Annotated in this window: 99 protein-coding genes and 1 pseudogene; 48 read left to right on the top strand and 52 right to left on the bottom strand. The window is 71.5% G+C overall.

Annotated features, from left to right (window positions below; translation table 11 throughout):
• Positions 1 to 269: 269 nt before the first annotated feature.
• Entirely contained in the window at positions 270 to 1,760 is a 1,491-nt protein-coding gene (locus ACGFYV_RS28975; RefSeq protein WP_393881444.1) for a hypothetical protein, read from the top strand.
• A 118-nt stretch (positions 1,761 to 1,878) separates the two neighbouring features.
• Here ACGFYV_RS28975 and ACGFYV_RS28970 read toward each other — a convergent pair whose 3' ends face one another.
• Complete coding sequence (locus tag ACGFYV_RS28970) at positions 1,879 to 3,348, bottom strand: PP2C family protein-serine/threonine phosphatase (protein WP_393881443.1); 1,470 nt, start codon at positions 3,346 to 3,348, stop codon at positions 1,879 to 1,881.
• A 349-nt stretch (positions 3,349 to 3,697) separates the two neighbouring features.
• Between ACGFYV_RS28970 and ACGFYV_RS28965 the strand changes: the two genes are divergently transcribed.
• Together ACGFYV_RS28965 and ACGFYV_RS28960 are read left to right on the top strand one after the other, a co-directional pair.
• A complete protein-coding gene (locus ACGFYV_RS28965; protein WP_393881442.1) occupies positions 3,698 to 4,111 on the top strand; it encodes an SsgA family sporulation/cell division regulator in 414 nt (137 codons plus the stop codon).
• Between the two features lie 149 nt (positions 4,112 to 4,260).
• The gene (locus tag ACGFYV_RS28960; RefSeq protein WP_393881441.1) at positions 4,261 to 6,285 is read left to right on the top strand and encodes a phosphocholine-specific phospholipase C; all 2,025 of its coding nucleotides are present in this window, start codon (positions 4,261 to 4,263) and stop codon (positions 6,283 to 6,285) included.
• On the opposite strand, the gene ACGFYV_RS28955 is transcribed toward ACGFYV_RS28960, so the two are convergent.
• Positions 6,275 to 7,300: a Gfo/Idh/MocA family protein gene (locus ACGFYV_RS28955; RefSeq protein WP_393881440.1), complete on the bottom strand. Its 1,026-nt coding sequence runs from the start codon at positions 7,298 to 7,300 to the stop codon at positions 6,275 to 6,277. The two genes, ACGFYV_RS28960 and ACGFYV_RS28955, sit on opposite strands and share 11 nt — an antisense overlap.
• Positions 7,301 to 7,471: 171 nt before the next feature.
• Here ACGFYV_RS28955 and ACGFYV_RS28950 point away from each other — a divergent pair, with 171 nt between their 5' ends.
• Together ACGFYV_RS28950 and asnB are read left to right on the top strand one after the other, a co-directional pair.
• Positions 7,472 to 8,251, top strand: coding sequence for an alpha/beta fold hydrolase (locus tag ACGFYV_RS28950; RefSeq protein WP_393881439.1), 780 nt, complete (start codon positions 7,472 to 7,474; stop codon positions 8,249 to 8,251).
• Between the two features lie 409 nt (positions 8,252 to 8,660).
• Positions 8,661 to 10,502, top strand: a complete 1,842-nt coding sequence (gene asnB, locus ACGFYV_RS28945) for an asparagine synthase (glutamine-hydrolyzing) (RefSeq protein ID WP_393881438.1) — start codon at positions 8,661 to 8,663, stop codon at positions 10,500 to 10,502.
• A 72-nt stretch (positions 10,503 to 10,574) separates the two neighbouring features.
• Here the strand turns inward: asnB and ACGFYV_RS28940 are convergent, their stop codons facing one another.
• Both ACGFYV_RS28940 and ACGFYV_RS28935 read right to left on the bottom strand, forming a co-directional pair.
• Positions 10,575 to 11,093: a DUF4232 domain-containing protein gene (locus ACGFYV_RS28940; protein WP_393881437.1), complete on the bottom strand. Its 519-nt coding sequence runs from the start codon at positions 11,091 to 11,093 to the stop codon at positions 10,575 to 10,577.
• A gap of 127 nt (positions 11,094 to 11,220) precedes the next feature.
• Positions 11,221 to 12,897: an alpha/beta hydrolase gene (locus ACGFYV_RS28935; RefSeq protein ID WP_393881436.1), complete on the bottom strand. Its 1,677-nt coding sequence runs from the start codon at positions 12,895 to 12,897 to the stop codon at positions 11,221 to 11,223.
• Between the two features lie 332 nt (positions 12,898 to 13,229).
• On the opposite strand from ACGFYV_RS28935, the gene ACGFYV_RS28930 reads away from it, so the two are divergent.
• Positions 13,230 to 13,889: a chaplin gene (locus tag ACGFYV_RS28930; RefSeq protein WP_393881435.1), complete on the top strand. Its 660-nt coding sequence runs from the start codon at positions 13,230 to 13,232 to the stop codon at positions 13,887 to 13,889.
• A gap of 241 nt (positions 13,890 to 14,130) precedes the next feature.
• Here the strand turns inward: ACGFYV_RS28930 and ACGFYV_RS28925 are convergent, their stop codons facing one another.
• Positions 14,131 to 14,613 carry a nucleoside deaminase gene (locus ACGFYV_RS28925; protein ID WP_393881434.1) on the bottom strand — a complete coding sequence of 161 codons (483 nt, stop codon included), beginning with the start codon at positions 14,611 to 14,613 and terminating at the stop codon, positions 14,131 to 14,133.
• Positions 14,614 to 14,745: 132 nt separating this feature from the next.
• Here ACGFYV_RS28925 and ACGFYV_RS28920 point away from each other — a divergent pair, with 132 nt between their 5' ends.
• On the top strand, positions 14,746 to 15,522 hold the full coding sequence (locus ACGFYV_RS28920; RefSeq protein ID WP_393881433.1) for a GNAT family N-acetyltransferase: 777 nt from the start codon (positions 14,746 to 14,748) through the stop codon (positions 15,520 to 15,522).
• 187 nt (positions 15,523 to 15,709) lie between these two features.
• Complete coding sequence (locus ACGFYV_RS28915) at positions 15,710 to 17,161, top strand: hydrolase (RefSeq protein ID WP_393881432.1); 1,452 nt, start codon at positions 15,710 to 15,712, stop codon at positions 17,159 to 17,161.
• 89 nt (positions 17,162 to 17,250) lie between these two features.
• Here ACGFYV_RS28915 and ACGFYV_RS28910 read toward each other — a convergent pair whose 3' ends face one another.
• Both ACGFYV_RS28910 and ACGFYV_RS28905 read right to left on the bottom strand, forming a co-directional pair.
• The gene (locus tag ACGFYV_RS28910) at positions 17,251 to 19,998 is read right to left on the bottom strand and encodes a sugar-binding domain-containing protein (protein WP_393881431.1); all 2,748 of its coding nucleotides are present in this window, start codon (positions 19,996 to 19,998) and stop codon (positions 17,251 to 17,253) included.
• A 443-nt stretch (positions 19,999 to 20,441) separates the two neighbouring features.
• A complete protein-coding gene (locus ACGFYV_RS28905; protein ID WP_393881430.1) occupies positions 20,442 to 21,626 on the bottom strand; it encodes an ROK family protein in 1,185 nt (394 codons plus the stop codon).
• A 135-nt stretch (positions 21,627 to 21,761) separates the two neighbouring features.
• Between ACGFYV_RS28905 and ACGFYV_RS28900 the strand changes: the two genes are divergently transcribed.
• Positions 21,762 to 23,219: an APC family permease gene (locus tag ACGFYV_RS28900; protein ID WP_393881429.1), complete on the top strand. Its 1,458-nt coding sequence runs from the start codon at positions 21,762 to 21,764 to the stop codon at positions 23,217 to 23,219.
• Positions 23,220 to 23,500: 281 nt separating this feature from the next.
• On the opposite strand, the gene ACGFYV_RS28895 is transcribed toward ACGFYV_RS28900, so the two are convergent.
• From ACGFYV_RS28895 to ACGFYV_RS28885, 3 genes are all read right to left on the bottom strand, one after another.
• A complete protein-coding gene (locus ACGFYV_RS28895; protein ID WP_393881428.1) occupies positions 23,501 to 23,938 on the bottom strand; it encodes an SPW repeat protein in 438 nt (145 codons plus the stop codon).
• Between the two features lie 168 nt (positions 23,939 to 24,106).
• On the bottom strand, positions 24,107 to 25,507 hold the full coding sequence (locus ACGFYV_RS28890) for a cryptochrome/photolyase family protein (RefSeq protein ID WP_393881427.1): 1,401 nt from the start codon (positions 25,505 to 25,507) through the stop codon (positions 24,107 to 24,109).
• A 198-nt stretch (positions 25,508 to 25,705) separates the two neighbouring features.
• The gene (locus ACGFYV_RS28885; RefSeq protein ID WP_393881426.1) at positions 25,706 to 26,770 is read right to left on the bottom strand and encodes an acyl-CoA dehydrogenase family protein; all 1,065 of its coding nucleotides are present in this window, start codon (positions 26,768 to 26,770) and stop codon (positions 25,706 to 25,708) included.
• A 285-nt stretch (positions 26,771 to 27,055) separates the two neighbouring features.
• Between ACGFYV_RS28885 and ACGFYV_RS28880 the strand changes: the two genes are divergently transcribed.
• Positions 27,056 to 27,406 carry a YciI family protein gene (locus ACGFYV_RS28880; RefSeq protein WP_393881425.1) on the top strand — a complete coding sequence of 117 codons (351 nt, stop codon included), beginning with the start codon at positions 27,056 to 27,058 and terminating at the stop codon, positions 27,404 to 27,406.
• Between the two features lie 138 nt (positions 27,407 to 27,544).
• On the opposite strand, the gene ACGFYV_RS28875 is transcribed toward ACGFYV_RS28880, so the two are convergent.
• Complete coding sequence (locus tag ACGFYV_RS28875; RefSeq protein ID WP_393881424.1) at positions 27,545 to 27,976, bottom strand: tetratricopeptide repeat protein; 432 nt, start codon at positions 27,974 to 27,976, stop codon at positions 27,545 to 27,547.
• Between the two features lie 135 nt (positions 27,977 to 28,111).
• Complete coding sequence (locus ACGFYV_RS28870; protein WP_393881423.1) at positions 28,112 to 29,215, bottom strand: LLM class flavin-dependent oxidoreductase; 1,104 nt, start codon at positions 29,213 to 29,215, stop codon at positions 28,112 to 28,114.
• A 188-nt stretch (positions 29,216 to 29,403) separates the two neighbouring features.
• Between ACGFYV_RS28870 and ACGFYV_RS28865 the strand changes: the two genes are divergently transcribed.
• Entirely contained in the window at positions 29,404 to 29,775 is a 372-nt protein-coding gene (locus ACGFYV_RS28865) for a DoxX family protein (RefSeq protein ID WP_393881422.1), read from the top strand.
• An 86-nt stretch (positions 29,776 to 29,861) separates the two neighbouring features.
• Here the strand turns inward: ACGFYV_RS28865 and ACGFYV_RS28860 are convergent, their stop codons facing one another.
• The gene (locus ACGFYV_RS28860; protein WP_393881421.1) at positions 29,862 to 30,329 is read right to left on the bottom strand and encodes a MarR family winged helix-turn-helix transcriptional regulator; all 468 of its coding nucleotides are present in this window, start codon (positions 30,327 to 30,329) and stop codon (positions 29,862 to 29,864) included.
• A 624-nt stretch (positions 30,330 to 30,953) separates the two neighbouring features.
• On the opposite strand from ACGFYV_RS28860, the gene ACGFYV_RS28855 reads away from it, so the two are divergent.
• The 5 genes from ACGFYV_RS28855 to ACGFYV_RS28835 all read left to right on the top strand — a co-directional run bounded on the left by ACGFYV_RS28855 (position 30,954) and on the right by ACGFYV_RS28835 (position 34,770).
• Positions 30,954 to 31,610, top strand: coding sequence for a hydrolase (locus tag ACGFYV_RS28855; RefSeq protein ID WP_393881420.1), 657 nt, complete (start codon positions 30,954 to 30,956; stop codon positions 31,608 to 31,610).
• 1 nt (position 31,611) lies between these two features.
• The gene (locus ACGFYV_RS28850) at positions 31,612 to 32,805 is read left to right on the top strand and encodes an amino acid ABC transporter substrate-binding protein (protein WP_393881419.1); all 1,194 of its coding nucleotides are present in this window, start codon (positions 31,612 to 31,614) and stop codon (positions 32,803 to 32,805) included.
• Between the two features lie 236 nt (positions 32,806 to 33,041).
• Positions 33,042 to 33,350 carry a GNAT family N-acetyltransferase gene (locus ACGFYV_RS28845; RefSeq protein ID WP_393881418.1) on the top strand — a complete coding sequence of 103 codons (309 nt, stop codon included), beginning with the start codon at positions 33,042 to 33,044 and terminating at the stop codon, positions 33,348 to 33,350.
• Between the two features lie 31 nt (positions 33,351 to 33,381).
• Positions 33,382 to 33,792, top strand: coding sequence for a (4Fe-4S)-binding protein (locus tag ACGFYV_RS28840; protein ID WP_393881417.1), 411 nt, complete (start codon positions 33,382 to 33,384; stop codon positions 33,790 to 33,792).
• Positions 33,793 to 33,849: 57 nt separating this feature from the next.
• Complete coding sequence (locus ACGFYV_RS28835) at positions 33,850 to 34,770, top strand: NADP-dependent oxidoreductase (protein WP_393881416.1); 921 nt, start codon at positions 33,850 to 33,852, stop codon at positions 34,768 to 34,770.
• 81 nt (positions 34,771 to 34,851) lie between these two features.
• Here the strand turns inward: ACGFYV_RS28835 and ACGFYV_RS28830 are convergent, their stop codons facing one another.
• Both ACGFYV_RS28830 and ACGFYV_RS28825 read right to left on the bottom strand, forming a co-directional pair.
• Positions 34,852 to 37,305, bottom strand: a complete 2,454-nt coding sequence (locus tag ACGFYV_RS28830; RefSeq protein ID WP_393881415.1) for an excinuclease ABC subunit UvrA — start codon at positions 37,303 to 37,305, stop codon at positions 34,852 to 34,854.
• Positions 37,302 to 38,384 carry an LLM class flavin-dependent oxidoreductase gene (locus ACGFYV_RS28825; RefSeq protein ID WP_393881414.1) on the bottom strand — a complete coding sequence of 361 codons (1,083 nt, stop codon included), beginning with the start codon at positions 38,382 to 38,384 and terminating at the stop codon, positions 37,302 to 37,304. Before ACGFYV_RS28825 ends, ACGFYV_RS28830 begins: the two co-directional genes overlap by 4 nt.
• Positions 38,385 to 38,765: 381 nt before the next feature.
• On the opposite strand from ACGFYV_RS28825, the gene ACGFYV_RS28820 reads away from it, so the two are divergent.
• The 4 genes from ACGFYV_RS28820 to ACGFYV_RS28805 all read left to right on the top strand — a co-directional run bounded on the left by ACGFYV_RS28820 (position 38,766) and on the right by ACGFYV_RS28805 (position 42,406).
• On the top strand, positions 38,766 to 39,728 hold the full coding sequence (locus ACGFYV_RS28820) for a pirin family protein (protein WP_393881413.1): 963 nt from the start codon (positions 38,766 to 38,768) through the stop codon (positions 39,726 to 39,728).
• Positions 39,729 to 40,094: 366 nt separating this feature from the next.
• Positions 40,095 to 41,039, top strand: coding sequence for an NmrA/HSCARG family protein (locus ACGFYV_RS28815; protein ID WP_393881412.1), 945 nt, complete (start codon positions 40,095 to 40,097; stop codon positions 41,037 to 41,039).
• Positions 41,040 to 41,110: 71 nt separating this feature from the next.
• The gene (gene wrbA, locus ACGFYV_RS28810) at positions 41,111 to 41,728 is read left to right on the top strand and encodes an NAD(P)H:quinone oxidoreductase (protein WP_393881411.1); all 618 of its coding nucleotides are present in this window, start codon (positions 41,111 to 41,113) and stop codon (positions 41,726 to 41,728) included.
• Between the two features lie 315 nt (positions 41,729 to 42,043).
• Complete coding sequence (locus tag ACGFYV_RS28805; protein WP_393881451.1) at positions 42,044 to 42,406, top strand: hypothetical protein; 363 nt, start codon at positions 42,044 to 42,046, stop codon at positions 42,404 to 42,406.
• 287 nt (positions 42,407 to 42,693) lie between these two features.
• On the opposite strand, the pseudogene ACGFYV_RS28800 reads toward ACGFYV_RS28805, so the two are convergent.
• A pseudogene (locus ACGFYV_RS28800) lies at positions 42,694 to 42,973 on the bottom strand (site-specific integrase); the annotation flags it as partial.
• Between the two features lie 165 nt (positions 42,974 to 43,138).
• On the opposite strand from ACGFYV_RS28800, the gene ACGFYV_RS28795 reads away from it, so the two are divergent.
• The 5 genes from ACGFYV_RS28795 (at position 43,139) to ACGFYV_RS28775 (ending at position 47,506) form a co-directional block, all read left to right on the top strand.
• Positions 43,139 to 44,092 (top strand): aldo/keto reductase, encoded by a 954-nt coding sequence (locus ACGFYV_RS28795; RefSeq protein ID WP_393881410.1) that lies wholly within the window; start codon positions 43,139 to 43,141, stop codon positions 44,090 to 44,092.
• 322 nt (positions 44,093 to 44,414) lie between these two features.
• Positions 44,415 to 44,786, top strand: a complete 372-nt coding sequence (locus tag ACGFYV_RS28790) for a BlaI/MecI/CopY family transcriptional regulator (RefSeq protein ID WP_393881409.1) — start codon at positions 44,415 to 44,417, stop codon at positions 44,784 to 44,786.
• Positions 44,783 to 45,709: a M48 family metalloprotease gene (locus tag ACGFYV_RS28785; RefSeq protein WP_393881408.1), complete on the top strand. Its 927-nt coding sequence runs from the start codon at positions 44,783 to 44,785 to the stop codon at positions 45,707 to 45,709. The genes ACGFYV_RS28790 and ACGFYV_RS28785 overlap by 4 nt, the downstream gene beginning before the upstream one ends.
• Positions 45,710 to 45,885: 176 nt before the next feature.
• Positions 45,886 to 46,281, top strand: coding sequence for a VOC family protein (locus ACGFYV_RS28780; protein WP_393881407.1), 396 nt, complete (start codon positions 45,886 to 45,888; stop codon positions 46,279 to 46,281).
• 145 nt (positions 46,282 to 46,426) lie between these two features.
• Positions 46,427 to 47,506 carry an adenosine deaminase gene (locus ACGFYV_RS28775; protein WP_393881406.1) on the top strand — a complete coding sequence of 360 codons (1,080 nt, stop codon included), beginning with the start codon at positions 46,427 to 46,429 and terminating at the stop codon, positions 47,504 to 47,506.
• A gap of 21 nt (positions 47,507 to 47,527) precedes the next feature.
• Here the strand turns inward: ACGFYV_RS28775 and ACGFYV_RS28770 are convergent, their stop codons facing one another.
• The 3 genes from ACGFYV_RS28770 to ACGFYV_RS28760 form a co-directional block, all read right to left on the bottom strand.
• Positions 47,528 to 48,043, bottom strand: a complete 516-nt coding sequence (locus ACGFYV_RS28770) for a DUF664 domain-containing protein (protein ID WP_393881405.1) — start codon at positions 48,041 to 48,043, stop codon at positions 47,528 to 47,530.
• Between the two features lie 28 nt (positions 48,044 to 48,071).
• Positions 48,072 to 49,646: a carotenoid oxygenase family protein gene (locus ACGFYV_RS28765; protein WP_393881404.1), complete on the bottom strand. Its 1,575-nt coding sequence runs from the start codon at positions 49,644 to 49,646 to the stop codon at positions 48,072 to 48,074.
• Positions 49,647 to 49,729: 83 nt separating this feature from the next.
• Positions 49,730 to 50,644 carry a LysR family transcriptional regulator gene (locus ACGFYV_RS28760; protein ID WP_393881403.1) on the bottom strand — a complete coding sequence of 305 codons (915 nt, stop codon included), beginning with the start codon at positions 50,642 to 50,644 and terminating at the stop codon, positions 49,730 to 49,732.
• A gap of 170 nt (positions 50,645 to 50,814) precedes the next feature.
• Between ACGFYV_RS28760 and ACGFYV_RS28755 the strand changes: the two genes are divergently transcribed.
• Complete coding sequence (locus ACGFYV_RS28755) at positions 50,815 to 51,807, top strand: aldo/keto reductase (protein ID WP_393881402.1); 993 nt, start codon at positions 50,815 to 50,817, stop codon at positions 51,805 to 51,807.
• Positions 51,808 to 52,019: 212 nt separating this feature from the next.
• Here the strand turns inward: ACGFYV_RS28755 and ACGFYV_RS28750 are convergent, their stop codons facing one another.
• Positions 52,020 to 52,403 (bottom strand): nuclear transport factor 2 family protein, encoded by a 384-nt coding sequence (locus ACGFYV_RS28750; RefSeq protein WP_393881401.1) that lies wholly within the window; start codon positions 52,401 to 52,403, stop codon positions 52,020 to 52,022.
• Between the two features lie 313 nt (positions 52,404 to 52,716).
• Between ACGFYV_RS28750 and ACGFYV_RS28745 the strand changes: the two genes are divergently transcribed.
• Positions 52,717 to 53,127: a hypothetical protein gene (locus ACGFYV_RS28745; RefSeq protein WP_393881400.1), complete on the top strand. Its 411-nt coding sequence runs from the start codon at positions 52,717 to 52,719 to the stop codon at positions 53,125 to 53,127.
• Positions 53,128 to 53,251: 124 nt separating this feature from the next.
• Here ACGFYV_RS28745 and ACGFYV_RS28740 read toward each other — a convergent pair whose 3' ends face one another.
• Genes ACGFYV_RS28740 through ACGFYV_RS28730 form a run of 3 tightly spaced genes read right to left on the bottom strand, consistent with a single transcriptional unit; the run spans position 53,252 to position 55,619 of the window.
• Positions 53,252 to 54,349 (bottom strand): APC family permease, encoded by a 1,098-nt coding sequence (locus ACGFYV_RS28740; protein WP_393881449.1) that lies wholly within the window; start codon positions 54,347 to 54,349, stop codon positions 53,252 to 53,254.
• Positions 54,349 to 54,627, bottom strand: coding sequence for a hypothetical protein (locus tag ACGFYV_RS28735; RefSeq protein WP_393881450.1), 279 nt, complete (start codon positions 54,625 to 54,627; stop codon positions 54,349 to 54,351). Before ACGFYV_RS28735 ends, ACGFYV_RS28740 begins: the two co-directional genes overlap by 1 nt.
• Complete coding sequence (locus ACGFYV_RS28730; protein WP_393881399.1) at positions 54,624 to 55,619, bottom strand: carbon-nitrogen hydrolase family protein; 996 nt, start codon at positions 55,617 to 55,619, stop codon at positions 54,624 to 54,626. Before ACGFYV_RS28730 ends, ACGFYV_RS28735 begins: the two co-directional genes overlap by 4 nt.
• Before the next feature lie 226 nt (positions 55,620 to 55,845).
• On the opposite strand from ACGFYV_RS28730, the gene ACGFYV_RS28725 reads away from it, so the two are divergent.
• Positions 55,846 to 56,598 (top strand): TetR/AcrR family transcriptional regulator, encoded by a 753-nt coding sequence (locus ACGFYV_RS28725; protein ID WP_393881398.1) that lies wholly within the window; start codon positions 55,846 to 55,848, stop codon positions 56,596 to 56,598.
• 115 nt (positions 56,599 to 56,713) lie between these two features.
• The gene (locus ACGFYV_RS28720; protein WP_393881397.1) at positions 56,714 to 57,166 is read left to right on the top strand and encodes an ATP-binding protein; all 453 of its coding nucleotides are present in this window, start codon (positions 56,714 to 56,716) and stop codon (positions 57,164 to 57,166) included.
• A gap of 196 nt (positions 57,167 to 57,362) precedes the next feature.
• On the opposite strand, the gene ACGFYV_RS28715 is transcribed toward ACGFYV_RS28720, so the two are convergent.
• Complete coding sequence (locus ACGFYV_RS28715) at positions 57,363 to 58,253, bottom strand: RNA polymerase sigma factor SigF (RefSeq protein WP_393881448.1); 891 nt, start codon at positions 58,251 to 58,253, stop codon at positions 57,363 to 57,365.
• A gap of 310 nt (positions 58,254 to 58,563) precedes the next feature.
• On the opposite strand from ACGFYV_RS28715, the gene ACGFYV_RS28710 reads away from it, so the two are divergent.
• Positions 58,564 to 58,959 (top strand): helix-turn-helix domain-containing protein, encoded by a 396-nt coding sequence (locus ACGFYV_RS28710; protein WP_393881447.1) that lies wholly within the window; start codon positions 58,564 to 58,566, stop codon positions 58,957 to 58,959.
• 108 nt (positions 58,960 to 59,067) lie between these two features.
• The gene (locus ACGFYV_RS28705) at positions 59,068 to 59,550 is read left to right on the top strand and encodes a VOC family protein (protein WP_393881396.1); all 483 of its coding nucleotides are present in this window, start codon (positions 59,068 to 59,070) and stop codon (positions 59,548 to 59,550) included.
• A gap of 155 nt (positions 59,551 to 59,705) precedes the next feature.
• On the opposite strand, the gene ACGFYV_RS28700 is transcribed toward ACGFYV_RS28705, so the two are convergent.
• The 4 genes from ACGFYV_RS28700 to ACGFYV_RS28685 all read right to left on the bottom strand — a co-directional run bounded on the left by ACGFYV_RS28700 (position 59,706) and on the right by ACGFYV_RS28685 (position 64,402).
• A complete protein-coding gene (locus tag ACGFYV_RS28700) occupies positions 59,706 to 60,584 on the bottom strand; it encodes a geranyl diphosphate 2-C-methyltransferase (RefSeq protein ID WP_393881395.1) in 879 nt (292 codons plus the stop codon).
• Positions 60,585 to 60,649: 65 nt separating this feature from the next.
• On the bottom strand, positions 60,650 to 61,702 hold the full coding sequence (locus ACGFYV_RS28695; RefSeq protein WP_393881394.1) for a family 2 encapsulin nanocompartment cargo protein terpene cyclase: 1,053 nt from the start codon (positions 61,700 to 61,702) through the stop codon (positions 60,650 to 60,652).
• Positions 61,703 to 61,718: 16 nt separating this feature from the next.
• Entirely contained in the window at positions 61,719 to 63,161 is a 1,443-nt protein-coding gene (locus ACGFYV_RS28690) for a family 2B encapsulin nanocompartment shell protein (RefSeq protein ID WP_393881393.1), read from the bottom strand.
• A gap of 233 nt (positions 63,162 to 63,394) precedes the next feature.
• A complete protein-coding gene (locus tag ACGFYV_RS28685) occupies positions 63,395 to 64,402 on the bottom strand; it encodes a zinc-binding alcohol dehydrogenase family protein (RefSeq protein ID WP_393881446.1) in 1,008 nt (335 codons plus the stop codon).
• A gap of 232 nt (positions 64,403 to 64,634) precedes the next feature.
• Here ACGFYV_RS28685 and ACGFYV_RS28680 point away from each other — a divergent pair, with 232 nt between their 5' ends.
• The 5 genes from ACGFYV_RS28680 (at position 64,635) to ACGFYV_RS28660 (ending at position 69,764) form a co-directional block, all read left to right on the top strand.
• Positions 64,635 to 65,429, top strand: coding sequence for a VOC family protein (locus ACGFYV_RS28680; RefSeq protein WP_393881392.1), 795 nt, complete (start codon positions 64,635 to 64,637; stop codon positions 65,427 to 65,429).
• Positions 65,430 to 65,474: 45 nt separating this feature from the next.
• Entirely contained in the window at positions 65,475 to 66,158 is a 684-nt protein-coding gene (locus ACGFYV_RS28675) for a ribonuclease H (protein ID WP_393881391.1), read from the top strand.
• 147 nt (positions 66,159 to 66,305) lie between these two features.
• Positions 66,306 to 67,517 carry an FAD-dependent monooxygenase gene (locus ACGFYV_RS28670; protein WP_393881390.1) on the top strand — a complete coding sequence of 404 codons (1,212 nt, stop codon included), beginning with the start codon at positions 66,306 to 66,308 and terminating at the stop codon, positions 67,515 to 67,517.
• A gap of 118 nt (positions 67,518 to 67,635) precedes the next feature.
• Complete coding sequence (locus ACGFYV_RS28665; protein ID WP_393881389.1) at positions 67,636 to 69,129, top strand: MFS transporter; 1,494 nt, start codon at positions 67,636 to 67,638, stop codon at positions 69,127 to 69,129.
• Entirely contained in the window at positions 69,126 to 69,764 is a 639-nt protein-coding gene (locus tag ACGFYV_RS28660) for a TetR family transcriptional regulator (protein ID WP_393881388.1), read from the top strand. Before ACGFYV_RS28665 ends, ACGFYV_RS28660 begins: the two co-directional genes overlap by 4 nt.
• Positions 69,765 to 69,842: 78 nt before the next feature.
• Here the strand turns inward: ACGFYV_RS28660 and ACGFYV_RS28655 are convergent, their stop codons facing one another.
• Both ACGFYV_RS28655 and ACGFYV_RS28650 read right to left on the bottom strand, forming a co-directional pair.
• Positions 69,843 to 70,769 carry a LysR family transcriptional regulator gene (locus ACGFYV_RS28655; RefSeq protein WP_393881387.1) on the bottom strand — a complete coding sequence of 309 codons (927 nt, stop codon included), beginning with the start codon at positions 70,767 to 70,769 and terminating at the stop codon, positions 69,843 to 69,845.
• Between the two features lie 105 nt (positions 70,770 to 70,874).
• The gene (locus ACGFYV_RS28650) at positions 70,875 to 72,578 is read right to left on the bottom strand and encodes an NAD-dependent malic enzyme (RefSeq protein ID WP_393881386.1); all 1,704 of its coding nucleotides are present in this window, start codon (positions 72,576 to 72,578) and stop codon (positions 70,875 to 70,877) included.
• A 244-nt stretch (positions 72,579 to 72,822) separates the two neighbouring features.
• On the opposite strand from ACGFYV_RS28650, the gene ACGFYV_RS28645 reads away from it, so the two are divergent.
• The 4 genes from ACGFYV_RS28645 to ACGFYV_RS28630 all read left to right on the top strand — a co-directional run bounded on the left by ACGFYV_RS28645 (position 72,823) and on the right by ACGFYV_RS28630 (position 75,937).
• Positions 72,823 to 74,223, top strand: a complete 1,401-nt coding sequence (locus tag ACGFYV_RS28645; protein WP_393881385.1) for a class II fumarate hydratase — start codon at positions 72,823 to 72,825, stop codon at positions 74,221 to 74,223.
• Between the two features lie 258 nt (positions 74,224 to 74,481).
• Complete coding sequence (locus ACGFYV_RS28640; RefSeq protein ID WP_393881384.1) at positions 74,482 to 74,997, top strand: DUF6328 family protein; 516 nt, start codon at positions 74,482 to 74,484, stop codon at positions 74,995 to 74,997.
• A gap of 177 nt (positions 74,998 to 75,174) precedes the next feature.
• Positions 75,175 to 75,744, top strand: coding sequence for a GNAT family N-acetyltransferase (locus tag ACGFYV_RS28635; protein WP_393881383.1), 570 nt, complete (start codon positions 75,175 to 75,177; stop codon positions 75,742 to 75,744).
• 49 nt (positions 75,745 to 75,793) lie between these two features.
• Positions 75,794 to 75,937: a hypothetical protein gene (locus ACGFYV_RS28630; RefSeq protein ID WP_393881382.1), complete on the top strand. Its 144-nt coding sequence runs from the start codon at positions 75,794 to 75,796 to the stop codon at positions 75,935 to 75,937.
• Between the two features lie 197 nt (positions 75,938 to 76,134).
• Here ACGFYV_RS28630 and ACGFYV_RS28625 read toward each other — a convergent pair whose 3' ends face one another.
• The 6 genes from ACGFYV_RS28625 to ACGFYV_RS28600 all read right to left on the bottom strand — a co-directional run bounded on the left by ACGFYV_RS28625 (position 76,135) and on the right by ACGFYV_RS28600 (position 81,844).
• Positions 76,135 to 76,812, bottom strand: coding sequence for a DUF2238 domain-containing protein (locus ACGFYV_RS28625; RefSeq protein ID WP_393881381.1), 678 nt, complete (start codon positions 76,810 to 76,812; stop codon positions 76,135 to 76,137).
• A 119-nt stretch (positions 76,813 to 76,931) separates the two neighbouring features.
• Positions 76,932 to 77,972 carry a hypothetical protein gene (locus ACGFYV_RS28620; protein WP_393881380.1) on the bottom strand — a complete coding sequence of 347 codons (1,041 nt, stop codon included), beginning with the start codon at positions 77,970 to 77,972 and terminating at the stop codon, positions 76,932 to 76,934.
• 190 nt (positions 77,973 to 78,162) lie between these two features.
• The gene (locus ACGFYV_RS28615) at positions 78,163 to 78,483 is read right to left on the bottom strand and encodes a serine/threonine protein kinase (RefSeq protein ID WP_393881379.1); all 321 of its coding nucleotides are present in this window, start codon (positions 78,481 to 78,483) and stop codon (positions 78,163 to 78,165) included.
• On the bottom strand, positions 78,480 to 79,691 hold the full coding sequence (locus tag ACGFYV_RS28610) for a protein kinase (protein WP_393881378.1): 1,212 nt from the start codon (positions 79,689 to 79,691) through the stop codon (positions 78,480 to 78,482). The genes ACGFYV_RS28615 and ACGFYV_RS28610 overlap by 4 nt, the downstream gene beginning before the upstream one ends.
• A 186-nt stretch (positions 79,692 to 79,877) precedes the next feature.
• Entirely contained in the window at positions 79,878 to 80,552 is a 675-nt protein-coding gene (locus tag ACGFYV_RS28605) for an AIM24 family protein (protein WP_393881377.1), read from the bottom strand.
• Positions 80,553 to 80,629: 77 nt separating this feature from the next.
• A complete protein-coding gene (locus ACGFYV_RS28600; protein WP_393881376.1) occupies positions 80,630 to 81,844 on the bottom strand; it encodes a serine hydrolase domain-containing protein in 1,215 nt (404 codons plus the stop codon).
• A 331-nt stretch (positions 81,845 to 82,175) separates the two neighbouring features.
• Here ACGFYV_RS28600 and ACGFYV_RS28595 point away from each other — a divergent pair, with 331 nt between their 5' ends.
• On the top strand, positions 82,176 to 83,933 hold the full coding sequence (locus ACGFYV_RS28595) for a M4 family metallopeptidase (RefSeq protein ID WP_393881375.1): 1,758 nt from the start codon (positions 82,176 to 82,178) through the stop codon (positions 83,931 to 83,933).
• 212 nt (positions 83,934 to 84,145) lie between these two features.
• Positions 84,146 to 85,381 carry an SGNH/GDSL hydrolase family protein gene (locus tag ACGFYV_RS28590; RefSeq protein WP_393881374.1) on the top strand — a complete coding sequence of 412 codons (1,236 nt, stop codon included), beginning with the start codon at positions 84,146 to 84,148 and terminating at the stop codon, positions 85,379 to 85,381.
• 31 nt (positions 85,382 to 85,412) lie between these two features.
• On the opposite strand, the gene ACGFYV_RS28585 is transcribed toward ACGFYV_RS28590, so the two are convergent.
• Genes ACGFYV_RS28585 through ACGFYV_RS28575 form a run of 3 tightly spaced genes read right to left on the bottom strand, consistent with a single transcriptional unit; the run spans position 85,413 to position 88,965 of the window.
• Positions 85,413 to 85,763, bottom strand: coding sequence for a UBP-type zinc finger domain-containing protein (locus tag ACGFYV_RS28585; protein WP_393881373.1), 351 nt, complete (start codon positions 85,761 to 85,763; stop codon positions 85,413 to 85,415).
• Complete coding sequence (locus ACGFYV_RS28580; RefSeq protein ID WP_393881372.1) at positions 85,760 to 87,292, bottom strand: ATP-binding protein; 1,533 nt, start codon at positions 87,290 to 87,292, stop codon at positions 85,760 to 85,762. The genes ACGFYV_RS28585 and ACGFYV_RS28580 overlap by 4 nt, the downstream gene beginning before the upstream one ends.
• Positions 87,289 to 88,965, bottom strand: a complete 1,677-nt coding sequence (locus tag ACGFYV_RS28575; RefSeq protein WP_393881371.1) for an FAD-dependent oxidoreductase — start codon at positions 88,963 to 88,965, stop codon at positions 87,289 to 87,291. The genes ACGFYV_RS28580 and ACGFYV_RS28575 overlap by 4 nt, the downstream gene beginning before the upstream one ends.
• Before the next feature lie 215 nt (positions 88,966 to 89,180).
• Between ACGFYV_RS28575 and ACGFYV_RS28570 the strand changes: the two genes are divergently transcribed.
• Positions 89,181 to 90,062, top strand: a complete 882-nt coding sequence (locus ACGFYV_RS28570; protein ID WP_393881370.1) for a universal stress protein — start codon at positions 89,181 to 89,183, stop codon at positions 90,060 to 90,062.
• A 101-nt stretch (positions 90,063 to 90,163) separates the two neighbouring features.
• Here ACGFYV_RS28570 and ACGFYV_RS28565 read toward each other — a convergent pair whose 3' ends face one another.
• Together ACGFYV_RS28565 and ACGFYV_RS28560 are read right to left on the bottom strand one after the other, a co-directional pair.
• Entirely contained in the window at positions 90,164 to 90,910 is a 747-nt protein-coding gene (locus ACGFYV_RS28565) for an MBL fold metallo-hydrolase (RefSeq protein ID WP_393881369.1), read from the bottom strand.
• 111 nt (positions 90,911 to 91,021) lie between these two features.
• On the bottom strand, positions 91,022 to 91,651 hold the full coding sequence (locus ACGFYV_RS28560) for an alpha-ketoglutarate-dependent dioxygenase AlkB (protein ID WP_393881368.1): 630 nt from the start codon (positions 91,649 to 91,651) through the stop codon (positions 91,022 to 91,024).
• Between the two features lie 136 nt (positions 91,652 to 91,787).
• Here ACGFYV_RS28560 and ACGFYV_RS28555 point away from each other — a divergent pair, with 136 nt between their 5' ends.
• Positions 91,788 to 92,429, top strand: coding sequence for a TetR/AcrR family transcriptional regulator (locus ACGFYV_RS28555; RefSeq protein ID WP_393881367.1), 642 nt, complete (start codon positions 91,788 to 91,790; stop codon positions 92,427 to 92,429).
• 97 nt (positions 92,430 to 92,526) lie between these two features.
• Positions 92,527 to 94,200 carry an FAD-binding dehydrogenase gene (locus ACGFYV_RS28550; protein ID WP_393881445.1) on the top strand — a complete coding sequence of 558 codons (1,674 nt, stop codon included), beginning with the start codon at positions 92,527 to 92,529 and terminating at the stop codon, positions 94,198 to 94,200.
• 21 nt (positions 94,201 to 94,221) lie between these two features.
• Here ACGFYV_RS28550 and ACGFYV_RS28545 read toward each other — a convergent pair whose 3' ends face one another.
• A complete protein-coding gene (locus ACGFYV_RS28545; RefSeq protein ID WP_393881366.1) occupies positions 94,222 to 94,572 on the bottom strand; it encodes a DUF488 domain-containing protein in 351 nt (116 codons plus the stop codon).
• A 289-nt stretch (positions 94,573 to 94,861) separates the two neighbouring features.
• On the opposite strand from ACGFYV_RS28545, the gene ACGFYV_RS28540 reads away from it, so the two are divergent.
• Positions 94,862 to 96,289, top strand: coding sequence for a M1 family metallopeptidase (locus tag ACGFYV_RS28540; protein WP_393881365.1), 1,428 nt, complete (start codon positions 94,862 to 94,864; stop codon positions 96,287 to 96,289).
• Between the two features lie 78 nt (positions 96,290 to 96,367).
• Here the strand turns inward: ACGFYV_RS28540 and ACGFYV_RS28535 are convergent, their stop codons facing one another.
• Complete coding sequence (locus ACGFYV_RS28535; protein ID WP_393881364.1) at positions 96,368 to 97,252, bottom strand: LysR family transcriptional regulator ArgP; 885 nt, start codon at positions 97,250 to 97,252, stop codon at positions 96,368 to 96,370.
• Positions 97,253 to 97,318: 66 nt separating this feature from the next.
• On the opposite strand from ACGFYV_RS28535, the gene ACGFYV_RS28530 reads away from it, so the two are divergent.
• Both ACGFYV_RS28530 and ACGFYV_RS28525 read left to right on the top strand, forming a co-directional pair.
• Positions 97,319 to 97,933 carry a LysE/ArgO family amino acid transporter gene (locus ACGFYV_RS28530; protein ID WP_393881363.1) on the top strand — a complete coding sequence of 205 codons (615 nt, stop codon included), beginning with the start codon at positions 97,319 to 97,321 and terminating at the stop codon, positions 97,931 to 97,933.
• A gap of 97 nt (positions 97,934 to 98,030) precedes the next feature.
• Complete coding sequence (locus ACGFYV_RS28525; protein WP_393881362.1) at positions 98,031 to 99,398, top strand: MFS transporter; 1,368 nt, start codon at positions 98,031 to 98,033, stop codon at positions 99,396 to 99,398.
• Between the two features lie 32 nt (positions 99,399 to 99,430).
• Here the strand turns inward: ACGFYV_RS28525 and ACGFYV_RS28520 are convergent, their stop codons facing one another.
• The 9 genes from ACGFYV_RS28520 to ACGFYV_RS28480 all read right to left on the bottom strand — a co-directional run.
• Positions 99,431 to 99,886: a cyclic nucleotide-binding domain-containing protein gene (locus ACGFYV_RS28520; protein ID WP_393881361.1), complete on the bottom strand. Its 456-nt coding sequence runs from the start codon at positions 99,884 to 99,886 to the stop codon at positions 99,431 to 99,433.
• 343 nt (positions 99,887 to 100,229) lie between these two features.
• Positions 100,230 to 102,467, bottom strand: coding sequence for an FUSC family protein (locus ACGFYV_RS28515; protein ID WP_393881360.1), 2,238 nt, complete (start codon positions 102,465 to 102,467; stop codon positions 100,230 to 100,232).
• Positions 102,468 to 102,583: 116 nt separating this feature from the next.
• Entirely contained in the window at positions 102,584 to 103,960 is a 1,377-nt protein-coding gene (locus tag ACGFYV_RS28510; RefSeq protein ID WP_393881359.1) for an NAD(P)/FAD-dependent oxidoreductase, read from the bottom strand.
• A 247-nt stretch (positions 103,961 to 104,207) separates the two neighbouring features.
• Positions 104,208 to 104,645 carry an ATP-binding protein gene (locus ACGFYV_RS28505; RefSeq protein ID WP_393881358.1) on the bottom strand — a complete coding sequence of 146 codons (438 nt, stop codon included), beginning with the start codon at positions 104,643 to 104,645 and terminating at the stop codon, positions 104,208 to 104,210.
• A gap of 155 nt (positions 104,646 to 104,800) precedes the next feature.
• Positions 104,801 to 106,705: an AMP-dependent synthetase/ligase gene (locus ACGFYV_RS28500; RefSeq protein WP_393881357.1), complete on the bottom strand. Its 1,905-nt coding sequence runs from the start codon at positions 106,703 to 106,705 to the stop codon at positions 104,801 to 104,803.
• A gap of 201 nt (positions 106,706 to 106,906) precedes the next feature.
• Positions 106,907 to 109,114: a 1,4-alpha-glucan branching enzyme gene (gene glgB, locus ACGFYV_RS28495; RefSeq protein WP_393881356.1), complete on the bottom strand. Its 2,208-nt coding sequence runs from the start codon at positions 109,112 to 109,114 to the stop codon at positions 106,907 to 106,909.
• A 3-nt stretch (positions 109,115 to 109,117) separates the two neighbouring features.
• Positions 109,118 to 110,482 carry a maltokinase gene (locus ACGFYV_RS28490; protein ID WP_393881355.1) on the bottom strand — a complete coding sequence of 455 codons (1,365 nt, stop codon included), beginning with the start codon at positions 110,480 to 110,482 and terminating at the stop codon, positions 109,118 to 109,120.
• Positions 110,483 to 110,513: 31 nt separating this feature from the next.
• A complete protein-coding gene (treS, locus tag ACGFYV_RS28485; protein ID WP_393881354.1) occupies positions 110,514 to 112,232 on the bottom strand; it encodes a maltose alpha-D-glucosyltransferase in 1,719 nt (572 codons plus the stop codon).
• The coding region (locus ACGFYV_RS28480) for a DUF3459 domain-containing protein (RefSeq protein WP_393881353.1) at positions 112,229 to 112,660 on the bottom strand (432 nt) is incomplete at its 5' end. The genes treS and ACGFYV_RS28480, both read right to left, overlap by 4 nt.

Below are 112,660 nucleotides of genomic sequence, written 5' to 3'. Positions count from 1 at the left end.
CGGGGGTGGGGCCGCCCGGGGCCCCCCGGGCGCGCCCCCCCCCCCCCCCGCGGGGGGGGGCGCCCCGGCCCCCCCCCCCCCCCCCCCCCCCCCCGGGGCCCCCGGGGGGGGGGCCCCCGGGGCCCCCCGGGCCGGGGTGGCTCGTTCCTACCTGACACCCGGTGGTCACTGGCACACCATCTGGCGCACCCTGGCGAACCGTGGCGAATAGTCGCCCGGCAACCTTCACGGGGCTAGTGTCAACTCAGCCGAGAACCTGGGGGCTTGACGTGAGCGGACAACCCAACACCCGCCTCTGCGACCTGTTCGGCCTGGCCGGCTGGTCGAAGGGTGAGCTCGCGAGGCTGGTCAACAAGCAGGCGGCGGCCATGGGCCACCCCCAGCTGTCGACCGACACCTCGCGGGTGCGGCGTTGGATCGACATGGGAGAGATCCCGCGCGATCCCGTGCCACGGGTATTGGCGGCTCTGTTCACCGAGCGTCTCGGCCGTGTCGTGACCATCGAGGACCTCGGTCTGGGACGACACGGGCGCACGGGGAAACGGCAGCGCGACGGGAATGCGGAACATCCCGAAGGAGTGCCGTGGGCGCCCGAGCGGACCGCCGCGGTCCTCACCGAATTCACGGGAATGGACCTCATGCTCAACCGACGCGGCTTGGTGGGTGCGGGCGCCGCGCTCGCCGCGGGATCCACACTCAGCAGCGCCATGCACGACTGGTTGCACACCGACCCGACCCTGAAGGCCGACGCCCCTGTCGTCGGCGATCCCCTGCACGCCGACCCCGCCGGGTTCGACCGCTACGAGGCCGCCCCCATCGGGTCGCAGGAGATCGAGGAACTGGAGCGCTCGGTCGAGGTGTTCCGCGCCTGGGACGCGGCCCGCGGCGGCGGGCTCCAGCGCAAGGCGGTCGTGGGCCAGCTCAACGAGGTGGGCGGCATGCTCGCCTACCGCCACCCACTCCATCTCCAGCGGCGCCTGTGGGGCGTCGCCGCCAACCTCGCCGTCCTCGCGGGCTGGATGTCGCACGACGTCGGCCTGGAGCCCACGGCCCAGAAGTACTTCGTCATCGCGGCCCACGCCGCCCGGGAGGGCGGTGACCGGCCACGCGCCGGTGAAGCCCTGTCGAGGGCGGCCCGGCAGATGGTGCACCTCGGCCGGCCCGACGACGCGCTGGACCTGATGAAGCTCGCCCAGACCGGTTCGGGGGAACGCCTCCAGCCGCGGACGAAGGCGATGTTCCACACCATCGAGGCCTGGGCGCAGGCGTCCATGGGCAAGGGCCAGGCGATGCGCCGCACCCTCGGGCACGCGGAGGACCTCTTCGTCTCCGACCGCGAGGACATCGAGACGCCGGGCTGGATGCAGACCTTCAAGGACGAGGATCTGTACGGCATGCAGGCGCTCGCCTACCGCACCCTCGCCGAGTTCGATCCGACGGCGGCGGCCCACGCCCAGTACTACGCGGAGAAGGCCCTGTCCCTGCGTGTCGACGGGCGGGAGCGGTCGAAGATCTTCGACCATCTGTCCATGGCCTCGGCCTGCTTCATCGCCGACGACCCCGAGCAGGCGGACCGCTACGCACGGCTCGCGCTGATGTCGATGGGGTCCAACTCGTCCCGTCGTACCTGGGACCGGCTGCGGCAGATGTACCGGCTCACCGCGGAGCACGCCGGCTACCCGAAGATCCAGGAACTGCGGGAGGAGATCAAGCTCGCCCTGCCGAGGACGAGGAAGAGTGACGACAGCGCACAGGCATAGAAGGCCTGTGCGCCATGTGCGCCACGTGTTCCACCGGTGACCACCGGCAAGAGGGCCGGACTTCGGAAGTCCAGCCCACTCGCTGATCCACTCGGTGGCCCTTTCGGCTCAGGTCAGTTCACGCGGTGACCTTGGCGACGAGTACACAGGCGTCGTCCACACGCTCGGCTCCGCCGAACTCCTCGACCACCGTCCGGACGCAGTCCTGCGCGGTGCGCGCCTCGCCGAAACGCGGGGCGAGGTCGAGCAGGCGGTCCCCTGCCGTGCTCCGGTCGTGTGCCGGCACCAGGCCGTCGGTGTGCAGCAGGAGCAGGTCGCCGGGCTCCAGGGTCACTTCGGCCTGCCCGTAGACGGCACCCGAGGTGGCGCCGAGCAGGATCCCGTCGGGTGCGCTCAGGACACGCCCCGTCCCGTTGCGATACAGCAGAGGGGCGGGGTGTCCTGCCTGCGCCCAGACCAGTGTGCGGGTCTCGGGCCGGTACTGGCAGCAGACGGTGCTGCACAGGGCGGGCTGGACGGCGGCGTCGAGTAACTGGTTGAGCATGGAGAGGAGTTGACCGGGTTCGGTGCCGGCCATCGCCATACCGCGTGCGGCGCCCAGCAGCATCGCCATGCCCGAAGCGACGGTCACGCCCTGCCCGGTGAGGTCGCCGACGGTCAGCAGCGTGGCACCGTCGGACAGTTCGAGGGCGTCGTACCAGTCGCCGCCGATCGGCGGGACGGCCGCCGGGGGCAGGTAGTGGGCGGCCAGATCGAGGGTCTGGGGTCCCCGGCGCGGGAGGCGCAGGGAGCCGCGCCATGGCGGCAGCACGGCTTCCTGCAGCTCGACCGCGAGCCGGTGCTCGGTCTGCTGCGCCTGCTTGCGGTGGTACCGCAAGGAGTCACGGGACTCGTGCACCGTCCGCCGGTGCCGGCGCAGCTCGCTGACGTCACGCAGCACCGCCCACATCGAGACGGTGCCGCCGTCGGCGCCCAGCACGGGTTCGCCCATCATGTGCACGGTCCGCACGGAGCCGTCGGGCCGCACGACACGGAACTCGCCGTCGATCGGCTTGGCGTCCACCAGGCAGTCCGTGACCATCGAGGTGAGTGTGCGCCGGTCCTCGTCGAGGACCAGGGCCGGGAGTTCGTCGAGGGTGAGCGCGGGCGCGGCCGGATCGAGGCCCAGGATCTGGTACAGCTCCCCGGACCAACTCGCCTCGTCGGTGAGCAGGTCCCACTCCGCACTCCCGACCCGGCTGAGCAGCGAGCCGGACGCAGGTGCCGCGCGCTCGGGCCGTGCGAGGGGGACCTCGGCGTACGCGGCCGGCTCGGAGAGCGCGGTGGAACCGGTGGGCTCCGTCCGCATGGGCTCCAGGCCGTCCCTCAGCTGCGCCAAGTGGGCGTCCAGGTCGTTGAGTTGGTGTAGCGCGAGGTCGTACAGCGCCCGCTGCCAGCGTTCCTCGGGGTCCGAATCGTCGCTCCGCGCGTCCCGTCGTACCGCGTCCACGTCCCCCTTGAGCCTGCGCGCCTGCGTTATCAGCGCCTCGACCGAGCCGCGTCCGGGCGGCTGGGCGGCTGGGCGGTCCGCGGAGACAGGGGACGGCATGACGTACTCCGATGGGGGAACGGTACGGCCACGGGGACGGAGGGACCGGTTACGACTGTCGCACAGCCCGCGACGCCCCGTAAGGGATTTGGCAACACACGATACGGTGGTGCTTTGGGCATATGCCAGAGGCTCCCGGGCGTGCTCTGTCCGGACGTTTCGCCTAGGTGTTGGGGGGCGTAAGTCGTAGAAGATCTACGGGAGTTGACGGACCCTCGCATATTCCGTGAGGAAACTCAAGCACGTGTTCGACGTGCATGTGTTCCCTGGTGATGCCTGCCGGTCGATACGCGCCAATTCTGTCCGGATCCGACGCCCTGGGAACCGCCGCTTCCGCCTCCTTAAAGACATGGACACCTTCGTCGAGCAATCCGCACAGGCCCGTCTGATCACCGCCGAGGACCGGGAGGTCCCGGTGTCGGCCGTCCTGCGGTACACCGCGGACGATCCACTGGCCGTCTTCGTGGACTTCCCGCCCGAGGCCACCCTGGAGGGCGGCGACGTCACCTGGACCTTCGCGCGCTCGCTGCTGGACCAGGGGATGCGCGCCCCGGCCGGGCGCGGGGACGTACAGATCTGGCCGCACGGCCGCACCCGGACGGTAGTGGAGTTCCACTCGCCGCACGGCCTCGCGATGCTCCAGTTCCCGACCTCCGCCCTGCGCCGCTTCCTGCTGCGCACCTACGCCGTGGTCGCCGCGGGCCAGGAGGACGTCGCCGGGGTCGTCGAGCGGGGGCTCGATGCCCTGTTCGGCGGCGTCTGAGGTCCCGACGGGACCAACGGGGCCGACGGCCGCCGTATTTGAATATTGTTCACTTTCGCCTCCCGCAAGGGTATGGCCTCTGACGATCGCCGCGGGCACCCTGACCCGCGGTGTGCCGCAGGGGCACTCCGCTGACGAGGACGGGGCGAATGACACCGATCAGCCGACGAGGCTTCGTGGGACTCGGCGCTTCCGTGGCGGCGGGCCTGGCGCTGGGCGCCGGCTCACGGACCGCGGCCGCGGCCGGGACCGCGACGACCGGCACGATCAAGGACGTGCAGCACGTGGTGATCCTCATGCAGGAGAACCGCAGCTTCGACCACTACTTCGGCCGTCTCAAAGGTGTGCGCGGTTTCGACGACCGCAGCGGCATCACGCTCGGCGCCGCGAACTCGGTCTTCAACCAGCCGAACGGCACGGGCCGGCAGTACCCCTGGAAGCTCAGCGCGACGCCCGCGGCGGGCGGCAAGGACGGCGAGACCCTCGCGCAGTGCAACGGCGACCTGCCGCACTCCTGGTCCTCGCAGCACTCCGCGTGGAACAAGGGGCGCCTGGACAACTGGGTGGCGGGCGTCGGGAACGTCCGCTCGCTCGGCTACCTGGACCGCTCCGACATCCCCTTCCACTACGCGCTCGCCGACAACTACACGATCTGCGACGCCTACTTCTGCTCCACGCTGAGCGCGACCGGCCCCAACCGCACCTTCCTGTGGAGCGGCAAGGTCGACTCCACCAGCTACGACGGCGGCGACGAGTCCGGCCTGACCTGGCAGACCTACGCGGAGGCGCTCCAGGCCGCCGGGGTCAGCTGGAAGGTCTACCAGAACGCCGCCGACAACTACGGCGACAACGGCTGCGCCTACTTCAAGAACTTCGCGAACGCCAAGCCCGGCGACCCGCTGTACGACCGGGGCATGTCCTCCGTCCCGAAGGTCACCGGCTCGAACCCGGACGACATCGCCGCCGCCATCAAGGCGGACGTCGTCGCGGGCACCCTCCCGCAGGTCTCCTGGATCGTGCCCAACCAGGCCTTCTCCGAGCACCCGTACGCCCCGCCCGGCGACGGCGCCCACTTCGTCAGCCTCGTCTACCAGGCCCTGGCCGCCGACAGCGCCGTGTTCGACTCGACCGTCCTGTTCCTCAACTACGACGAGAACGACGGCTTCTTCGACCACGTCCCGCCGCCGGCGCCGCCCGCCGGGACCGCCGGCGAGTTCCTGGGCGGGGTGCCGTACGGCTTCGGGTTCCGTGTCCCGATGATCGTCGTCTCGCCCTGGACGCGCGGCGGCTGGGTGTCCTCGGAGGTCTTCGAGCACACCTCGGTCCTGCGGTTCCTGGAGACCTGGACCACGGCCCTCGGCAAGCCCGTCGCCTGCCCCAACATCAGCGACTGGCGGCGCAAGGTGAGCGGCGACCTGACCGGCGTCTTCGACTTCGCCAACCCCGTCCACGGCCCGGTCGCGCTGCCCGCGACCAGTGTCATCGGCCTCAGCACCTGCGGGCCGCTGCCCAACCCGGTGCCGACGAACAACGCCCTGCCCGCCCAGGAGGCGGGCACCCGCCCGGCCCGCGCGCTGCCGTACCAGCCGGGCGGCTACCTGGACCACCTGGAGTTCGGGGCGGCCGGGAAGATCCTGGCCTGGTTCACCATGACCAACCAGGGCGCCCCCGCCACCCGGGCCGCCCACTTCTCCCTGCACCCCAACGCCTACCGCGACACCACGCCCTGGCAGTACACCGTGGACGCGGGCGGCACCGCCACCGACTCCTTCAACATCGGCACGGGCTTCGGCGCCGGCAAGTACGACGTGACGATGGTCGGCCCCAACCGGTTCCTGTGCCGCTTCCAGGGCGACGCGACCAAGGCGGGCAAGTCGGCCGAGGTGCGCCCCCGTTACGCGGTCGAGCCCGGCACCGGCAAACCGGCCGTCTACTTCAAGATGACCAACTCGGGCCCCTCGCCGGTGAAGTTCACCATCACTTCCAACCACTACCGCGGCGACGGCCCCTGGACCTACACCGTCGCCGCGGGCGCCTCGACGGAGGACTTCTTCAACGCCGTCGCCTACCAGAACGGCTGGTACGACTTCACGGTGACCGTCGACTCCGACGCGACCTGGTCGCGCCGGTTCACCGGCCACCTGGAGACCGGCGCCGCGAGCGTCAGCGGCTGATCTCGGCGTACAGGTCCGGGCGCGGGGCCAGGTCGACGGCCGTCCGGCCGCCGGTCTCCAGCGCCCGGACCCCCGCCTCGGCGACGACCGAGGCGGCATAGCCGTCCCACGCGCTCGGGCCGGTCACCTCGCCACGCCGGGTGGCGTCCACCCAGGCCTGCACCTCGCGGTCGTAGGCGTCGGCGAAGCGCACCAGATAGTCCTGGGCCACCTCCTCGGCCGCGCCGCCCCGGGTCGTGACCACCATGGTGTGCTGTTCGCCGATCCGGGCGCTGCCCGCCTCGCACACCGCCTCGCAGCGCACCTGGTAGCCGAAGCCGCTGTTGACGAAGACCTCCACGTCGACGAGGGCCCCGCGCTCCGTCTCGAACACCACGAACTGCGGGTCGGCCAGGCCGTCCGGCGCGCCGGACGAGGACGCCGGCCGCAGCACGGTGACCGCCGTCAGCTCCTGTCCGAGCAGCCAGCGGGCGGCGTCGATCTCGTGCGAGACGGAGCTGTCGATCAGCATGGCGCTGGTGAAGCCGGGCGGGGAGGAGACGTTGCGGTGGGTGCAGTGCAGCATCAGAGGACGGCCCAGGCCGCCCCCGTCCAGCAGGGACTTCAGACGCCGGTACTCCGTGTCGTAGCGGCGCATGAAGCCGATCTGCGCCAGCCGGCGGCCGAGTCCGGCCTCCGCCTCCACGATCCTCAGCGCGCCGGTGGGGTCCGGCACCATGGGTTTCTCGCACAGCACGGGCAGACCGCGCTCGAAGGCCGCGAGCAGTGCCTCCTCGTGCGCGGGGCCGGGGGAGGCGATCAGCACGGCCGCCACGCCGGGTGCGTCGAGCGCGGCCACCGGGTCCGCGTGGACGCCGACCCCGTCCAGTCCGGCCACGGCCGCCTTCGCCCGCCCGACATCGGGATCGGCTACGGCCGCCACCCTGGCACCACTCACCACCTTCTCAAGGCGCCTTATGTGGTCGGCTCCCATGTGTCCCGCACCCAGTACGGCCACACCCAGCAGGTCACCCATGCACGTGCTCCCTCTCTGCCTCCGCCGGTGGACAGGCCGTAGCGTACGCAGGGGGTCAAAGACCGGGCGCCGGTGAGAAATCCCCGGTCGGCCCCGGTGACGGACCGCGTCCCCGCCCATTACCGTACCGGTCGGTAACCAAACCCCGCCGCACCCGCCCAGGAGGCCCCCATGCCGCAGCTCGACGTCGACGGCGCCGCACTGACGTACGACGATGAGGGCCCGCGCGACGCGGCGGACGTGCCGGTGGTGTTCGTCCACGGCTGGACCGCGAACCGGCACCGCTGGGACCACCAGATGACGCACTTCGCCGAGCGGCGCCGGGTGATCCGGCTGGACCTGCGCGGGCACGGGGAGAGCACCGGGGCCGGCGTACGAACGATCGCGGAGCTGGCGAGCGACGTCCTCACCCTCCTCGACCACCTGGAGATCGAGCGCTTCGTCCTGGTCGGCCACTCCATGGGCGGAATGATCTCCCAGACCATCACCCTCGCCCACCCCGACCGGGTGGAGCGGATGGTGCTGGTCGACTCGATCGCCCGGATGACGTACAGCCGGGGCCGGGGCCTGCTCATGGCGGCCTCCACCCTGGTCCCGTTCAAGCTGTTCGTCGCCACCAACATCCGGCGGGCGTTCAAGCCCGGATACCCGCGCGAGGAGATCCGGCGGCACATCCGCGACTCGGCGCAGACCTCGCGCGAGGTCGTCATGACGCTGTACGGCGCCATGCGCGCCTTCGACGTCCTCGACCGTGTCGGCGAGATCCGCACGCCCACCCTGATGGTGCACGGCTACGACGACATCCAGCTGCCGGTGCGGCAGATGCTCCGGATGGCCAAGGCCTACCCGGACGCGGAGGTCCGCATCATCGACGCCGGGCACGAGCTGCCGGTCGAGAAGCCGGCCGAACTGACCGAGACGCTGGACCGGTTCCTGACCAGGGCGTCCTGACCGCGGCACTCGGTCGCGGCATGGCTGCGTTCCATGCGGTGAAGGCCGTGCCGTGAAGTCCGCCCGTGAGGGCCGCACTATGAAGGCCGTGCGATGAAGTCCGCACCGTGAAGGCCGTGCGGTGAAGGCCGCGTCGGCAGGTCGCTTGGGGAAGTTTTTGCCCGCGGCCGATTACCGGTGCCCCTGGCCCGGCGTTGCGGCCGTCCCCGGATCTCGTACGGGCAAAACCTGGCCGAAACCGTCGGGGCGGGGAGCCGGACGGGCGACGCCCGCGTTGACCGCGGCGCCTGCCTGACGGAGGCTCGTTCTATAGGTGCTCAATACAACCGGTTTGACAGCCATCCCCGCCCACCCTGGAAAGGCGCAGGTGAGCGGGGGGGGACTGCGGGCCGGAGGCAGGAGATAGCGCATGTGCGGCATTACTGGATGGGTCTCCTTCGACCGCGACCTCGGCACCGAGGCCGCTGTACTGGATGCGATGACCGAGACGATGGCCTGTCGCGGCCCGGACGACCGCGGCACCTGGACGCAGGGCCCCGCCGCCCTCGGACACCGCCGGCTCGCCATCATCGACCTCCCCGGCGGCCGTCAGCCGATGTCGGTCGGCACACCGCAGGGAGACGTCGCCCTGGTCTATTCCGGGGAGGCGTACAACTTCACCGAACTGCGCCGTGAACTCGCGGACCGCGGCCACCGGTTCATCACCGACTCCGACACCGAGGTCGTCCTGCACGGCTACCTCGAATGGGGCGACGCCGTCGCCGAGCGGATCAACGGCATGTACGCCTTCGCCGTCTGGGACGCCCGCCACCAGCGGCTCGTGATGATCCGCGACCGTATGGGCATCAAGCCGCTCTACTATTCCCCGACTCCCGACGGCGTCCTGTTCGGTTCCGAGCCCAAGGCGATCCTCGCCCACCCGATGGTCCGCCCCCGCGTCGCCCTGGACGGCCTGCGCGAGCTGTTCACGCTGATCAAGACGCCCGGCCACGCGATCTGGGACGGCATGCGCGAGGTCGAACCCGGCACGGTCGTCACCGTCGACCGCGAGGGGATCACCACCCGCGTCTACTGGCAGCTGGAGACCCGCCCGCACCTCGACGACCGGGACACCACCATCGCCACCGTGCGCACGCTCCTCGACGACATCGTGCGCCGCCAGCTCATCGCCGACGTCCCGCGCTGCACGCTGCTCTCCGGCGGCCTCGACTCCTCCGCCATGACGGCACTCGCCGCCCGGCAGCTCGCCGCAGAGGGTGAGAAGGTGCGCAGCTTCTCCGTCGACTTCGTCGGCCAGACCGCCAACTTCGTCGCCGACGAACTGCGCGCCACGCCCGACACCCCGTTCGTGCACGACGTGGCCCGGCTCGCCGGAACCGCACACCAGGACATCATCCTGGACGCCCAGTCCCTCGCCGCCCCCGAGGTCCGCGCGAAGGTGATCCGCGCCCGCGACCTGCCGGCCGGGTTCGGCGACATGGACGCCTCGCTCCTGCTGCTCTTCCGTGCCATCCGCGACGAGTCCACCGTCGCCCTGTCCGGTGAGTCCGCGGACGAGGTCTTCGGCGGCTACCAGCAGTTCTTCGACGAGGACGCCCGCGGCGCCGACACCTTCCCCTGGCTGGTGAGTCTCGGCCGCGCCTTCGGCGACGACGCGGGCATCCTGCGCCCCGACCTGACGAAGGCACTGGACCTCGGGGGATACGTCGCCGACGGCTACCGCACGGCCGTCGCCGGCATCCGGCGCCTGGACGGCGAGAGCGACTTCGAGTACCGCATGCGGCAGATGTCCCACCTGCACCTGACGCGTTTCGTCCGCGCCCTGCTCGACCGCAAGGACCGCATGAGCATGGCCGTCGGCCTGGAGGTCCGGGTGCCGTTCTGCGACCACCGGCTCGTGGAGTACGTGTACAACACGCCCTGGTCGCTGAAGTCCTTCGACGGCCGCGAGAAGAGCCTGCTGCGGGAGGCCACCGCGGACCTGCTGCCGCGCTCGGTCTACCAGCGGGTGAAGAGCCCGTACCCGTCCACACAGGACCCGCAGTACGCCAGCGCCCTGCGGGATCAGGTCCAGGACCTCGTCGCCCGGCCCTCCCACCGCGTCTTCGAGCTGGTGGACCGCGAGAAGGTCCGGGCGATCGCCGAACGCGAGGCACCAGCCGGCACCCAGGCAGCCCGTCGCGGCCTGGAACGCACCCTGGACCTCGCCGTGTGGCTGGACCTGTACTCCCCGGAGCTGACCGTGAGCTGAGGCGTGTGACCTGGCTCCGGGGCCGACCCTGAACCGTGGTGTGTGGCGGGGCCTGCGGTCCGGGGCCGGTCTTCAGCCGAGGCCGATGGCCCGGTCCGCCCGTGCCGCCGTGGGCTGCCACCACGTCGTCACCGGCTCCCACACCCGGATGTCCCGTCCGGTGCCGAGCCGTGCGGCGGTGAAGGTGCGGCCCCAGTGGGACGCGGACGCCGCCACGGTGAGCGTGCCCGTCCGGCGGGTCTCGGGGTCCGCCGGATCGACGATGGTACGGACGGCCGCGTACGCCGTCACGCCCGCCCCGAGCCGGTAGGTACCGCTGCCTGCGTCCGGCACCGGCAGCGCGGCCCCGTCCAGGCCACCGAAGGTGATCGTGGGCACCCGGTCGACGACACAGGCGCGCGTCCCCTGATTGGTGACGCCGAAACGGATCACCGACGGGTCGGCGGGCACGGCCCTCGCGTCCACGGCCAGCACCTTCTCCGCGCAGCGGGCGGGCGCGGCCCGTACCGAGGAGGCCTGGCTCTGCGGCGCGGTGACCAGCAGGGCCGCGGCGCAGACGACAGGTACGGCGAGTGCGGCACGGACGAGCATGGTGGATTCCCCCTGTCGCGGTCGGGTTCGGGTCCGGTGGGCCGAGGCACACCTGCCCCGTGTGACGCCGGGGACGACCGGAAGGTTGTGCCGAAATCGGCGCTGTCACCCGTTTGCGCCCGGCCTGTCACGAGCCGGAGCCGTCCGCGGTGGAACGCCAGCCGTTGCGGTCCGCCGGGCACGAACTGCCGCTCGCGGGCAGGTCGCCGTACAGCAGGAAGTCGTCGACCTTGCGGTGCACGCACTTGGACGAGGCGTAGCCGGTGTGTCCGTCGCCCTTGTTGTCGAGCACGACGGCCGCCGGGCCGAGCCGCCGGGCCGTCTCCACGGTCCAGCGGTACGGCGTCGCGGGATCGCCTCGTGTGCCCACGAGCAGGATGCTCGCCGAGGGGACGTCCTTGACCCGGTCGCGGATGAAGTCCGTGCCCTTGGGGCGGCCGTAGCACATCAGCAGCTGGGTGAGCCGGTAGCGGCCGAACACCGGTGACGCCTCGTCGTACACGGCCCGCAGGGTCCCCAGGTCCTTGGTGATCCGGGCGGCGCTCGGACGGTCGGGGTCGTCCGCGCAGTTGATCGCCAGCAGTGCGGCCGAGAGGTTGTCCGCGGGGATGTTCTGGGCGTCGACCAGTCCGCCGTTCTTCGGGCCGGGTTTCTTGGGGCCGGGTTTCTTCGGGCCGGGCTTTTTCGGGGCGGGTTTCGTCGGGCCGGGCCGCTCGGCCCGCGGCGGGAGGCCGATCCCGCCGGCGGCGAAGTTCAGCACCGCCCGGGTGTCCCCGTCCTCGACGAGGGAGGACAGCGCCCGCTGCAGAGAGGGCCACAGGTCCTTGCTGTAGAGGGCCTGCCCGATGGCGCCCACCAGGTCCTGGCCGTTGAACACGCCGCCGAAGTCCGTCGGCACCGGGTTCTCGTCGAGCGAGCGCACGAGCCGCGTCACCTGGGCGTCGGCCATGCGCCGGTCCTGCCCGAACGGACAGGCGATGTCCGTCGCGCACCAGTCCAGGAAGTCGTCCAGCGCCGTCTGCTGCCCCTCGGCGGTCGCCGCCCCCTGCTCGGCCAGCGACTCGGTGAGGGTGTCCACGCCGTCCAGGGTCATCCGGCCGACCTTGTGCGGGAACTGCGCCGCGTACACAGCGCCGAGCCGGGTCCCGTACGAGAAGCCCAGGTAGTTGAGCTTCTTGTCGCCGAGGGCCTGGCGTATGACGTCCAGGTCGCGTGCCGCGTCGACCGTCCCCATGTGCTTCAGGACCGGGCCGGAGCTCTTGGCACACTCCTCGGCGGACTGCCGCAGCTGCTTGAGCAGAACCTGCGGACGGTCGATGTCGCTCTGCTCGTCGGTCACGGCCGGCGGGAGCGCCTCGCCCTGTCCGCAACTGACCGGCGAGGAGCGGCCCACGCCGCGCGGATCGAACGTGACCACGTCGTAGCCGTTGGTCAGGTCCATGAAGTCCTTGCCGCCGGCGGCGAGCTGACCGACGCCCGGGACGCCCGGTCCGCCGAAGTTCAGCAGCACCGATCCGCGGGACGGCCCCGTCGCCCGGTAGCGGGCCAGAGCCAGGTCCAGCGTGCCGTCGGCGGGACGCGCGTAGTCGAGCGGGACGGTCACCTTCCCGCACTGGAGGTCCCGGGGCATGTCCGGGCCCTTGCAGGCCGCCCACACCGCCTTCTGCCGGTAGAACCGCGACAGGTCGGGCTCGGACCGGGCGGCGGCGGCCGTGGGCAGCCCGGCCCCGAGCAGCGCCAGCGTGAGGACCCCCGCACCCGCGCCGCGTCGCAGGGCGGGCCGTGAGGACAGCTTGGCCAGCATCGATCGCCTCCCGGGGCGCACCCGCTGCGGTCCCGGGCTACGCCCTCCTCACGATAGGCGGGCCCTGTCGGGCACGCCTCCCGGCGAGCGGACGGACGGGCCGTGACGTACCCTTCGCCCCCTCTGTGTTGATCAACGGCAAATCGATCGCTTTACAAGGAGTTCGAATGATCGATCCACTCATGAGAGTGAAGGTGCGTTTAGCCATAACTCGAATGGTTCTCCAGCGTTTTATGTGGTGCGGGTGAGTGCCCGCGACGAACTCTGGAAGGCAGGGAACTATGAGACGGGCTACCCGATACGGTGTCCTCGCTGTCGCCGCCTCTGGGGCGATGGCCGTGGCGATGCCGGTGTCCGCCGCCTTCGCCGGTGATGGTGCCTCCGCCGACGGCTCAGCGGCCGGATCGCCCGGTGTGATCTCCGGCAACAGCGTGCAGCTCCCCGTGCACGTGCCGGTGAACGTGTGTGGCAACACGGTTGACGTGGTGGGACTCCTCAACCCCTCCATGGGCAACACGTGTACGAACGGCGGCGGCGACGCGGGCGCGGGTGCGTCCTCGACGTCCGGCGGCGCCACGGCGCAGGGGGGTACGAAGGACTCGCCCGGCGTGGTCTCCGGCAACGAGATCCAGCTCCCCGTCCACCTGCCGGTGAACATCAGCGGGAACAGCGTGGATGTGGTCGGAGTGGCCAACCCGGTCTTCGGCAACCACTCGTCCAACACCGGCGGTCACACCACCACCACCACCACCCCGCCGCCTCCGACGACGCCACCGACGGTGACGACCCCGCCGAGGTCGACGCCGACCAAGCCGAAGCCCGCGGCGCCCGTCAAGTCCCGCCCGGCACCGCGCGCGGTCCCGGAGCAGGCCGTGGGCGCCCTCGCCCACACCGGAACGGACCTGACGGCCCCCGCGGTCGCCGGCAGCATCGCGCTGGTCGTGACGGGCGCGACCCTGTACCGGCGCTGCCGACCGGGCCGCACCCGCTGACCCGTCCCTCGGCACAGCCCCACCGGACGCCGGCCCGGTGGGGCTTTTCGTCGCGGCCGGCAAGACCGGACCGAGCGCAAAAACGGCGAAGCACACCGACGACGTCACCGGCCCCCAGGACCTCGTCGTCACGCAGGCCACCCTCGCCGACTGGTCGGTGGCCAGCGGGTGTTCTGTGTCTCCGCGCTCGAACTCGGCTGACCCGGCACGGCATTTGGCGGCGCCGAGGTGCCGGTACGGTTCAGTCCGTGGCGCCCTGGCGCCTGCGGTGCAGTTGGCGCACCTGCTCGACCAGTTCCGGTACCGGCCCCTCGACGCTCACGCCTGGGGCCACCTCGTTCACCGGCAGCGCCCGTACCGGCGCCTGAGGTACACCCAACTCACCCAGCCAGGCGGCGAGTTGTGCGGAAGAGGCGACGTACACGATGCGGCCGAGACCCACCCAGGCGTGCGCGGCCGCGCACATCGGGCAGTGCTCGCCCGAGGTGTAGACGGTCGCCGCGGCGCGCTCCGCGGGCGACATGTGGGCGGCCGACCAGCGGGCCAGCTCGAACTCCGGATGCCGGGTGTGGTCCCCGGAAGCCACCCGGTTGCGGTCCTCGGCCAGCACCGTGCCGTCACCGGCGACGAGCACCGACCCGAAGGGTTCGTCACCCGCCTCCAGCGCCTCACGGGCCAGATCCACACAGCGGCGCAGATACCGCAGCTCAGTGTCCTTCACCATCGACTCCCGGCCTCCTCGCGGCAAGATCTCCGGCTGTGCAGGCTACGGGCACCGGGAGCGGGCCGGGCACTTCCACGCCGACCGAGCCGAAATCCCGTTGCCCCGCCGGGAGGCGGATGCTGGAGTGAGGCCATGGATCACTCCACGGTTCTCGCCCTCTACGACCGGGACATGCGCGAGGGCGCGCGTCCCGACGGACCCGGTGCGCGCATCGAGCGGACCGGCGCCGTGGTGCGCCAGGTGGCCGACGCGCAAGGATGGAACGGCGTCCTGTGGTCCCGTCTGGACCCGGCGGACGCGGACCGCGCGATCGGTGAGCAGATCGCCCACTTCACCGCCCTGGGCCGGGACTTCGAGTGGAAGCTCTACGCCCATGACGAGCCGCACGACCTCGGCGCCCGCCTCACCGCCGCCGGCTTCCGGGCCGAGCCCGAGGAGACCCTGATGATCGGGGAGACCGCCCAGCTGGCCGTGGACACCGGACCGCCCACGGGCGTCAGCCTCGTCCAGGTCACCGACACGGCCGGGATCGGCCTCGTCGTGGACGTGCACGACCAGGCCTTCGGCACCGACGGGACCCGGCTGCGCCACCAGCTGCTCGCCCAGCTCGCCGCGAACCCCGGCGCCGCCGTGGCCGTGCTCGCACTGGCCGGTGACGAACCGGTCGGCGCCGCCCGCATCGAGCTGACCCCCGGCACCCGCTTCGCCGGCCTGTGGGGCGGCGGCATCGTCGAGTCCTGGCGCGGCCGGGGCATCTACCGGGCCCTGGTCGCCCACCGCGCCCGGGTGGCCGCCGAGCACGGTTACCGCTACCTCCAGGTGGACGCCTCGGCCATGAGCCGGCCGATCCTGGCCCGCCTGGGCCTGCACGCGCTGAGCACCACGACGCCGTATCTGTACGGGGACTGACGGGCCCGCAGGCGGCGGCGCGCGGGGTGGTGGCTCCCTCCGGTTATTGCCGGGACTTTCTGTTCATCGGGGAGTCATGCCATGTACCTTTCAATCGGTTGACGCGTGGAGAAACCTCAAGCGGGTTCTACGCGCGCAGATTTGGCGCCCCCACCGATTGTCCCCACCCCTCAGGGAGGTTCGCCGGATGCTCGGATCCCGGAGATCCCGCCGCAGGTTCACCACGGCCCTGGCCGGTTTCGGGCTGCTGCTCACCGGAGCGGCCGTCCAGCTCGGCACCAGTGCCACCCCCGCCCACGCGGCCACCCCACACCGCGTCCTGTTCGACAACGCCCACGCGGAGACGGCCGGCAACGCCGACTGGATCATCTCCACCAGCCAGCCCGACCCGCTCGGCCAGGACGCCACCCCGTCCGCCGAGACCGACTGGACCGGCGCCCTGTCCTCCTGGGGCGTGGCGCTCCAGAAGACCGGCGAATACAGCCTGAAGACGCTGCCCACGGGGTCCAGCCTCAGCTACGGCGGCTCCTCCTCGACGGACCTCTCGAACTTCGACACGCTGGTCCTGCCGGAGCCGAACACGCTGTTCACAGCCGCCGAGAAGACGGCGATCATGAACTTCGTGAAGAACGGCGGCGGTCTGTTCATGATCTCCGACCACAACGGATCCGACCGCAACAACGACGGCTCCGACTCGGTCAAGATCCTCAACGACCTGATGACGAACAACAGCGTCGACTCCACCGACCCGTTCGGCTTCTCCATCGACGTGCTGAACATCACCAAGGACTACCCGTCCGCCATCAGCGACAGCACGAACCCCGTCCTGCACGGCTCGTTCGGCACCGTCAGCAAGAGCCTGATCGCCAACGGCACCACCGCCACCCTCAAGCCTGCCGACAACCCCGCGGTCAAGGGCCTTGTCTACCGCACCGGTTACTCGGGCAACACCGGCGCCTTCTTCCTGACCAGCAGCTTCGGCAGCGGCCGGGTCGCCTACTGGGGCGACAGCTCGCCCATCGACGACGGCACCGGCCAGAGCGGGAACACGCTGTACGACGGCTGGAACGACACCGGCGCCACCAACGCGGCCCTCGCCCTCAACGCCACCGCCTGGCTGGCCGGTTCGGGCACCACGGGTGGCGGGGGCGGCGGGGGCGGCACCTGCACCGCCGCCCAGCTGCTGGCCAACCCCGGCTTCGAGTCCGGCGCCACCTCCTGGACCGCCACCAGCGGTGTCATCACCAACGACACCGGCGAGGCCGCCCACGCCGGCTCCTACAAGGCCTGGCTCAACGGCTACGGCACGGCTCACACCGACACCCTCGCGCAGACGGTGACCATCCCCGCCGGCTGCACGAGCGCGTCCCTGAGCTTCTACCTCCACGTCGACACCGCCGAGACCACCACCTCGACGGCGTACGACACCCTGAAGGCGCAGGTCGTGGACAGCAGTGGAACGGTGCTGTCGACCCTCGCGACCTACTCGAACCTGAACGCGGCCGGCGGCTACACCAAGCGCAGCTTCAACCTCGCGAGCTACGCGGGCCAGACGGTCACGATCAAGTTCACCGGCACCGAGGGCACCCAGCTCGCCACGTCGTTCGTCGTGGACGACACCGCGCTCGACGTCTCCTGAAGCGAACGGGGGCGGGCCGTCAGGGCCCGCCCCCTTCTGCTGTGCCCCCGTCGCTGCTGTGCCCCCGTCGCCGCTGTGTCCCCGTCGGCTCAGGAGGCCGGGACCGTCCGCTCCGGAGTGTTCCATCCGGAGATCCGCACACCCGGTGCCGAGCCGTGCAGATCGGCGGTCCGGTAGGTGGCGGTCAGCGTCACGGCCTCGTCCGGCCACAGGCTGACCTCGTTGTCCGACCACTGCACGGGCAGCACCGGCCTGCCCTGGGCGTCGACCAGGTGCACGTCCGTGAAGAGCGCCGGCGTCGCGCCGCTGCCCGTGTTGCGCAGGGTGACCGTCGTGGTCGACGTTCCGCCGGTGGAGGCGGTGGAGGCGGTGGAGGCGGTGGAGGCGGTCGCCGTCACCGGCACCCGCGCCATCGAGGACAGCCCCTTGAGATCGGCGAAGCCGGTCGTCGGCGTGTAGTACCAGTCCGTCTTCGCCCAGTCGAGCGTGTCGGGTTTCGTGGAGAGCCAGTACACGTTCCGGCTCACCTCTCTGCCGTCCGCGTCCGTCAGGGTCAGCCGCAGCAGGTGCGTGGCCGACAGACCGCTGACCGTCGAGGGCAGGGTGAGCACGGTGCCGTGCGCGCCGTCGCCGGCCACCGTCACCCCGGGCACGGACGTGTCGTACTTCTGGCTGCCGTCGGGGTTGAACAGCGTGGCCCGCGCGGTGAGTCCGCCCGCCGAAGCGTGCCGGTTGTTCACGACGACGACCGACCGGTTGTCGTAGGAGTACTGGACGTGCAGCGGCTCGTTGGCCTTCTTGGCGCCGAAGTAGGCGCCGCCCTGGTCGAGATAGCGGTCCAGCAACTGCCAGTGCAGGGACGTCCAGCCGCTGTTGAACATCCAGTAGATCACCCCGGTGGCGGGCTTGCTCGCGTCCGTGGCGTTGCGCCCGTAGGCCTCGTACTGGGCGCGGACGGCCTCGTACTGGGCCAGTTGCGCCTTGCGGACGTAGTCGGCGAGGCCGGTCGGGGCGCCGTAACGCCCGGCGAGGGCGGCGTTGTAGAGCTTCAGGGTGCCGAACGTGGCGGACGGCGAGCGATGATACTGCTTCGCGGAGGGGTTCTTCCAGAGCGCGTCGAGTTCCGCGGGGGTCATCATCCGGCGGAGCGTGTCGAGGGTGGGGATGTCGGGGCCCGCGCTGGTCTCGGAGTTGAATCCGGTGGCGCCGCCCTCACGCTTGGCGTACCAGTAGTCAGGCGGCACCCAGTCGTACGGGCCGGTCATCTTCATGCCCGAACTTCCCAGCTGGGGCGAGGACTTGTCGGAGGCGGCGGGGATCACCGGGGTCGGCCAGTCGGCGGCCTTCAGGGCGTCCAGGTAGGTCTTCTCGATCGTGGCGTCCGGTGCGAAGTCGCTGCCGATCAGGAACGAGATCACGCTCGGGTGGCCGCGCAGCCGGGCGGCCTCGGCGGCCATGGACGCCTTCGCGACCGGGTAGTCGGCGGCCGTCCACTTCTCCCCGGCCTCGCTGCCGTTGACCTGCCCCTCCCACTTGTCGCAGCACTCCCAGCCCGGCAACGTGAGCACGCCGAGGCGGTCGGCGGTGTCGAAGAACTCGTCCGGCTCCAGGTGGCCTTCGAGGCGGATGGTGTTCAGGCCCAGGTCGAGGGCGTACTTCAGCCGGTCCTCCACATACCTGGGGTCCCAGCGCAGGAACTCGTCCGGGGACCAACCGCCGCCCTTGATCAGCAGCTTGCGGCCGTTGATCCGGTACTGGCGGGCGCCGTCGGAGTTCAGCGGCGCCTGGACGTCGCGGATGCCGAAGGTCTCGTGGGCGGTGTCCGAGGCGGTGCCGGCGACGGAGGCGGTGAGGTCGAGGCCGTACAGCGGCTGCTCGCCCATGCCGGCGGGCCACCACACCTTCGGCGAGGTCAGACGCAGGCCGGGAACCTCGGCGGGGGAGAAGGTGACGGTCTTCGTCTCGTGCGCGGCGAGCGGTACGGACCTGGTGAAGCGCGTCCCCGCCACGCTGCCGGAGACCTCGGCCGTGACCGCCGAGTCGCTGTCGTTGCGGGCCTGTGCCGTGACCGTCAGGTCGACCGTGGCGAGGGACGGCACGGCGAGCCGGGTCACCACGTGCGCGTCCCGCAGGGTCACCGGGCCGTCGCGGCGGACCAGGACGTCACGGACGAGGCCCATGTTCCGGTCCGGCGGCGGCTGGAGCCAGTCCAGCCAGCCCATGGTGAGGTTCTTGGTGGGCTCGTTGGGCTGGATCCGGAAGGCGACCGTGTTGGTGCCGGGCCTCACCAGCGAGGTGACGTCCAGCTCGTGGCGCGGGTAGACGCCCGTCACGTCGGCGGCCTTCGCCACCTGGTGGCCGTTGACGTAGACGTCCGCCGCCGAGACGACACCGCTGAAGTCGAGGCGGGTGCGCCGGGCGGAGTCGTCGACGGTGAAGTCGGAGCGGTACCACCAGGGAACCTGGAAGTCGGCCCGCGGGATCCTGTCCAGGTTGGTGGAGAAGAAGGGGTCTGCGTACACGCCGTCGGCCAACAGGGCTGCCAGGACGGTGGATCGGGGGCCCGCCGGGTACCAGCCCTTCGCCGGATAGCCGGGGGAGGAGACGGCCGCCGCCGAGTCGGTGACCTTCGCCGAGGACTGGATCGTGTACCCCGCCAGCGGGGTGGCGGAATCGGCGGCCGACGGAACGTGTGTCACCCTGGCCCGGACGGCAGGCGCCGGGTGAGGGCCCTGGTGCCGGGGCACCGCCCAGGCGGTGGTGGTGAGGGCGCCGATCAGGCCGAGGAGCGCGGCGCCCGTGGCGAGCCGGCGTCCGGGGGCGGGACGAGGGAACACCTTGGTCTCCAGCTTCGTAAAGTTAGGAAACTTTACTAACTCGGGTCAACGTAGGGGGCCGTACGAACCGTGTCAACGACCTCGGCCGCGCGGCCCCCAGGGGACCGGCGTGAACCGGTCAGTCGCCCGCGAAGCCCGCCAGCCGGTCGTCAGGCTCAAGTCCCTCCGCCCGTCAGTCGGGTCGTCAAGTTCAAGCCCGTCAGCCGCCCGCGAAGGCCGTCAGCCGGTCGTCAGGCTCAACCCCGTCACCCCGTCACCCCGTCACCCCGCCACCCCGCCGCGAAGCCCGCCAGTCGGCCGTCCACCTCAAGCCCGCCGGCCGGCCGTCCACCTCAAGCCCGCCGGCCGGCCGTCCACCTCAAGCCCGTCAATCGGTCGTCAGGCTCAAGCCCGCCAGCCGGGCGTCACGTTCCGGCCGGCCGGCCGGCCGGGCCGTGAAGCCGTCAGCCGAGGCCCGCCCGGCGTTCGAAGACCAGTTCCCTGGCCGTACCCAGGGCCGTGGCCACCGCGCCCATGAGCACCGCGTCCTCGCCCAGCCGGCCCGGGGCGATCCTCGGCCGCAACGGCGTGAACGTGCGCAGGTGTTCACGGACCGGGCCCAGCAGCAGGTCCACGCTGTGGCCCACGCCGCCGCCGAGCACCACGAGGTCCGGGTCGAGCACGGCGGCGGTCGCCGCCACGGTGTGCGCGATCCGCTCACCCTCCAGCTCCACCGCCCGCATCGCGGCCGAACTGCCCTGCCGGGCCGCGTCGAACACGGCCTTGGCGGTGAGCTGCCCGCTCATCCCGAAGCGCCGGGCGGCCTCCACCACGGCCTCCCCGGACACCGCGTCCTCCAGCCGCTCCGGCTTCTGCCGGCCGGTCCAGGGCAGGAAGCCGATCTCGCCGGCCAGCCCGTGCGCCCCCGTGAACAGCCGCCCCTCGCTGACCACTCCCATGCCGAGACCGGTGCCGATCATGATGTACGCGAAGAGCCGGCTGCCCGCGCCGACGCCGTACGTGTACTCGCCCAGCGCGGCCAGGTTGGCGTCGTTGTGCACCTCCAGCGGCACGCCCAGCTCCTCACGCATCCGGTCGAGCAGGCCGGCCCGGCCCCAGCCCGGCAGATGCATCGCGAACCGCACCCGGCGCTGCTTCTCGTCGTACACGCCCGGGGTGCCGACCACTCCGTGCACCACCTGCGTCGGGTCGACGCCCGAATTGCCGATCACCTGCCGGGCGGTGCCCACGACCAGGTCGGCCAGGGCGGCCGAGGCGCGGGCGCGGTTGCGCACGTCGGTGCGGGCGATCACCGTGCCGTCCAGATCGACCACGGCGACCCGCAGCCACCCGCGCCCGATGTCCACGCCCAGCACATGACCGGCGGCCGGATCGGGCGCGTACAGCACGGCGGTGCGTCCACGCTCGGGGGCGTGGGTGCCCACCTCGCGCACCAGCCCGGCCGCCTCAAGCGAGGCCAGCGCGCTGGACACCGTCGGCTTCGACAGGCCGGTCTCGCGGGCCAGTTGGGCGCGCGACGCGGCACCGAGGTCGCGCAGCCGGGCGAGGAGCAGCCGCTCGTTGGAGCTGCGCAGGTGCCGGCGGCTCCAGGGCCGCTCCTGCGGATCTATGGCGTCACCAGCGGGCATCGCACCATTCTCGTTCATTTCTGACGCATACTTGACGCCTCTAGTAAGGCTCCTTAACTTTATCGCCCAGTCGGTCCGGCCGGGCGAGCCGCCGCCCCGTACGCGGTCCGTGCGCCCGTCGCGTCAGGAGTCCCCATGTCCGGAAGCCCGCCACCCACGGGTGGTTTCGTCCGCCGTGTCGGCCTGTTCCAGGCCACGGCCATCAACATGAGCCAGATGTGCGGCATCGGTCCGTTCGTGACCATCCCGCTCATGGTCGCCGCGTTCGGCGGCCCCCAGGCGGTCATCGGGTTCGTCGCGGGTGCCGTGCTGGCGCTCTGCGACGGACTGGTCTGGGCCGAACTCGGCGCCGCCCTGCCCGGCTCGGGCGGCAGTTACGTCTACCTCCGCCAGGCCTTCCAGTACCGCACCGGCCGGATGATGCCGTTCCTGTTCGTGTGGACGGCGATGCTCTTCATCCCGCTGATCATGTCCACCGGCGTGGTCGGGTTCGTCCAGTACCTCGGCTATCTGGCCCCCGGCCTGGGGCAGACGTCCGGCGATCTGATCGGTCTCGGCGTGATCGCGCTGGTCGTCCTGCTGCTGTGGCGCGGGATCGAGCACATCGCGCGCATTACGACGGTCATGTGGGTCGTCATGATCGCCTCGGTCCTGATGGTGATCGTCGCCGCGGCCTCCGACTTCAGCCCCCACCTGGCCTTCACCTACCCGTCAGGCGCCTTCGACCTGACGAGCGGCCACTTCTGGGCCGGCTTCGCCGCGGGCCTGACCATCGGCATCTACGACTACCTCGGCTACAACACGACCGCCTACATGGGCGCCGAGATCAAGGACCCCGGACGGAGCCTGCCGCGCTCCGTCATCTTCTCGATCCTCGGCATCATGGCGATCTACCTGCTGCTCCAGATCGGCACGCTCGGCGTCGTCGACTGGGGGCGCATGACCGACCCGCACGACATCGCCTCCAGTTCCGTGGCCTCCGCCGTGCTGGAGGAGACCTGGGGCAGGGGCGCCGCCGACACGGTCACCGTGCTGATCCTGATCACCGCGTTCGCCTCCGTCTTCACCGGCCTGCTGGGCGGTTCGCGGGTGCCGTACGACGCGGCCCGGGACCGGGTCTTCTTCCGCCCGTACGGGAAGCTGCACCCCAGGCACCGCTTCCCGATGCTGGGGCTGGCCACGATGGGGGTGATCACCGCGATCGGCTTCCTGATCGGCCGGCACACCGACCTGGCCACACTGATCCAGCTGCTCACCACGGTCATGGTGATCGTCCAGGCGCTCGCCCAGATCGTCGCGCTCACCGTCCTGCGCAAACGGCAGCCGGGGCTGAACCGCCCGTACCGCATGTGGCTGTACCCGCTGCCCAGCGTTGTCGCCTTCGTCGGCTGGTGCGTGATCTACGGCTACGCCGACAAGAACTCCCCGGGCCGCCACCCCATCGAGTGGTCCCTGGCCTGGGTCGCCCTCGGCTGCGTGGCCTTCCTGGTCTGGGCGCGGCGGGAGAAGGTGTGGCCGTTCGGACCGAAGGAGATCCACGAGGAGTACATGAGCGGCCGGGAGGACCCGGACACCCAGCCGGCCGCGACCTGAGCCGCGGCCTCCAGGCGCCGGCGGACGACACCCGCGGGCGGCTTCCCGGCCGGCCGCACGAGGCCGTCGTCCGGCTCACCGTGACCCGCGAGGACCTCGCCGACGAGGCTGGAGACCGGCCGCACCCTGCCGCAGGTGCCGTGGGAGATGCCCGCCCGTTGAGGTGCGGGTGCACAGGAGGCCGGTCCGCCCGGGCGGACCGGCCCCGCGTTGTCGTGGCCTTCACTTCCTTCGACGGAGTCCTCCTTCCCTCGTGTCCTGGCTGTGTGGCTCGGGGATCTCTATGGCTTGGGGGCGCTCTTCGCCGCCGTACCGGCGCAGACCAGTCCGAGGACGATGGCCAGCGCACCGATGATGACGTTGTTGATGATCACGCCGGTGTCCGGGCTGCGGCCCACGACCCATGGCGCGATGATCATCCAGATTCCCATGGCGCACATGGCCCAGCTGAGCCCGTACATCCGTTCGGGGGCCCTGGTGAACCCCAGTGCCAGCAGCCCTATCGCGATCCCTATGATCAGATTGTGGGTCACGAGTGCCGGCTGGCTCGTCGTGTAGTGCAGGATCCACGGAGATGCCGCGCAGTACAGGCCGAGCAGGAACACCGGCCCGTCCACAAGCGCCACATCGCGACCGCCGAGCATGCGGGCATACCTATCCCGCATTTCGGATACATCGGGGTGAGTCGTCATGTCACCCCTGTGCGAGACGTTGGCCATGTTCGTCTCCTTCGTGACTCTCGGGCCTGACCGCGTCTTCTTGGCGTGGTGTGCGGTAAGCGCCGCGTTCCCATTTTGCCCTTATCGAACCTTTATGTGTAGATGTCGTGCGGGGTGAGGTGTGCGCGGTGGCGCGCCGGGGGAGCGGACGGTCTTCAGCCGCGGGCCTCAGTCGTGGTCGTGGTCGTGGGCGTGGGCGCGGTCGCGGGCGCGCCGGAAGCGGTCCAGCCCGTCGGCCAGCGCGACGATCGGGTCCGGATACCCGCGGGCGGCCTCCCGCTCCGGCCCCTTCAGCCGCCACGGCTCGTGGACCGCGCGGCCCTCGACGTTCCTCAGCTCCGGCACCCATCGGCGGACGTACGTGCCGTCGGGGTCGTACCGCCTGCCCTGCGCGACCGGGTTGAGGACACGGTTCGGCCGGGTGTCGGTGCCCGTACCGGCCACCCACTGCCAGTTCAGCTGGTTGTTGGCCACATCGCCGTCGACCAGCAGGTCCAGGAAGTGCCGGGCGCCCACCCGCCAGTCGACGTACAGCGTCTTGGCGAGGAAGCTCGCGGTCAGCAGACGGCCGCGGTTGTGCATCCACCCCTCGTGCCGCAGCTGGCGCATCGCGGCGTCGATCACCGGATACCCGGTACGGCCCTCCCGCCAGGCCTCGATGTCCTCCCGGGCCGTCTCCTCGGAGCGCCAACGATCGTGCCGGGTGCGGTAGTCGGCGTGGGCCGCGGCCGGCCGTGCCGCCAGCACCTGGCGGTGGAAGTCGCGCCACGCGAGCTGCCGTACGAACGCCTCCGCACCCGGGCCGCCGCGCCCGCGCGCCCGGTGGACCAGCTCGACGGGGGACAGCGTGCCGAAGTGCAGGTGCGGGGAGAGCCGCGAGGTCGCGTCGGCGGCCAGGTCGTCGTGACCGTCCGCGTACCCGGCGACGCCGGTGCGCAGCCAGGTCGTGAGGCGCCGGCGGCCCGCCGACTCGCCCCCGGCGGCCAGTCCGGGCGACACGTCCCGCACCGAGGAACGGGACGCGATCTCCTCCGACGCGATGCCCTCCGGCACGCGCACCGAGCGTGGAGCGCTGCGGACGTCCCGGAGCCCCTGCGCCGACCACCTGCGGAAATACGGTGTGAACACGGCGAAGTGGTCCGAGGCCGCCGGGGTCACCGTGCCGGGAGCCACGGCATCGGTGACCGTGTCGTGCACGTGCAGCCGCCTGCCGTCCGCCTCCAGCGCCTGCCGCAGCCGCCTTTCCCGCTCCCGCGCGTAGGCGCTCACGTCGGCCGCCAGATGCACCTCGTCGGCGTCGGCCTCCGCCGCGACCGCGCACACCTGCGCGACGACGTCACCGGAGCGCACGACGAGGCGCCCGCCGCGCTCGCGCAGCCCCTCGTCCAGGTCCCGCAGACAGTCCGCGAGGAACGCCAGCCGGTTGGGCACCGCGAAGCCCGCGTCGCCGACACCCCGGTCATGGACGAACAGGGGGACGACCTCCCGGGCCCGGTGCAGTGCGGCTCGCAGCGGCGGGTGGTCGTGCAGACGCAGATCGGCGGTGAACAGGACGACCGGGACGGGCATGGCGCGGCTCCAAGGTGCGGGGCGTGCAGTGCGGGGCGCGGGGTGCGGACGCATGCTCCAACGAGGCAGCACCGCGGTCCGCTCCGTACGTCACCGAAACGGGGCGTGAGCCGCGGGTCGGCAGGTGCCGTTCGCGCCCCGAGGGACGGGTGCGCGCCGAGCCGGGGACGGTCGCCGGTTCCGGCGGCCGGCCTGTGCTCAGTCCCGGCCCGGACCCCCGATCTCGCCCGGCGTCCCGGCCAGAGCCCGCAGGTGGGCCTGGCGAGTCTCTGCCGTCTGGCCCTGGACCAGCAGGAACATTCCCTCGCGGGCCAGGCGCTGCGCACGGCTGGTCAGCGACATCGCCCGGCCGCCGCCCGCGACGATCGCGGCGGTGGTGGCCGTGCCCAGCAGCTCGTACGCCTCGGCTCGTACGGCCAGCAGTTCCCCGGCTTGCCCGTGCGGATCCGGACGGTCGGCCAGGGCGTAGGCGCGGTCGCGGACGTCGGTGAGGCGGGCGCGCAGGGGTACGGCCGTGTCCTCGTCCAGCAAGGACAGCGCCGACGCGGTGATGCCGAAGACCGACGGGTTGGTGATCAGCCGCTTCGCGCGGTCGCCGATCGCCCACCGCTCCAGGGGCGTTCGCAGAGCCACCGCTTCCTCGGGCACCCACAGGCCGTCCAGCTCCAGCGACACCGTACGCGCGGCCGTGAGCGCGGCGAGCCGCATCGGCGGCGAGGGGCGCAGCCCCGGCTGGGCACGCGCCTCCACGAAGGCGAACAGGGCCTCGCCCTCCTCGGTCACCCCGGCCAGCAGCATCACGTCGTTCAGGCCCCACCCGGTGTACCAGGGCACCACCCCGTCGAACCGCCGGCCGCCGCCCTCCCGCCGGACCCGCACCGGGACGCGCGGATACGCGCGCAGATGCGCGTATGCCACCCCCGACAGCAGTTCCCCGCGCGCCAGCGGCCCCAACAGGCTTTCCCGCACCGGTAGTTCCCCGCGTGCGGCGGTCTGCACCGGGGTGTGGTGCTGTGTCTGCACGAACCACGTCGAACAGCAGGCCCCGGCGAGGATCTCCGTGGTCTCCCGCACCACGGCCGGCGGCGCCCCGGAGCCTCCGTACGCGATCGGCGCCGCCACTCCGAGCAGCCCGGACTTCTTCAGCGCCTCGATGTGGCTCGCGGGTACGCCCTCCTGGTCCACCCGCTCGGCCTCGGGGACGAGCAGATCTGCGGCGAGCCGCCGGGCGCGGACGACGAGCGGATGTGCGGTGTCGGTCATGCCGATGATTCTTTCGAAGACCGAGGGCGACTTCTTCTTCCGAAGGCCGAGCGCGACATCCCGCGGGCGACACCCCGCGGGCGACACCCCGCGGGCGACAGACCGCTGGTGACCATGGCCGTCGACCTTTTCGTCGGGACGTGCGGCGCGCGGTGTCGATCCGCGCCCTGCCGTTCGTGTAGGAGGTGACAGGCACCCCGGCACCGGGAACCCGCCCGGAAGGACGCCGGGACGACGCCAATACGACGCCAATACGACGCCAATACGACGCCAAGGAGAATCCCCATGAAGCACTACCTGCTCAGCGTGGTCACGCCGGCCGACGGACAGCCGCCCACCCCAGAGGCGCTCGCCGGGATCATGCGCAACGTCGAGGCCTTCAACGACGAACTGCGTGCGGCCGGCGCCTGGGTCTTCTCCGGCGGCCTGCACGGCCCGGAGACCACCACCATGCTGCGCCCCGAGGACGGCGACGTCCTCGTCACCGACGGGCCCTTCGCCGAGGGCAGGGAGTACCTGGGCGGACTCACCCTGATCCGGGCCGCCGACCGGGACGAGGCCCTGGAGTGGGGGCGCAAGGCGGCCCTCGCGACCACCCTGCCCATCGAGGTGCGGCCGTTCGTGGACCAGCCCTGATGGGCAGAGCCCCGGCGTCGAGGCCGTCTTCCGCGCCGAGTACGGGCGCGGGCGTGCGCCGATGCGCTGTGTGCCGGCTCCGATCGACCGAGGGCGCTCCCGTCGGCGGCTATACGTCTGGCGGGATACGGCTGATGCTCAGTCGTGTTCCGCGAGTTCGCCGGAGAAGGCGGCGGCCATGCGCAGCCAGGGTGCGGCCTCGTCGTTGCGCCCTTGGCGTTGCAGCGTGCGCCCCAGCATGAGGTGGGCGTAGTCCTCGACCGGGTCGCGGTCGAGCACCCGGCGCAACTGCTCCTCGGCCCGCTTCAGTTGCGCGGAGTGGTAGTAGGCGCGGGCCAGCAGCAGCCGGGGGCCGGTCTGTTCCGGGACCTCATCGACCACAGCGGTGAGCAGCCGCGCGGCTCCCGCGTAGTCCCTGGCCCCGAAGAGCGCCTGAGCCCGCTCCCAGCGCTCGAGGGTGGTCTCCTCATGCGGTGTGCCGACGCCGTTGTCGAAGATGTGCAGGGCACTCGCCCAGCGGTCCGCCGCGGGCTCGCCGTTGGGCTGGTAGTCGTTGAAGTTGTCGATCACGAGAGCTCCTCTCCCGGTGTCGTGTGCGGCATACGTCCGGCGTTCGGGTGCCCTTTGGCTCGCCGGGCCCGTATTCGACCTCTCCCGTCTGGGCCATGTGGATGAACGGGTCCCGCAGGTGGTCGTCGACGTGACTCAGCCGGTCGCTGTCGCGGAGGTGTCCTCGGCGTCACGAGCGGCGAGCAGTGAGGCATGTGTGGGCGCCTCGGGCACGTCGGCCGGCCGGTTCTTGGCGAATTCCTTCCGCAGGACGGGCAGAACCTCTTCGCCGAGCATGTCGAGCTGTTCCAGTACGGACTTCAGCGGCACGCCCACGCCATCCACGTTGAACAGCTGGCGCTGGTAGTCGCCGAAGTTCTCGCGGAAGGTCAGGGTCTTCTCGATGACCTCCTGAGGGCTGCCGACCGTCAGCGGTGTCTCGTCCATGTACTGCTCCAGCGACGGCCCGCCGCCCATGATCGGTGAGCGGTCGAAGTAGGGGCGGAACTCCCGCACGGCATCCTGGGAGTTCTTCCGCATGAAGATGTGGCCGCCGAGCCCGACGATCGCCTGCTCGGGCGTGCCGTGCCCGTAGTGCGCGTACCGCTCGCGGTAGAGGCTGATCAGCTTCTGGAAGTGCTCCTTGGGCCAGAAGATGTGGTTGGCGAAGAAGCCGTCGCCGTAGTAGGCGGCTTGTTCGGCGATCTCCGGGGAGCGGATGGAGCCGTGCCAGACGAAGGGGGGTATGCCGTCGAGTGGGCGGGGGGTGGAGGTGAAGGATTGCAGGGGTGTGCGGAAGCGGCCCTGCCAGTCGACGACGTCTTCGCGCCAGAGCTTGTGCAGGAGGGCGTAGTTCTCGATGGCGAGGTTGATGCCCTGCCGGATGTCCTTGCCGAACCAGGGGTAGACGGGTCCGGTGTTGCCACGGCCCATCATGAGGTCGACGCGTCCGTCGGCCAGGTGCTGGAGCATGGCGTAGTCCTCGGCGATCTTCACCGGGTCGTTGGTGGTGATGAGAGTCGTGGAGGTGGACAGAATGATCCGCTCGGTGCGCGCCGCTATGTAGCCGAGCATCGTGGTCGGGGACGAGGGCACGAAGGGCAGGTTGTGGTGCTCGCCGGTCGCGAAGACGTCAAGCCCGACCTCCTCGGCCTTCAGGGCGATGGCGACCATGGCCTTGATCCGCTCACGCTCGGTCGGTGTCCGGCCGGTGGTGGGGTCCTGTGTCACGTCACCGACGGTGAAGATCCCGAACTGCATCGCACCCAACTCCATGTTGTTGATGTATCAACTGCCATGTGAACGGCATGTCTCGTGCGGCTATTCCCGCTGCGGTCCCACTGTCACCCGGTTGACGGGTCAACGATATCGCTCTAGGGTTCCGGTTGATAGATCAACTAGACCTGCGCCCTTTGCGTTTTGGCGTGGGAAGAGTGGAGGGAACTCCCGTGTACATCGCCGCCGCCATCCTCAGCGTGATCCTCGCCCTAGTGAGCCTGGCCGCGGGTGCGCCCAAGGCGCTGCTCAAAGGCGATGTCCCCGCGGGACTGCAGTCCCATATGGGGCTGAGTGCCGGGTTCGTCCGGTTCATCGGGCTGGCCGAGGTCGCCGCCGCCGTGGGCCTGGTCATCGGGCTCTTCTGGCAGCCCCTGGGTATCGCCGCGGCTGCCGGCATGACCGTCACGCTGATCGGTGCGGTCGTCTTCCACGCCAAGGCGGGGGACTACGCCAACCCTGAGACCAAGGGGAACGCGATGGCGCCCATCGTCCTGGCCCTTGTCTCGGCCGCGACCGTAGTGACCTTGTTCCTGGCCATGTGAACCGGCCCTGGCCGGCCGTCTGCATCCGCCGCTTGGGTATGTAGTCGCCGCGGGGCACTTCGAGCCGCTGACCCTGACCCGTCCGGTCAGTCCGGATGCTTCTTCATGTGGTCCGAGACGCGCTTGGAGAGCCGGGCGAATGTGCTGAGCTGGTTCGGGGTCAGGGCGTCGATGAACAGGCGGCGGACGTGCTCGACGTGCATCGGCGCGGCGTCCTCGATCGCCTTGTAGCCGGCCGGAGTGGCGACGATGAACGCTCCGCGTCCGTCGTCGGAGCATTCCTCCCTGGTCACGAGTCCGCGTTTCGCCATCCGCGTGATCTGGTGGGACATCCGGCTCTTCTCCCACTCCACGAGTTTGGCCAGGTCCAGGAAGCGCATCCGCCCGCCGCCCGTCTCGGTGAGATTGGCGAGCACGATGTAGTCGGAGGCGGACATCCCGGAGTCGGCCTGGACGCGGCGGGACAGTCGTCCGATGAGTGTCTCCTGCATGCGGATGAAGCTGTCCCAGGCGGCCTTCTCTTCCGGATTGAGCCAGCGTGGCGTCGCGTTCATGACCGCAGTCTATCGAAGTCGTTGACACCTCATCTACTCGCGGGGGAGGTGACGGCTGGAAGCGGCAGCTGTGTGACCCTCGGCGAGACCGAGCAGGCAGGCCCGTGTGAGGCTCTTGATCGTGTGACCCAGGCGATGGGCGTAGTCCTCGGCGCGGCGGGTGGTGCCGTACGAGCGTTCGGGCGAGGTCGTGGCCTACGCCCAGGGTCCGGGCGAGCCGCTCGACCGGCTGATCATCACCCATGCCCACCCCAGGGGCCGAGGTCGTCGACGGCGTGCCGTTCCTCTTCGGGGCCCTTACTGGCGGCGAGGCCGCCGACGGACTGGTATCAGACTCTCCGAGCGCCGGTCACCACGGAGATGATCTGGTTGACACATCAAATATCGGCACTAATGTAGGTGTCACATCACCTACTTAAGTCGGGCGGTCCGCTGCTGATGTGACGGACCGTCAGTGATGCGGAGGCCGCGCCGGTTCGCGGAGCCGTATCGATCGACTCGGCGTGATGTTTGGCCGGCTCGGCCTCAGGGCGCCGGTGAGGACACGTGCGGCCGTATCGGCGGCGTCGAGATCGGCGGTGTCCCGTCCGAGCTCGCAGACATGAACATTTGGAGAGGGATCCCATGAACACCGCAGCGAAGTCCGGACTTCAGGCACTGCTGACGCCCGAGGAGAGCGTCGTCGTCCTGATCGACCACCAGGCGTTCCAGTTCGCCAACCTGCACAGCCACGATCCGTCGATGATCGTGAACAACGCCATCGCCCTTGCCGAGTCCGCCAAGGTGTTCGACGTCCCGACCATCCTGACGACCGTGCTGGAGGAGCGTGGCGGCCACCTCATCAAGGGTCTGCAGGACGTGTTCCCGGAGCAGAAGCCGATCGACCGGACGTTCATCAACGCCTGGCAGGACGAGCGCGTCGTCGACGCCGTCAAGGCGACCGGACGCAAGAAGCTGATCATCGCCGGTCTCTGGACGGAGATCTGTGTCGCGATGCCGGCGATACAGGCGCTGGGTGAGGGCTTCGAGGTCTTCGTCGTCACCGACGCCTCTGGTGGCGCCTCGAAGGAGGCCCACGACATGGCCGTGCAGCGCATGGTCCAGGCGGGCGTGGTTCCGATCACCTGGCTGGCCGTGCAGGGTGAGTGGCAGCGCGACTGGGCCCGCGAGAAGACCGTCCCGGGCATCTCCGAGGTTCTGTTCCAGCACGGTGGTGGCGTCGGCGTCGCCCTCAACTGGGAGATGCAGCTGCTCGCGGCCCGCGCTGGAAGCGACGCCTGACATGGCCGCGGAACAGGCTCCCGTTCGCATTGGGTACTGCCTGTCACTGACCGGTCCCCTCGCGGGCAACAGCCGGTCGGCCCGCCTCGCCCACGAGATCTGGCGCGAGGACGTCAACGCTCGCGGTGGACTGCTCGGCCGTCCGGTCGAGTTCGTCCGCTACGACGACCAGGGGGACGCCTCCCTGGTTCCCGGGATCTACGAACGGCTGATCGACGAGGACAGGGTTGACCTCGTCATCGGTGGATACGGCACCAACACCGTGCTGCCGGCCATGCCGTTGATGGTGGAGCGGGAGCGCTTCTTCGTCGGGCTCATGGGCCTCGGCATCAACAACGCGCTCGCCTATCCGAACTACTTCGCCATGATCCCGACCGGGCCGGATCCGAACGCCGCGCTCACCGAGGGGTTCTTCGAACTCGCCGCGCGGCAGGATCCGCGGCCGACGACCGTGGCGCTCGTCTCCGCGGATGCCGAGTTCTCCCGCAATCCCGTTCTCGGTGCGAAGGCCAATGCCGAGAAGTACGGGATCAAGGTGGTTCACGAGGCCACCTATCCGCTGTCGACCGAGGACTTCACGCCCGTCGTCGACGCCGTCGCGGAAAGCGGCGGTGATCTGCTGTTCCTGTGTTCCTACCTGGCCGACTCGATCGGCCTGGCGCGGACCATCCGGTCTCACCACTACCGGCCGAAGATGGTCGGCGGTGCCATGATCGGACCGCAGAACACAGCGGTGAAGACGACGCTCGGACCGTTGCTCAACGGCTTCGTGAACTACGAATACTGGGCTCCGGTCCCCAAGATGATGTTCCCGGGTGTTCAGGAACTGCTGAACACCTACCAGGCGCGGGCCGGCGAAGCCGGTGTCGACCTGCTGGGGCATTACATGGTGCCGCTCGCCTACGCCCAGTTGCAGGTGGTCGCCCAAGCCGTCGAGGCGACCGGCGGGTTCGACGACGAGAGCCTCTCGGCGTACGCGCGGGAGGAAACCTTCCCGACCGTCATGGGCGATGTCCGGTTCGGCGTGAAGGGCGAGTGGTCACAGCCGCGGGTCCTGCAGGTCCAGTTCCAGGGAATCTCCGGCCATGAGGTCGGTCAGTTCCAGAACGGGTCGCGGCAGATCGTGGTGTCGCCACCGGAATCGTCCTCCGGAGAGTTCGTCTTTCCCTACGCGCAGGCTCTGACTGCCGAGTGAAGGAGGCCGACCGCGGCCTTTCGGGACGGGGCGCCGGATTTTCCGGCGCCCCGTCCCCGCTTGACCCCGGCATGGAGGGCGACCGTGACGGAGTCCGCGACCGGTGTGCCCGGCGCGGCCCCGTGTCTCTCCGTCCGCCGGGCGAGTAAGTTGATGCGTCAACCCTGTGCAGTTAGTGTGGTGGCCGGATCAGCCAGACTCCCGCAGTTGATCGGGAGCTGCCAGGAGGAGGACACATGGCGGTCGAAGTGAGCGACGTCCCCGAGGCGAAGCGCTACGAGGCCCGCGTCGACGGAGAGCCCAAGGTCGCGGGCATCGCGGAGTACATCCGTACGACGGAACTCATCGCGTTCGTGCACACCGAGGTCGAGCCGGAGTACGAGGGTAAGGGAGTCGGGTCCGCGCTGGTCCGCACCTCCCTTGACGAGGCGCGCGCCGCGCATCTGAGGGTGCTGGCGACCTGCCCCTTCTACGCGGGCTGGATCGCCCGTCACCCCGAGTACGAGGACCTGCTGTACCAGTCCCGCAGCAGGGTCAGCGACTGAACATCCGCACATGGCAGTGAAGGAGGCCGGTATGAGCGGTGGATCCGAGAAGAAGGCGTACGAGGGGCAGTCGATCACGGTCACGTTCGAGGCCGGGCGCTGCCTGCATGCCGCTGAATGCGTCCATGGCCTGCCCGAGGTCTTCGACACGGCCAGGCGCCCGTGGATCCGGCCGGACGGTGCCACCGCCGACCGGCTGGCCGAAGTGGTGCGGCGCTGCCCCTCGGGCGCGCTGCAGTACCGGCTCGCGGAGGGCGGGGCGGAGCGCCCGGACCGGCCCACCCGGATCACGCGCAGCTCCACCGGACAGCTGACCGTACGGGGCGAGTTGAGCGTGGACACGCAGGAAGGCCCGCGCGCCGAGACCAGGGTCGTGCTGTGCGGCTGTGGGCAGAGCCGCCTTCAGCCGTACTGCGACCACGCGGGGCCCTGCGGTCAGTGACGCCGCCGTGCCCATTTCTTCATACAACTATCCCCACGAGAGCTTGGAGCCGAGCGGATGTCCCTTGCAGTGCAGTTCTCCGAGTACGGCAGGACCGATGTCCTGCGTGTCGTCGATGTTCCGCCGCCCACCGCGGGCCCCGGGCAGGTACGGCTCGCGGTACGGGCGGCCGGTGTCAACCCGATCGACTGGAAGATCCTGCACGGCTACATGCGCCAGGTGATGCCCCTGGACCTTCCGGGCGGTCTCGGCTCCGACGTGGCCGGTGTGGTCGACCAGGTCGGCGAGGGGGTGAGCGCCTTCAGCGTCGGTGACGAGGTGCTGGGAGCCTCCCTCACCCCCTCCTACGCGCAGTCCGCGCTCGCCGACCCCGCCGCACTGGTCGCCAAGCCCGCCTCCGTCCCGTGGGAGGTTGCCGGGACCCTGGCCGGTACGGGCATCACCGCCTGGGAGGTCCTCAACAAGCTGAAGGTCGCCAAGGGCGAGACCCTGCTGGTCCATGCCGCGGCCGGCGGCGTGGGAACGTTCGCCGTGCAGCTGGCCGTCGCCCGCGGTGCACGCGTCATCGGCACCGCGAGCGAACGCAACCACGGACAGCTCCGCTCCCTCGGCGCGGAACCGGTCACCTACGGCCAGGGTCTGGTCGAGCGCGTACGGGCGATCGCCCCCCAGGGAGTCGACGCCGTCCTCGACGCCTCCGGCCGCGGTGAGATCCTGGACTCCATCGAACTCGCGGGCGGTCCGAGCCGCGTCCTGTCCCTCGTGGCCTTCGACGCCGCCGGGACGGGAATCCAGATCCACATGACCGAGCCGGGAGCGGGCGGTCCGCAGGCGCTGGGCGACATCCTCGCCCTCATCGAGGCGGGACGGCTGTGGGTGCCGATCGCGGGGATGTACCCCCTCGACGAGGCGGCGGCCGCGCTGGAGGTGAGCCGGTCCGGGCACCTGGGCGGCAAGCTCGTCCTGCTCCCGGAGTAACGGCACGACCTCCTGCGGCGAACGGCGAACGGCGAATGGCCAACGGCGGGCGCAGCGGCCCCGCGGCCTCGCGGACCGGATTCAGTCTCCCGGGGGCCGGACGTCCATGGTCTTGGCGAGGTGGCGGCCGGTCAGGCTGTCGGATGACGCCGCGACCCGTCGCGGGGTTCCGGTGGCGACGATGCGGCCGCCGTCCGGTCCGCCTCCGGGGCCCATGTCGATGATGTGGTCGGCGTTGGCGATGAGGTCGAGGTCATGGTCGACGGCCACGACTGTCGCGCCCGCGGTGATCAGCCGGTCCAGGACACCGAGCAGGGTCGCGACGTCGCGCGGGTGGAGACCGACGGTGGGTTCGTCGAAGACGTAGAGGCTGTGGGCCTGGCGGGAGTGCAGGCCCCCGGCCAGGCGCATGCGCTGTGCTTCGCCGCCGGACAGCGTCGGCGTGGGTTCGCCGAGGCGCAGGTAGCCCAGCCCCACCTCGACCAGGGAACGCAGGTTGGGCGAGGGGAAGCGTTCGGCGGCTTCCGTCACCGTCAGACGCAGCACGTCGGCGATGGTCAGTCCGTCGACGGTGACTTCGAGGGTTTCGGGGTTGTAGCGGGCGCCGTCGCAGTCGGGACAGGTCAGGGTCATGTCGGGCAGGTACTGCACGTCCAGGGACGTCTCTCCCAGACCCTCGCAGGCCGGGCACTGTCCCGATCGGAGGTTGTAGGAGAAGCGTCCGGCGTCCCAGTTCCTGGCGCGCGCCTGCGGCGAGGCGGCGTAGAGGTCGCGGATGCCGTCGAAGGCTCCCGAGTACGTTGCCGGTGTGGAGCGGGAGTTGCGGCCGATGGGCGTGGCGTCCACCTGGACGACCCGGCGGATGCCGCCCCGTTCGAAGTGCGTGACATGCGGCGGGTGTTCACCGGTCAGCGCGGGCACCAGGCTGTCGAGGAGCAGGGTGGTCTTGCCCGATCCGGAGACCCCGGTGACGAGGGTGAGCCTGCCGACGGGGAAGCGCGCCGTCACCTCGTGCAGAGTACGGAGGCCGTCCACGGTGATCTCCAGGTGCGGATCGTCCGGGCCGACGGGGAGGGCCTTGCGCACCCGGACGTCGGCTGCCCCTGACAGGTACGGGCCGGTGACCGAGGCCGGATCCGCCGCGAGGTCCTCGGCGCTGCCCTGGCGCACCACCGTGCCGCCGGCGCGCCCGGCGCCCGGTCCCATTTCGATGAGCTGGTCGACGTGACGCAGCAAGGCCACGTCGTGGTCGACCATGACGACGGAGTTGCCGCTGTCGACGAGGGCCCGGATGACGTCGCGCAGCCCCTCGACGTTGGCGGGGTGCAGACCCACGGTGGGTTCGTCCAGCACGTAGAGCATGCCCGTGGACCGGTTGCGGAGGATGGAGGTGAGCTGGATGCGCTGGCGTTCCCCGGTGGACAGCGTGGTTCCGGCACGGTCGAGCGTCAGGTAGTCCAGGCCGAGGCGCAGCAGCGGATCCACGGACTGCGCCAGCTCGACGCCGAGTTGCCTGCCCAGGCCGGCCATCAGGTCGGGCAGGGGGCCGGGCAGCGCCGTCGCGAGGTCGGACAGGGGCAGTGCGCTGGTCTCCGCGATGGTCCGGCCGTCGACCAGCGTGGTCAGCGCCTGCGGCCGCAGCCGCGTGCCGTGGCAGGCCGGGCAGGTGCGGACCGTGAGGAACTTCCGCAGCCGCTCCCGGCCGCTCTCGCTCGCGGAGGCCAGCGAGTTGCCCACCGCGACCCGGGCGTTCTCGTACAGTGCGTTCAGCTCGGTGGCGCGGCCGGTCCTGCTGACCGGGAAGATCTGCTGCCGGACGGCGGGGCCGTCCATGACGATCTCCCGCTCGTGCTCGGTGAGTTGGCCGAACGGCACATCTGTGCGCACCCCGAGCGCCTTGACGACCTGGGGCATGAGCCCCCGCATGCCGATGCGCCACGGACGGACCGCACCGTCGTCGATGCTCTTGGACGGATCCGGCACGATCGCGTCGTCGTCGATCTCCTCGATGGTCCCCATGCCCTCGCAGACCGGGCAGGCGCCAAAGGAGTTGAAGGCGAAGGACTCGGCGCTCGGCACCTCGAAGGTCACCCCGCAGACCGGGCAGTCGGCCTGCGGGGCGCGGCTCCAGTCGAGCGAGGCATCGAGACGATGCCCGTTCGGGCACACGTGCGAGCCCAGGCGGGAGTACATCAGCCGGACGACATTGAGTACTTCGGTCATGGTACCTACCGTGCTGCGCCGTCCCGGCACGGGTGGACGCTGCCGCAGCGCGAGGGCGGCCGGAAGGAAGTCGATGCGGTCGACGTCCGGGCGGGCGGCCTGGCTGATCCGACGCCGGGTGTACGTGGACAGGCCCTCCAGGAAACGGTGGTAGACCTCGGCGTACAGCACACTCATCGCCAGTGACGACTTCCCTGAGCCGGACAGGCCGGTCAGCGCCACCCAGGACCACAGAGGGACGTCCACGTCGACGTCCCTCAGGTTGTTCGCGCGGGCACCGACCACCTTGATCGCCTTCGGAAGTCCAGTCACCTGCCGTGCCTTTCCGGAATCGGCCGACCGGCATGGGTCGGCGCGTCCGGCACACCGGCCGGCCGGCCCTTCGCGAACTCCTCGCGCAGCACGGGTACGACCTCCTCGCCGAGCATGTCGATCTGTTCGAGCACGGTCTTCAGCGGCAGCCCGGCATGGTCCACGAGGAACAACTGCCGCTGGTAGTCGCCGACGTACTCGCGGAAAGTCAGCGTCTTCTCGATCACCTGCTGCGGCGAGCCGACCGTCAGCGGCGTCTCGTCCATGTAGTCCTCCAGGGAGGGTCCGTGCCCGTAAACCGGCGCGACGTCGAAGTAGGGACGGAACTCCCGTACGGCGTCCTGCGAGTTCTTCCGCATGAACACATGCCCGCCGAGCCCGACGATCGCCTGCTCGGGCGTGCCGTGCCCGTAGTGCGCGTACCGCGTCCGGTACAGCTCGACCAGCCGTCGGACGTGGTCGGCCGGCCAGAAGACGTTGCTGTGGAGGAAGCCGTCGCCGTAGTAGGCGGCTTGTTCGGCGATCTCCGGGGAGCGGATGGAGCCGTGCCAGACGAAGGGGGGTATGCCGTCGAGTGGGCGGGGGGTGGAGGTGAAGGACTGCAGGGGTGTGCGGAAGCGGCCCTGCCAGTCGACGACGTCTTCGCGCCAGAGCTTGTGCAGGAGGGCGTAGTTCTCGATGGCGAGGTTGATGCCCTCGCGGATGTCCTTGCCGAACCAGGGGTAGACGGGTCCGGTGTTGCCGCGGCCCATCATGAGGTCGACGCGTCCGTCGGCCAGGTGCTGGAGCATGGCGTAGTCCTCGGCGATCTTCACCGGGTCGTTGGTGGTGATGAGCGTCGTGGAGGTGGAGAGGATCAGCTTCTCGGTGCGGGCGGCGATGTAGCCGAGCATCGTGGTCGGGGACGAGGGTACGAAGGGCGGGTTGTGGTGCTCGCCGGTCGCGAAGACGTCGAGTCCGACCTCCTCGGCCTTCAGGGCGATGGCGACCATGGCCTTGATCCGCTCGCGCTCGGTCGGTGTCCGGCCGGTGGTGGGGTCCTGTGTCACGTCACCGACGGTGGTGATCCCGAACTGCATGGTCGCCCACCCTTCCATGTGGTTGATGTGTCAACATCATAGCGGGAACGGGATCCGGGGCGCGTCTATTTCCACCGTTCGGTGGACGGGGCGGGCACCTCGCGGTCGCCGGTGTGAACTTCGACGCCTCGGCGCTTCGGTTGACTAGTCAACTATGTCGGTGGTTGGCTGGCGGCGGAAGTCTCCTCCTCGTACGGAGGAACGACGGCACGGCGGCCGTTCCGAGGGGGCGCGAAGGAACCCTCGTGTGGCGGACGACCCCGGCCGCGAGACGGCCGATGTCGTCCAGCCTGGTGGAGCGCCCATCGTGGCCGCGCCCGAACGCCCGGCAAGGCACAACCCCGTACCGCGGCCCGCAGCCGCAGAAAGGACGCGGTCGGCATGAGTGACCTCGACCTCCAGTCCGGGCTCCGTGAGTGCGGAGGCCGGGCCGACGTGTCCGGGCGGCCCGTCAGGGAGCTGCTGAACCCGCGCGAGGCAAGCCTGGGCGCCACGGCCGTCCGCAGGCTGCTGCCGAATCTGGGGCGGCGGATGGTGGGCGCCTGGTGCTTCGTCGACCACTTCGGCCCCGACGACATCGCCGACGAGCCCGGCATGCAGGTACCGCCCCACCCGCACATGGGCCTGCAGACGGTGAGCTGGCTGCACGAGGGCGAGGTGCTGCACCGCGACAGCGTCGGCAGTGTGCAGACCCTGCGCCCGCGCCGGCTCGGCCTGATGACGTCGGGGCGGGGCATCGCGCACGCCGAGCAGAGCACCGTTCCGCATCCCCGGCTGCTTCATGGTGCTCAGCTGTGGGTGGCGCTGCCCGAGGTCCACCGGAACACCGCGCCCGCCTTCGAGCATCACGCCGACCTGCCGGTCGTCACGGCCCCGGGGCTGACGGCCACCGTCATCCTGGGCGGACTGGACGGCGCGGTCTCGCCGGGCACGACGTACACGCCGCTGGTCGGCGCCGACCTCGCACTCGTCGAAGGCGCGGACGTACGGCTGCCGGTGGAGCCGGACTTCGAGTACGCCGTCCTGACGATGTCCGGGGTCACCGAAGTCGACGGGGTGCCTCTCGCCCCCGGCTCCATGGTCTATCTGGGCTCCGGGCGTTCCGAGCTGCCGCTGCGCGCCCTCAGTGACGCGGAGCTGCTGCTGCTCGGAGGGGAGCCGTTCGAGGAGAAGATCATCATGTGGTGGAACCTCATCGGCCGGACCCGGGAGGAGATCGCCGAGGGGCGTGCGGCCTGGATGTCAGGTGACCGTTTCGGCACGGTCCACGGCTACGACGGTGAGCCACTGCCCGCCCCCGCCCTGCCGGTGACGCCGCTCAAGCCCCGCGGCCGTACTCGCTGACCGCTGACCGTCAGCAGTGGGACGTTCGCTCCGTGCAGGTCTTGATGCCGGCTCCGGCGATGTCCTCGTGGCCGTCAGTCGGCGCTGGCGGCCATGTTCTGATCCTGTTCCAGTTGCTCCAGCTGCTTCGAGGAGGCGGTCCGAGAGTTCGGTGAACGTGGTCAGCTCCTGTGGCGTCAAGGGGGCGATGAGCAGGCGGCGTACGGCTCCGACGTGACGACGAGCGGATTCCGTGAGGGGATTGTTGATGCGTCATCAAGTCGTGTAGGTTGGGCCCCTGTAACCGGTTGATGTGTCATCCACTTGGCAGGTCGGCCGTCGGCCGAGGCGCGGGGTACGCAGCTCCGCGCGGCAAGGAGGAGAACCGTGTCGGAGAAGAAGGTCATCGCGGTAGTCGGTGCCACCGGCGCTCAGGGCGGCGGTCTGGCCCGCGCGATCCTGGCCGATGCGAGCGGCGAGTTCACGGTGCGTGCCCTGACGCGCAACGCCTCGTCGGAGAAGGCCCGTGAACTGGCCGAGCAGGGTGCCGAGGTGGTGGTGGCGGACATCCGTGACGCGGACAGTCTGGCGAAGGCGTTCGATGGAGCGTACGGCGCGTTCCTGGTGACCAACTTCTGGGAGCACGGGTCGCCGGAGCGGGAGAAGGAGGACGCGGCCACGATGGCGCGGGTCGCCAAGGCCGCCGGGCTGCGCCACGTCATCTGGTCCACCCTGGACGACACCCGCGAGCACATTCCGCTCGACGACGACCGGATGCCGACGCTGATGGGCACCTACAAGGTGCCGCACTTCGACGCCAAGGCCGAGGCCAACCAGCTGTTCACCGATGCCGGGGTGCCGACGACCTTCCTGGAGACCACGTTCTTCTGGGAGAACCTGCTCGGCCCGATGGCGCCGCAGCGTGACCAGGACGGCGCGCTGGTCCTGGCGCTGGCGATGGGTGACAGCAAGCTCGCCGGCATGGCGGCGGAGGACATCGGCAAGACCGCGTACGCCATCTTCCGGCGCGGTGCGGAATTCGTCGGCCGGACCGTGAGCATCGCCGGAGAGCATCTGACGGGAGCCGAGATGGCCGCCGTCCTCGGCGAGACGCTCGGTGAGCCGGTGACCTATGTCCCCGTTCCCTTCGACGTGCTGCGCGCGCAGGAGTGGCCCGGTGCGGGGGAGTCGGCGAACATGTTCCAGTTCTATGTCGAGGTCCCCGAGTTCGTGGCCGTGCGTGACCTCGACTTCGTGCGCAGCCTCAACCCCGCCCTGCAGACGTTCGAGCAGTGGGCACAGGCGCACAAGGACGCGTTCCCGCGCGGCTGACCGGTGCTCGCGTCGGCGTCGACGCCTGAGCCAATGGTTGATCTGCCACCCTCGCTTCTGGAGTTGGAATCATGTCCACCCCCGTCAAACTCGCTGTCATCTACTACTCCTCGACTGGCTTCAGCGCGGAGATCGCCAAGGAGATCAGCGACGCCGCCGCGAAGGCCGGTGCCGAAGTACGCCTGTTGAAGACCGCTGAACTCGCGTCCGAGGCCGCCGTTGCCGCCAACGAGGCATGGGCCGCCCATGTCGCCGCCGACGCGGGTGTTCCCGAGGCCACGCCGGACGACGTCGAGTGGGCCGACGCCGTCATCTTCGGCACCCCGACGCGCTTCGGGAACGTCTCTTCGCAGCTGAAGCAGTTCATCGACACCCTCGGTGGCCTGTGGGCCCAGGGCGTGCTGGCCCACAAGGTGTACAGCGGCTTCGTCACCACGGCCACGAAGCACGGCGGCCAGGAGTCGACGCTGCTGGCGCTGTACAACTCGATCCACCACTTCGGCGGCCTGGTCGTGCCGCCGGGCTACACCGACCCCGTGAAGTTCGTGGACGGCAACCCCTACGGCACCTCTCACGCCGACGCCCAGGGCAGCAACCCGATCGGCGACGAGACCCGCAACAGCGCCCGCTACCAGGCCGAGCGGGTGGTTCGGATCGCCGGTGCCCTCAAGCGCGGCTTCGCTGCCTGATCCCTCCCGGACGCCGGGGCTGCCGTGCTGCCGCTCACAGTCGCCCCGGCCCGCACTACCGGCCCGGTCACCCGGAGCACGGGCACGCCGCGGGGGACCCGGGCTCGACTCTCGCGTTTCGCACGCAGCACCGACGTTCCGCGTGGATCCGGGAAACACGTCGACGACGCCGACGGGTGCGCCATGAACTGCCGCTCGGTTTCGGCCGGAAGGGAATCCGTCGACACGGGCTCCCGATAGCGAACCGCAATGCGAGCCGCTCCGTAATATGGTGGACGTGTCACCAAACTGTTGGTGCCGTTCGAGGAGGAAATCATGAGCACGACCATCGCCGACGTCGTCGCCGAACACCTGACCATCTGGAACTCGCCCGCCGGTGAGGCACGCAGCCGTTCGATCGCCTCCACGTACTCGAGCGATGTGCTCGTCGCCGAGACGGACGCCGCGTTCCACGGCCACAAGGGAGTCGAGCAGGCCATCGACGCCCTGCAGGGCGCCATGCCGGGCATGGAGATCACACTGAGCGGCCCGATCCAGACCGCCCAGGAGCTGTCGACGTACACCTGGACCCTCGGGCCGGCCGGAGCGCCACCCGTCGTCACCGGGAGGGACGTGATCACCGTCCAGAACGGCGTCGTGGAGAGCGTGTACGTCGTCATCGACGCCCCTGGGCAGTGAGGCACTCCATGACCGGATGCCCGCGCGGGGCGGGCCCGCCGGAGCGATGCGGTCGTGCGAAGGACGCGAAACCGCCGCCCCCGACGACCTCGTCGCCGCGTCGGGCGGACCCGCCCCGTCCCGGCTGACGAGGTCGTCGACCGGCTCTCACGGGAAGGACCGGTCCACGGTGTGCGGTTCCTGGGCGAAGCTGGGCCGCCGGATTTCCACCGGGCAGGTGTTGGTGGCCGGCAGGGCGCGGAGTTCCTCGCGGGAAGCCCGCACATGAGTGACGAGACGCTCAGCGGCGTCTTCTCCCGCAGGTGCGTCTCGCGCCGCGCGATCAACCGGTCGGTCGCCCTCTTCGAGCGGGTCGGGGTCTCGGAGTCCGGCACCGCCGGCCGCTTCGCCCAGGCCGGAACCACCAGCCCCTCGTAACCGCGCTCACGGCACCGACCGAGCCACGACAGCACCCGTGGCCCGGCGGGAGTTCCAGGTGTTCACCGCCGCGGTGCCCCACAGGAGTTCCGGAGCCTCGCCGATCTCGTCGTCAGCGACCGACGCCAGCGGCCGGGCCTCACCGAGCCGATGTCGGCTCGGCGCACGATCTGACATGGATGTTCCTCGGCCCTCAACTCCACGGCCGCTGCTTCACCGTGACGTTCAGCCACCGCGAAACCGTCCTGGCCAAGTCCCTCGGCCGACCTCCGAGCCGCCCGCCGGCGCCGGGGGCGGGTGTGCGAGACTCCGCCGATGACCGCCGACATGATCACCGCGGACGCCTCCGGCACCTTCGAGCTGGGCGATCTGCCCGTCCACCGCATCGGCTTCGGCGCGATGCGGCTGACGGGCAGCGCCGCCTTCCACCTGGGCACCCCCAGCGACCGCGCACGCTCGATCGCCGTTCTGCGCAGGGCCGTCGAACTCGGTGTGAACCACATCGACACCGCCGCCTTCTACTTCTCCGCCCTGCGTTCCGCCAACGAACTCATCAACACCACCCTCGCCCCCTATGCGGACGACCTCGTCATCGCCACCAAGGTGGGCCCCTTCCGCGACTACTCCGGCGAGTGGGGCACCTCGGCCCGCCCCGACCAACTGCGCGCCCACGTCGAGGAGAACCTGCGCCAGCTCGGCCGGGACCACCTCGATCTCGTCTATCTGCGCCGCATGCGCCAGGACTCCGTCGCCGAACACTTCGGCGCGCTCGCCGAGTTGCGCGAGGCCGGCCTGATCCGGCACCTCGGCATCTCCGCGATCGAACCCCGGCACCTGACCGAGGCACTGGAGATCGCCCCCGTGGTCAGCGTGCAGAACCGGTACGGGCTGGACGGCGCCGACCCCCAGGGCGACAAGCTCCTGCGGATGTGCGGGGAGCGGGGCATCGCCTTCGTGCCCTTCTACGCCGTCGCGGGCAGCCGCGGCGAGCACGGCACCGCCGGCGCGGGAGACGAGGGGCAGGGGGGCGAGGGCTCGGGGAGCGGCGACCGGGGGAGGGACGACCGGGTGCGGGCCGTCGCCGCCGCCCACGGCGTGAGCCCCGCCCAGATCCGTATCGCCTGGACCCTGCACCGGGGCCCGCACGTCCTCGCCATCCCCGGCACCGGCAACCCCGACCACCTCACCGAGAACATCGCCGCCGGCGCCCTGCGCCTCACACAGGAGGAGCTGCGGAGCCTGGACGCGTTGCACACGGCGAGCGACTGACATGGGCAGGGGACAGAGGCGGGCCTGACAGGGGCAGGGGCAGGGGACAGAGGCGGGGAGTAGAGGCCGGGGGAAGAGGGGAGAGGGGAAGGGTTCGAGGCAGGGCGCTCTCGCCGGTGGACGGCGGCGGCTCCCCCCGCGTCCGCGGCTCCTCCTCAAACTCACCCCGCGTCCGCAGCCCCTCCCATAATGGATGCGGGCGCATGCCGTGGGACGGGACGGCGCCCGACTGACTACAATTTTGTAGACGTTTGCTGGAGTGAGTAGACGCCTGCTGGACTGAACTGGACTGGACGACGAGGACGGGGTGAGGATCGTTCCCATGACCGACGCGAAGGACGAACGCCGGCCGGCCGGCGAGCTGGAGGCGAGCGTCATGGCCGCGCTCTGGGCCGCCGGTGCCCCCCAGACGCCCGGCCAGGTCCAGGTCAGCCTTGCCTCGGACCTCGCCAGGACCACGGTGACGACGATCCTGACCCGGCTGCACGACAAGGGCGTGGTCGACCGGCACCGGCAGGGCCGCGGTTACGCCTACTTCCCCGTCCAGGACGCCCAGGGCCTCACCGCCCGCCGGATGCACACCGAACTCGACCGGGACGACGACCGCGAGACCGTACTCGCCCGCTTCGTCGCCCAGCTCAGCGCCGACGACGAGCGCATCCTGCGGGACCTGCTGGAATCCGAGGCCCCATGACCGCACTGTTCCTGCTGCCCCTGCTGCTGCCGTGCGTCCTGCCGGTACTGGCCCGCCGGACCCTCGACCGGCTCGCCCCGGCCGTCGCGCTGTGGGTGATCACCGTGTGTGCGGTCGTCGTCGCGGGCGGCTCGCTGGCGGCCCTCGGCACGTTCGTCCTCCTCGGGCTGCTCAAGGTGCCGCTGTTCGCCGCCCTCGGGGAACTGATACACCCGCTGCACACCGCCTCCGACCTCGTCGTCCTCCCGGTCGCCGCGACGTCCGTCGGTGTCCTCGCCGTGTGCGGCTGGACTCTCGTTCGCTCGGTCCTGCGTCAGACCCGTGCCTTCCGTGCCGCGCGCACGCAGGCGGGGCTGGGGCCGGCCGCGGGCGACCTGTGCGTGGTCGACTCGCCCCGCCCGGACGCGTACGCCCTGCCCGGACGCCCACACCGCATCGTCGTGACCACTGCCATGCTGCGCACTCTGGACGGCGCCGAGCGCGAGGCGCTGTTCGCGCACGAGCGGGCGCACAACGAGGGCGGCCACCACTACTTCCTCGCCGCCGCCGAACTCACGGCGCACTGCCACCCCGCGCTGCGCCCGGTCCGCGAGACGATCCGGCTCGCCGCCGAGCGCGCCGCCGACGAGGCCGCCGCGGCCAGTGTCGGCGACCGGCGCCTGACCGCGCGGGCCATCGCCCGCGCCGCCCTCGCCGGGCAGGCCGCCCGCACCGTGCGCCCCGACTTCGCCGCCGCCGCGACCACGGGCCCCGTCCCGCGGCGCGTCCAGGCCCTCCTGGCCGCCGCCCCGACCCGCCGTACGGGCCGCCTGATCGCCGCGCTGCTCCTCGCCTGCACGGCCGCCTCCGGGGTGGCCTCGGCCCTCGCCATGGCCGACTTCCACCACCGCGTCGAGGTCGCTCAGGGCGACGAGAAGCCCTGACGCGGACTCCCTTCTCCCGCGTGCTCGGACTCCCGTCCCCCGCATGCTCGGACTCTCGTTTCCCCACGCTTGGACTCCCGTCCCCCGCATGCGTGGACGCGCGTAGAACGGTGACTGGCGCGGGCGTAGTTTTACGTATAACCTCTCCGGCTAACCACCCTCACCGGAAGGCCCCGATGCGACGCGTTGCCCTGGTCACCCTCGTCGTGGACGACTATGACGAGGCCATCCGCTTCTACACCGACGCCCTCGGTTTCCGCCTCGCCGAGGACGAGCCCCGGCCGAACGGCGCCCGCTGGGTCGTCGTCGAGCCCGGTGCGCAGAGCGGTCACGGCACCGGACTGCTACTCGCCCGCGCCAAGGACGAGGACCAGCGCGCCCGGATCGGGGACCAGACCGGCGGGCGCGTCGGGTTCTTCCTGTACACCGACGACTTCGCCCGCGACCACGCCCGCATGACCGCCGCCGGTGTGACCTTCCTGGAGGAGCCGCGCCACGAGCCGTTCGGCTCGGTCGCCGTCTTCCAGGACCTGTACGGCAACCGCTGGGACCTGCTCCAGCCCGCTGGGTGAGCCCGCCCCGGCACACGCTGCTCCAGCCCGCCGGCTGAGCCCCCCGGCACACGTTCCTCCCGTCAAACGCTTCTCCCGCCACACGCTCGTCCCGCCCCACGCTCCACCCACCGCCTTGAACAGCCCGCTCACGGAAAGACCCGCCATGACTGCTACGCGCGTAGATGCCGATCTGATCCGCCGCCTGCCCAAGGCCGTCCTGCACGACCACCTCGACGGGGGCCTGCGTCCCGCGACGGTCGTCGAACTCGCGGCCGCGGTCGGCCACACCCTGCCCACCACCGACCCCGACGAGCTGGCCGCCTGGTACGTCGAGGCCGCCAACTCCGGGGACCTGGTCCGCTACATAGCCACCTTCGAGCACACCCTCGCCGTCATGCAGAACCGCGAGGGCCTGCTGCGCGTCGCCGAGGAGTACGTCCTGGATCTCGCCGCGGACGGCGTCGTCTACGCCGAGGTGCGCTACGCCCCCGAGCTGAACACGCGGGGCGGCCTGGCGATGAGCGAGGTCGTGGAGACCGTCCAGGAGGGCCTCGCCGCCGGCATGGCCAAGGCGGCCGCCGCCGGCACCCCCGTCCGGGTCGGCACCCTGCTGTGCGGCATGCGCATGTTCGACCGGGTCCGCGAAGCCGCCGACCTCGCCGTCGCCTACCGCGACGCCGGTGTCGTCGGCTTCGACATCGCGGGCGCCGAGGACGGCTTCCCGCCCGCCGACCACCTGGACGCCTTCGCGCACCTGCGAAGCGAGAGCGTCCCCTTCACCATCCACGCCGGTGAGGCGCACGGCCTGCCCAGCATCCACCAGGCCCTCCAGGTCTGCGGCGCCCAGCGCATCGGCCACGGCGTGCGCATCACCGAGGACATCCCCGACCTCGCCGCCGGCAAGCTCGGCCGCCTCGCCGGCTGGATCCGCGATCGCCGCGTCGCCCTGGAGATGTGCCCGACCTCCAACCTCCAGACCGGCTGCGCCACCTCGATCGCCGAGCACCCCATCACCGCCCTGAAGGACCTGGGCTTCCGGGTCACCGTCAACACCGACAACCGGCTGGTCTCCGGTACGACGATGACCCGGGAGATGTCCCTGCTGGTCGAGGAGGCCGGCTGGAGCGTCGAGGACCTGCGCACGGTCACGGTGAACGCCCTCAAGAGCGCGTTCATCCCGTTCGACGAGCGCAACGCCCTCATCGAGGACGTCGTCCTGCCGGGTTACGCGGCCGCGCTCTGAATCAGCCCCCTGATGCCTGAATCAGCCTTCTGAGGTCTGAATCAGCCCCCTGAGGTAGGCGGCCTGTCCGACGTGCTGGAGGTCGTCGGACAGGACGCTCACCAGGCGGACCCCCAGCGTGACCGGGGGATCCCAGCCCTCGTCCACGACCCGTTCGAGATCCTTGGCGGCCAGCGAGCGCAGGACGCCGAGGGTCTGCTCGTGGACGGCGTCGTAGTACCCGGTCAGCAGGTCGGCGGAGTCGACCCTGACCTTCGCGACCTTCGCCGGGGTGTGCCCGTAGCCGTGGTCACGGGCCGGCAGGCCGAGGCCGAAGCGCTTCTCCCAGCCCTGGGAGAGCCAGACCTGTTCGAGGCCGAAGGCGTCGGCGACATGGTCGTCCTGCACCCGGGTGAGGTGCCAGACGAGCCAGGCGATGGAGTTGGCCGCGGGCGTCGGGCGGTGGTTCAGTTCGTCCGGTCCGAGGCCGTCGAGGGCGGCGTGGACTTCTTCCTGGATGCGGCCGTAGCCGTCGATGAGGATGTCCTTGGCATGCATGGCTTCCACGATCCCAAACGGCGGTCGATCACGCGTCCGCAATCCAGCTTCCGTGGAAACCGAGCGGAACCCGGCCCGGCAGATGCGCCCGGGCCACCGGCTCACCGGTGAAGTCCTGCGCCGCGAGGATCAGCAGATCGGCCGCGCCCCGGTCGGGGTTGTGCACGTACGCGATCGCATACCCGTCGTCCTCGGCCGCACGGCGGTCGGCGCCGTCCCGCGGTACGAACACCGCCTCGCCCGCGGCCGCGCCCCTCGGCAGCCGGTGCACCAGGGTGCCGCGCGACAGGTCGTGCTTGACGAGCGCGTTGGAGAACGCGTTGTCGGGCGGGGTGCCACCGTCCGGCGTGAGATAGGCGGCCGTCATCTCGGCGACGACCGCCGTGTAGCCGTAGCGATGCCGCCGTGACACGAACGACTCGTTCACCCGCGGGAACTCCTGCGGCCGGTCGTCCAGTACCCGCTGCCGCACCCGCCCGTGGCGCAGGTCGACCGTCCAGCGCTCCAGCTTCGCGGTGTCCGTCGCGTACGGACCGTCCGAGCCGCGCCCGGCGACGTCGAACGGCGCCGGGTAGGTCGTCACGTCGACCACCACGTGGTCGCCCTCGTCGTAGGCGTTCAGCGTGTGCGAGTAGAAGACGGGGTCGATCCCGAACCAGCGCACCGGCCCTCCCCCGGAGGGGGTACCCCCGGCCCGCGGCATGACGCCCACGCGCGCGGGGTGCGCGCGGTTCCACACGTACGGCACCGGGGCGCCGCGCTCGAACGCGCCGGGGTCGAAGGTGACCGGGATGTCGATGACGACGACGTGCTTCTCGGTGAGCGCGAAGTCGTGCACCATCGGCGCGTCCGGCATCGGGATCCGGGTGGTGCGCGTGACACGCCCCGACGGGTCCACCACCATGTGCCGGACGTGGTCCCAGGCCGGGTAGTAGGCGAGCGCGTGCAGCTCGCCCGCGTGCGCGTCGAACTTGGTGTGCGCGGTGAACGCGCCTTCCAGGGTGCCCTTGAAGTCGTACGTGCCCACCGTACGCAGCTCGCCGTCGAGTTCGTACGGCAGCGGGCCGCTCTCCTGCAGCGCGAGGATCCGCCCCCGGTAGGGGATCACATGGGTGTTGCACGGGAAGTCGTCCGGCGGGACCGGGCCCGGGACCGGGCCCGGGTACGGCTCGCCGAGCTTCTTCGTGACCTGCGAGGCGCGCACCCAGCGGTTGCGGTACCACTCCGCCTTCCCGTCGCGCAGCCGCACGCCGTGCACCATGCCGTCGCCGAGCATCCAGTGATGGGCCCGGGGATCCTCCAGGCCGAGGACGTTCGGGCCGTTGCGCAGGAAGCGGCCGTTCAGCTCGCGCGGGATCCGGCCGGTCACCGGCAGGTCGAAGGCCGTCAGTTCCTCGGTGACGGGCGTGAACGCCCCTTCCAGAAAAGGATAGTGACGCTCCGTCACCTCTTGTTGTTCCGTCATCTCTCGCTGCCTCGTCACCTCCCGCTGCTCCGCGCAGAGGGCCGCGGCCGGGCCGCCGGTGCCCAGGCCGGTCAGTGCCCCGGCCGCCGCGAGTCCGGCCGTCCCGCGCAGCACCGTCCGCCGTGTGTGTTCCGCCATGGTGTGTCCCCCTGACCGTCGTCGTTCGTCGTTCGGCGTTTCTGGGCCGACGGTCACGAGTCTGGGGCGGCGGGCGGCCGGAATCAGGAGGCCTGGGCCCCGTCCTGGGGTGGTGCCAGGCCCCCTGTTTCGAGGAGCGTGACCAGCGCGCGGGCGGCGGGGCTCGTGGCCCGCTCCGGCGGCAGCAGCGCGACGGTCTCGTACTCCGCCTCACCCGTGCCCTTCAGCGGCAGCGCCGTGAGGGAGGTTCGCTTGTGCCGGAAGTGCCGGGGTACGACGGCGATGCCGAGGTTCTCGTCGACCAGGTCCAGCAGGCTGTGCACGTCGTTGACCTCCAGTGCGACCGTGCGCCGGATCCCGGCCGCGGCGAAGGCGGCGTCCGTGGTGCGGCGCGGCCCCCAGTCCGGGTGGAAGTCCACGAAGACCTCACCAGCCAGGTCGTCCGGTGCGAGCAGCGCGCCGCACGAGGCGAGCCGGTGGCTCGGATGGCACAGCACGGTCATGGGCTCACTGGTCAGCGCCACCGAGCGCAGCTGGTCCGAGTCCGCCTGGGTGCGGTAGGCGAAGGCCAGGTCGAGCCGCCCCGCCGAGACCTCCTCGGCCAGCGCGCCCGAACCGGCCTGCCGCAGCCGGATCTCCACGTCCGGGTGCCGGCCCCGGAAGGCCGCGAGCAACGGGGCCACGTGCACCCCGGCGATGCACTGCTCGGTGCCCAGCGCCAGCGTGCCGCGCAGCACCCCCTGCACCGCCGCCACCGCCTCGTGCGCCGAACGCACCTGTGCGAGGATCCGCTCGGCCTCCGCCAGCAGCGCGCGCCCGGCCTCGGTGAGCGTCACCCGGCGGGTGGTCCGTACGAACAGCGGCGCCCGCAGCTCCCGCTCCAGTGCCCGGATGGACGCCGACAGGCCCGACTGGGACACCATCAGGCGCTCGGCGGCCCGGGTGAAATGCTGGTCCTCGGCGACCGCGACGAAGTGCTGGAGATGACGCAGTTCCATGATTGAGAAGCTTAGCCGCTGAATTCCATCGGATTCTTCTGTTGGACCGCTGCCCGGCCGCCCGGCGAGAGTGGAAGCGGGTTCCCTGGGACCTCACTGTCCCGGGAGCCGGGAACATTCCGTGGTCCCGGGAGCCGGGAACACTCTGTGCCAACCCCTCTGGAGTCGCGTTGTACACCGCACACCCCGACCGCTACGCCGACATGCCCTACCGGCGCACCGGACGCAGTGGCCTGCAGCTTCCCGCGCTGTCGCTCGGCCTGTGGCACAACTTCGGACCCGACCGTCCCACCGAGACCCAGCGGGCCATCCTGCGCCGCGCCTTCGACCTCGGAGTCACCCACTTCGACCTGGCCAACAACTACGGCCCGCCGCCCGGCGCCGCCGAGTCCGCGCTCGGCGACGCCCTCAAGGCGGACTTCGGGCCCTACCGCGACGAGCTGGTCGTCTCCACCAAGGCGGGCCACCTCATGTGGCCCGGCCCGTACGGCGAGTTCGGCTCGCGCAAGTACCTGCTGTCCTCGCTCGACCAGAGCCTCACGCGCCTGGGCCTCGACTACGTCGACGTCTTCTACTCGCACCGCTTCGACCCGGACACTCCCCTGGAGGAGACGATGGGCGCCCTGCACAGCGCCGTGCAGCAGGGCAAGGCGCTGTACGTGGGCGTCTCCAACTACTCGGCGGAGCAGACCCGCGAGGCCGCCCGCATCCTCGGCGACCTCGGCACCGCGCTCCTCATCCACCAGCCGCGCTACTCGATGCTCGACCGGCGCCCCGAGGACGAGGGCCTGCTGGACGCCCTGGACGAACTCCAGGTGGGCTCCATCGTCTACTCCCCGCTGGAGCAGGGCCTGCTGACCGGCCGCTACCTCGACGGCATCCCCGAGGACTCCCGCGCCGCGAGCGACAGCCCCTTCCTGAACTCGGACGCCCTCACCGGGGACCTTGTCGGCCGGCTGCGCGCCCTGGACGAGATCGCCAAGTCCCGCGGCCAGACCCTGGCACAGATGGCCCTCGCCTGGGTGCTGCGGGGCGGCCGGGTGACCTCCGCGCTGGTCGGCGCGAGCAGCCCGCGGCAGATCGAGGACAGCGTCGGCACCATCCGCAACCTGGACTTCGACGACGAGGAACTGACGCGGATCGACGCGATCGTGAAGGGCTGAGAACGCCGGGCGGCGGCCGGGAGCCGAGCAGCTCCCGGCGGCACACGCTCCCGGCCGTGCGGCCCGCGCGCGGAGCCCCCCGGCGCCCGGCCCGCGCCCGGCCCGCGCGGCCCGTACAGCCGCTCATCGCGGCCCCCGGCCTCAGGTACCCGTCGACCTCCGGCCTCAGGTACCCGTCGACCTCCGGCCTCAGGTACCCGTCGGCCCCGGCCTCAGGCGCCCGTCGGTACCCGGTCCAGGAAGCCCAGCACCTGGCGGATCCGGCCCTCCGTGTCCAGGGTGACCACGTCGAACCCGGCCACCGGCGCCGAGCCGTCGGCCTCGTTCACCAGCTCCCAGGAGAACCGCGCGGTGTCGTGGTGCCCGTCCACCGTGCCGAGCAGACGGAACGCGAACCCCGGGAACTGCTCGTGGGCGGCGGCGATCACGGCGGCGATCCCCTCGCGGCCGCGGACGTCGGCGAGAGGGTCGGTGTAGCTGCCGTCGGTGGTCCAGGCGGCGGCCACCGCCTTCGCCAGCGCCTGCGGCTCGCGGGCGTTCCAGGCCTCCAGGTAACGGGCGACTGCACTCTCGTGACGGTCAGTGTTCACGGACATGGTGAATCAGCCTCCATTGAGGTCGTATCTGCTGGTCAGGGGCCGGATCCGGGATTCGCCGATCCGGTGTGAACACCATGCCCGAGAGAGGCGCGACGGGTCGATTACCTCCCGGGTAATGACGGCCGGGCCGCGCGACCTGTGCTTTTCCCGCCGACGGGTCCTGCGAATATGCCGGGATAGTGGCCGGAAAGTCGTGGTGACAGTGTTTCGGCAGTGGCGATACTCGAACATCAGGGGCACTTCACCGCACGGAGCCGCACGGAGAGCGAGGGCCTGGCCGGCACAGCAGCGAGGCTACGGGGGAGTGATCGTGCACGACGAATTCCTGTGCCATGTCACCGCGTACGGCGTGTGCGGAGGGCAGCGCATCGGCGTACCGCTCGGCACCTACCGCGCGCCGACCCTGGCACTCGCCCTGTGGTGGTTACGGGACCGGGCGTCGTGGATCGCCGAGCGGCTCGACCCGAGCCCGGAGGCCGGCGCCATTCCCGTCGGCGCGCTGGTCCCGGTCGCGGACACGGTCGCCGACGTGCCGACCCTGCTGCGCGCCTGGTGCGCGGACGACGCCCGGCAGGAACTGGTCGCGGACGAGCTGGCGGGCGGACGGCTGGTGCGGATCGCCGCCCACGACGACACTACCGAGTACGAACTGCTCGCCGAGTCGATCGACGCCCTGCGTATGCAGCGCACCCTTCCGGCGCTGGTCGTACCAGTCGCCTGACACGGCCGTCGGCGCGGTGCGCGGGCACGTGGGCGTGGTGGCGCGGACGTGGTGACGCGGGCACGCGGGTGCGGTGACGCGGTGGCTCCGCCGGGCCCGTCGGCGTGGGCGGAGCCGGTGCCCGTCAGGGGGCCGCGACCTCGTCCGGATCGAGTGCGGGCGTCGGACGGCGCAGGCCGCGGGTGAGCCGGAGGAGGTAGGCGAACCTGGCGGCCAGCCAGCAGCAGCCGATGGTCAGCGCGACCGCGCTGAGCTGTGTCATCAGATAGACGGTGACGCAGGCACCGAGCGTCGGGGCGACGACGTAGCCGAGCACCTTCGTGCCACCGGACCCGAGCGCACCGGCCCGGTTGCGGACGAAGTACACGACCACGCACACGTTGACCACGGTGAAGCCGAGGAACGCGCCGAAGTTGACGAACGACGTCGCGGTCTCCAGGGAGAGGTCGAGCCCGACCAGGCCGACGGCTCCCGTGAGGACGAGACACAGCACCGGGGTCCCGGTCCGGGCGTTCAGCGCCCCGAAGAAGCGCTTCGGCAGCACCCCGTCGCGGCCCATGATGTACAGCAGCCGGCTGGAGCTCAGCTGCACGGCGAGCCCGGAGGCGAAACCGCCGGCGATCCCGGCCATGTTCGTCCAGTCCGCGAAGGTCTGCCCGCCGACCTCGACGGACATCGTGTAGGCGACGATCTGCGGCTCGTCGAACACCCCGCCGGGGTGGACCAGTTGCATCACGTACGCCACGGCGGCGAACAGCACACCGCCGATCGCGATGACGAGCACCACCGCGCGCGGGATGGTGCGACGGGGGTCCCGCGCCTCCTCCGAGAGCGTGGTCACCGCGTCGAAGCCCAGGTAGGAGTACGCGGCGACGGCGGCTGCGGCCGAGACGCCGCCGAGGGAGGTGTGCGCGTTCCACAGCGGTGCGGTGTAGGAGTGCGGGGGACGGCCGCCGAGGTGGACCAGGCAGTACGCGACGAACAGCAGGACCAGGAACACGGCGAGGGCGGTCATGACCTTGTTGACCCGGTCGGCCAGTGTCAGCCCGACGATGTTGACCGCCGTCGTCAGGCCGGCGTTGAGCAGCATCCACACCCACACCGGCACGGACGGGAACTGCGCGTTGAGGTACAGCGACTGGACGAGCCAGGCCACCATCGGCAGCAGCAGGTAGTCGAGCCGCACGGCCCAGCCGACGAGGAAGCCGACCGGGGCGCCGATCAGCTTCCGGGCGTAGGAGTACGCCGAACCGGAGACGGGGAAGTGCCGGGCCTCTTCGCGTGGCTGAGCGCGGTCAGGAACATCGCCGCGGTGGCCACGGCGAACGCGGTCGGCGCGGTGCCGGCGCTCGCCGCGGCGATCACGCCGAAGATCACCATGACCAGGCTCGGCGCCATGTAGGCGAGCCCGAAAGCGACGACCGAGGCGAGCGAGAGCCGGCCGGTGAGCCGCTCCGGCGCGTCGCTCGGGGCGGTGCGGACCTCCTGTGTCCCGCTCATCGCGCCACCACGTCCTCTCCGGCGGCCGGAGCGGTGGCCTCCGCGGGGGCCGGGGCGGTGGCCTCCGTGAGGTCAGGGGCGGTGGCCTCCGTGGGGTCCGAGGCGGTGGGACGGAGCGAGGCCGGTGTCCATGGGGAGGGCGTCGGACGCCAGGTCGCCGGGTCGATACGGCCGTTGTAGAGCGGCAGTTCCAGCGGGGTGTCGTCGGACGTGAAGTGGTCCCAGGGCCAGGAGTCGCCGCCCGTGCCGTACTTCCGCGTGGCCGCGACCCGGTCGAGGTCGACGACGGCGAGCAGGGTGGTGTCCTCCATGCCGACGGCGGCGACCTGGACGTGCCCCTCGGGGTCGACGAGGAGGCTGCGGCCCTGCGCTGTGGGTCCCGCACCGTTGACGCTGGCGACCCAGACCTGGTTGACGATGGCGTTCGCCTGGTTGACCGGGATCTCCTGGGCGCGGCCGGACGTCGACGTCTGTACGACGTTGACCACGAGTTCCGCGCCCATCCAGGCGAGATGCCGGGTCACCTCCGGATACCAGGCGTCGTAGCAGATCGACAGCCCGAGCCGCCCGGTGCCCGGGATGTCGAAGACGACGAACTCCCGGCCCACACACATGGGTTCGTAGGGCCGCCAGGTGAAGATCTTCCGGTAGCGGGCCGCAAGGCTCCCGTCCGGGCCGTAGACCACCGCGGTGTTGTAGACCTTGCCGTCCGCGCCGCGCTCCAGCACGGTCCCGGGGATCAGCCAGATGCCGAGTTCGCGGGCCAGTCCGGCGAGCGCCTTGCCGCGAGGGCCGTCGAGCGGCTCGGCGTACGTGGCGTAGTACTCCTCCAGGGTCATCGTCTCCGCACCTCCGGAACACAGGTGCAGCTCGGGGTAGACGACGAGATCGGCCCGGTTGGGCGACTTCATGCGCAGCCGCAGACCCTCGGCGAACTGCTCGAAGGACTCGGCGGGGGCCTGCACGAGGGCGAGGCGTATGTGCCGGCTCATGGATTTCCTGACGACGGGTACGGGGACGGGGCGGGGACCACGGGGGTCCACGGACGTCCACGGCTGCGTGGCCGCGCGGCCTCATGGCCCCGCGGAGCAGCGAGAACGGCGTGAACGGCGTGGTCGACATAAGGAACCCGATCCGCAACACTGTTGTCAACGGTGTTGGCAGTTTCCTGGGGAAGGCGTTGGTAAGGTCGTCCGAGCCGCCCGAGCGAGGAGAGACATGGCGAAGAAGACGGCGACGACCGCGGCGGCCCAGCGGTCCGGCGACGACACCGCCGCACAGCCGAGCCGCCGGGAGCGCAGGGAACTGCGCCGGGAGGCCGCCGTGAACGCCGCCTTCCAGCTCGCCGAACGGGAGGGCGCCGCCGGGCTCTCGATGCGCCGGCTCGGCCAGGAACTCGACGTGGACGCGACGATCCTGTACCGCCTCTTCCGCGACAAGGACGAACTGCTGCTCGCCGTGGCCGAGCGGACCATCCGGATGATCCTCGACGACATCGCGGAGGTGCCCGAGGAAGAGCCGTGGCAGCAGACCCTGCGCCGCATCGCCGAGTCCACTTGGCTGGTCCAGACCCGCTACCCGGCGATCACGTCCCTCACCTTCGCGCGCACCACCGGTGGCCCGGCCGAGCAGCGGCTGGTGGAGCTCATCCTCACCGCCTTCACCCGTTCCGGCCTCGCCCCCGACCGGGCCGTGCTCCACTACCGGACCTACGTGGACACCACCCTCGGCCTGTGCGCGCACGCCGCCGCGCTCGGCTCGCTCGATCCCGAGGTGCGCGAGAAGGACGGCACCACCTGGACCCGGATCTACGCCCGCCTGCCCGAGACGGCCTACCCCGTCACCCGTACCTACATCGACGAGCTGAGCAGTGTCACGCCGAAGGCGATCTACGACACCGCCGTCGACGCCGTCCTCTTCGCGGCCGAACGGGCGGCGGCCCAGGGCGGGACTTGTCGACCGCAGGCGTGATGATGACCACGGTGCGCCTTCGGCGGACGTCCAGGGGGACTGGCGAGCCCGGCTCGGGGTACGAGGACTGGAGCACGAGGCAACCGACCGGACCGGGCTTCCGAGAGAGACACGCATGATCGAACATCTGGGCGGGGCGGTGGTACCGACCGGCTTCGACGTACCCGTCGAGCCGCTGCGCCGCGCCGCGCACTACACAGGCGAACCCGGATGCATCGCCGAGGCACGCGCCTTCGCGGCACAGTTCCTGGAGCAGTTGCGCAACGAATGGTGCGCCGCGATCGACAGCAGGGCCGACGGGGAATTGCTCCTCGTCGTCAGTGAGCTGGTCACCAACGCCGACCGGCACAGCAACGGCCCGTACATCCTGGAGCTGGAGGGCACGGACAGCGCGGTCAGCGTCTGCGTGTACGACAGCAGCGTCGCGCTTCCGCGCCGCTACCCGAAGGACCCGGAGCGTGTCGGGCGGCACGGCCTGGAGATAGTGCACGCGCTGGCCGGCGAGATCACGGTGGAGCGGGTGCCCGTCGGCAAGCGGGTACGCGCCCGGTTCGAACTGGCACGGTGAGCGAGGGCGCGCGAACCCCCGCCCCGGCCCCTGCCGGCGCGCGAGCCCCTGCCCCGGCCCCTGCCGGCGCGCGAGCCCCTGCCCCGGCCCCTGCCGGCGCGCGAGCCCACGCCCCGGTCGCCGCCGGCCCCTACCTTGCCCCGGCCGGTCCTCGCCCCAGCCGCTGCTTCAGCTCGTCCTCGTCCCGGGCCCGGCCTCAGGCGTAGCCGAGTTCGCCCAGCATTCCCCGGCGCAGCCGCGTGATGATCCGCTTGATCAGCCGGGAGACGTGCATCTGGGAGCAGCCGAGCCGTTCCCCGATCTCCGCCTGGGTGGCCTCCTCCACGAACCGCATGTGGATGATCCGCCGGTCGCGGTCGCTGAGTTCGGCCATGAGCGGGGCGAGCGCGTGTACGTCCTCGACGAGCAGCAGCCCCTCCTCCTCGACGCCGATGAAGTCGGCGAGCACGGCCTCGCCGTCCTCGGGACCGTCACCGCTGAGCGCGGCGTCCAGGGAGGTGGACGTGTAGCCGTTGGCGGCGATCTGGGCTTCCACGACCTCCTGCTCGGAGAGGTTCATGAGCGTGGCCAGTTCGGCGACGGTCGGGTCCCGGTCCAGCCGGCTGGACAGCTCGTCGCGCGCCTTGGCCAGCTCCAGACGCAGTTCCTGGAGCCGGCGCGGGACATGCACAGCCCAGGTCGTGTCCCGGAAGAAGCGCTTGATCTCGCCCACGATGTACGGCAGCGCGAACGACGTGAACTCGACCTCGCGCGACAGCTCGAACCGGTCGATGGCCTTGATCAGGCCGATCATCCCGGTCTGGACGACGTCCTCCATGTCGTCTCCGCGGCCCCGGAACCGGCCGGCCGCGAACCGCACCAGCGACATGTTCATCTCGATGAGAGTGGTCCGCGCGTACTGGTACGCGTGCGTCCCCTCCTCCAGCTCGGCCAGCCGGCGGAAGAACACACGGGACAACTCCCGCGCGTCCCGCGGGGCGACGGACGCCGGGTCCGCGATGCCCGGCAGTGCGCCGTCGTCCCCACCGTGGCGCACGGTCTCTTCGACGGCCACTGTTTCCGGCCGGATCCCGGCGGCGGTGTTCATTGCCTCTCCCACGAAAGTCACGTTCGCCCTCTGCCTCCGCGGCCCTTGTGTCCCGGCGCCCTGCCCGGCCGCGTGCTGCCCGGCTACCCGGAACTCGGCGGCCCATGCGTGCCGGTATTCCTCTCAGGGCGCAACCCGGGTCCCTTCCCGGCCCTCTTCCCGGGCAGCCGACGGCTCCTAGGCTGTGGGGGTGAGCAACCAGGTGAGCAACGAGCAGCAGAGCGACGAGCAGCCGGGCAACGAGCGGCCGAGCGATGAACAGGCCCGCGACGAACAGGCCCGCGGCGACGCCCGGGTGATCCCGCTGCGCCTGGCACCCGTCCGCCCCGCGCCCGCTCGCCCGGAATCGCCGCGGTCCGCGCCCCGGGAGCCCCTGTGGCGCGACCTCGTCGGTGACGTGCTGCGGCGCGAACGGCTGGCACAGGAGCGCACGCTCAAGGACGTGGCCGACGCGGCCCGGATCTCCCTGCCCTACCTCTCCGAGGTGGAACGAGGCCGCAAGGAGGCGTCCTCGGAGGTCCTCGCGGCTGCCGCTCAGGCCCTCGGCCTGGGCCTCGGCGATCTGCTGTCGCTGGCTCAGGGCGAGCTGGTCCGGGGCGAGCTGGTTCGTGGTGAGCTGGCACGGCGCGGCGTCGTGGACCGTCGTCCGGCCTCGCACCGGGTGTCCGGGTCCGGCCCGTACCGCGGGATGTGCCTGGCGGCCTGACGCGCCGCCCGCCGTACGCCGGCCGGGTCAATTCGCCGCCCGGCCGATGAGTTCCGCGGCGTGGGCCGGTCGACACTGAAGACCGCGTTCCCATCCCAGGAGGTGCCCATGACCACCGACGGATTCACCACATGTCTGTGGTTCGACGGCCAGGCCGAGGAGGCCGCCCACTACTACGTCTCCGTCTTCAAGAACTCCGGCATCGGCCGGATCGGCCGCTACACCGAGGGCGGCCCCGGCCAGGCGGGCTCCGTGATGGCCGTGGAGTTCACGGCGGGCGGCCAGAAGTTCACCGCGCTCAACGGCGGCCCCCAGTTCACGTTCAGCGAGGCGATCTCGTTCCAGATCTTCTGCGCCGACCAGGAAGAGGTCGACCACTACTGGAACAGGCTCACCGAGGACGGCGGCGAGCCAGGCCCCTGCGGCTGGCTCAAGGACAAGTACGGCGTCTCCTGGCAGGTCATCCCGGACGGCCTGATCGACATGATCGGCGACCCGGACCCCGCGAAGGCCGCCCGCACCACCAGCGCCATGATGAGCATGGGCAAGCTCGACATCGCCGCACTGAAGAAGGCGTACGAGGGCGAGTGACGGCCGGCGGGCTCCGGACCCGCACGGCGATGTGCCCCGTACGGCGATGTGCTCCGCACGGGATGTGCCCGTACGGGATGTGCCGAGGGGCGGTGTCGCAGGACACCGCCCCTCGCAGACCGCTCCCGAGCCCCCCGGCCCCGGGACCGCCGGGATCAGACCCGGTCGGCCACGATGAGCAGGTACTGGAAGCTGCCGTTGCGGTAGGCGTTCAGGAACGTGTCCTCGATGCCGGTGACCAGGTGGTCGGCCTCCTTGCGCAGTTCCCAGTAGGGGATCGTCGCCCCGGTCAGGTCCTCGACGTGGACCGGCACCAGCCGGTTGCGCGACATCGCCCGGAAGTACTCCGAGCGCGGGTGGATGTCGCAGATGTAGTGGGCGTTGATCAGGGACACCTCACGGGAGGCCTGCCCGTACGTGTTGTTGTAGCAGCCCGTGATCACCGCATACCGTCCACCGCGGCGCAGCAGCCGGGCGTGCTCGGCGAAGAGCAGGTCCAGCTCGACGTACATGGTGGACTCGTTGTTCCACGACGCCGCGTACCCGCCCGTCGCGAAGCCGGTGTCGAGCATGTTGCGGTGGTGGTAGCGCACCTTGCCGTCGATGCCCCGCCTGCGCGCCTGCTCGTTCGCGAACTCGGCCTGCTTCGCGGAGATGGTGACCCCGTCGGCGTGGCAGCCGTAGCGCAGATGCGCCGTGACACTGCCGCCGCCGCGCCCGCAGCCGGCGTCGAAGACCCGGTCGGCGGGGGAGAGCGGACCGAGGTGCGAGGCGAGCAGCTCGGCCTGCGCGTGCTCCAGGCGGTGCAGCTCGGCGGTGACGAGTTCCCGGCGCAGGTCCGCGTCCGGCTCGTCGAGCACCGAACGGTCGGCGGCTCCGATGCCGTAGTGGTGGTGGTACAGGTCGTCGATCTTCCCGAGTTCGAGATTGACCGGGTTCTCCTCGGCGTTCCAGTACTCCGCGACGCGGTTCTGGTACGTGGACTGGGCCGGCACCGGAGCCGGGGCGGTCCGGGCGACGGAAGCGATCGTCAAGGGTGACTCCTCGTTGCGCGTGTGACGGTGTTCCAGGTACGGGTCGGATGTGCCGGTAGCGGTGATCACCAGTAGTCGGGCAGGTGGTAGCGGTGGGTGTTGGTCGCGTGCCACTCGTGGTTGCCGGCCACCCAGGCGGCGAGCGACTGGGCGTAGCGCTCCACGAGAGGTGAGGTGGCGGACAGGAGAGCCGACTCCTCCTCGAAGGCATGCATGATCCGGTTGTGGATCTCGACGGACTTGAGATAGGCGGCCTTCAGCCCGTGGCGCTCGTTGGCGGCCACGACCTGCGGCAGGTTCAGATGGTCCGGGTCGCTCGCCAGCTCCTTGGTGAAGGAGTACAGGTCGTTGACGATCGTGGTGGCGTTGCAGGCCAGCGCCGTGATCCGCTGGATCTCGGGGCGGGCGTAGACCTGCTCGGGCAGTTCGTAGCCGTCCACCGCGTCGACGATCGAGAGACAGGGGCGGAAGTTGTTGAACTGCCGCATCACCAGGTACTCCCAGACCCGCGGCGCGTACCGGGTCTCCATCCAGGCGGCCTCGGCCAGATAGCCGAGATGCAGCCGGGCGATGTCGTGCACGAACCGGTCGACCTGGCTGGGGGTGGCGAACGCGGCGTAGTCCGTGAGGGCGAAGTGGTAGGAGCGCAGCGGCCCGTCGGCCCGTACGCCCTCGCGCCACTCCTCCTCCAGTTCCGGGACTCCGTGGTACGGGTCGAGCGCCGACTGGGCGATGATCAGCGGGCCGCCGAGACCGCGCCGCGATCCGCCCCGGCCCTCGTCCTCCTCGCAGTAGCAGGAGTCGACGACGTTCTCCGCGAGCAGCAACTGCCCGGCGACGGTGAGCCGGTCGAGGTCCAAGGCGCCCGGGTGCTGCAGGACGACGGCCCGGCCGAACTGGAAGCCGGAGAAGTCCCCCTTCCAGGCCTCGGGGAACAGGTCGAGTCCGCGCGCCCAGGTCTCCAGCCGGCGGTCGATCTCGGCCGCCTTCACCGGATCGGCGGGCACCGCCGGCCGGTGGTGCAGTCCGGGGATCGGTCCGGTGCGCCTCTCCCGGCGCATGGTCCGGGCGATGTCCGGCGGACCGGGCAGCACGTAGGACGGGGTGGAAGTGCTCATCGCGTGCTCCAGGCCCTCACTCGGCCGTCCGGCCGATCTGGACGTTCTCCAGGATCCCCGCCGCGTCGGGGACCAGGATGGCCAGCGAGTAGTAGGCCGTGACGAGGTAGTTGATGATGGCGGCGCTGTCGATGCCCATGAAGCGGACGTTCAGACCCGGCTGGTACTCCTCCGGGATGCCGGTCTGGTAGAGGCCGACGACACCCTGGTCGGCCTCGCCGGTGCGCAGCGCGATGATGCTGCTGGTGTGGTCACCGGAGACCGGGATCTTCCCGCACGGGAAGATCGGCACTCCCCGCCAGGCCGGGACCTCGTGCCCGTCGACGTTCGCGGTGCCGGGCACCAGGCCGCGCTTGTTGCACTGGCGGAAGAAGGCCGCGATCGCCTTCGGATGGGCGAGGAACACCTTGGTCTTGCGCCGCATCGACAGCAGTTCGTCCATGTCGTCCGGCGTCGGCGGCCCGGTGTAGGTGCTGATCCGCTGCCCGTAGTCGACGTTGTGGAGCAGCCCGAACTCCCGGTTGTTGACCAGCTCCCACTCCTGCCGCTCGCGGATCTCCTCGACCGTGAGCCGCAACTGCTGCTGGGTCTGGTCCATCGGCTCGTTGTAGAGGTCGGCGACCCGGGAGTGCACCCGCAGCACGGTCTGGGTGAGCGACAACTCGTATTCGCGCGGGGCGAGTTCGTAGTCGACGAAGCCGCCCGGCAGGGTCGGCTCGCCCACATGGCCGGCCTGGACGGGGACCTCCGCCTCGCCCTTGCGGTTCATGGGCAGGCCCTGCCGCTCGATGTACGCCCGCAGATGGGCGCCGAGCGACGGCACCCGCTCGGTCAGCTCCTCCACCGCGCTCCAGGGCAGTTCGAGCACCACGCCCGAGGTCTCCGCCCGGACCGAGGCCAGCCACAGCGGATCCGACTGCCCGACCGCCTCGTCGCCCATCTGGTCGCCGTCGGTGACGACCCCGATGACCTCCTCCTCCCCGTACTTGCCGGCCGTATAGCGGGTGAAGCGGCCGTGCACCACCAGATAGGCCTCGGTGACCGGCTGCCCCGCCTCGAACAGGACCTGGCCGGCTCGCACCTCCCGGGGCTCGAACCGGGAGGCGATCTCCCGCAGCACGTCGGGGTCGGAGTAGCCGCGCAGGATCGGCAGTTCGGTGAGCGTCTGCGGGACGACCCGGATGTCGTCGGCGCCGTTCTGCTCGAAGTGCACCCGTCCGCGTCCGGTGCGCAGTTGCAGCCGCCGGTTGACCCGGTAGGTGCCGCCGCGCACGTCCACCCAGGGCAGGGTCTTCAGCAGCCATCGCGAGGTGATGGCCTGCATCTGCGGTTCGGACTTGGTCGTGGTGGCGAGCTGCCGTGCCGCCCGGGTGCCGAGACTGGTGAGCTGCCCGTCGGCCGCGGTGGCGGGATCGGGGTCGTCGACGGTGGAAGCGGTGGCGATGTCCGGTGTGGACAACTTTCCCTCCATCGGAGAGGCGGAAAAGGGGGGACCGGGACCGGTCCGTGGTGCGCGGGGTGCCGGTGCGCTTGGACAAGCCAAACAGGGCGCGTGATCCCGGGGTACAGCGTGAAAGGGGCGGATTTGATCAACGGGTGACGCAAACCCGCAGCTCGAAGCGTTCGGCGCGGGGCCGCGCAACGCGCGCCGGTACTCCGCCTCCGCACTCGGTGACAAGGGTGCGTTTGGGTTCAGGAGAAGTCGTTCACCAGCACCGCCGCGCCGTCGAAGCGGCCGGCCGCGAGGTCCTTCAGGGCCCCCGGGGCCCCCGACAGCGGATACGTGTGCGTCCGCGCGCGCACGCCGTGCAGCGCGGCCTTCTCCAGGAACGCGCGCCCGTCCTCACGGGTGTTGGAGGTGACGCTGCGCAGTTCCTTCTCGTAGAACAGGTCGGTCTCGTAGTGCAGCGGCGGTACGTCGCTCAGGTGGATGCCCGCCACGGCCAGGACCCCGCCGCGGTCGAGCGCCCGCAGCGCGACCGGCACCAGATCGCCGACCGGCGCGAAGAGGATCGCGCTGTCCAGCGGCTCCGGAGGCATGTCGTAGGCGTCGCGCGCCGAGGCCGCGCCCAGTTCCAGGGCCAGCCGCCGGGCAGCCGCGCCGCGCGTCAGGACGTGCACCCTGGCGCCTTCGGCGAGCGCCACCTGCGCACACAGGTGGGCGCTGCCCCCGAACCCGTACAGCCCGAGCCGGCCGCCCGGCGGCAGCGAGGCACGGCGCAGCGCGCGATAGCCGATGATCCCGGCGCACAGCAGCGGCGCCGGCGCCACGTCGTCCACCGCGCCCGGCAGCCGGTAGGCGAAGCCGGCCGGTACGGTCGTGTACTCGGCGTAACCGCCGTCGGCGTCCCAGCCCGTGTAGGCGGAGCGCGGGCACAGGTTCTCGGCGCCGCGCAGGCAGTACGCGCACGTGCCGTCCGTGTGCCGCAGCCAGGCCACGCCGACCCGCTCACCCCTGGCGAAACCCCGCACGCCCGACCCCGCCCCGGCGACCACGCCCACCACCTCGTGCCCCGGAGTCACCCCGGGCCGGCGCACCGGCAGGTCCCCCTCGGTGACGTGCAGGTCCGTGCGGCACACTCCGCACGCGCGCACATGGACGAGCAGCTCGTCGTCCCCGGGCACCGGCACCGGCCGTTCGACCAGCCGGAGGGGATCCTCCGACACCGGCCCCGGCCGGCTCACCGACCAGGCCCGCATCGTCCCCGTCGTGGCCACCGACTCCGACATCACCGCGCCCCGTTCCACCGAAGGCCGCTGTCCTGTGCCCCGAGTGCCCTGCGCCCCGCGCCCCCGTCGTCTTCGTCCTTCCTGTCCTCTTCGTCCTCTCCGTCCAGTGTCGGGCAGTCCCACCCGTTCGGCGCGCGGGCCGGTCGCGGGGTGGATAGCGTGAGATTCCGGAGGATCCGTCTCACCGGGGAGGCCCGCGATCATGGCCGCACCACCTGAAGGAACGCCCTGCTGGGCCGACGCGATGTTCAGCGACCTGGAGGGCGCCAAGAGCTTCTACGGCGACGTCCTCGGCTGGACCTTCGGCGAGTCGTCGTCCGAGTACGGCAACTACACACAGGCCTACGCGGACGGCAAGGCGGTCGCCGCGGTGGTGCCGCCGATGCCCGGTCAGGAGGGGCAGTCGCAGTGGTGCCTCTACTTCGCCTCTCCGGACGCCGCCGCGACCGCGCAGCGGATCCGGGACAACGGCGGCGAGGTGCTGATGGAGCCGATGCAGGTCGGGGACTTCGGCACGATGTGCCTGGCCCGTGAGCCCAGCGGCGCCGTGTTCGGCGTGTGGCAGGGCGGCCGGCACGAGGGCTTCGAGGCCAAGGGCACCCCCGGCGCGTACTTCTGGGCCGAGGTCTTCACCCGCGAGCCCGAGAAGGCGGACCCGTTCCTCTCCGCCGTCTTCCCGTACCGGATGAAGGACATCGTGGACGACGCCGTCGACTTCCGCCTGTTCGACATCGGTGACACCACCGTCCTCGGCCGGATGAGGATGACCGACGACTTCCCGCCCGAGGTGCCGTCGTACGTCAACGTGTACTTCGGGGTCGACGACTGCGACGCGGCCGTCGCGCGGGCCACCGAGCGCGGCGCCGTGCTGCGCTTCGGGCCGATCACCACCGCCTTCGGGCGGTTCGCGGCGCTCACCGACCCGCAGGGCGCGAACTTCTCGGTGATCGACGGCGCCGCCGCCGAGGGCGAGATGCCCGAGGTCAAGGACGTCTGACCCGGCCGGACGGACCGCCGGCGCGGCCATGGCATCATCATGGTCATGCGTGAACGTGTGGTGGCCGCGTGCGACGGGGCTTCGAAGGGAAACCCCGGACCGGCCGGATGGGCGTGGGTGGTCTCGGACGACGAGCGGACCGCGGCCCGCTGGGAGTCGGGCCCGCTCGGCCGGGCCACCAACAACGTCGCCGAACTGACCGCCCTGGAGCGGCTGTTGGCATCCGTCGAGGCGGACGTGCCGCTGGAGATCCGGATGGACTCCCAGTACGCGATGAAGGCCGTCACCACCTGGCTGCCCGGCTGGAAGCGCAACGGCTGGAAGACCGCGGCCGGCAAGCCCGTCGCCAACCAGGACCTGGTCGTCCGCATCGACGAACTGCTGGACGGCCGCTCCGTCGAGTTCCGTTACGTCCCCGCCCACCAGGTCGACGGCGACCCGCTGAACGACTTCGCCGACCGCGCCGCCAGTCAGGCCGCCTCGGTCCAGGAAGCGGCCGGCAGCGCGCTGGGTTCCCCCGAACCCCCGGCGTCGCCCGACACCCCGGCGGCGAAGTCCCCGCGCAAGAAGGCGGCACCCCGCCGCACGGCAGGCGCCGCGTCCTCGCGCACCATCAAGGCCAAGTTCCCCGGCCGCTGCCTGTGCGGCCGCTCCTACGCGGCCGGCGAGTCCATCGCCAAGAACGCACAGGGCTGGGGCCACCCGGAGTGCCGCACAGCGGACGCCTGACATCTGCGGCAGTGGACGGCTGGCACCCGCGGCAGCAGCCGCCTGACACCCCGACACCGGAAGGCATCACTCGCGAACCCGCCCCGGCTGCCCCTGCTACCCTCCGGGGTCAATTGACCACGTCGGGTAAGAATCAGGGGTGCGCACGTGAAGGTCGTCTGCGTCGGAGGCGGGCCCGCGGGTCTGTACCTCGCCATCCTGCTCAAGCGGCAGAACCCGTCCCACGACGTCACCGTCCACGAACGCGACCCCGAAGGCTCCACCTACGGCTGGGGTGTGACGTACTGGCGCGCACTGCTCGACCGGCTCCACGCCCACGACCCCGAGTCCGCACGGGTGATCGAGGACGACTCGGTGCGCTGGAACGAGGGCGTGGCCCACGTCCGCGACCAGGTCACCCGGCAACCCGGCGACGAGGGCCACGGCATCGGGCGCCACCGCCTCCTGGAGATCCTCGCCGAGCGCGCCCGCTGCCTCGACGTACGGCTGGAGTTCGAGAGCGAGATCGACGCCTGCGACCCGCCCCCGGCCGACCTGGTCGTGGCGGCCGACGGCATCCACAGCGCCCTGCGCACCCGGCACGCCGGCCACTTCGGCACGCGCCTCGAAGACGGCCGCAACCCCTACGTCTGGCTCGGCACCACCAAGGTCTTCGACGCCTTCACCTTCGCCTTCGTCGAGACCGAGCATGGCTGGATCTGGGCCTACGGCTACGGCTACAGCGGCGACCACAGCACCTGCGTCGTGGAGTGCGCCCCGGAGACCCTCACCGGCCTCGGCCTGGACCGCGCCGACGAGGGCGAGCGGCTCGCCCTGCTGGAGAAGCTCTTCGCCGGCGTCCTCGACGGCCACCCCCTCATCGGCCGCGCCCCGACCGGCACAAACAGCCCCTGGCCGACCTTCCGCACCCTCACCAACCGCCGCTGGCACCACGGCAACGTCGTCCTCCTCGGCGACGCCGCCCACACCACCCACTACTCCATCGGCGCGGGCACCACCCTCGCCCTGGAGGACGCCATGGCCCTCGCCGCCGCCCTGCGCGACCACGGCACCCTGCCCGAGGCCCTCACCGTCTACGAACACCAGCGGCGCGGCGAACTGCTCGCGGCGCAGAGCGCGGCCCGCCACAGCGCCCAGTGGTACGAGAACCTGCCCCGCTACATCGGCCTGCCCCCGCACCGCATGTTCGCCCTCCTCGGCCAGCGCCACTCACCCCTGCTGCCGTACGTCCCCCCGCAGCTCTACTACGGCATCGACAAGGCGGCCGGGCAGGTGGAGGCGCTGCGCAGGCTGAAGCGATGGCTCGGTCCGCGGGCGGCCCGCGCCCTGCACGCCCGGTCGGCGGACGGCAGCAGGTAGGGGCCGCCGCCTCACTCGCCGTGCCGGCGTCCGCACGTTCCGTTTGAGTGAAAGGCGATTCACTCGGTAGGGTGAATTGTTATTCACCTCGTCGTCCGAGACGTCCGCAGGAGCGCCGATGGACCCCTCCGCCCCGAGAACCGAGCCGGCCGGCACCCCCGAAACGGAGCCCCGGCTGCGGGACCGCCTCACCATCCCGGTGCTGGCGTCCGGTGGGATCCTCATGGCCGTCATGCAGACGGTGGTCGTGCCGCTGCTGCCCGACCTGCCCCGGCTCACCGGCGCGTCGGCGGGCGCCGTCTCCTGGATGGTGACCGCGACACTGCTCTCCGGTGCCGTGCTCACCCCCGTGCTCGGCCGGGCCGGTGACATGTACGGCAAGCGCAGGGTGCTCACCGCCGCGCTCGCCCTGATGACCGTCGGCTCGGTGCTGTGCGCGCTGTCCTCGGACATCCGCGTGCTCATCGCGGCCCGCGCCCTCCAGGGGGCGGCGGCGGCCGTCGTCCCGCTGTCGATCAGCATCCTGCGGGACGAACTCCCGCCGGAGCGCCGGGGATCGGCGGTGGCCCTGATGAGCTCCACCGTGGGGATCGGCGCGGCCCTCGGCCTGCCGCTCGCCGCGCTCGTCGTGCAGTACGCCGACTGGCACACGATGTTCTGGCTGACCAGCGCCCTCGGCGCGCTCGGGGTGACGGCGACCTGGTGGGCCGTCAGGGAGTCGCCCGTGAGGGAGCCGGGCCGGTTCGACGTCCCCGGCGCGCTGGGCCTGGCGGCCGGACTGGTGTGTCTGCTGCTCGGTGTCTCCCAGGGCGGCCAGTGGGGCTGGGGCAGCCCCCGCGTTCTCGCGCTGTTCCTCGCGGCTCTGGTCGTCCTCGCGCTGTGGTGGTGGCAGCAGTTGCGTGCCGAGCGGCCACTGGTCGACCTGCGGCTGGTCGCCCGGCCGCGGGTGGGGCTGTCCCATGTGGCCGCCCTGCTCACCGGGTTCGCGTTCTACGCCAACTCCCTCGTGACCGCCCAGTTGGTGCAGGCCCCGAAGGCCACCGGGTACGGGCTCGGTCTGTCGATCGTCGCCACCGGCCTGTGCCTGCTGCCCGGCGGCGTCACCATGCTGCTCTTCTCGCCCGTGTCCGCGCGCATCTCGGCCGCGCGCGGCCCGCGCATCACCCTCGCCCTGGGCGCCGCGGTCATCGCCTGCGGCTATGCCGTACGCATCGCCGACAGCCGCGACCTCTGGATGATCATCCTCGGTGCCACGGTGGTGGCGACCGGCACCACCCTCGCCTACTCGGCACTGCCGACCCTGATCCTGCGCGCGGTACCGGCCGGCCAGACCGCCTCCGCCAACGGCGTCAACGTCCTGATGCGCACCATCGGCCAGGCCACCTCCAGCGCGGCCGTCGCCGCCGTCCTCGTCCATCACAGCGGCCTCGTCGACGGCATCCCCGTGCCCACTCTGCACGGCTACCTGCTGGCCTTCGCGATGGCCGGCGCCATCGCCCTCGCCGCCTGCGCCGCGGCCCTCGTCATCCCCGGCGACACCCCGTCCGGCGGCACCCGGCGCGCCCGGGGCGAGGCGCTGGGCGCCCGCGACGAGGCGATGGAGGGGGCATGAGCGACGCGAGCACCACACCCGCGCAGCCGCGCACGACACCCGCGCAGCCGCGCACGACGCCGTCCCCCGGAGCCGCCGCTCCCGCCCGCCGTGACGCCGAGGCCACCAAGGCGGCCATCCTCAAGGCCGCCCGCTACCTGCTCGCCCGGCACGCCCACGCCGACATCACGCTCAAGGCCGTCGCCGAACGAGCCGGTGTCAGCCCGCCGTTGGTCCTGAAGTACTTCGGCAACAAGGACGCCCTGTTCGCCCGCGTGATGTCCTTCGACACCGACGCGGACGACCTGCTCGACGCGCCCCTGGCCGACCTGGGCCGGCACATGGTCCGCCATGTCCTCACCGGCCAGCGCGAACGCGGCGCCGACCCGCTGCTGCGCATCGCCTTCGCGCCGCTGCACGGCGACCACGGCGACATCCTGCGCGCCAACTTCCGCGCCCAGGTGACCGAACGCCTCGCCGCCCGCCTCACCGGCCCCGACGCGGGCCTGCGCGCCGAACTCGCCGTCGCCTCCCTCGTCGGCCTCGGCGTGATGTACGGCATCGCGCGCGGACCGCACCTGCGCGGGACCGGCATCGACACCATCACCGCCCGCTACGGACCCCTCGTGCAGGAGCTGTTGTCGCCGGGCACCTGATCACCCCCCTGGGCTTCGGAGCGGCGGAAGGGACCCCGGGGACTCGGACCGGCACAGCGAGCCCCGGGACTCGGTGCCTCAGGCGCCGGTGCCTTCCGCCCCCTCCGGTACGGCCGTCACGCGCACCGCGTGCTCGATGAACCGCCGGGGCGCCGGCGGCAGGGTGCGGGAGGCCAGCCAGGCGATGCCGATGTCGCGTGCGCCGTGGACGTCGGTGACCTCCAGGTAGCGGATGGGCAGGTCCGGGTTGGTCTCCGGAGCGGTCGCGGCGCCCGGGGAGACCGGGATCAGGGACACGCCGAGTCCGGCCGCGACCAGGCCGCGCAGCGTCTCCACCTCCTCGCCCTCGAACGCGACGAGCGGGCTGAACCCGGCCTGCCGGCACAGCGTCTCGGTGATGCTGCGCAGCCCGTAGCCGGATTTGAGCACGATGAAATGGTCCTGGGACACCTCGGCCAGACGCACGCGCCGGCGCTGCGCGAGCCGGTGGCGGGCGGGGACGGCGAGCCAGAGGGGTTCGACCAGGAGCCGCCGCCAGGTGATCAGCGGATGGGCGGGGTCCTTGCTGGTGATGATCAGGTCCGCGGAGGAGTCGAGAAGGTGCTGGGCGAGACCGTTCTCGTCCGCCTGGTGCAGTTCGAACCGGGCGCCGGGGAAGTCGTGGGAGAAACCGGTGACGAGTTTCGGTACGAGCCAGGTGCCCAGGGTGTGCAGGAAGGCCAGCGAGACCATGCCCGCGTCCGGGTCGACGACTTCGGCCACCGCCCGCCGGCCGCGGTCGTAGCTGTCGAGCACGGCGTCGACGTACTCCTTGAACACCCGCCCGGCCGGGGTGAGTCGCAGGACCCGGCCGACGCGCTGGAGGAGTTCCGCGCCGACCTCGGTCTCGAGCCGGTTCAGGGCGCGGGAGAGGGCCGGCTGGGTGATGTGGGCGTCCGCCGCGGCCTCGGTCACCGTCCTGCCCTCGGCCACGGCCTGGAAGGACCGCAGTACCTGGAGATCCATGGGCCCATTCTCCCACCGCATCGAAGGGCGCGTATCCAGGCCCTGTGCGCATGGCCGGCGTGAGTCCGTCCCGGTGACGATCCGTCCTGGTGACGCGAAAGGGCGTCAGATCGCCGCGACGGGCCGGTAGACCGGCTGCCACATGGCGGCCCGGACGCGGTCCTCGATGGAGTCGTCGACGCTCGCGCGGGCGACTCCGTCATCGGCCGCGGCGCGGGCCACGGCGACGGCGACCGCGGCGGACGTCTCCCGCAGCTCGTCGGTGAGCGGCAGGATCGGGGCGCCGGGAGCGCAGGCGTCGGTCCGGTCGGCGACGGCGTGCGCGGCGGCGGACAGCATGTGGTCGGTCACCCGGTCGGCGTGGGCGACGATCGCGCCCAGCCCCAGGCCCGGGAAGATCAGCGCGTTGTTGGCCTGTCCGATCCTGTACTCGACACCCTCGTACGCGACCGGCTTGAAGGGGCTTCCGGTCGCGATCAGCGCACGCCCGTCCGTCCAGGCCAGCACGTCCGCGGGGACGGCCTCGGCCAGCCGGGTCGGGTTGGACATCGGCAGGACGATCGGGCGCTCGACCGCGCCGGCCATCGTACGGACGATGTCCTCGGTGAAGGCGCCGCCCTGGCCGGACGTGCCGATCAGCACGGTGGGGCGCACCCGGGCGACGACCTCGGCCAGCGGGATCCCGCCGACCTTCTCGTCGCGTCGCCAGCCGGCGACCTCGGCGGCCGGGCGGGCGTAGCGGACCTGGACGTCGCGCAGACCCTCCTGGCCCTCGGTGAGCAGGCCGTACCGGTCGACGGCGTGGATACGGGCGGTGGCCTCCTCGGGGCTCAGTCCGTCCGCGACCATGGCATCGCGCAACTGGTCGGCGATGCCGATACCGGCGGTGCCCGCGCCGAAGATCACCACGCGGTGGTCGCGCAGCGGCACCCCGCTGGCCCGGACGCCGCTGAGCACGGCGGCCAGGTTGACGGCGCCGGTGCCCTGGACGTCGTCGTTGAAGGTGAACTCCTCGTCGCGGTAACGGTCCAGGATGCGACGGGCGTTGGACGCGCCGAAGTCCTCCCAGTGCAGCAGGGCGTTCGGGAAGAGCCGGCGGGCGGTGGTGACGTAGGCGTCGATGAAGGCGTCGTACGTCTCCACGTCGACACGCGGGTGCCGGTTGCCGAGGTAGAGCGGGTCGGTCAGCAGTTCCTCGCGGTTGGTGCCGACGTCCAGCATCACCGCCAGCGTGCGGTTCGGGTCCACGCCGGCGGCGGCGGTGTAGACGGCGAGCTTGCCGACCGCGATGTCGATGCCGCCCACGCCCCAGTCGCCGATCCCGAGGATCGCCTCACCGTCGGTGGCGACGATCAGGTCCACGTCGTCCGGGCCCAGACCGGAGGCCTTCAGCGCGCCTTCGATCTCCTCGGGGGAGTCCACCGACAGGTACACGCCGGCCGGGCGCCGGTACTCGTAGCTGTAGCGCTCGATCGCCGTGCCGACCGTCGGGGTGTAGACGATGGGCAGCATCTCGTCGAGGTGGTCGCCCAGCAGGCGGTAGAAGAGCACCTGGTTACGGTCGTGCAGCGCCATGAGGTTGACGTTCTTGGCCAGATCGGTCGGCTGCGCCGCGTACTGCTCGTACGCCCGCTGCGCCTGCTGCTCCAGCGGCAGCACCGCCGGGGGCACCAGGCCCACCAGGCCCAGTGCCTGCCGTTCCTCGTGGGTGAAGGCGGTGCCGCGGTTGAGGCGGGGCTGGGAGAGCACGGCACGCCCGCGAGCGGTCGTCTCGATGCGCCCCTCGGCCTCATTCCATCGGGTGGTCATGGCCGGCTCCTTGTCGCTTCCGGGGAATCCGTGATGTCAGCAAGGGTCGACCGTCGACTCGCATACGTCCAATGCCTGGAATCAAGGTAATCAATGAATTTCAGGCATGTCTGGTGCGACACCGAGCCGCTTCGCACCTTTCATTACCTGAGCGCATTCCTTGGCGGGCAATCAGGCATTGGACATATGGTTTCCGGTCCTGCGAGGCTGCTGAGGCATCACCGATGACGACGGAGGTGGCCCCATGGAGGACCAGAGCGAACCGCAGTTCCGGATCGAGCACGACTCGATGGGGGAGGTCCGCGTTCCCGCACACGCCAAGTGGCGGGCGCAGACCCAGCGCGCGGTGGAGAACTTCCCGATCTCCGGCCAGCGCCTGGAGCGCGCGCACATCGAGGCGCTGGCCCGGATCAAGGCCGCGGCGGCGCAGGTCAACGCGGACCTGGGCGTGCTGGACAAGGACATGGCCGACGCCATCGGCGCGGCCGCGGGCGAGGTCGCGGCCGGCCGCTGGGACGACCACTTCCCGGTCGACGTCTTCCAGACCGGCTCCGGCACCTCCTCCAACATGAACACCAACGAGGTCATCGCCACGCTCGCCACCGAGCGGCTCGGCCGACCGGTGCACCCCAACGACCATGTCAACGCCAGCCAGTCGTCCAACGACGTCTTCCCCTCCTCCATCCACATCGCCGCCACGTCCGCGGTGGTCCACGACCTCGTCCCGGCGCTGGGCCGGCTGGCGCGGGCGCTCGAAGGCAAGGCGGACGAGTTCGCGACCACGGTCAAGTCCGGCCGTACGCACCTGATGGACGCCACCCCGGTCACGCTGGGCCAGGAGTTCGGCGGCTACGCCGCGCAGGTCCGCTACGGCCTCGAGCGGCTGGAGGCGGTCCTGCCCCGCGTGGCCGAACTGCCGCTGGGCGGCACGGCGGTGGGCACCGGCATCAACACGCCGGCCGGGTTCTCCGCCGCGGTGATCGCCGAGGTCGCGCGCGCCACCGGGCTGCCGCTGACCGAGGCCCGCGACCACTTCGAGGCCCAGGGCGCCCGGGACGGGCTGGTGGAACTGAGCGGTCAGCTGCGGACCATCGCCGTCGGCTTCACCAAGATCGCCAACGACCTGCGCTGGATGGGCTCGGGCCCGCGCACCGGCCTGGGCGAGATCAACCTGCCGGATCTGCAGCCCGGTTCGTCGATCATGCCGGGCAAGGTCAACCCGGTCCTGCCCGAGGCCACGGTCATGGTCGCCGCGCAGGTCGTCGGCAACGACGCCACCGTGGCGTGGGCCGGCGCGGCGGGCAACTTCGAGCTCAACGTGATGCTGCCGGTCATCGCCCGCAACGTGCTGGAGTCCATCCGGCTGCTGTCCAACGTCGCCCGCCTGCTCGCCGAACGCACCGTCGACGGCATCACCGCCAACACCGAGCGGCTGCGCGAGTACGCCGAGTCCTCGCCCTCCGTGGTCACCCCGCTCAACCGGTACATCGGCTACGAGGAGGCGGCGAAGGTCGCCAAGCAGGCGCTGGCCGAGCGCAAGACGATCCGTCAGGTCGTCCTGGACCGCGGATACGTGGAGCGCGGCGACCTGACCGAGGAACAGCTCGACCAGGCCCTGGACGTACTGCGCATGACACGCCCCTGACGCGGCACGGGGAACCGTCGGGCGCGGCCGGCGCGGCGACGTGTTCGCCGTCCGGCCCGCCCACCCGGAGGGGTGGGCCCTGGGCCGGCCGGTGCTGTGCCGGATCATCGAGCAGCCCGGCGTACGACCACCGGACCAGGGGCCAGGGACCAGGAACCACGGGCCAGGGGTCAGGGGCCAGGGACCAGGCCGAGCACCGCTGGTAGCGGCGGGCCCGCAGACCGTTTCGACGGACGGACGGGCGGTTACCCGCACCGCATGAGCCAGGAGCCGAGCCACAAGGGGCGCGACGAGACCGAGGAGGAGCGGGCCGACCGGATGTGGGGCGAACTCATCCAGGAGGTCCGGGTGGCCCAGACCGGTGTGCAGATCCTCTTCGGTTTCCTGCTGACCGTGGCGTTCCAGCCCACGTACGCGCGGCTGTCCCGGACCGACCACGTCATCTACGTCGTGACCGTCGTCCTCGGCGCCTGCGCGACCGGCGCCCTCATCGGCCCTGTCTCGCTGCACCGCTTGGTCTCCGGCCGCGGGGTCAAGCCCCGCGCCGTACGGCTGGCCGCCCGGATGACGTTCGTCGGCCTGGCCCTGCTGCTCGCCATTATGACCTCGTCCCTCGTCCTGATCCTCCGGGTGGCCACCCGGCAGGGGGGCGTGCTCTGGGTGGTCGTACCCGTCGTCCTGTGGTACCTGGTGTGCTGGTACGGACTTCCGCTCTGGTCACGCCGCCGGCACACCACCCCGCCGGACGACACCCCTAGAAGCGTGGGTCGGTGAACACCTCCTGGAATGCCGTGCGTCGTGGCGAAGTGCGGCTGCCGAGCGGTGCTCTTGAGGAGCCGAGCGCTGCTCTTGAGGAGCCGAGCGCTGCTCCGGAAAAGGCGTGGCTGCCGGGCAGTCGTGATGCGACAATCCGTCCGCGACTTGATCCACATCCGCGTCCCGGAGGTCCGCATGGACATCGCCTCGCTGCTGCCGCTGACCACGTCCCGGTTGTCGCTGCGTCTGTTCACTCCCGGTGACGCCGATGCCCTGTACGCCTACCAGAGCCTGCCGAGCGTGGCGCGCTACTTGTACCGGCCGGCGCACACGCGTGAGCGCAGCGAGCAGGTTGCCGCCGAGCGCGCGGCGCAGACGGCCTGGCGCGCCGACGGGGACAAGCTGGCGCTCGCTGTCTGCCGACGCGATGAGCCCGGCGTGCTTGGCGAGGTGAGCCTCACCCTGGCCGATGCCCGCGCCGCCCAGGCCGAGATCGGCTGGACTCTCGACCCAGGTCACGAGGGGCACGGCTACGCGACCGAGGCGGCCGGGGCGCTGGCCGGGTTCGCCTTCGGCACGCTGGGCGTGCACCGGCTCTACGCACGGCTGGATGTGGAGAACACCGGGTCTGCGCGGGTCTGTGAGCGCCTCGGCATGCGCCGGGAGGCGCACCTGGTCGAGAACGACCTCGACGGGGATCGCTGGGGCAGCGAGTACATCTACGCGGCGCTGTCCGCGGATCTTGGCAGTCGATCAGGCGATTGAGCCCGACGCCGCCTCCTGTTCGCGATCCCCCACACGGGAGGATCCCGGTATGGCGGGCGGGGACGGCCTGTTCGAGGTGGATCCGGCGGCGCTGGTGAAGTCGCAGACCGCGCCGACGGTGGCGGTGAAGAAGGCCGTCCGGGCGTTCGTCCCCGATCAGATGCCGATGCTGCCGCCGTCGCTGGACGAGTGACTGCCCGAGGGGCATCAGGCCCGATGCGTGGCCGAACTGGTCGACGAGGTGCGGGCATGGCCCGCAAAGTGCACACCGGACCCGGACGCGCCGCCTGCGCGCAACGCGAAGCCATCGTCGAACCCTCCTTCGGGCAGGTCGGAACCCCCGATCCGACCACCAACGCTCGACGGCTCGCTCGTCACCGACCCACGCTCCTAGCCGGCGGCACGAGCCTCCAGCACCGCCAGTTGGCGGTCGTGCGCCCGGCTGAGCAGCAGCAGTGACAGGACAGCCCCGATCAGTGCGCAGAACATGTCCCACTGGGTGTCCCACACATCGCCCTGGGTGGCGAGGAACGCGTCCGCGCCGTGGCCCCCGATCTCGGCGGCGGCCCACTCCAGCAGCTCGAAGCAGGCGCTGAAGGCGAGGCACGCGCACACGGTGAGCGGGGCCAGCCAGCGGCTGCCGCGCAGCGGCGAGGTACGGGCGAGGAGTTCGCGCACGAGGACGGCCGGTACGAACCCCTGCATCAGGTGCCCGAAGCGGTCGTACGGGTTGCGGGACAGGCCGAAGGTGTCGCGCACCCAGTCGCCCGCGGGAACCCGCGCGTACGTGTAGTGGCCGCCGACGGCGAGGACCAGAGCGTGCGCGGCCAGCAGCGCGCACAGCAGCCCGGTCAGCGGGAAGCGCCGCCACAGCAGGACCACCAGGGGCAGTCCGGCCAGCACCCAGAACGTCTCCAGGAACCAGGTCGTGCGGTCGCGCACACCCCACGCCGACACGGCCAGGCCCACGGCGGCCACGCCCGCGAACACGGCGGGCGGCACACGGCGCGCGGCGGAGTGCCGGGCGGGACGCGGGGCGGGGTGTGGGGCGGGGCGCACTGCGGTCATGGCGGGGCTCCTGGTCATGGGAGTCGGCGGAGCCCCATCGTGGCGCCGGGCGGCGGGCACGGGCATGAGTACGGCTACTCAGGCCGCACCGGGTACCGGTGCCCGCCCGCCCGGGGTGCTCAGCCCCGCGCCTCGCCCCCACGTGCTCCGCGCAGCGCGGTCAGGCAGCTGCCGATGGCCTGCTGGAGTTCCTCCAGACGCTGGAGCATGTCGTCCTCGTAGAAGTCCTGGGCGTCGTCGAAGGTCAGCTCCTCGAACGCGCGGGTCGCCTTCTGCAGGCTGCTGTAGAACTTCGTCCGCCGCTCCTGGACGCGCAGTTCGGGATCGGCCTCGACCGTCTCGGCGACCAGGTTCTTCATGGTGTCGTAGGCCTCGGTGGCCCACTCGCCGGCGTCCTCGGTGTCGTCCAGCTCGTCGATCAGCGACAGATGCCGCTCGGCCTCCTCGCGCAGCTCGGTGGGCGCGTCCACCGTCTGTCCCGCCGGCGTCCGGAACTGCCCGGACTCGGCGATCTGGCGGACGTAGCCGATCCGGTCGGCGGCCCGGCTCTCGCTGGCGACGGCCTTCTTGAGGTCGTCGGTGCGGACGACGTCCCGCGCCAGCTCGGCCTGCAGGTCCGGGTCCTCCTTGACCCGGTCCAGCAGGGCGGAGCGGGCGGCCCGCGCGGTGGAGGGGTCGGCGAGGATCGCGGCGCGCAGCGCGGTCGGGTTCTCGGCGACCTCGAGCGCCTTGGTGGGCCGGATGCCCTCCGCCTCGGCGGCCTGCGCGATGGCCGTGCCCCGCTCGGAGGTGGCGCTGTTGCGGGAGACGTAGTAGGTCAACCACACGTCGGCGTCCGGCAGTTCCACGTCCTGGCCGGGTTCGAGCGCCTCGAAGAGCGGGACGAGACCGTCGTCCGCCGCGCGGTCCCAGGCCTTGTAGTAGCGCATGACCCGCTCGGCGGAGCAGCCGGCCAGGTCCGCGAACTCCTTCGCCGAGACCTTCGGCGTCTCTCCCGCCGCCTGTCCGCCCGGCCGCACGCTGCGGGCCACCATCAGCGCGAAGGCCCAGCCGCCGGTGCGCGCGTACACGCCGAACTCGCGCGCGTCGCGCGCCACGAGGTCGGACAGGGGCGCCGGGGCGGGGACGGACGTCTCGGACGGGTCGATGGCCAGGGTCACGGATGACTCTCCTGCGGGCGTGGCTGGACGGGACCGTGCCCGGATGTCCGGGCACAGGGAGGAAGCCTATATGGCCGCATTGACCATGCTTTGGCGCAACGATGCGGGAACGTGGCCGGGGCGGGCTCAGCCCCTCGACTCCTCGGCTCCTCGGCCTCTCGGCCTCTCGGCCTCTCGGCCCTTCAGTCCCTCAGCCCTTCGGCTCGCGGAAGGTCTCCAGGAAGGTCTTGAGAGTGAGTTGGCTAGCAGCGTCGTCCCAGTCCGCGGCCCGGGTGGTGAAGCGCAGCGAGAAGCCGTGGCCGCCGTCGAGCAGGAAGCCGCGCCCGAAGGTGTGCACCCGTGCGGCGCCGGTGCCCGACAGCCACTCCAGGTCGGCGGCCCTGTGACCCCGGTAGGTGGCGGGCCGCACGGCGCCGACGCGGTGGTAGCCGCCGAGCCGCTCCAGACCGGGCTCGACGTCGTCGCGCCACACGGCGACCGGGTCCGCGCCCAGGCCCTCGCTGTAGGTCACGGCGAGGGTAGGGGAGTGGCCGCCCGCGCCGAAGGTGACGCGGTAGGCACGCCCGGCGCCGCGCGAGGCGGCCAGCCGTTTCCAGCCCGCGGGCAGGGCCAGCGTGAAGCCCTCCGGGGCCGTGTACGGACGGTATCCCGCGGGCAGGGCGGAGGCGCCGGCGCCTCCGCCGGAGCCGGAAGCGGGTGTCGGAGCGGGGCTCGGCGGGGTGGCCGCGGCGGACGGGCGGGCGGTTCCGCTGCCGTGGATGTGCCCGGCAGATGAGGGGCCGCGGCCAGTACGGCCGTGGCCACGGTGACGACGGCCAGAGCGGTCCCGACGGCCACGGTCCGTCTGCTTCTGCTTCCGCCCGCACCGCCACCTGCACCGCCGTCGCCGCCCGCACCGCCGTCAGCGTCAGCGCCCAGCGCCCGCGTCAGGGACTCCCGGGCCACCGGCAGGGTCAGGCGCTCCCGGGGGTCCTTGCGCAGCAGCCCTTGTACGGCCCGGGTGAGGGGTCCCGCGCGCAGCGGGGTGCGCAGCGGCAGCCGGTCCACGGCCCTCAAGGTGGCTTCGGGCCGGCCGCGGTCCCGGAACGGCGGCCGGCCCTCGGTCATCGTGTACAGGATCGCGCCCAGCGCCCACAGGTCGGCGGCCGGTCCGACGCGCTCGTCGCGGGCCTGTTCCGGGGAGGCGTACGACGGTGCCGTCATCCTCGGCGCCAGGGTCGTGCCCGCGAGGCCGAACCCCGTGACCACGACCGAGTCGCCGTCGCACACGAAGACCTGGCCGGGGCTCAGTTCGCCGTGGGTGACACCCTCGTCGTGCGCCGCCTGGAGCACGTCGAGGATCCCGAGGCCGATCCGGGCCGCCCGCGCGGGGTTCAACGGGCCGTCGCGGTCGAGGAGTTCACCGAGGGGAGTGCCGTCGATCCACTCGATCGCCGTCCACAGGCTGCCCTCCTCCACGACCGCGTCGACGAGGCCGGCGACCCGGCCTGGCCGCAGGAGCCGCATGGTCTCGGAGGTCCGCACGACCCGGGCCCTGACGTGACGCACGGTGTCCGCGCCGGCGTTCTCGGGCATTCCCGTCCGCGCCACCAGGCGGGGCCGGTTCACCGGCACGTCCCGCGCGTACCACCACACGCGGTTCGTCTCGCGGGAGAAGACCTCCAGGAGCCGGTAGCGCCCGGCGACCAACTCGTGTGCAAAGACGTGCGCCTTGACCATGGCCACCCCTCGCCGAAACCCCGTACCGTCCCGCCCGGAGATACGCGGAGCACGCGGGGGAGTGTTCAAGGCATCGGCAACTCCGGCCGTGGTTCTACCCTTTGTCCGGTTCTTCGACCGGACCAAGACGCCCCGGCCCCCCGGAGGGGAGCCGGGGCGTGGTCCGTCGCCTCACCCGGAGAGGGTTCAGTGCTGCTGCGCCTTCTGCGGCGTGACCTCGCTCGGTCGCACCACGACGAATCCCTCGCCCTGCAGCATCAGTTGCACCGCCTCGCCCGAACCGCCGCGCAGCATCGAGCCGAAGGACTGGGAGCGGTGCAGCGAGGTCTGCAGGTGCGCGGTCCAGCCGACCACCGCGTCGGTGTCGACGTACACCGGCTGCTGCGCCGAGACCGGTATGACCAGCGGGTTGCCCTCGCAGACGAGCCCGAGCCGGCCCTGCCCGCTGAACACACTGTTGAACAGCCCGCCGCCGGCGATGCCGGAGCCCTTCACGGTCTTGATCTCGTACGACAGCGAGGGGTCGAAGCACAGCACGTTGCGGCCGTTGACGGTGAACTGGTCGCCCGGCTCGACCTCGACGATGAAACAGTTCTGGGCCTCGTGCGCGAACCAGACCTCCCCCTGCCCGCGCACCGCCATCAGGGGCAGCCCCTCACCGGTGACCGCGCGCTTGAGCATGCCGCCCACGCCCTGGCCCTTGCGCTCGAACTGGAGGCTGCCGCGGTGAGCGATCATCGCGCCCTGGCGGGCGAACATCTCGCCGCTCACCGCGTACCTGATGCACTTGGCGTTCTCGACGCTCATCCCCGGCGCGACGGCCGGCTGCACCACATGACTGGAAAAGAGATCACCCTTCATGCGGTGCATGGTGTCCCGGACGGGCCGGTTCCGCCAAGATCACGGAACGTGCCGGTTCGGACACGATCTCCTGGCCGCTACTGCTGGGTGTCGACGGCCCGTTCGCGGACGGAGGAGCCGCGCGGCGCCCGCGTCTTCTTCGCGCTCTTCCCGCAGAACGCCGACTCCAGGGTGCCCGCCAGGGTGTCCAGCACCTTGGCGTTGTTGGACGTGTTCACCACGGCGGTGATGCTGCGCCCGCCGTCCTTGGTGCCGAACGCGTACGTGTAGTAGCCCTGGACGGCGCCCGTGTGGCCGTAGACCGAGGTCCCGCAGGACAGGTCGCGGCGGCGCAGCCCGAGCCCGTACGCGGTGGTGCTGCTGACCTTGGTGAAGCGCTCCATCTCGGCGAGGCGCGCGGAGGAGAGCAGCCTGCCGCCGAGCAGCGCCGAGTAGAAGGTGTTGAGGTCCTTGGCGCTGGAGATGATCGCCCCCGCGCTCTGCGCCCAGGACGCCGTCTGCGTGGTGGCGTCGACCAGGGCGCCGCCGGCCTGGTCCGGGGTCAGATAGCCGCGCGCGTACCGGCCGGGGATCCGGGTGTCCGGGTGGACGTAGAAGGTGTCGGCCAGCTTCAGCGGCGTGAAGACGCGGCTCTCGTACGCGCTCTTCACGGAGTGCCCGGTGAGCTTCTCGATGAGGAGCCCGGTGACGACGAAGTTGGTGTTGGAGTAGGAGTAGGCGGCGCCGGGCGCGTTGGTGCGCGGTTTCTTCAGGGAGAGCGCGACCAGGTCGCGGAGGGTGAAGACCTTGTCGCGCACGGCCTCGAAGCCGGACACGCTGTCGGCGAACATGTCGTAGGTGTAGTCGTGCAGGCCGCTGCGGTGGCTCAGCACCTGACGGACCGTGATGCGGTCGTCCGGCAGCAGCTTCGGCAGGTAGCGGTTGACCGGCGCGTCCAGGTCCAGCTTGTGCTCGTCGGCGAGTTGCAGCAGGACGACCGTCGAGAAGGTCTTCGTGACACTCCCGATGCGGAAGCGGTCGTCGGTGCTGACCGCCCGTCCCGCGCCCCGGTCCGCGAGGCCCCGCGAGATCCGGTACGTGGTGCCGTGGTCGTCGATCCGGGCCCAGGCCCCCGGCGCACCCTGGTTGCGTGCCGTGCGCAGCACCGCGTCCACGCCCGCGGTGTCCGGCGCCGGAAGCACCGCCGCCGCAGGGGCGTTCACCTCCGAGGTCGCGGCCCGCGCCGGTACCGCCACGAGGGACAGCGCGACCGCTCCGAGCACCGCGCCCCTGCTCACCCTTGCTGAGACCATGCGGCTCCCACTCCCATCCGTCCGGTTCGTGCTGCGACATCGATCACATTCCGGCCTGGAACCTAGGAGATCGCGGCGACGTCTCCCCAGCCGACACGCAGTTGGTCAGCGACTGATCACCCCGTGGCGCTCATTTGCAAAGGATTGCCACGGAAAGTCGGTAAATGGATCATTTCGACTTTACGTGTGCATGACTGATCCGAAAGGGTGAGCCTGGGGCCCGACCAGCCCCCATGACGTCCAACGACGCCATGTCTCAAGGCGGTTGGGGATTCCGGCCGCCTTCGGACGAAGGAAACCCTTCTCAGTGCGTAGACCCCACATACGCAGCGTGGCAGTCGCCGTCGCGGTAACGACGGCTGCCACGGGCCTTGCCGGAACGGCCTTCGCGGGTCCCTCCACGGGGACGCAGAGGACCGCGGCGTCCGCCGCCCCGACGACCACGACGGTGGCGGAGGCGGCGCGCACCGCGGCCTTCGCCCACGCGGCGGCGACCGGTGTCTCCCAGGGCGACGAACTCCACGCCCAGGACGTGATGATCGACCCCGAGGGTGCGCGCCACGTCCGCTTCACCCGCACACACGCCGGAATGCCGGTGCTCGGCGGCGACCTCGTCGTCCACCTGAACCGGAAGCTGGCCTACACGGGCGTCACCCGCGCGGCAGGCCACACCGTCCGGCCCGACGCCACCAAGGCCAGACTGACCCCGGGTCAAGCAGCCGCCAAGGCCGCCCGTGCCGCGGGCGGCGACGCGGGCGGCGCCCGGTTGGTGGTCGACGCCCGCGGCGGCGCCACCGCTCTCGCCTACCAGGTGACGGTGACCGGCGACGCCGGCTCCAGCACCGTGGTCGTCGACGCCCTCACCGGCACGGTGCGCAGCGACACGCCCGACGCCGACGAGTTCCTGTCGCCGAAGCTGATCGACACCCTGCGCGGGCGGGGCGAGCGCGCGGTCCCGGCCGCCGGCACCGGCTCGGCCCCGGCCGGCCTGCTCGGCTCGCGCGCCCTGGGCGCCGCGACCTACCCGTCGAGTGCGGCGGGCACCGGCAGGACCCCGTTCGTGGGCACCGTCGGCCTGACCGCCACGCAGACCTCGCGCGGCCACTACCAGCTCAAGGACCCGAGCCGGTACGGCACCGAGACGCGGGACGCCAAGGGCGCGACCACGGAGAGCTTCGGCGCCGGCACGACGTTCACCGACACCACCCACGTCTGGGGCAACGGCGCGACCACCAGCCGCGCCAGCGCCGCCGCGGACGCCCAGTACGGCATCACCAGGACCCTGGACTTCTACAAGAAGACCTTCGGCCGCAAGAGCATCGCCGACGACAGCAAGCCCGCCCGCGCGATGGTCCACTGGGGAAGCGAGGTCGCCAACGCCTTCTGGGACCCGGCCTGCACCTGCATGCTGTACGGCGACGGCGACGGCCAGACGTTCAAGAAGCCGCTCGTCGTCCTCGACGTCACCGGTCACGAGCTGACCCACGGCGTGGTCGACGCGACCGCCCGGCTGGAGCCGACCTACGTCGACGCGGACGGCAACCAGTACGGCGAGCCCGGCTCGCCGAACGAGTCGCTCGCGGACATCTTCGGTACCAGCGTGGAGTCCTACGCGAACAACACGAAGGACGTCCCGGACTACCTGGTCGGCGAGAAGCTGGGCCTGGCCCAGACGTTCCTGCGCCGCCTGGACCACCCCTCGCTCGACAAGCTCGAGGGCACGATCGACTACTGGTCACCGGACACGTACGACGCCGAGGTGCACGCCGGTTCCGGTGTCTCCTCGCACGCGTACTACCTCCTCGCGGAGGGCAGCGGCAAGAAGACGATCAACGGGGTGGCCTACGACTCACCCACCTATCACGGGATCACGGTGCAGGGGATCGGCCGCACCAGGGCCACGGCCGTCTTCTACCGTGCGCTCACCCGCTACATGGTCTCCACCACCGACTTCCACCAGGCGCGCATCGCGACGCTGAAGGCGGCCAAGGACCTGTACGGCGCGACCAGCACCGAGTACAAGACCGTGGACAAGGCGTGGGCCGCGGTCGACGTGACCGCCGCCAACACCCCGGCCGCCCGTCACTGACGGGCGGCCGCACCCACCGGCAGGACCGGATGCCCCGCCCCGCGCGGGGCATCCGCGTGTCCGGGCCCGCGTGGGGCATCCGCGTGTCCGGGCCCGGCCGGGGTGCGGATCCGCGGCATCGGCGGGACGATGACCTCCGTGGGACACGCAGGCACGTCCCGTACGGTCCGCCCGAGGCCCGGCGGGTCCGTCGCCCTCGGGGACGGGGCCCGGTGACCGGCCGCGTCGGCCGCCTCGGGCGCGTCTGCCGCGTGGCGGCCGTCCTGCTGGTCGCCGCCGCCGGACAGTCCGCACCCGCCCCGCCCGTCCAGGCCCTGACCGGGGCCACCACCCGGGGCACCGGAGTCGTCACCTGGGCAGCGAGCGCCGAGAGGGTCGGTGTCGGCACCGCCGACCGCGGCTACCGGCTCGTCGTGCGCACCAGCGTCGGCGGGAGCGACCTGCGCGTCCGCCTGACCAACGCGTTCGGCGACCGCCCCCTCACCGTCGACGACGTCCACGCGGGCCTGCGCGGCCAGGGTGCGGTGCTGCGCGCCGGCACCGACAGGCAGCTGACCTTCCACGGGTCCCGGACCGTCACCGTGCCGCCCGGCGCCTTCGCGTGGAGCGATCCGCTGCCCGGCGAGGTGCCCGCTCAGGCCGACCTCGTCGTCAGCCTCCACACCCCCGACGCGGCCGGCCCGGCCAGCGGTCACAGCCTGGCGATGCAGGCGTCGTACATCGGCGACGGCGACCACACCGGCGAGGACGGCGCGGCCGGCTGGACGCGGACCACCGGCTCCTGGTGGTACCTGGACGCCGTCTCCGTGCGTCCGGCGCACACCGGCACCGGCGCGGTCGTCGCGCTCGGCGACTCCCTGACCGACGGCTGGCAGTCCACGGCCGACCGCGACCGGCGCTGGCCCGACCACCTCGCCCGCCGGCTCGCCGCGGCGGTCGGCACTGCGGTCAAGGGCGTCGCCAACGAGGGGCTGTCCGGCAACAAGGTCCTCACGGACGACGGCGGCGGACAGGGCGCCCTGCACCGGCTGGACCGGGACGTCCTGTCCCAGCCCGGCGTGCGCACCGTGTTCCTCTTCGAGGGGGTGAACGACCTCAAGGCCCACGCCGGGGTCACCGCGGACGATCTGATCGCCGGGTACCGGGAGATCGTGCGGCGGGCGCACGCCGCCGGGGCGTGCGTGGTCGCCGCGACGATCGGACCGTTCCAGGGCTGGCCCGAATGGGACCCGGCCGGCGAGGCCGTACGCCAGGACGTCAACCGGTTCATCAGGCACAGCGGAGCCTTCGACGGGGTCGCCGACTTCGACCGCACCCTGCGCGACCCCGACGACCCCCAGCGGATCCTGCCCCGCTACGACGGCGGCGACCATCTGCACCCGGGCGATGAGGGGATGCGGGCGATGGCCGACGCCGTGGACCTGAGCAGCCTCGACTGCGGGCGCTGAACCCGCCCCGCCCGCAAGGGGCCCAGCGCGTTCAGGCCAGCAACTGCGTCCAGTTCGCCGGGACCCGGCCCGCCGGGCCCGGCGCCGGCTGGTCCGACGGGTGGCTGGCGGGGGGCGCGAGTTCGGGTCCGGAGTCGTACAACTCGTCCTTGTCGAAGTCCCAGAACCAGTCCTCGCCCGGCTCGAAGCTCTGGATCACCGGATGCCCGGTGGCCCGGTAGTGGGCGGTGGCGTGCTTGGCGGGGGAGTCGTCGCAGCAGCCGATGTGCCCGCACAGCGCGCAGCGGCGCAGGTGGAACCACCAGCCGCCCCCCTCGTCGCACTCGACGCAGCCGGTGCCGCTCGGCGGAACGCTCGGGTCGATCACGGCCTCGCCGCTCATGCTGTCTCCTCGGAAGTCGGTACGGACGCCTCGATGGACGCCGCGTCGGACGCCTCACCGGGCGCCTCGATGGACGCCTCACCGGACGCTTCGTCCGGCGTCTCGGCGGTCAGGGGAAGGAACACCTGGAAGCGGGTGTCGCCGGGCACCGAGTCCACCCGCAGGGTGCCGTGGTGCTTGTTGACGACGATCCGCCACGAGATGTCCAGGCCCAGACCGGTGCCCTCACCGACCGGCTTGGTGGTGAAGAACGGGTCGAAGATCCGGTCCTTGATCTCCGGCGGGACACCGGGCCCGGTGTCCCGGAACTCGACCAGCACCCGCTCGTGGTCGAGCACGGTCCGCACGGTCAGCGTGCCGGCGCCGCCCGCGCTGTTGATGGCGGACACCGCGTTGTCGATGAGGTTGGTCCACACCTGGTTCAGCTCCGCCGGATAGGCGGGGACCAGCGGGAGCGCGGGGGCGTACTCCTTGACCACCTCGATGCGCGGACCGAGCTTGGCGGACAGCATCATCAGCGTGCTGTCGAGGAGTTCGTGCACGTCCGCTTCCCGGAACGGCGCCCGGTCCAGCTGCGAGTACTGCTTCGCCGCGTCGACCAGGTGCGAGATACGGGTGGTGGAGTCCTCGATCTCGTTCATCAACAGCTCGGTCTCGATGGTGTAGTTGAGCCAGCTCATCGCGCCCGGCAGGATCTCCTCGTCCACGGCGGCGGCGACCTGCTCCATCCAGTCGACATCGAGCCCCGCCTGCACGACGGTCGGGGCGAGCTGCCAGCCGTGGTCGATGCCGTGGTCCTCCAGCCAGTCGGTGAGCGCGTCCTCCCGGTCGGAGGCCTCCAGCGGGCTGAGCGACGGCGCCTTGGCGACCCGCTCGGCCGTGCGCTCCTGGATCTCGACCAGACTCGCCAACTGGTCCCGGGTGAACGGGCCCTCCGCGATCATGCCGAGCTTGTGCCGCATCTTCGCGACCCGCTCGCGCAGTGCCGAGGTGGCCCGGACGGCCGCCGCGGCGGGGTTGTTCAGCTCGTGCGTGAGCCCCGCCGACAACGAGCCGAGCGCCAGCAGCCGTTCGCGCTGCCCGATCATCGCCTGGGTGTTCTTCGAGCCGAAGAACAGCCCCTCCAGCAGATGCACGGCCATCGGGAACCATTCGCTCATGATCTCGGCGAACGTGTCCGCCGGCAGCACGAAGAACCGCGTCGGCTCCGTCACCCGCATCGAGTTGTTGTACACCTGGCGCACCCGGTCCCCGAGGTACGCCTGCATGGCGCCCGCGTACACCCCGCGCTGCGAGGTCCGGGTCACCTCGATGTCGTCACCGCCGACCCGGCGGTACAGCACGACCGTGCCGTCGAGCATCACGTAGAGGCAGGTCGCCGGGTCACCCTCGGTGTACACCGGGCCGGGCTGGAACAGTTCCACGCGGCCGTCGGCGCACAGCCGCCCCAACTGCTCGGGCGTCAGCTTCTCGAAGAGGAACAGGGAGCTGATCTCTCCCTGAACGCACGGCATCGGCTGCCCGCTCATTGCTGCTCCAGATACCGGTGGACGAGCATCACGGCCATGGCTCCCTCTCCGACGGCGGACGCGACCCTCTTCGCGGACTCGGCGCGCGCGTCGCCCGCCACGAACACGCCGGGAATGCTGGTCTCCAGGTGGTACGGCGGCCGGTCCAGCTCCCAGCCGGCCGGCGGCCGTCCGTCGGCGCTCAGATCGGGCCCGGCCAGGATGAAGCCGCGCCGGTCGCGCAGCACCGTGTCGTCCAGCCAGTCGGTGAGCGGGGCGGCGCCGATGAACACGAACATCCACTGGGCGTCGACCCGTTCGCTCTCGTCCGTGTGCACATGGCGCAGGGTCAGCTGCTCCAGACGGTCGCCGCCGTGCGCCGCGTCGACCACCGTGTGGCTGCGCACCGAGATGTTCGGGGCCTCGCCGATCTGCTGGATCAGGTAGTGCGACATCGACGCCGACAGATCCGGGCCACGCACCAGCAGGGTCACCGACTTGGCGAACCGGGACAGGTACATCGCCGCCTGGCCCGCCGAGTTGGCGCCGCCGACGATGTACACGTCCTGCCCCTGGCAGGCGGACGCCTCGGTCAGCGCCGAGCCGTAGAACACCCCGCAGCCGGTCAGGTCGACGCAGCCCTCCGCCTCCAGCTGCCGGTACTGCACACCGGTCGCGAGGATGACGCTGTGCGCCGCGATCGCCGAGCCGTCCGAGAACCGTACGACGCGCGCCGCCCCGTTGATCTCCAGCCCCGTCACCTCGCGCGCGGTCAGGATCTCCGCGCCGAACCGGGCCGCCTGCCGCCGCGCCCGCTCGGTGAGCTGGGCGCCGGAGACGCCGTCGGGGAAGCCGAGGTAGTTCTCGATGCGGGAACTCTGCCCGGCCTGCCCGCCGGTCGCCTCACGCTCCACCAGGACGGTCCGAAGGCCCTCGGAGGCGCCGTACACGGCGGCACCGAGACCGGCCGGGCCGCCGCCGATCACGACGAGGTCGTAGAAGTCGGCCGTCGGCGTCGTCGCCAGACCCACCCGCGCGGCCAGCTCGGGCGCCTCGGGCTCGACGAGCGTGGTGCCGTCCGGGGTGACGACCAGCGGCAGCCGCTGCCCGTCCTGCCCGGCCGCGGCCAGCAGTCGCTGACCCTCCGGCTCCTCCACCGAGTACCAGCGGTAGGGCACTTGGTTGCGCGCCAGGAACTCGCGCACGTCCGAGGAGCGCGCCGACCAGCGGTGCCCGACGACCTTGGTGCTGGGCACGGGCCGGTAGTCGCTGTGGCGCCACGCCTCCAGGAGGTCGTCCAGCACCGGATAGAGCTTCTCCTCCGGCGGGTCCCACGGCTTGAGGAGATAGTGGTCGACATCGACGACGTTGATCGCGTCGATCGCCGCGTCGGTGTCCGCGTACGCCGTGAGCAGCACGCGCCGCGCCCCCGGATACACGTCCAGGGCCTGTTCCAGGAACTCGATGCCGTTCATCTGGGGCATCCGGTAGTCGGCCAGGATCACCGCCACCAGATCGCCGCGCAGCTTCAGCTCGCGCAGTGCCTCGAGCGCGGAGTCGCCGGACTCGGCGCGGACGATCCGGTACGACTCGCCGTAGCGCCGCCGCAGATCACGGGCGACGGCCCGGGAGACTCCCGGGTCGTCGTCCACGGTCAGGATGACGGTCCTCGCTGCGTCGGCAGCCTGTGCCATGCCTCTCCCACCCCGAGTGGTCGGTTCGCCGGGACGGTGTCGCTGGTCCGCCGCACCGGCTCCCGCTCATCGTATGTTCCATCGCCCGGCTTCGCTGAGGTACACAGCAGGTCCGCGATCATCCGCCCGCCGGTGGTGGGGGCAGGGGCGCGCGAGGTGGTGAAGACTGATCACGACCGATCGCCGCGGACGCGGAACGACGAGGAGGCCCACGCATGACACGCCCGATCACGGCAGGGGTGGACGGTACGCAGGAGAGCCTGGCCGCGCTGGACTGGGCGGCCAGGGAGGCCGTACGCCGGGGGCTGCCCCTGCGCGTGGTGCACGCGTGGCGCTACACCGAGTCGCTCGCCACGGCCGACCGGGACACCCAGTACGGCTGGGTGTCGGACGGGGTGGGGGAGGCCGTGCGCACCGTCTCCGGCCGGCACCCCGGGCTGGAGGTCCAGGTGGACGTCCTGGAGGGCGGGCCCGCGCGGACACTGTCCGGGGCCGCCGAGGACGCCGAGATGCTGGTCCTGGGCTCGCGCGGGCACGGTCCGCTGGTCGGGTTCCTGCTCGGTTCGGTCGGCCGGCACGTGATCGCCGAGACGACCCGGCCCGTGGTCCTGGTGCGGGCCGGGGACCAGCCGGCGCCGGAGGCCGCGGGGCGGGACGTCGTGGTGGGCCAGCACGGCGGCCCGCAGGACAGCGCGGCCGTGCTGCGGTTCGCGTTCGAGACGGCCGCGGCCCGCGGCGCCGGCGTCCGGGCCGTACGCGCCTGGACCCTGCCGCCCGTCTTCGCCTACAGCCCCGGTTCCCTGAAGCTCCTGGACGACGCCGGCGGTCTCGAGCCGTACGAGAAGCAGGCCCTGGCCGAGGCGCTGGCGCCCTGGCGGGAGCGCTTCCCGAAGGTGCCCGTGGCCGAGCACGTGGAGATGGGCAGCGCCGGGCAGGTGCTGCTGTCGGTGGCCGACCGGGCTCAGCTGATGGTCGTGGGCCGCCGGGCGCACCACACGGCCGTCGGCGCCCGCATCGGCTCGGTCGCGCACGGGGTGCTGCATCACGCCGTATGCCCGGTGGCCGTGGTCCCGGTGGAGCTGCCGACGCAGGGGTGAGCCGCCCCGTCGGCCGGGTGAGGCGGGGCGGGGTCGGACGGGGACGGGTGGGGCCGGGTGGGGCCGGGTGCCCGGGGGCGGGCGCCCGGCTCATGGCCTCGTCAGGAGGCCCGTGACAGGGCCAGTTCGGCGGCGGCGCGTACGGGGCCGTGGTGGACCGGGCCGTGACCGGGCAGCAGGGTGTCGCCGTCGAGTGCCCCGATCAGGTCCAGTGAGGCCATGGCCCGAGCACGGTCGTGCTGGAAGAAGTCGAGCACCAGCTGCGGCCCCTGGACCCGTGAGGTCGCATGGCCGCTGACCAGCGCGTCGCCCGTGATCACGATCCCGGCGTCGGGCAGGTGGTAGACGCAGTGGCCGTCCGTGTGGCCCGGGGTGTGCACGGGGACGGGGCGCCCCGGCAGGTCGAGCGCGCCCTGCGCCGGGAACGGCTCGGGAGCGGCGACCGGGTGGTCGGCGGTTCCACCCACACGGATCACGTGCACCGCCCACGGCACCACGCCCGGCCGCCAGGAGTTGCGCAGCACGTCCGCGATGGTGGCCTGCTGGAGGAAGTCCCGGCGCGCGTGCGGGACTTCCGCCGGGTGCAGATAGACCGGGGTGCCGTGGGTGCCGCGCAGGTACTCGGCGGAGCCCAGGTGGTCGTTGTGCGCGTGGGTGATCAGTACGGCGGCCACCGCCTGCGGTGAACTGCCGACTTCGGCGAGGGATTCGAGGAGGCCCTGCCGGTCCCCGGGGTAACCGGTGTCCACGAGGGTGACGGCGTCACCGTCCTTGAGGATCACCCAGTTGACGTGGTTGCCGTGCACCAGGAAGGTGCCGTCGGCGACTTGGTGTACCTCTGTGCGCATGATCTCCCAGCCCCTCGCGACAAAACGACGGGGACAGCCAACCAGACGCGGCCTCCGCGCGCGCGGTGGACGCGGACGACGCGGTGGGCACGGTGGGCACGGGTGGGCGGGTCACTGCACGCCGTGCGGCCGGAACTGGACGCTGATCCGGGGTCCCGTCGCGCGCGCGGTCTTGGGGACGCAGTGTTCCCAGGTGCGCTGGCATGAGCCGCCCATGACGATGAGGTCGCCGTGCCCCAGGGGCCGCCGGACCGTCTCGCCGCCGCCTTCCGCGGGCCGCAGCAGCAGGTCCCGGGGCGCGCCGACGGACAGGATCGCGACCATGGTGTCCTTGCGTGCGCCGCGCCCGATCCGGTCGCCGTGCCAGGCGACGCTGTCCTGACCGTCGCGGTAGAAGCACAGACCGGCGGTGGTGAACGGCTCGCCCAGCTCCTCGGCGTAGTGCGCGGTGAGGGTCGCGCGGGCCTCGATGAGCACCGGGTGGGGCAGGGGGGCGTCCGCGCGGTAGTGGGCGAGCAGGCGCGGGACGGCCACCACGTTGTCGTACATCTGGCGGCGTTCCTCCCGCCAGGGGACCTCTTCGGCGAGGAGTTCGAACAGGGTGTCGGCTCCGCTCAGCCAGTCCGGCAGTACGTCGATCCAGGCGCCGGCGCCCAGTTCGGTCCTGCGCAGCCCGTCGAGCGGACCGAGGCGCAGCTCGTCGGTCTGGTCGAACAGGGAGCCCTGGAGGTGGGTGGCCATGAGCTCAGCCTACTCCTTAATCGAAAATACGTTCCCATGAACGACGGCTGGGCCCTTTCGGCCTTTCGGTCTTTCGGTCTTTCGATACATCGATGTATCGGATACATTCGCGTATCGAACGGGAGGGAGAGCGGCGATGACGGCACAGGACACGGCCCGGCGGGTGACCAGGCGGCGCGCGCGGACACGGGCCAACCTGCTCGACGCCGCCTTCGCGGTCTTCGCCGCCAAGGGCTTCGGCCGGGTCTCCATCGAGGAGGTCTGCGAGGCCGCCGGCTACAGCCGGGGCGCCTTCTACTCCAACTTCGCCACCCTGGACGAGCTGTTCTTCGCCCTGTACCGGGACCGCGCCGACCTCATCGCCTCCCAGGTGGCCGACGCCCTCGCCCAGGACATGCCGGACCTCGACGTGCCCGCCTCCGTGGACCGCGTCACCGAGGTCCTGCTGCTCGACGTGGACTGGCTGCTCGTGAAGACCGACTTCCTGGTGCACGCGGCCCGCGACCCGGCCGTCGCCCAGGCCCTCCTCGACCACCGCACCCGGCTCCGGGAGGCCGTCGCCGACCGGCTCTTCCGGGCCCGGGGCCACACCGAACTGCCCGCCGTGCTCGGCGGCGTCGACAGCGCGGCCCGCGCGGTGGTCGCGGCCTACGACGGCGTCACCGTCCAGCTGCTGCTGGACAAGGACGTCGACGCGGCCCGCGCATGGCTGAAGCAACTGCTCACCGCCCTGCTGACCGACGGCAGCGGCACATCTGAACACGTCGCAGCCCCCTGAACACGTCGCAGCCCTCTCAACGAGTCGTATCCCCCTGATCGAGTCGCAGCCCCCTGAACGAGTCGTAGACGGACGTAGAGGAAGGGACATGGACGCCATGGACGCGGACGTCATCGTCGTCGGAGCGGGCCTCGCCGGCCTGGTCGCGGCGCACGAAATCACCAGCCGGGGCAAGCGGGTCGCCCTGGTCGAGCAGGAGAACGCCGCCAACCTCGGCGGCCAGGCGTTCTGGTCCCTCGGCGGGCTCTTCCTCGTCGACTCGCCCGAACAGCGCCGCCTCGGCATCAAGGACTCCTTCGACCTCGCCTGGAACGACTGGCGGGGCAGCGCCCGCTTCGACCGGCTCGACGACGAGGACGCGTGGGCGGTGCGCTGGGCCCGCGCCTACGTGGAGTTCGCGGCCGGCGAGAAGCGCTCCTGGCTCCAGGGGCACGGCATCGAACTGCTGCCGAGCGTCGGCTGGGCCGAGCGCGGCGACCTGCGGGCCGACGGCCACGGAAACTCCGTACCCCGCTTCCACATCTCCTGGGGCACCGGCACCGGGGTGGTCGAACCCTTCGTCCGCCGTGCCCGGCAGGCCGCCCGGGACGGACTGCTCACCTTCTACCACCGCCACCAGGTCGACGAACTCGTCATCGAGAACGGCGCGGCGCGCGGCGTGCGGGGCACCGTCCTCGCCGCCGACGACGCGCCGCGCGGGGTCGCCTCCAACCGCGACCGCATCGGCGCGTTCGAACTCACCGCCCAGGCCGTCGTCGTCACCAGCGGCGGCATCGGCGCCGACCACGACATCGTGCGCCGCTACTGGCCCGAGCGGCTCGGCAAGGCCCCCGCCGAGATGGTCACCGGCGTCCCCGCCTACGTCGACGGCCGCATGCTCGACATCAGCGCCGGGGCGGGCGTGCGCCTGGTCAACCGCGACCGCATGTGGCACTACACCGAGGGCCTGCGGAACTGGGACCCCATCTGGCACGGCCACGGCATCCGCATCCTGCCCGGCCCGTCCTCCATCTGGCTCGACGCCCTCGGCCGCCGCCTGCCCGACCCCTGCCTGCCCGGCTACGACACCCTCGGCACGCTCAAGTACCTGCGCACCACCGAGGACATCGCCGGGTACGACCACTCCTGGTTCGTCCTCACCCGGAAGATCATCGAGAAGGAGTTCGCCCTCTCCGGCTCCGAGCAGAACCCCGACATCACGGCCAAGGACCGCAAGGCCGTGCTCCGGGACCGGCTGCTGGGCAAGGGCGCCCCGGCGCCTGTCCAGGCCTTCGTCGACAAGGGCGCGGACTTCGTCACCGCGAACACCCTTGAGCGGCTGGTGGAGAAGATGAACGGCCTGACCGGCAAGGCGCTGCTGGACGCGGCCGAGGTGCGCGGCCAGATCGAGGCCCGCGACCTGCAGATGGCCAACCCCTACAGCAAGGACTCCCAGGTCCAGGGCATCCGCAACGCCCGCCGCTACATCGGCGACCGGCTCGGCCGGGTCGCCTCCCCGCACCGCATCCTCGACCCCGCCGCCGGACCACTGATCGGCGTCCGGCTGCACGTCCTGACCCGCAAGACCCTCGGCGGCATCCAGACCGACCTCGACTCCCGCGCCCTCGGCACCGACGGCGAACCTGTCGACGGTCTCTACGCGGCAGGCGAGGTGGCCGGCTTCGGCGGCGGAGGCGTCCACGGCTACAACGCCCTGGAGGGCACCTTCCTCGGCGGCTGCCTCTTCTCGGGCCGCGCGGCCGGCCGGCACGCGGCACGGCAGACGGGCTGATCTGCCGGGCCGGTGCGCGGTTCAGTGCGTCAGCAGCTCCGCCAGCACCGCCGCGTGACTCGTCTCCGGCGTCCTGGACGCCGTCAGCAGGGTCACCGGGCCCTCGCGGGCCGATCGCCTGAGGCCGTCGAGCAGTTCGGCGGCCCCGGGCTCCCGCAGTTCCGCCTCGTAGCGGCTCCGGAAGTCGTCGAACGAGCCCTCATGGCCGTGGTACCAGCGGCGCAGCTCCGTGGACGGCGTGAGTCCCTTCGGCCACTCGTCGTACGACGCCTCCTCCTTGGTCATCCCGCGCGGCCACAACCGGTCCACCAGCACACGCAGGCCGTCGTCGGGTTCGGGCGGGTCGTAGATCCGGCGTACGCGCACGCTCACGGGCGGGCCCTCCTCGGATCGTGGACGGTGCCGCGAGCGTACGCCGGGCGCCCCAAGACCCGGCGCCGCGACGCGGCGTGACGAGACGTGACGTGACCTGAACGAGGGGGAACGCCGACGGCCGACGCCTCTACTCTGTGCAGATCCAGTCCGCGCACAACCGATCACGTCCAGTCCGCGCACAACCGATCACGTCCAGTCCGCGCAGGACCGATCACGTCCAGTCCGTGCAGAACCGATCACGTCCAGTCCGTGCAGAACCGATCACGCCACCCTCCAAGGAGCGCACGTGACGTCATCCCGCAGACCGGCCGCACGACGGCGCATCGCAGTCCTCCGCCGCGAGGCGGTCCTCGCCACCGTCCCCGTGGCCGTGGCGGCGCTCCTCGGAGCCGGGGCCCCCACGGCGGCCGGCACGACCGGCGCGGCGGGCGCCGGCGACCCCTACTTCCCGCTCAGCGGCAACGGCGGCTACCACGTCCGCCACTACGACCTGACGCTGCGTTACGACACCTCCTCCCGGCACCTCGACGGCACGGCGGTGCTCACCGCCCGCGCCACCCAGCGGCTCAGCCGCTTCGACCTCGACCTCAAAGGCCTGAAGGTCACCGGCGTCACCGTCGACCACGCCACCGCCGGCTTCACCCGCAGCGGACAGGAACTCCTCGTCACCCCGCGCCATGCGCTCCACGAGGGCCAGTCGTTCCGGATCACCGTCACCTACAACGGCACGCCCAAGCCCGTCACGGACCCGGACGGCTCCGCCGACGGCTGGATCCCCACGGACGACGGGGCGTTCGTCGCGGGCGAACCGCAGGGCGCGATGACCTGGTTCCCGGCCAACACCCACCCGAAGGACAAGTCGTCGTACGACTTCACGATCACCGTCCCCGAGGGGCGCACCGCCGTGGCGGGCGGCATCCTGACCGGGCAGCACACCGCGCACGGCCGCACCACCTTCCGCTGGCACCAGCCCGAGCCGATGGCCGCGTACCTGGCCACCGCCACCGTCGGAAAGTTCACGCTGGAGCGGTACACGACGCCGGACGGCATCCAGGTGGTCAACGCCGTCGACCCGCGGGAGGCCCGGGACGCCGCGCCGGTGCTCAAGAAGCTGCCCTCCGTACTCGCCTGGGAGAGCAAGCTGTTCGGGCCGTACCCGTTCCGCGCCGCCGGCTCGATCGTCGATCACGCCCCGGACGTCGGCTACGCGCTGGAGACCCAGAGCCGGCCGGTCTACGACGCTGCACCCGACCTTTCCACCCTCGTCCACGAGAACGCCCACCAGTGGTTCGGCGACTCCGTCGCGCTGACCGCGTGGAAGGACATCTGGCTCAACGAGGGCTTCGCCACCTACACGGAGTGGCTCTACAGCGAGCAGCACGGCGGCCCGAGCGCCCAGAAGACCTTCGACGCGCTCTACGCCCGGCCCGCGGGCGACGACCTGTGGGCCTTCCCGCCCGGCGACCCGGGCAGCGGCAAGAACATCTTCGACACCCCGGTCTACGACCGCGGCGCCATGACCCTGCACGAACTGCGCGGGGCCGTCGGCGACCGGGCCTTCCTGCGGATCCTGCGCGCCTGGGCGAGCGAACACCGGGGCGGACACGGCACGACGGCCCAGTTCGTGAAGCTCGCCGAGCGCCTGTCCGGCAAGAACCTCGACGCGCTCTTCCACACCTGGCTCTACGCCAAGGGCAAACCGGACCGCGCCTGACCCGCCCCGGGTACGGCCCCACCGTCACCGCTCGCGCGGGCCCCGCGGAGAGCCGTACCCGGTCAGCGGCTCTCCGTCTCAGCGGCGCAGCGCCTGCGCCGCCGTGGCTGTCACCGCGTCGGCCAGGGCCGCGAGTGCGGGGGAGTCGAGTTTCCACTGCTGCCAGTACAGGGTGACGTCCATCGAGGCGTGCGGGGTGAGACGGACGAGGCGGTCCTCGCGCAGCAGCGGGCGGGTCTGGGACTCCGGGACCATGCCCCAGCCGAGGCCCGCGGCGACGGCGGTGACGAAACCCTCCGAGGTGGGCACGTGGTGCCGCAGCGGGCCGGCGCCGGTGCCGCCCACCCGGCGCACGAAGCGGTCCTGGAAGTCGTCCTTGCGGTCGAAGACCACGACGGGCGCCTCGGGCAGCACGTCAGGCAGCGGTCCGGCGAGGTGACGGCCGGCGAAGCCGGGCGCCGCCACCGGCAGGTACCGCATCCTGCCGAGCGGCCGGACCGAGCAGCCGGGCACCGGATCGGGCGAGGAGGTCACGGCGGCCATCACGAGCCCCTCGCGCAGCAGAGCCGCCGTGTGGCCCTCGTCCTCGCGGCGCAGTTCGAGGCAGATCCCCGAAACCCGGGTCAGGGCGTCGAGGAACCAGGTGGCCAGCGAGTCCGCGTTGACCGCGACCGACACCCGGGTCGGCTCCCCGGCGCCGCTCAGCCCCAGCTCCGCGTGCGCGTCCAGCTCCAGCCGGGCCAGCTGACGGGCGTACCGCACCAGCACCGCGCCGGACTCCGTCGGCCGTACCGGCTTGGTGCGCTGGAGCAGTACGCGGCCCGTGCGCTGCTCCAGCGCCTTGACCCGCTGGCTGACCGCCGACGGCGTCACATGCAGCGCCGCCGCGGCCGCGTCGAAGGTGCCCTCGTCCACCACCGCCAGCAGCGTCCGCACCTGGTCCAGGGGAAGCTCCGTCATCACGAGCACTAAGGGTACGTAAGAATCTTTAGCTGTACCCGCAGTGATCGTGAACCTAGCGTCGAGGGCATGAACCACGCCCTGACCGCCGCTGCCGCCGGATTCGGCTCCGGCCTCTCCCTGATCGTCGCCATCGGCGCCCAGAACGCCTTCGTCCTGCGTCAGGGAGTGCGCCGCGACGCCGTACTCGCCGTGGTCGGCATCTGCGCGCTCTCGGACGCGCTGCTCATCGCGCTCGGGGTCGGCGGCGTCGGCGCGGTGGTCGTGGCCTGGCCCGGGGCGGTGCGGGCGGTCGGTCTGGTCGGCGGGGCCTTCCTGCTCTGCTACGGCGCCCTCGCCGCCCGCCGCGTCCTGCGGCCCGGCACCGGGCTGCGCACGGAGGGAGAGGCGGCGGGCTCGCGCCGGCGGGCGGTGCTCACCTGCCTGGCACTGACCTGGCTCAACCCGCACGTCTATCTGGACACCGTCTTCCTGCTCGGCTCCCTCGCCGCCGACCGCGGCCCGCTGCGCTGGACCTTCGGCCTGGGCGCGGCCCTGGCCAGCCTGTGCTGGTTCGCCGCCCTCGGCTTCGGCGCCCGGCTGCTCGGCCGCTTCCTCGCCCGGCCCACCGCCTGGCGGGTCCTGGACGGCCTGGTCGCCCTCACGATGCTGGGCCTCGGGGTGATGCTCGTCACCGGAGCGTGAGCGAGCGCCGGATCGTGAGCAAACGGTTCGGCAGGCACGGGAGTTGCTGCGATAGTGAGGCTCGAATCGAAAGATGTATCGAGCAACCAGGAAATCCGTGGACACGAGCGAGAGCAGCAGCACCGGCGGCACCAGCCCTGGCACCGGCGGCCCCGGTACCGGTACTGGCGACACCGGCCCCGGCACCGAGGCCGACACCGCCTCCCCGGCGGCCGAACCGGCCCCGACCCGGCGCGGCTGGCGCCGCTGGGCGATGGACACCCGCCCCCTGCGCATCCCGGCCTACCGGCGCCTGTGGTCGTCGACCGTCGTCACCGCCGTCGGCAGCCAGCTCACCGCCGTCGCCGTCCCCAAGCAGATCTACGACATCACCCACTCCTCGGCCTGGGTCGGCTACGCGAGCCTCGCCGGTCTGGTGCCCATGGTCGTGTTCGCGCTGTGGGGCGGCGCGGTCGCCGACACGGTCGACCGGCGCAGGCTCATGCTGGTCACCAACAGCGGCATCGCGGTGACCTCGCTGCTGTTCTGGGCGCAGGCCGCCGCCGGGACGGACTCCGTGTGGGTCCTGATGCTGCTGTTCGCCGCGCAGCAGGCGCTCTTCGGGCTGAACTCCCCGGCCCGCAGCGCCTCCATCGCCCGTCTGGTACCGGCCGGGGAACTGCCCGCCGCGAACGCGCTCGGCGCGACCGTGATGCAGACGGGCCTGGTGGTGGGGCCGCTGCTGGCCGGGGCGCTGATCCCGGTCGTCGGCCTGTCCTCGCTGTATCTCATCGATGCGCTCGCCCTGTGCGTCACCGTGTGGGCCGTCTTCCGGCTCCCCGCGATGACGCCGCTGGGCGAGCCGGCCACGCGGCGGGCGGGGCTGCGGGAGATCGCGGCGGGGTTCCGCTACATCGCCGGGCACAAGGTGCTGCTGCTGTCCTTCCTCGCCGACATCGTCGCCATGGTCTTCGGCATGCCCCGTGCCCTGTACCCGCAGCTGGCCGCGCAGACGTACGCCTCCTACGGCGAAGGGCTCGCGCTCGGCGTGCTGTTCGCCGGCATCGCGGTGGGCGCGGTGCTGGGCGGACTGTTCTCCGGGGTGTTCTCGCGGGCGCGGCGGCACGGCTGGATGGTCATCGGGGCGGTGGTCGCCTGGGGCCTGGCCATCACCGGGCTCGGCCTGAGCGCCAGCCTGTGGGTGGCGCTGGTCTTCCTGGCCGCCGCGGGCGTGGCCGACATGGTCTCGATGGTCTTCCGGCAGGCGATCCTGCTGTCCGCGGCGACCGACGAGATGCGCGGCCGGATGCAGGGCGTGTTCACGGTCGTCGTCGTGGGCGGGCCGCGCCTCGCCGACGTGCTGCACGGCACCGCCGGCGCGGCGTTCGGCCCCCGGGCCGCCGTGGCCGGCGGCGGCGTGCTCGTCGTCGTCGTGATGCTGGTGCTGGCCGCCGCGGTCCCGGCGCTGCGCCGCTACCGGATCTGACGCCCGCACCCCTCGCTGCCCGCTCCGGCGCTCTACACCGGCCGCTGGCGCCGGACCGCGTACTGGTCCATCAGCTTGCCGCGGGTCGTCTCCAGGCGGTGGGCGAGGATCTCGGCGACCGTGCGCACCAGCGACAGTCCGAGCAGGGGGTCCTCCACGGACAGCGCGAGCACGGAGGGCCCGTCGAACTCGTACGCCCGTACGTTGCTGAAGGCCACCGCCCCGAAGTCCCACCGGTAGGGCGGGAACAGCCAGGACCAGCCGAGCATGTCACCCGCGCCGAGTGTGGCGACGGTGACGTGCTGCCGGGAGGTGACCTGCTGGTCGAGGGAGACCGCGCCGGAGCGGATCACCCAGAAGCGGTCGGCGGTGCCGCCCGCCTCGAAGATCCGGGAGTCCTCCGCGAAGGAGACCTCCTTGGCCAGCTCCATCAGGCGCTCGCGCTGTGCCTGGGGCAGGGCGGTCAGCAGTTTTATCGCTTTGGTCATGGCGCGGGGCTCCTCGCCGGCGGCGGTTCGGGGTGCTTTCCCTAAGCCCATTTCAGCCGCTGCCGCCGCGCCGAGCACCTCGAAGGAATCGGGTTTCGCCCGGTGAGCCGTGCCGGAGACAGAAAAAAGCCCTGGCTGGACGGGGGAGACCAGCCAGGGCCGTATGCGGTGATGCCGAAACAGACGCGCGGAGGGGGAATCCGGCTTCTCTCCGTCACCACGTATGTATGAACGATAAACCATCTCGGTGGCGTTCACACAACCAGGAACGAGTGACGTGAGCCGTTTCACTCGTCCGTCACCCGTCCGGCGTCACCCGTCCGGAGCCGGGCCCGGCCCACCGTCACTTCTTCGGCCGCTCGACGCGCAGACCGAGGGGCCGCGCGAGGCCCGTCACCGCCTCGTCCAGGCGCTGGAGATGCCGCAGGACCCGGTCGGTCACCCTGCCGTAGCGGGGGGTGCTCAGGGTGCCCGGCTCCAGCATCGACGCGATGCTCGGGCCGGTCTCGATCTCGGCCGTGGAGCGCGGGTCCCGGACGTGCGCGGCGATCGCCTCGATGTTGTGCACGATCCGCGCGCACACACCGCGCAGCCGCGGATCCGCCGCGATCGACGGATGGGTCGGCAGCAGTTCGGCGGTGGCCGCGAGCGAACGCCCGTGGTAGGCGCACGTCTCCAGCAGCGCCACGACGTACTGGGCGGTGTTCCGGCGGGCGCGCAGCGGGGTCAGACGCTGGGTCAGCGGCTGTGTACCGGCCCGCAGATCCGCCAGCGCCTGGTCCAGGTCGCGCGCCTTGTCCACCAGATCGGCGTGCGGATTGCCGCTCAGCTGGTCCACGGCCGCCCGGGTGAGGTCCGCCAGTTCGTCGAGGACGGTGACGAGCAGCTCGTTGGTCCGCCGGTCGGTGTTGACCGGCAGCACCACCGCCGCCGCGAACACCCCGCAGGCCGCGCCCAGTGCCGTCTCCTCGACGCGCAGCACCAGCACCGACAGGCTGTACGTGTTCAGCAGCGTGTACAGCAGCCCCAGAGCCGCCGTCACGAAGAACGACATCAGCGTGTAGGACAGGGGCGCGGAGTAGAACATCGCGAAGACGAACACCAGCACCAGCGCGAACGCCGTCCATGTGTGATGCCCGACCAGCCCGGCGAGCGCGATACCGGCCACCACGCCGAGGACCGTGCCGAGCAGCCGCCGGTAGCCCTTCACCAGGATCTCCCCGGTGGACGAGGTGTTGACGAACACGATCCAGCAGGTCAGCACCGCCCAGTACCAGCGGTTGCTGGACAGCAGCTCACCCCCGGTGATGGCGAGGCAGGAACCCACCGCCACCTGCACGGCCGCCCGGGTGGTCGGTCGTCGCAGCCCGGTCGGCGCCGCCTCGGCCTGGCTCTCCTCGCTGCTCTCGATGGCGGCGTCCTCGGCGTCCAGTTCCTCGCGGGAGCGTGCCGTCGCCGGGGAGTCCGCGGACTCGTCCTGGGGCCCCTCCAGCGCGGTCCGCAGTCCGACCACGGCCCGCGCCAGCTCGCCGAGCCCGCGGAAGACGTCCTGCACCGGCGGGGACGCCCGCGGCAGGTGGTCCTCCTCGCGGTACCCCAGCAGCCGGTTGCGCAGGTGCGCCAACGCCGTGCCCGAGGCCTCGCCGGCCGGCCGCACCACCAGCAGGTGCAGCGCCTCCAGGTCCCGGCGCAGCGCGGCGCTCGCCTCGTCCCGCACCGGCAGCTCACCGCCCGTCGGCACCGGGGCCCCCGGCAGGTGCAGGGTGAGTGTGTCGGTCCGCTCGGCGCTGCGCGCGGTCAGCAGCATCAGCCCGAGCCGCTCGGCCGCGACCTCGGTGTCGGCGACCCGGCGCTGCAGCAGCCGCGCCACCGCCTCGTCGGAGGTGCCGTCCTCGAGCCTGCCCTGGATCATCAGCGCCGTCTCGTGCAGCCGGGCGGTGCCGGTGCGCACGTCGTCCAGGACCTTGTCCACGTCGCCGGGACCGGCGTCCAGCAGCGCGATCTGAGCGGTGATCAGCTGGCCGAGCCGGACGCGGAAGGCCCGCCGCAGCCTGCCCAGCGTGCCCGCCGGGTTCCCCGGCAGCAGCACGAACCGGGCGACGGCACTGCACCCGAACGCGAGGGCGATGACGGCGTACAGGGAGGGCAGGGCGTGGGTGGTCGCCTGGACGAACAGCGACAGGAAGTAGATCTGGAAGCCGATCAGGCCGAGTGCCGTCCCGCGGTCGCCGAACCGGCGGCTGTAGACGGCGCAGAACATGAGCGCGACGAAGAACAGGTCACCGACCACGACCCACTGGTTCAGGACCGCGCACAGGGTCACCGAGACCAGCGCCACCGGCAGGCCCAGGGCGAGGGTGACGGCCTGCTGGGAGCGCTGCTTCTCCCGGATGGCGAAGGTCGCGACCATCGCGGCCACGGCCCCCGCCACCAACTGGGGCACGGGAACACCCAGCAGGGCCAGCACGGCGAGGGTGAGGGCGATGGAGGTCACCGTGCGCAGCCCCGCGGCGAGCCGCAGCAGTCCGGGATCGGACGCCGCGAGCCGGTTCCACAACCGCAGGTGCACCGCTCGTCCCACCGCCCTCACGCCGCCGCGCTCTCTCCCGTGTCAACCGTGATCTTCGACCAGCATCGTACGAGGTCCCGGATCACCCGCCGTTCGAGGAGGCCGGCGTCCGCGACGACCGGGCCGGCTCAGGAACTGCCGGCCGCGTCGCCCTCCACCTCGGTGCGGACCTGGTCCTGCGTCAGATAGGAGTCCGTGTACTCGAAGTCCTTCAGCCGGGCGGGCCTGCGTGTCTGGAAGCCGGTGCGGACGAAATCGTCACCGGCGACCGCGTTCAGCAGCCAGTTGGTCATGACCCGGACCTTGGCGACGTTGGTGCGCAGCGCCGACCAGTGGTAGCCGCGGGCCACCAGCTGGGCGAGGACGCCGCGCAGTTCGATGCCCAGCGGCTTGGACACGGCGTCCTTGCCGCCCAGGTCGACGACCAGGCCCAGGTCCTTGTGGACGTACGGCTGCAACGGTTGCCCGCGCAGCGCCGCGATGACGTTGTCCGCGACCTTCTTGCCCTGGCGCATGGCGTGCTGGGCCGTGGGCGGGCAGATCGCACCCTTCTCGTGCTTGGCGAGGTCCGGTACGGCCGCCGCGTCCCCCAGGGCGAACACCCCGTCGTGGCCCGGCACGGTCATCTCCGGGGTGACGACGAGCCGACCGCGCACCGTCTCGGCACCCAGCGTGCCGATGAGCGGGCTGGCGGCCACACCCGCCGTCCAGATCAGGGTGTGGGTCGGCACCACCCGGCCGTCGGTGAAGGTGACCTCGTCCTCGCTCACCTTCTCGACGGACACGCCCAGCGAGATCTCGATGCCGCGACGGCGCAGGATCTCCTGCGCGCTGCGGCCGAGTTTGTCGCCCAGCTCCGGCATGAGCTTCGGCGCGATGTCGATCAGGTGCCACTTGATCAGGCTCGGGTCGAGGCGCGGATAGCGCTGTACGGCCGCGTGCGTGAGGCGTTGCAGGCAGGCCGCGGTCTCGGTGCCCGCGTATCCGCCGCCGACCACCACGAACTGCAGCCGGGCGGCGCGCTCGGCCGGGTCGTCGCTCGCGTCCGCGAGGTCCAGTTGCGAGATGACGTGGTCGCGGACGTAGGCGGCCTCGGCGAGCGTCTTCATCCCGAACGCGTGGTCGGTCAGGCCCGGGATGTCGAAGGTGCGGGTCACGCTGCCCGGCGCCAGCACGAGATAGTCGTAGCTCTCGTTGACGACCTCGTCGGTGATGGTGCGGATGACGGCCACCTTGGCCTGGAGGTCCAGGCCGATCACGCCGCCCGGGATGATCCGGGTGCGGTACTTCTTGCTGCGGCGCAGGGAGACGGCGATCGACTGCGGGGTGAGCACCCCGGAGGCGACCTGGGGCAGCAGGGGGAGGTAGAGCTGGTAGGAGAACGGCGTCACCAGCGCGACGTCGGCCTCGTCCGGGGCGAGTTTCCGCTCCAGCCGGCGCACGCTCTCGACGCCGGCGAAGCCCGCCCCCACCACCAGGATCCTGGGTCGTGTCACGGTGTTCATCCCTTTCTGCGGCTCCAGGCCGTTAGGACTTCACGCCGCTCGCATGCCCTGGACCGTTGCCACCACATCGATCCCACCGTGCCCGGGGTCGTTGCGCCAGCCGGGTAAGGCAGGCAGACGAATGCGTGGGCACCAGCATGCCCCACCAGCGCGGATGAATCCGGATCTCGCACAGATTTACGTCGTACTGCTGTCTTTCACGTCTGTCGTTCACGTCTGTCACTCACGGCGTACCGCTGTCGTCGGGTCACCACGGCAGGAATACGTGAATGTCCTTACCGTGGTCCTCCACGACCACGCTGACCTGGTCGCACAGCGTGTGCAGCAGGTGCCAGCCGATCCCGCCGCCGCCCTTCGCCGGATGGAAGGGACGTGGCCTGGGGCGGACGGTGCTGGTGTCGTGCAGGGTCACGTGCACCCCGTCGAAGGTGCGCCGCAGCACAAGACCGAAGGGCCCCGGCGCGTACTGGATCGCGTTGGCGGCCAGCTCGGTGACGACGAGCAGGATGTCGTCCCAGGAGTCGGGCGCGCAGGGCGGGGCGTCCCGGGCGAGGACGCCGAGGAACTCCTCCGCGGCCAGCCGCGCGCCGGTCACATTGCGCAGCTCACCCGGGAAGGAGAACGCACGCTCGTAGCGCTCCTCCGAAAGCGGTGCACCGTTCCACCGCGGTGGCTCCGTCGCCATCTCAGATTCTCCGGCCCCGCCCACCGGGCCCTCCTCGGCCTCGCGGACGGGGCGATCGCCGCTGCCGAACACCCCCGCACCGGGCGGGTTCCCACAGCAGAGCCGAGTACGCACCCGCCCCGACGTCACCTACCGCCTCGACGGCCCATCCGTGCCTACCGGAAGACGTTGTCCTGCTCGTCCCAGTCGGACGGTTGTGCCGGGGACCGTTGTGGGGTCGTGGTGGAGCGGGTCTCGTACATGGCGTCGATCTCGGCGGCGTAGCGGCGGGCTATGGCGTGGCGGCGCAGCTGCATGGACGGTGTGAGCAGGCCGTTGCCGGTGGCGAAGGGCTCCTGGAGGATGCGGTGGACGCGGATGGACTCCGCGCGGGACACCGTGCTGTTGGCCGCGGCGACCGCGCGGGCGATCTCCTCCCGCAGCGCGTTCTCCTCGCGCGCCTCCCGGCCCGGCACACCGCCCGGCAGGGCCAGCGCGGCCCGCCAGTGCGCCAGGAACTCCGGGTCCAGGGTGATCAGCGCGCCCACGCAGGGCCGGTCGTGGCCGACGACCAGCGCCTGGTGCACCAGTGGATGCATGCGCAGCCGCCGCTCCAGCGGCGCCGGGGCCACGCTCTTGCCGCTGCTCGTGACGATCACGTCCCGCTGGCGGCCGGTGATCGTCAGATAGCCCTCCGGGTCCAGCCGCCCGATGTCCCCGGTGGCCAGCCAGCCACCGCGCACCGCGGCCCGGGTCGCCGCGGGGTCGCCGACATAGCCCTGGAACACGGACGGGCCGCGCACCAGGATCTCCCCGTCGTCGGCCACCTCGATCTCGGTGCCCGGCACCGGCCGGCCCACGGTCCCCGACTTCTCCCGGCCCAGCGGCTGCATCGTGATCCCGCCGGAGACCTCCGTCAGCCCGTAGCCGTCGTTGACGTACACGCCGATGCCCTCGAAGAACAGGGACAGCTCCCGGTCGAGGGAGGAACCGCCCGACGTGCCCCGCAGGACACGCCCGCCGAGCGCGGACCGCAGCTTGCGGTAGACGGTCCGCTCGTACACGGCGTGCTGCAGCCGCAGGTCGAGGCCGGGGCCCGGCCCGGTGCCCAGCCGCCGGCGCTCCTCGGCCCCGGCGAAGTCCCGCGCGGTCCGCGCCGCCCGCTCGAACAGCGCGCCCCGGCCCGCCCGCTGGGCCGTGCGCAGGAACGTCTTGTACAGCTTCTCGAACACCGACGGCACGCCGTACAGATAGGTCGGCCGGAACGTGCGCAGCGCCGAGCCGAGGGCCTCCCCGCCCGCCTCCGGCTCGTACGCCATCAGGACCCGGCCGCGCAGACAGATCTGCTGGACCATGATCCCGTACACGTGCGAGAACGGCAGGAACGCCAGCACCGAGGGCTGCTCACCCGGCGGCGTCGCGGTGTGCACCCAGCCCGTCAGCAGGGTGTCGCACGGGTAGGCCAGGTTGCCGTGGCTCAGTGCGCAGCCGAGCGGCCGGCCCGAGGTGCCGGAGGTGTAGGCGACGACCGCCGTCGCGTCCGGCAGCACGATCCGGCGCAGTGACTCCACCGTGGTCAGCGGGACCGTCCTGCCCTGCTCCACCAGCCGGGACAGCGCGCCCGCGTCCAGCTGCCACACGTGCCGCAGCCGGGTCAGCCCCGCGCATATCGTGCCGACCGTCATCACGCCCTGTTCGTCCTCGACCGCCACGGCCACACACCCGGCGTCCCGCAGGATCCACTCCACCTGCTCCCGCGACGCCGCGGGATGGATCGGTACGACCTCCGCGCCGACCGTCCACAGGGCGTTCGACAGCAGCGTCCACTCGTAGCGGGTACGGACCATCAGGGCCACGCGATGGCCCGGCGAGACACCGGCGGCGACCAGGCCCTTGGCCAGGTCGACCACCGCGTCCCGCAGCTCGATCGCCGTGATCTCCTCCCACACGGAGGAGGACGGATCGGCGCGCCGCGCGAGCACCGGCAGCGTCGGATCGCTCACGGCGGTCTCGAAGACGGTGTCGGCGAGCCCGCCGGCGGGCGGCGGGCTGAAGGGCGGAGCGGGTGCGACCTCGCGCATGCGCGGCTCCCGGGTGTGCGGAGGGTGACCCCGTCGACCGGCTCTGTCGTCGGCGGTGCTCGAATGTAGCCCAGGCAACCGGTTTCGGGGCCCCGAAGGGGGAAGTCGTGATCGGATGTCGACACGAGGGGCGGTCGTGGGTCCGTACGACCCCGACCGCCCCTCGTCGCGCCCCGCCGGTACCCGCCCGCACCCGCGGGTTCAGCGCATCGGCGTCAGCCAGACCGTGGCGAGCGGCGGCAGCGTGAGCCGCAGGTGTCCGTCCTCGGGCTTGAGCGCGCCGGGGGCGCCGACGGTGACACCGCCGCCGCCGTACTTCGCCGCGTCGGTGTTCAGCGCCTCCTGCCAGCCGGGAACGTCCTCGGGGACCCACAGGCGGTAGTCGTCACGGATCACGGGGGAGAAGTTCGACACCGCCAGCAGAGGGGGGCCCTGGTGGTCGTAGCGCAGGAACGCGAAGACGTTGTCGTCCGCCGCGTCGCACAGCACCCACCGGAACCCGGCCGGATCGGTGTCCCGCTGCCACAGCGCCGGCGTGGCCCGGTACAGCGTGTTCAGGTCGCGGACCAGATCCCGCACGCCCCGGTGGTCGCCCGCGGAGTGGTAGTCGTCGTCCAGCAGCCACCACTCCGGGCCGTGCTCCTCGGACCACTCGGCTCCCTGGGCGAACTCCTGGCCCATGAAGAGGAGTTGCTTGCCGGGGTGCGCCCACATGAAGCCCAGATACGCGCGGTGGTCGGCGCGCCGCTGCCACCAGTCGCCCGGCATCTTCGACACCAGGGCCTGCTTGCCGTGCACGACCTCGTCGTGGGAGATGGGCAGGACGTAGTTCTCGCTGTACGCGTACACCATCGAGAACGTCATCTCGTTGTGGTGGTACTTGCGGTGCACCGGCTCGTGCTGGATGTACTGCAGCGAGTCGTGCATCCAGCCCATGTTCCACTTCAGCCCGAACCCGAGCCCGCCGCTGTCCGTCGGCCGGGTCACCCCGTCCCAGGCGGTGGACTCCTCGGCGATGGTCACCACACCCGGGCAGCGCCGGTAGACGGTGGCGTTCATCTCCTGGAGGAAGGCGACGGCGTCCAGGTCCTCCCGCCCGCCGAACACGTTCGGCGCCCACTGCCCGGAGTCACGGGAGTAGTCGAGGTAGAGCATGGAGGCGACGGCGTCCACGCGCAGCCCGTCGATGTGGAACTCCTCGCACCAGTACACCGCGTTGGCCACCAGGAAGTTGCGCACCTCGGTCCGGCCGAAGTCGAACTCGTACGTCCCCCAGTCCGGGTGCTCCGCCCGCCGGGAGTCCCCGGGCTCGTACAGCGGGTCCCCGTCGAACCGGCCCAGCGCCCAGTCGTCCTTGGGGAAGTGCGCCGGCACCCAGTCCATGATCACGCCGATCCCGGCCCGGTGCAGGGCGTCGATCAGGTACTTGAAGTCGTCCGGTGAGCCGAGGCGGGGGGTCGGCGCGTAGTAGGAGGTGACCTGGTAGCCCCAGGACCCGCTGAACGGGTGCCCGGCGACCGGCATCAGCTCCACGTGCGTGAAGCCCATCTCCTTGACGTATGCGGGCAGTTCGTCCGCGAGTTGACGATACGTCAGCCCGGGGCGCCAGGAGGGCAGATGCACCTCGTACACGGAGAACGGCGCCTCGTGCACGGGCGTGTCGCCCCGGTGGGCCATCCACTCCGCATCGCCCCACTCGTACCGCGACACCGCCACGACGGACGCCGTCGCGGGCGGCATCTCCGTGCGCCGGGCCATCGGGTCGGCCTTCAGGAACCGGCCGCCGTAACGGGACGTGATCTCGAACTTGTACCGGGCGCCCTCACCGACACCCGGCACGAACAGCTCCCACACACCGGACGCGCCGAGCGAGCGCATCGGGTACTGCGTGCCGTCCCAGTAGGTGAAGTCACCGGCGACCCGCACTCCTTGGGCGTTCGGCGCCCACACGGTGAAGCGGGTGCCGGCCACGCCCTGGTGGGTCATCGGCTCGGCGCCCAGCGCCTGCCACAACTGCTCGTGCCGGCCCTCGCGGACGAGGTGCAGGTCGAGTTCGCCGAGCGCGGGCAGGAAACGGTACGGATCCTCCACCTCCTGCTCGGCGTCGTCGTACGTCACCAGGAGCCGGTAGGCGGGGATCTCCTGGTACGGCAGCATCGCGGCGAAGAGCCCGCCGCCCTCGGAGACGAGGGGGGCCTGCGTGCCGTCCACCAGGACGCTCACGGCGCGGGCGTTCGGCCGCAGCGTCCGGAACAGGACGCCGCCCGGTGCCGGATGCGCGCCGAGCAGGGCGTGCGGATCGTGATGGGCGCCGCCGAGCAGGCGCGCCCGGTCGCCCGGGTCGAGGGCAACGGCCGACGGCCGCACGGGGCCCGCGGACTCGGGGAGCGAGGTGTCGCGCAGTGCCATCGCTCAGCCTCCCCACACCGCGAGCCGCTTGATCGCGGCCATCGGGACCGGCAACCAGTCCGGCCGGTGTCTCGCCTCGTACAGCACCTCGTACACCGCCCTGTCCGTCTCGTGCGCGCGCAGCAGCGCGTGCTTCTTGCGTGGATCCCATCCGGCCCGCGCGGCATAGCCCGCGCAGAACGCCTCCCGGCAGCGGCGCGCCCATTCGGGTCGCCAGGGGCGGCGCTGCCGGGCCGCGTAGTCGAAGGAGCGCAGCATCCCGGCGATGTCCCGCACCGGGGAGTGCGCGGCCCGTCGCTCGGCGAGCGGACGGGAGGGCTCGCCCTCGAAGTCGATGACGAACCAGTCGCGTCCGGCCTGCAGCACCTGCCCGAGATGCAGGTCGCCGTGGATGCGCTGGGCCGGCGGCCCGGCGTCGCAGGTCGCCAGCGCGCCGAACGCGGCCCGCAGCCCGGGTACGTACGGACGCAGTCCGGGCACGGCGTGCGCGGCGGCGTCCAGCCGCGCGCACATCGCCTCCGCCGTACGGCCGTTGTCGCCCGGTCCGGCCGGCGGGAACGCCTCGGCCAGCGACAGGTGCACCTCGGCCATGGCCCGGCCCAGTTCACGGGCCTCGGTGGTGAACTCGTCGCCCGAGGCCAGGGCGCTCAGCGCCAGCGTCCAGCCGTCCGTCGCGTCGGGCAGGAACGGCTGCACCACACCCAGCGTCGCCGGGCGCGGCGCGGTCGTACTGAACCAGGCCACCGGCGCGGGTACCCGGCGGCAGCCCTGCGCGGCCAGCGCCCCCGGCACCTCCAGGTCGGGGTTGACGCCCGGCTGGATACGGCGGAACACCTTCAGGATGTACGAATCGCCGTACACGATCGACGAGTTCGACTGCTCGGCGTCCAGCAGCCGCGGGGGCAGTCCGCCGGGCAGCAGGGCCTCCGGGGCCGTCTCGAAGCGCAGCGGACCCGCCGAGCCGGGCTGCCGCAGCCGCTCCAGGAGCAGGTGGGCGGAGCGCGGGTCGTGCAGCGCGTCGTACACCGCGAGGCCGGCGAACGCACCCTGCTCGGCGCGGCCGATGTACGCCCGTTCCAGGCGCGGCGCGAGCTGCTCGCGCACACCGAGCAGCAGTTGGTAGCAGTCGCCGGGCGGGGGAGTGCCGCCGGGGGTGGGCACCGGGGCGTGCGAGGCGTGCACGAGCAGGTGCAGACAGCCCGGGTACAGCTCGGTCATGGACAGCACCGACAGATCGGTGACCGGCCGGTCCTTTCCGGCGAACCAGCGTTGTTCCGGCAGCCATTCGCGCAACAGCCCGCTCAGCGAGGCCAGGGGCCGTTCGGCGCCGGCCGCGGTGGTGGGCCGGAGCGTGATGGTCTTCGGCATGGTGGGGCGTCCTTTCCTCGGCGCCGGGCGCTCAGGGGCGGCGGCCGATGCGGGATGCGACCCGGGTGAGCCGGAACCAGTAGAAGCCGTGACCCGCCAGGGTCAGCAGGTACGGCAGTTCGCCGATGGCCGGGAACCGCACCCCGCCGATCAGCTCCACGGGGTGCCTGCCGTCGAAGACCCGCAGATCGAGTTCGGTGGGCTGGGCGAAGCGGGAGAAATTGTGCACGCACAGCACGAGGTCGTCCTCGTACTCCCGCAGGAACGCGAGGACCGCCGGGTTGGACGACTGCAGTTCGGTGTAGGACCCCAGTCCGAAGGCAGGATTCTGCTTACGGATCTCGATCATGCGGCGGGTCCAGTGCAGCAGGCTGGACGGGGACGACATGGAGGCTTCCACGTTGGTGACCTGGTAGCCGTAGACGGGATCCATGATCGTGGGGAGGTAGAGGCGCCCGGGGTCCGATGTCGAGAAGCCGGCGTTGCGGTCGGGGGTCCACTGCATGGGGGTGCGGACGGCGTCGCGGTCGCCGAGCCAGATGTTGTCGCCCATGCCGATCTCGTCGCCGTAGTAGAGGATCGGCGAGCCGGGCAGGGAGAGCAGGAGCGCGGTGAAGAGTTCGATCTGGTTGCGGTCGTTGTCGAGGAGGGGGGCGAGGCGGCGGCGGATGCCGATGTTGGCGCGCATACGCGGGTCCTTCGCGTATTCGGCCCACATGTAGTCGCGTTCCTCGTCGGTGACCATTTCGAGGGTCAGCTCGTCGTGGTTGCGCAGGAAGATGCCCCACTGGCAGCCGGAGGGGATGGCGGGGGTCTTGGCGAGGATCTCGGAGACGGGGTAGCGGGATTCGCGGCGCACGGCCATGAAGATGCGGGGCATGACGGGGAAGTGGAACGCCATGTGGCATTCGTCGCCGCCCGATTGGTAGTCGCCGAAGTAGTCGACGACGTCCTCGGGCCACTGGTTGGCCTCGGCCAGCAGCACGGTGTCCGGGTACTGGGCGTCGATCTCCTTGCGCACGCGCTTGAGGAAGGCGTGCGAGGCGGGCAGGTTCTCGCAGTTGGTGCCCTCCTCGGCGTACAGGTAGGGGACCGCGTCGAGCCGGAACCCGTCGATGCCGAGGTCGAGCCAGAACTTCAGGGCGGCCAGGATCTCCTCCTGCACGGCCGGGTTCTCGTAGTTGAGGTCCGGCTGGTGCGAGAAGAAGCGGTGGAAGAAGTACTGGCCGCGCACCGGGTCGAAGGTCCAGTTGGAGGCTTCGGTGTCGACGAAGATGATGCGCGCGTCCTCGTAGCGCTTGTCGTCGTCGGCCCACATGTAGAAGTCGCCATAGGGTCCGTCGGGGTTCTGGCGGGACTCCTGGAACCACGGGTGCTGGTCGCTGGTGTGGTTCATGACGAAGTCGATGATGACGCGCATGCCGCGCTGGTGGGCGGCGTCGACGAACTCGACGAAGTCGGCGAGGTCGCCGAACTCGGGCAGGACGGCCGTGTAGTCGGAGACGTCGTAACCGCCGTCACGCAGGGGTGACTTGAAGAACGGCGGGAGCCAGAGGCAGTCCACGCCGAGCCACTGCAGGTAGTCCAGCTTGGCGGTCAGACCCTTCAGGTCGCCGATGCCGTCGCCGTTGCTGTCCTGGAAGGAGCGGACCAGGACCTCGTAGAAGACGGCGCGTTTGAACCACTCCGGGTCCCGGTCCCTGGCGGGAGTGTCCTCGAAGGTGTCCAGCACGGGTTCGTTGACAGTCATGACGCTGCGGGCCCTCCGTTCTGGGGCGTCGATCGCCCGACGTGGAGCACGTGCGCCGGCACCCGGCCCGGCGTGAGGCACACGTAGTTGGTCCTGCCCCAGTGGTAGGTCTCCCCTGTCAGTTCGTCGTGCACGGACAGGGCAGCGTTCCAGTCCAGGCCGAGTTGCGGCATGTCCAACGAGACCGTGGCCTCCTGGGTGTGGTGCGGGTCGAGGTTGACGACCACGACGACCGTGTCCGTACCCGTGCTCTTGCTGTAGGCGAGCACGGCATCGTTGTCGGTCTCATGGAAGCGGAGATTCCGCAGGCGCTGTAGCGCGGGGTGCCGGCGCCGGATGGCGTTGAGGCGGGTGACGAGGGGGGCGATGGTGCGGCCCTCGCGGGCGGCGGCCTCCCAGTCGCGTGCTGTGAGCTGGTACTTCTCCGA

Source organism: Streptomyces sp. NPDC048297, from assembly GCF_043201585.1.
Classification (GTDB): Bacteria; Actinomycetota; Actinomycetes; order Streptomycetales; family Streptomycetaceae; genus Streptomyces.
The sequence above is the reverse complement of the archived record's forward strand: the minus strand, read 5'-3'. Positions and strand labels throughout refer to the sequence as shown.

Coding starts and splice junctions, on each gene's coding strand:
- ACGFYV_RS28775 (WP_393881406.1), top strand. CDS start 46,427: ATGACTGCTACGCGCGTAGATGCCGATCTGATCCGCCGCCTGCCCAAG.
- ACGFYV_RS28930 (WP_393881435.1), top strand. CDS start 13,230: ATGGCCGTGGCGATGCCGGTGTCCGCCGCCTTCGCCGGTGATGGTGCC.
- ACGFYV_RS28610 (WP_393881378.1), bottom strand. CDS start 79,691: ATGGTCAAGGCGCACGTCTTTGCACACGAGTTGGTCGCCGGGCGCTAC.
- ACGFYV_RS28560 (WP_393881368.1), bottom strand. CDS start 91,651: ATGGCCACCCACCTCCAGGGCTCCCTGTTCGACCAGACCGACGAGCTG.
- ACGFYV_RS28905 (WP_393881430.1), bottom strand. CDS start 21,626: ATGCCCGCTGGTGACGCCATAGATCCGCAGGAGCGGCCCTGGAGCCGC.
- ACGFYV_RS28665 (WP_393881389.1), top strand. CDS start 67,636: ATGGACCCCTCCGCCCCGAGAACCGAGCCGGCCGGCACCCCCGAAACG.
- ACGFYV_RS28685 (WP_393881446.1), bottom strand. CDS start 64,402: ATGCGGGCCTGGTCGGTGAGCCGGCCGGGGCCGGTGTCGGAGGATCCC.
- ACGFYV_RS28900 (WP_393881429.1), top strand. CDS start 21,762: ATGTCCGGAAGCCCGCCACCCACGGGTGGTTTCGTCCGCCGTGTCGGC.
- ACGFYV_RS28510 (WP_393881359.1), bottom strand. CDS start 103,960: ATGAACACCGTGACACGACCCAGGATCCTGGTGGTGGGGGCGGGCTTC.
- ACGFYV_RS28550 (WP_393881445.1), top strand. CDS start 92,527: ATGGACGCGGACGTCATCGTCGTCGGAGCGGGCCTCGCCGGCCTGGTC.
- ACGFYV_RS28925 (WP_393881434.1), bottom strand. CDS start 14,613: ATGGTGAAGGACACTGAGCTGCGGTATCTGCGCCGCTGTGTGGATCTG.
- ACGFYV_RS28855 (WP_393881420.1), top strand. CDS start 30,954: ATGAACACCGCAGCGAAGTCCGGACTTCAGGCACTGCTGACGCCCGAG.
- ACGFYV_RS28785 (WP_393881408.1), top strand. CDS start 44,783: ATGACCGCACTGTTCCTGCTGCCCCTGCTGCTGCCGTGCGTCCTGCCG.
- ACGFYV_RS28725 (WP_393881398.1), top strand. CDS start 55,846: ATGGCGAAGAAGACGGCGACGACCGCGGCGGCCCAGCGGTCCGGCGAC.
- ACGFYV_RS28960 (WP_393881441.1), top strand. CDS start 4,261: ATGACACCGATCAGCCGACGAGGCTTCGTGGGACTCGGCGCTTCCGTG.
- ACGFYV_RS28835 (WP_393881416.1), top strand. CDS start 33,850: ATGTCCCTTGCAGTGCAGTTCTCCGAGTACGGCAGGACCGATGTCCTG.
- ACGFYV_RS28885 (WP_393881426.1), bottom strand. CDS start 26,770: ATGACCGACACCGCACATCCGCTCGTCGTCCGCGCCCGGCGGCTCGCC.
- ACGFYV_RS28640 (WP_393881384.1), top strand. CDS start 74,482: ATGAGCCAGGAGCCGAGCCACAAGGGGCGCGACGAGACCGAGGAGGAG.
- ACGFYV_RS28580 (WP_393881372.1), bottom strand. CDS start 87,292: ATGAGCGGGCAGCCGATGCCGTGCGTTCAGGGAGAGATCAGCTCCCTG.
- glgB (WP_393881356.1), bottom strand. CDS start 109,114: ATGGCACTGCGCGACACCTCGCTCCCCGAGTCCGCGGGCCCCGTGCGG.
- ACGFYV_RS28635 (WP_393881383.1), top strand. CDS start 75,175: ATGGACATCGCCTCGCTGCTGCCGCTGACCACGTCCCGGTTGTCGCTG.
- ACGFYV_RS28895 (WP_393881428.1), bottom strand. CDS start 23,938: ATGGCCAACGTCTCGCACAGGGGTGACATGACGACTCACCCCGATGTA.
- ACGFYV_RS28500 (WP_393881357.1), bottom strand. CDS start 106,705: ATGCGCGAGGTCGCACCCGCTCCGCCCTTCAGCCCGCCGCCCGCCGGC.
- ACGFYV_RS28845 (WP_393881418.1), top strand. CDS start 33,042: ATGGCGGTCGAAGTGAGCGACGTCCCCGAGGCGAAGCGCTACGAGGCC.
- ACGFYV_RS28585 (WP_393881373.1), bottom strand. CDS start 85,763: ATGAGCGGCGAGGCCGTGATCGACCCGAGCGTTCCGCCGAGCGGCACC.
- ACGFYV_RS28760 (WP_393881403.1), bottom strand. CDS start 50,644: ATGGAACTGCGTCATCTCCAGCACTTCGTCGCGGTCGCCGAGGACCAG.
- ACGFYV_RS28695 (WP_393881394.1), bottom strand. CDS start 61,702: ATGAGCACTTCCACCCCGTCCTACGTGCTGCCCGGTCCGCCGGACATC.
- ACGFYV_RS28735 (WP_393881450.1), bottom strand. CDS start 54,627: ATGAGCGGGACACAGGAGGTCCGCACCGCCCCGAGCGACGCGCCGGAG.
- ACGFYV_RS28625 (WP_393881381.1), bottom strand. CDS start 76,812: ATGACCGCAGTGCGCCCCGCCCCACACCCCGCCCCGCGTCCCGCCCGG.
- ACGFYV_RS28790 (WP_393881409.1), top strand. CDS start 44,415: ATGACCGACGCGAAGGACGAACGCCGGCCGGCCGGCGAGCTGGAGGCG.
- ACGFYV_RS28630 (WP_393881382.1), top strand. CDS start 75,794: ATGGCGGGCGGGGACGGCCTGTTCGAGGTGGATCCGGCGGCGCTGGTG.
- ACGFYV_RS28650 (WP_393881386.1), bottom strand. CDS start 72,578: ATGACCACCCGATGGAATGAGGCCGAGGGGCGCATCGAGACGACCGCT.
- ACGFYV_RS28520 (WP_393881361.1), bottom strand. CDS start 99,886: ATGACCAAAGCGATAAAACTGCTGACCGCCCTGCCCCAGGCACAGCGC.
- ACGFYV_RS28860 (WP_393881421.1), bottom strand. CDS start 30,329: ATGAACGCGACGCCACGCTGGCTCAATCCGGAAGAGAAGGCCGCCTGG.
- ACGFYV_RS28890 (WP_393881427.1), bottom strand. CDS start 25,507: ATGCCCGTCCCGGTCGTCCTGTTCACCGCCGATCTGCGTCTGCACGAC.
- ACGFYV_RS28705 (WP_393881396.1), top strand. CDS start 59,068: ATGACCACCGACGGATTCACCACATGTCTGTGGTTCGACGGCCAGGCC.
- ACGFYV_RS28780 (WP_393881407.1), top strand. CDS start 45,886: ATGCGACGCGTTGCCCTGGTCACCCTCGTCGTGGACGACTATGACGAG.
- ACGFYV_RS28805 (WP_393881451.1), top strand. CDS start 42,044: ATGAGCACGACCATCGCCGACGTCGTCGCCGAACACCTGACCATCTGG.
- ACGFYV_RS28600 (WP_393881376.1), bottom strand. CDS start 81,844: ATGGTCTCAGCAAGGGTGAGCAGGGGCGCGGTGCTCGGAGCGGTCGCG.
- ACGFYV_RS28870 (WP_393881423.1), bottom strand. CDS start 29,215: ATGCAGTTCGGGATCTTCACCGTCGGTGACGTGACACAGGACCCCACC.
- treS (WP_393881354.1), bottom strand. CDS start 112,232: ATGACTGTCAACGAACCCGTGCTGGACACCTTCGAGGACACTCCCGCC.
- ACGFYV_RS28505 (WP_393881358.1), bottom strand. CDS start 104,645: ATGGCGACGGAGCCACCGCGGTGGAACGGTGCACCGCTTTCGGAGGAG.
- ACGFYV_RS28675 (WP_393881391.1), top strand. CDS start 65,475: ATGCGTGAACGTGTGGTGGCCGCGTGCGACGGGGCTTCGAAGGGAAAC.
- asnB (WP_393881438.1), top strand. CDS start 8,661: ATGTGCGGCATTACTGGATGGGTCTCCTTCGACCGCGACCTCGGCACC.
- ACGFYV_RS28765 (WP_393881404.1), bottom strand. CDS start 49,646: ATGGCGGAACACACACGGCGGACGGTGCTGCGCGGGACGGCCGGACTC.
- wrbA (WP_393881411.1), top strand. CDS start 41,111: ATGTCCACCCCCGTCAAACTCGCTGTCATCTACTACTCCTCGACTGGC.
- ACGFYV_RS28555 (WP_393881367.1), top strand. CDS start 91,788: ATGACGGCACAGGACACGGCCCGGCGGGTGACCAGGCGGCGCGCGCGG.
- ACGFYV_RS28655 (WP_393881387.1), bottom strand. CDS start 70,769: ATGGATCTCCAGGTACTGCGGTCCTTCCAGGCCGTGGCCGAGGGCAGG.
- ACGFYV_RS28530 (WP_393881363.1), top strand. CDS start 97,319: ATGAACCACGCCCTGACCGCCGCTGCCGCCGGATTCGGCTCCGGCCTC.
- ACGFYV_RS28660 (WP_393881388.1), top strand. CDS start 69,126: ATGAGCGACGCGAGCACCACACCCGCGCAGCCGCGCACGACACCCGCG.
- ACGFYV_RS28940 (WP_393881437.1), bottom strand. CDS start 11,093: ATGCTCGTCCGTGCCGCACTCGCCGTACCTGTCGTCTGCGCCGCGGCC.
- ACGFYV_RS28880 (WP_393881425.1), top strand. CDS start 27,056: ATGAAGCACTACCTGCTCAGCGTGGTCACGCCGGCCGACGGACAGCCG.
- ACGFYV_RS28770 (WP_393881405.1), bottom strand. CDS start 48,043: ATGCATGCCAAGGACATCCTCATCGACGGCTACGGCCGCATCCAGGAA.
- ACGFYV_RS28950 (WP_393881439.1), top strand. CDS start 7,472: ATGCCGCAGCTCGACGTCGACGGCGCCGCACTGACGTACGACGATGAG.
- ACGFYV_RS28955 (WP_393881440.1), bottom strand. CDS start 7,300: ATGGGTGACCTGCTGGGTGTGGCCGTACTGGGTGCGGGACACATGGGA.
- ACGFYV_RS28715 (WP_393881448.1), bottom strand. CDS start 58,253: ATGAACACCGCCGCCGGGATCCGGCCGGAAACAGTGGCCGTCGAAGAG.
- ACGFYV_RS28820 (WP_393881413.1), top strand. CDS start 38,766: ATGAGTGACCTCGACCTCCAGTCCGGGCTCCGTGAGTGCGGAGGCCGG.
- ACGFYV_RS28605 (WP_393881377.1), bottom strand. CDS start 80,552: ATGAAGGGTGATCTCTTTTCCAGTCATGTGGTGCAGCCGGCCGTCGCG.
- ACGFYV_RS28965 (WP_393881442.1), top strand. CDS start 3,698: ATGGACACCTTCGTCGAGCAATCCGCACAGGCCCGTCTGATCACCGCC.
- ACGFYV_RS28795 (WP_393881410.1), top strand. CDS start 43,139: ATGACCGCCGACATGATCACCGCGGACGCCTCCGGCACCTTCGAGCTG.
- ACGFYV_RS28920 (WP_393881433.1), top strand. CDS start 14,746: ATGGATCACTCCACGGTTCTCGCCCTCTACGACCGGGACATGCGCGAG.
- ACGFYV_RS28730 (WP_393881399.1), bottom strand. CDS start 55,619: ATGAGCCGGCACATACGCCTCGCCCTCGTGCAGGCCCCCGCCGAGTCC.
- ACGFYV_RS28680 (WP_393881392.1), top strand. CDS start 64,635: ATGGCCGCACCACCTGAAGGAACGCCCTGCTGGGCCGACGCGATGTTC.
- ACGFYV_RS28970 (WP_393881443.1), bottom strand. CDS start 3,348: ATGCCGTCCCCTGTCTCCGCGGACCGCCCAGCCGCCCAGCCGCCCGGA.
- ACGFYV_RS28850 (WP_393881419.1), top strand. CDS start 31,612: ATGGCCGCGGAACAGGCTCCCGTTCGCATTGGGTACTGCCTGTCACTG.
- ACGFYV_RS28915 (WP_393881432.1), top strand. CDS start 15,710: ATGCTCGGATCCCGGAGATCCCGCCGCAGGTTCACCACGGCCCTGGCC.
- ACGFYV_RS28565 (WP_393881369.1), bottom strand. CDS start 90,910: ATGCGCACAGAGGTACACCAAGTCGCCGACGGCACCTTCCTGGTGCAC.
- ACGFYV_RS28825 (WP_393881414.1), bottom strand. CDS start 38,384: ATGCAGTTCGGGATCACCACCGTCGGTGACGTGACACAGGACCCCACC.
- ACGFYV_RS28575 (WP_393881371.1), bottom strand. CDS start 88,965: ATGGCACAGGCTGCCGACGCAGCGAGGACCGTCATCCTGACCGTGGAC.
- ACGFYV_RS28645 (WP_393881385.1), top strand. CDS start 72,823: ATGGAGGACCAGAGCGAACCGCAGTTCCGGATCGAGCACGACTCGATG.
- ACGFYV_RS28720 (WP_393881397.1), top strand. CDS start 56,714: ATGATCGAACATCTGGGCGGGGCGGTGGTACCGACCGGCTTCGACGTA.
- ACGFYV_RS28935 (WP_393881436.1), bottom strand. CDS start 12,897: ATGCTGGCCAAGCTGTCCTCACGGCCCGCCCTGCGACGCGGCGCGGGT.
- ACGFYV_RS28490 (WP_393881355.1), bottom strand. CDS start 110,482: ATGCCGAAGACCATCACGCTCCGGCCCACCACCGCGGCCGGCGCCGAA.
- ACGFYV_RS28840 (WP_393881417.1), top strand. CDS start 33,382: ATGAGCGGTGGATCCGAGAAGAAGGCGTACGAGGGGCAGTCGATCACG.
- ACGFYV_RS28570 (WP_393881370.1), top strand. CDS start 89,181: ATGACACGCCCGATCACGGCAGGGGTGGACGGTACGCAGGAGAGCCTG.
- ACGFYV_RS28750 (WP_393881401.1), bottom strand. CDS start 52,403: ATGTCCGTGAACACTGACCGTCACGAGAGTGCAGTCGCCCGTTACCTG.